This is a genomic window from Roseomonas sp. USHLN139, from assembly GCF_037145735.1.
In the GTDB taxonomy this organism is placed as follows: Bacteria; Pseudomonadota; Alphaproteobacteria; order Acetobacterales; family Acetobacteraceae; genus Pseudoroseomonas.
On sequence record NZ_JBBCWY010000001.1, the window covers coordinates 167,790 to 277,882 of the forward strand.

The window sequence follows — 110,093 nt, forward strand, 5'->3', positions numbered from 1 at the left end:
CGGGCGGTGACCAGGTTGCGCTCCTGGTCGTATTCCACCTCCTCGGCGGTGAAGGTCACCGGCGCGTTGTTGCCCGCGGCCGGGGCGGCGGCGGCCGGAGTCGCGGCGGGAGTCGCGGGGGCGGCCGGGGTGGCGGCGGGGGCGGGCGGGCTGCTCGCCGGCCCGCTGCCCTGGGCACGGCCGAGGCCGGCCGGCAGGCTGGCGGCCAGCAGGGCGGTGCCGCCCAGCAGGGTGGCGCGCCAGGAGGCAGGCCAAGCGGCAGGCCAGGCGGCAGGCCGGCGGCGGCGGGCGTCCGGCGGGGAAGCGGGCTCCATCCTGGCGGCAATCCCTCTCGCTGCGCGGCGGTTGCCGGCGTCACGCATGGCTCGGTCCATGCCGCTTCCATAGCCGCATTGGCGCGGCGCGGCGAGAGGCTTGAAAAGCCGACCCCCGCCAAGGGCTTCTCAGCCGTCCTCGAGATACAGCAGGAGGGTCAGCGCCAGCAGCAGGCCGGCGACCGAGGGCGCCCAGGCGGCCAGCGCCACCGGCAGGGTGCCGGCTTGGCCGAATTCCTCGGCCACCTTGTCGAGCAGGAAGAGGGCGAATCCGGCGGCGATGCCGGCGCCGATCATCTGCGCCACGCCGCCGCGGCGCGACTGCCGCATCGAGAATCCGGCCGCCAGCAGCGCCATGGCCGCGGTCAGCAGCGGCAGCGACAGCAGCGAGTGGTAGTGCAGCCGGTGCCGCATGGCCGAGAAGCCGCTGCTCTCCAGCACCGCGATGAAGGAGGGCAGCGCCCAGAAGGACAGGGTGTCCGGGCTGGCGAAGGTCTCCTCGATGCGGTCACGGGTGAGCGGGGTGGGCAGGCGCAGCGGGCCGGGGGCGGAGGGCTGGCGGTTGGTGCCGAAGGTCACCGCCTCCTCCAGGTTCCAGGCGCCATCGGCGAGCCGCGCGCGCGGTGCCTCGACGCGGGCCAGCGGCTTGTCCTGGGCCGAGAGCCGCCAGACCGAGACGCCACGCAGCAGGAAGCCGTCGCGGCCGACCTCGGGCACGCCGGCCAGGATGGCGATGCCATTGGGCTCCAGCCCGGGATCGGCCTGGCGCAGCCAGAGCCGGCCGCCGGCCAGCGAGGACAGGCCGGTGGCGTTGCGCAGATAGGTGGCGTCGAGCCGCTCGGCGCGCGCCAGCATGGCGGCCGAGAGCGGCGAGACCACGGTGATGGCCAGCGTGCCGAGGCAGAGCGCCACCGCCACCGGCCCCATCAGGAAGGACCAGACCGAGACGCCGGCGGCGCGCGCCACCACCAGCTCGGAGGCGCGGGCGAGGCGCCAGAAGGCGATGATGCCGCCCAGCAGCACGGCGAAGGGCAGGATCTGCAGCACCACGAAGGGCAGCCGCAGCCCGGCGATGGTGGCGACCAGGCCGAAGCCGGCATCCGCCCGGGTGGCGGCGCGGCGCAGCAGCTCGATGAAGTCGAACAGCGCCACCAGGCAGGCCAGCGCCAGGGTCATGGCCAGCGCCATGGCGGCGAAGCGGCGGGCGATATAGGCGGTCAGCGTCCAGGAGAAGGCCATGCGCTCAGCCCTCCGCCGGGCCGGGGCGGCGGCGCGGCAGGCCAAAGCGGCCCCCCAGCACCCAGGCGGCGATCAGGCAGGGTCCCAAGGCATGGATCCAGATCAGCGGGATGAAGGCATTGTCGCGGGCGGCCAGGTTGCCGATCGACAGGCCGATGGCCAGCAGGGTGACGACGAGGGCGACGCCGATGGCGCCCGGCCGCCAGTCGCCATGCCGGCGGAAGCCGCTGGCCAGGGCGGTGGCCAGCCCGACCATGGCGAAGGCCAGGGTGGTGAAGGGCGAGGCCAGGCGCTGGTGGCCCTCGGCGCGGAACTTGCGGATGTCGCGCTCCGGCAGGTTCTCGGCCGGGTCGGGGTTCAGCAGCTCGCCCACGAAGCGCTCGCGCGAATCGCGGTTGCGCGCGCCATCGACCTGGCTGCGGGACGAGCTGGCCAGGTCGACGCTGTTCTCGGCGAAGGTCAGCACCGAGAGGCGGGCGGGGCGGTTCTCATGCGCCGGGTCCATCTGCTGGCGGACGCCGTTCAGCAGGATGACGCGCGGCCCGTTCGGCGTCGCCACCAGCCTTCCCTCCTCGGCCATGATGGTGACCGGCGCGCCGGCCTCGCGGGTGTCGTGCACCAGGATGCCGCGCAGCGTGCCATCGGCCTCGCGCCGGCGGGCATAGACCGTCAGCTCGTCGCCCAGGCTGGAGAAGACGCCCTCCTGCACCAGGATGGCGGCCATCTCGTTGCGGATCTCGAACTGCCAGGCGCGGAAGGCGGCATGGCTGACCGGCACCAGCCAGAGCTGCAGGAACAGGCAGAAGCCGGTGGCCAGCGTCGCCAGCAGCAGCGCCGGGCGCGACAGCTGCCAGTCGGACAGGCCGGCGGCGCGCATCACCACCAGCTCGCGGTCGCCATTCAGCCGGACATAGCTGAACAGCACCACGACGAAGGTGGTGATCGGCAGGATGACGGCGAAGAAGCTCGGCAGCAGCAGCCCGGTCAGCTCGACGAAGACCGCCAGCGACAGGCCGCGGTCCAGCACCAGCTCGATGAAGCGCAGGCTCTGCGTCAGCCAGACCAGGGCGGCCAGGCCCACGGTCACCGCCAGCAGGCCGATGCCCAGCTGGCGGAACAGGTAGCGGTCGAGACGGGTCATCGGGATGCGAAACACCTCTGGGTCGGCAGGCCGCAGGCGGGGTTGGTCGGGCGCATGATCGGGGTCATGTAGGCCGGGCAGGCGGGGCCGCCAAGCACGGGCCGGGTTTCACCCGGCAACCGGCCGCCATGCTCCCCCGGATCACTGCCCCAGCAGGAAGGCTTCGAGCACGGGGGCGGGGACGATGCGGGTGCGCTCGCCGGGCGGGCCCTCCTGGCGGTGGCTGACCAGGCCGAGCAGGCAGCCGGCGGCGGCATCCAGCACCGCGCCGCCGGATTCGCCCGCCTCCAGCCGCAGCGTCATCTCGGCATAGCCGCCGTGCAGCGGATTGGCCTCGCGCATCAGCCCGCTGATCTCGGCCAGCTGCTCGCGATAGGGGGTGAGCACCAGCACGCGCTCGCCGGGGCGCGGCCCCTGGGCGCAGAGCGACAGGCCGGCCGCGCCCGGTGGCGGGGTGTCGAGCTGCAGCAGCGCCAGGTCGCGCCCGCCGACATAATAGGTGCCGAGGCCGAAGCGCAGGTCGGCGCGGCCCAGCCGGATCAGCCGGGCGCGCTGCTCGCGGCCCTGGAAGCTGAGCTGGGCCGGCTTGCCCAGGCTGGAATCGAGGCCGGGGCAGCGGCGCAGCATGCCCTGGCTGCCATCCAGCAGATGCGCCGCCGTCACGAAGCGGCCATGGCCGAGATGGATGGCGGCGCCGGTGGCGAAGCAGGCGGGGCCGAGCTCGCTGCGCAGCCCGGCCAGGACGCTGGCCGCCGGCGGCAGCACGGGGCGGGCGGCGACCGGCTCGGCGGCGGGGCGTTCGGCCGGCGGGGCCGAGCCGGCGCAGCCGGCGAGCAGCGGCAGCAGGAGCAGGGCGGCCGGCCGCAGGAGGGAGAGCGCGGCCATGCCGGCAGGATAGCCCCGGCCGTCCCCGCCTGACAGGGGGGGGCTAACCGCGTGGCGCGGCGGCGCGGGACAGGCGGTCGTTGATGGCGGCGCCCAGCCCCTCCATCGGCACCGGCTGCACGGCGATGGCCGTCAGGCCGAGCCGCTGGCCCAGCGCGTCCAGGGCGCGCAGCCCGGCGAAGAGGCGGGCGGCCGCCTGCACCAGGTCGCCCGATTCGCTAAGCTGCCAAATGGCGCCGGCGCCGGGCAGCGGCCGGCCAAAGGCGAGCAGCGCCTCGGAGGACGCGACCGAGGCCGCCTCCAGCCGGACCGGCAGGCCCGGGGCGTAGTGCGAGGTCAGCATCCCCGGCGCCGGCCGCGCCTCGTCCTCGGCCGCCGCCGGCGCGGCGCGGCCGATCGGGCCCAGGATTTTTTCCAGCTCCGCCTCGGCGATGCCGCCGGGGCGCAGCAGCCGCGGCTCGGGCCCGGTCAGGTCGAGCACGGTGCTCTCCAGCCCGACCGCGCAGGGGCCGCCATCCAGCACGGCGTCGATGCGGCCGGACAGCCCGTCCAGCACATGCTCGGCGGTGGTCGGCGACACCCCGCCCGAGCGGTTGGCCGAGGGGGCGGCGACCGGCTGGCCGACGGCGCGCAGCAGCGCCCGGGCCAGCGGATGGGCAGGCACCCGCAGCGCCAGGCTGGGCAGCCCGGCCGAGGCGAGCAGCGCGATGCGGCTGTCCGGCGCGCGCGGCAGGACCAGGGTCAGCGGCCCGGGCCAGAAGGCGCGGGCCAGGGCGTGGGCGCGCTCATCGGCGACCGCCTCGGCGAAGGCCGATTCGGCGTCGGGGAAATGGCTGATCAGCGGGTTGAAGCGGGGGCGGCCCTTGGCGGCGAAGATGCCGGCCACCGCCGCCGCGTCGCGCGAGGCGCCGCCCAGCCCATAGACCGTCTCGGTCGGGAAGGCGACTAGCCGGCCGGCGCGCAGCAGCTCGGCGGCGCGCTCGACCTGGTCGGCGGCAAGGCGCTCGGTCACCGCCTGATCACTCCGCCCCGTGGCAGACGAAGGGCAGGTTTTCCCAGCCCGGCTTGCCGTAGCCGAGCGGAGCACCGTCGAAGCCGGTGACCCTGCCGCCGGCGGCGACCAGCACCGCCTCGGGGGCGGCGGTGTCCCACTCCATGGTGCGGCCGAAGCGCGGATAGAGGTCGGCGACGCCCTCGGCCAGGCGGCAGAACTTGGTGGCGGAGCCGATCTGCACGATGCGATGCACCTTCCGCCCGGCCAGGAACTCCGGCAGGCGCGGGTCGTCGGCGTAATGCCGGCTGGCCATGACGGTCAGGCCCTCCTCGGGCACCCGCCGCGCCTGGATGCGGCGATGGCCGGCGGCATCCTGCTTCCAGGCGCCCTGGCCGACGATGCCGGTGAAGAGCTCGCCATAGGCCGGCAGGGCAACGGCGCCGAGACGCGGGCGCCCGTCGACGATCAGGCCGATATTGACGGTGAATTCTGGCCGGCCGGCGGCGAATTCGCGGGTGCCGTCCAGCGGGTCGACCAGCCAGTAGCGCGGGGCTGCGGCCAGCTCGGCGCCGTCGGAGACCGCCTCCTCGCCGACCACCGGGATCTCCGGGGCGGCCTGGCGCAGCCCCTCGGTGATGATCGCCTCGGCCAGCCGGTCGGCGGCGGTGACCGGGCTCAGATCCTCCTTGCGCTCCACGGCGAAGCCGGCATCGCGGATGGTGAGGATGGCAGCGGCGGCGCTCTGGGCCAGCCGCGCGGCAAGGGCAAGGAGTTCGGCGTCGTTCATCCTTCTGTCCATAGCACGAAGCGGCGCGCCTGGCGGGAGGGGCTTCCCGCGCCCCTGGCGTGACCGGCGCGCGGTGCTATCGTCCTCGGCCCAGCCGCCGACGGAGCCCGCCGCATGACCGATTTCCTCTTCGTCTCCCCCTCGCTGCCGCGGGCCGGCGCGCTGGTGCTGCCGCTGGCCGAGGGTTTTTCCCTGGCCGGCATCGCCGGGGAGGCCGATGCGGCCTGTGGCGGCGCCATCGCCCGCGGCCTGGCGGCGGCCAGTTTCAAGGGCAAGAAGGGGCAGAGCTGCACCCTGTGGTCGCCGGGCGCGCATCTGTCGAAGGTGGTCGCCGTGGGCCTCGGCGGCACGGCCGATGCGCGCAGCCTGGAGGCGGCCGGCGGCAGCGCCCTGCCGCTGATCGCCGGCGAGACGGAGGCCTTCGTCGCGACCGACGGGCTGGCGCCGGCGCTGGTGGCGGCCTTCGCCTCCGGCGCCCGGCTGCGCGGCTACCGCTTCGACCGCTACCGCACCAGGGAGGCGGCCGAGGACAAGCCGAAGCTGGTGCGGCTGTCGCTGGCGGCTGCCGAGGCCGAGGCCGCCCGCGCCGCCTGGCAGCCGCTCTCGGCGGTGGCCGACGGCGTCTTCCTGGCCCGCGACCTGGTCAGCGAGCCGCCCAATGTCCTGTTCCCCGAGGAGATGGCCGAGCGCTGCAAGGGGCTGGAGAAGCTCGGCGTCTCGGTGGAAATCCTCGGCCAGCCCGAGCTGGAGAAGCTTGGCTTCGGCGCGCTGCTTGGCGTGTCGCAGGGCAGCGCCCGCGCGCCGCGCGTCGTGGTGATGCAGTGGAAGGGCGCCCCGGCCGGCTCGGCCGAGGCCCCGGTCGCCTTCATCGGCAAGGGCGTGACCTTCGACACCGGCGGCATCTCGATCAAGCCGGCCGGCGGCATGGAGGACATGAAGTTCGACATGGCCGGCGCCGGCGCGGTGATCGGGCTGATGGCGGCGCTGGCCGGGCGCAAGGCGAAGGTCGACGCGGTCGGCCTGGTCGGGCTGGTCGAGAACATGCCCTCGGGCACCGCGCAGCGCCCCGGCGACGTGGTGAAGTCCTATTCCGGCCAGACCATCGAGGTGATCAACACCGATGCCGAGGGACGGCTCGTGCTGGCCGATGTGCTCTGGTACGCCCGCGAGCGCTTCAAGCCGCGCTTCATGATCGACCTGGCGACGCTGACCGGCGCCATCATCGTGGCGCTCGGCCACGAGCATGCCGGGATGTTCGCCAATGACGACACCCTGGCGCAGCAGCTCGCCGCCGCCGGCGCCGCGACCGGCGAGGCTGTCTGGCGGATGCCGCTGGGCGAGGCCTATGACAAGCAGATCAAGTCCGACATCGCCGACATGAAGAATGTCGGCGGCGGCCGGCAGGGCGGCTCGATCACCGCGGCGCAGTTCATCCAGCGCTTCATCGACACCCGCGACGGGCCGCTGCCCTGGGCGCATCTCGACATCGCCGGCACTGCCTGGGCCACCAAGGACAGTGCCATCACCCCCAAGGGCGCCACCGCCTATGGCGTCCGCCTGCTCGACCGGCTGGTGGCTGAGCATTACGAGGGCTGAGCCGCCGCCGGGCGGTGACGTCGCCATGGGGCTGATCCGGCTGCGCCCCGCGCCCGGCGCGCGGGCGCTGGCGCGGCCGCGGCTGCGCGCCTTCCCCGAGGCGCCGGCCGATGCCCGGGTCATGCCGGTGGACGGCGTGATCGAGCTGCCCGGCCGCGACTGGCCGGCGCTCGGCCGCGCCGCCTGGGCGCTGCTGCCCGCCGATGGCGGCCGCGTGCTGCTCGACGCCCGGCTGCTGCGCGCCGGGGAGGCCGCCGAGCTTTCTCTCTGTCTGGCCCTGGCGGCGCCGCCCGGCGCGATGGTCGAGCTGTGGCATCCGGCCGCCGCCGCGCTGCGCCCGCTGCTGGCGGAGGCCCTGGCGGTGCGCCGCGGCGTCGCCCTGGCGCGCAGCCTGGAGGCGATGGCGGCCGCGACCCCGCGCGACATCGCCCGCCGGCTGCGCGGGCTGGAGCAACAGGGGATCGCGGTGCAGCGGCTGAAGCGGCGGCGGCTGGCGGCGGCCGGCTTCGGCGGGCTGCTGGCGGCCTCCGGCGCCACCGCGCCGCGGCTGGTGGTGATGCGCTGGGCCGGGCGGATCGCCGCCCCGCCGCTGGTCTTTGCCGGGCTCGGCCTGGCCGGCGCCGGGCCGGGCGGGCTGGCCGGGGCCGCCGCCTGCGCCGGGGCGCTGCTGGCGCTGGCGCTGCGCGACAGCCCGGCCCCGGCGGCCGCGGTGCTCGCCCTCTGCGCGCCGGGGGAGGGGGCCCCGGCGGCGGCGTCCGGCCGGCCGGTGACCCTGCTGGGCGGCCAGGCCCTGCCGGCCGCGGCGGCCTTCTGTCCCGGCCAGCTCGCTTTGGCCGAGGCGATGACCTATGCCGCGCTGGCCTTCCGCCCCGGCGGGCTGGTCGGGCTGGGCCGGCTGACCGCGGGGGCGGGGGCGGCGCTGGGCAGCGCGCGGCCCGAGGGGGCGGCCGGCCCCGGCGCCGCGCTGTTCGGCGCCGACCCGCCGCTGGAAGCCGCCCTGGCCGCCGCCGGCGCCGCCACCGGCGAGCCGGTCTGGCCGCTGCCGCCGCTGGCCGGCGAGACGCCCGCCGCCGCCGGCCCGGGCGAGGCCGGCCGCGCCGCCGGTTTCCTCGGGCGCGTGATGGGCGGGCAGCCCTGGACGCTGCTGGACCTGACGGCGGAAGACGCCGCTCCCGAAGGCAGCGAGCCCGAAGGCGGCACCCTGGACAGCGGCGCGCCGGACGGTCACACCACCGGCGGCTTCGGCGTCCGGCTGCTGGACCGCCTGGCGCGGCAGCGCTTCGAGGACCCGCACCGGCTTTGAGGGGGCATGGCGGATGAGCGAGATCGGCTTCTACCACCTGACCCGCACCCCGATGGACGCCGCCCTGCCGAAGCTGCTGGGCCGGGTGCTGGCGGCCGGCGGCCGCGCCGTGGTGCGGCTCAGCGATCCTGCCCGGCTGGCCAGCCTGGATGCCTCGCTCTGGCTCTGCCCGGACCCCGACTGGCTGCCGCATGGCACCACCGAGCCGGCGCTGCAGCCGATCTTCCTGACGCTGGAGGACGCGGCGCCGAACGGCGCGCGGTTCCTGTTCCTGGTCGACGGGGCGGAGAGCGGGAAGCTGGGCGAGTACGACCGGGTCTTCGACCTGTTCGACGGCCAGGACGAGACGGCGGTGCAGGCCGCCCGTGCCCGCTGGACCGCCGCCAAGGCGGCCGGGCACAGCCTGACCTATTGGCAGCAGGGGGCGCGCGGCTGGGAGAAGAAGGCCTGACGCCACGCGGCACCGGGCTATCGCCGCCATAGGAACGGCCGATGGGCAGCGCCGCCGGCCTTGCGCTACACCGGGTCGGGCGGCCGCCTTGCCGGCGCGCCGCCCACCGCCGACAGGACCTGCCGCCATGGCCGATGCGCCGAAGCCCGAGCCCGCCCCCCCGTCCTCCTCTGCACCGTCCTCCTCTGCACCGTCGCCCGCGCCGGTCACCGGCCCGGCCGCCCCGCCGCCCGCGGAGGGCGAGCTGGACGATGCCCTGCTCGACCAGGTGGCCGGCGCCGGGCCACGGCAGGCGCATTTCAGCTAGCGCCAGGCCGGGTCAAGGGAATCGCCGGATCGGGTGACGAGGCTCGCGGAAACCCGAGCCTGGAATGGTTGACGGGAGCCGGGGCGAAGGCAGGCCGCTTGGGGCGTGACGGGCCGGCAGGGCATCCCCGGCAGGCCTGAAGCGCGCGGCCGCGGCCTCAGGCCTGCCGCGCCACCGGGGGCGCCGGGATGTCGAGCGGCGAGTCGGCGGCCGCCGGCACGGGCGGCGCCTCCACCGCCGCGACGCTCGCGGCGCCCAGCCGGATGCGGCATTGCAACCCTTCCTCCGACCACAGGAAGGTGGCGCCGCCGGACAGCTGGTGCCGCGCCAGGGTGTGGATCAGGCGGAAGCCGAAGCCGTGCCGGCCGGGTTCGCCGCGCACCGGCGGGCCGCCGCTCTCGCGCCAGTCGATCAGCAGCCCGCCCTGCGGGGCGGCCGTCCAGCGCAGCTCGACCAGCCCGCCGGGCCGCGACAGCGCGCCATGCTTGGCGGCATTGGTCGAGAGCTCGTGCAGGATCATCTCCACCGGCTGCACGCTGCCGGAGGCGAGGCGCGCGGCCGGCCCGCTCCAGGCGATCTGCGCATGGCCGGCGATCTGGTCGTAGGTGGCGAGCTCGCGCTGCACCACCTGGGCCAGATCGGCGCCCGCCCAGCCCTGGCCGGCCAGCAGGTCGTGCGCGCGGGCCAGGGCGCAGAGCCGGCCGTCCAGATTGGCCACGAACTGCGCCGGCGGCACGTCGCGCGGCGTCAGCAGCAGCAGCGAGCGCACCACCGCCATGATGTTCTTGGCGCGGTGGTCGACCTCGCGCGCCAGCAGCGTCGCCCGTTCCTCGGCCTGGCGCTGCTCGGTGCTGTCCAGCAGCACCCCGTCCCACAGCATGCCGCCATCCGGCAGCGGATGCACGCTGGCCTGGCTGCGCAGCCAGAGGCGGCGGCCGTCGGCGGCCAGCACATTGCCTTCCACCTGCATCGGCTGCAGCGTCTCGGCCGAGTGCCGCAGCGCCGCCTCCAGCTTCTGCCGCGTCTCCGGCGTCAGCCCGCGCATCAGCGAATGCCGCGGCGAGCTGCCGGCGGGCTCGGCGAGCAGCAGGTTGACGCCCTCGCTCATGTAGGTGCAGGCGACCACGCCGTCCGGGCTTCGCACCAGGCGGTAGATGGCGCCGGGCAGGTTGGCGGCGATGTCGGAGAGGCGCCGCTCGGCCTCCGCCTCGGCCAGGGCGGCGTCCAGCGCCCGCTGCGCCGCCTGGCCGCGCCGGGTCTTGTAGCCGAGGATGCAGACCAGGATCAGCGCCAGGCCCAGCGCCAGCCCCATGGCCAGCGTCAGCCGCGAGGGCTGCGGCAGCCAGTCCGGCACCGGCCCGGCCAGGTCGGCGGCGAGCTGCAGCCCCTGGATGTCGCTCGACAGCCATTCGGCCGGGGCGCCCGCCGCGGCGGGCGCCGCCGTGGCGGCGACATCGGCGACGGCGTCGCCGGGGACCGTGCGGCGGCCGATCTCGGCGCCGGCGCGGTCGATCAGCCGCAGCCGCAGCCCGGCCGGATGCGCCTGCTCGCGCAGCCGCTGCGCCAGGAAATCGGCCGGCAGCACCAGGGTCAGCACATCGCCGCCCTGCTGCACCGGCAGCGGCGCCTGCAGCAGCAGATGCGCCGGCAGCCCCGGCGCTGCCGGGCGCAGCGGGCTGAGCACCATCTGCTGGAAGCCCCGGGCGCGGGCCAGCCCCTCAGCATCGGCCGGCCAGGCGGGGCCGTCGGCGGCCAGCGGCCCGGCCAGGGCGGCATCGCCCCGCTGCAGCCCGAGCCAGCCGCGCTGCCGCAGCAGCCCGGCGGCGAGCGGGGTAAGGGCGGCGGGCCCCTCCTCCTGCTCCTCCTCGGCGCCGGCGGCCGGGAGGAGGAGGGCAGCGATCTCCACCTCCTGGCGCAGCCGCTGCTCGAGCTGCTGCAGGGCGCTGCCGGCGGCATGGCGCAGCATGGCGGCGGTCAGTTCCTGCACGTGATCGCCCGAGGCCGCGCGCAGCAGCACCAGCGCCATCCCGCCCAGCAGCGCGGCGATACCGAAGGTCAACAGCGGCGGGCTGCGGAGGCGCATGGGAGGCTTCCTGCGTTGAATCACGAAAAGGTGAGCCGGCAGCCCGCATCCCGCCACAGGCAAATTGGTTCCGGCAAGTTCTATTTTTCAGGAAGTGCAATTTCCCGGAAATTCAGACGATCGTTACTGCGCCGTTGCGAAGGGGTGCGCCGCGCGCGATCCTGGGAAAGGCCGCGGGTTCAAGGCGATGGCGCCGGGCTGGGGGGTGGCAGGCGCGGCCGGGCCATGGCGACTGCCGCGCCGTCCCGGGGGAGGGCGCCGCCGCTCCAGGCGGAGTCCGGGCAGGCCTGCCGCACCGCTTCGCCGGGGGAACCCGGCAGCGGAGGGTCCCGGCCGCCGCCCACGATGCTAGAGCTGCGCCTCGATCGGCAGCCAGCGCACCAGCCGCGCCAGGATCCGGCGGCCGAGCGGCGCGATCGGCTCGTGGCGGATGGTGCCGGTCTCGTCGGTCCAGGCCAGGCGGCGCAGCGGCGCCAGGTAGCTGACCCTGAAGCTGCGGTGCGGATCGCTCAGGCGCTGGCGCTCATGCTCCAGCTGGCGCGCCAGGCCGGGATGGCGGGCGAAGGCGCCCATCTCGGTGTTCAGGTTGGCCGAGCGCGGGTCGAGGTTGAAGGAGCCGACGAAGACCTGCTCGCCATCCACCATCACCGCCTTGGTGTGCAGGCTGGCGCCGCGCGAGCCGAAGACGCCGCTTCCATGCGCGCCGCTGCGCTTCAGCTCGTAGAGCTCGACGCCGAGCCGCAGCAGCCGCGGGCGGTAGCGCGCATAGCCGGCATGGACGGCGACCACGTCGGTGGCGGCCAGCGAATTGGTGATGACGGTGACCTTCACGCCGCGGCGGCGCAGCTGGCCGATCAGCCGCAGCCCGGCGCGGCCGGGGACGAAATAGGGGCTGATCAGCACCGCCTCGCGCTGCGCCGTGCGCAGCATCGCCTCGATCGCCGGGTAGAGGCTGCCGGCGACGCCGCGGCCCTGCGCCTTGGCCGGCGGGTCGGCGAGGATGCGCACCGTCGCCTCGGCCGGCAGCAGGTGGTTGCCGGGGTCGAGCAGCACGCGGCGCTGGCGCGCCAGCGCCTCGATATAGGGCTTGGCCTTGCCCGAATCGGGGATGTCCTCCAGCTCCTGGCGGAAGCCCTGCAGCGCCTCGGTCGACAGCCCTCGCGTGCCGGCGAAGCTTTCCACCGGCTTGGCCAGGCTGCTGGCCCAGTAATTGTCGAAGATGTCCTGCGCCTGGCGGGCGGCCTGGCCGGCGATCAGCAGGTCCAGGTCGCGGAAATTGAACTCGCCGCCCGAGGCGTCGAAATAGGCATCGGCGATGTTGCGGCCGCCGACCAAAGCCAGCCGGCCATCCACCACCCAGGACTTGTTGTGCATCCGGTGGTTCAGGTGCCAGCCGCCGAGGGCGAATTCCAGCCCCAGCCCGAGCTGCCCCAGCCAGCGCAGGCGGGCGGTGTTGAACAGCCGCACCTCGATGCGCGGATGCGCCGAGAGCAGGGTGATGCGGCGCTCGACGCCGAGCGCGTAGCTGTCGTCCAGCAGCATCCGCACCCGCACGCCGCGGTCGGCGGCGCGCAGCACCTCGCGCGCCAGCAGCCCGCCGGTGACGTCGTCCGACCAGCGGTAGTATTGCAGGTCCAGCGTGCGGCCGGCGGCGCGGGCCGAGGCGGCGCGCACCATGAAGGCCTCCAGCCCGCCGGGCAGCAGGTTGACCCCGCTGGTGGCGCTCTCGGCGCCTTCGGCATCGTGCAGCAGCATCTCGACCACCTCGTCGGCCTTCGAGGGCGCCGGCCGGGCACCGGCGCGGATCGGCGCCATGGCCGGCAGCAGGACGGCAGGAGGCGGGATGGCGGGGGGCTCCGCCAGCAGGCGGTCCGTCATGCCGCGGCCTGGACGCCCGGAATCGCCGCGCCCTGGCCGGCGGCGCGGGCATGCAGCACCAGCTTGGCCTTCAGCGGCAGATGGTCGGAGGCGGTGCGGGCCAGCGGCGTGTCATGCACCCTGACCTCGCTGACCACGCCCTGCGGCCAGCCGAGGATGCGGTCCAGCGCGAAGACCGGCATGCGCGCCGGGAAGCTGGCGGGGCCGAAGCCGGCCGGGCCGAAGAAGCTTTCCAGCACCCGCAGCGAGGAGCGCCGCCCCGGCCGCCATTCGTTCAGGTCGCCCATCATCAGGGTCGGCATCGCCTCGCCCTGGGCGATCGCCTCCAGGATGGCGGCGCCCTGGCGGGTGCGGCAGCGGCGCAGCAGGCCGAAATGCGCGGCGATGACGCGCAGCTTTCCCGCCGGCAGCTCGAGCTCGGCGATCACCGCGCCGCGCGGCTCGGCGCCGGGCAGCGCGATGCGCTGCAGCGACAGCGGCGTGCCGGCGCGCACCGCCAGCGCATTGCCGTGCCAACCATGCCCGTCCGGCAGGCGGGAGATCGGCAGCAGCTTGAGCCCGGCCTCCTGCAGCGCGGCGGTGTCGAGCAGGCCGGTGCGGCGGCCGAAGCGGCGGTCGGCCTCCTGGATGGCGATGATGTCGGGGGCGATCTCGCCGATGACGCGGGCGATGCGCGCCGGGTCGAAGCGGCGGTCGGTGCCGACGCATTTGTGCACGTTGTAGGAGGCGACGGTGACCGGCGCCTGGCTGACGGGGTCCGGCGGGACGGCGGGCAGGGCGGGGATGCCATGCGCCTGCCGCAGCGCCGCCAGGCTGCCCTGGGGCGTCTCAGGCCCGGGCATGCCGGGATCCGGGGTTGAGGCCGGGACCATCCTTCGGGGGCATCACGCCGCAGCTCCGCCTTCCGTTCCGCGTGGCTCGACGCCACGGTTTGCACGCGTGGCATCGATGCCACGACAGCTGGAACCTAGGAGGCCGGGGCCGGGTTTCCAAGCAGGGCGGGCGCCTCGCGCCGCCTGCCTTGCGCCCGCGGCATGAAGCGGGGCGCCTGCCTCACTGCAGTCCGAGCAGCGAGCGGGCGAAGTCGCGGGCGGCGAAGGGGCGCAGGTCGGCGGCCTTCTCGCCGACGCCGACGGCATGGACGGGCAGGCCGAATTCCTGGGCCAGCGCCACGACGATGCCGCCCTTGGCCGAGCCGTCCAGCTTGGTGACCACCAGCCCGGTGACGTTGACCAGTTCAGAAAAGACCTTGCACTGCTGGGTGGCGTTCTGGCCGGTGGTGGCGTCCAGCACCAGCAGCACCGAATGCGGCGCGGTCGGGTCGACGCGCTGCATGACGCGGACCACCTTGCGCAGCTCCTCCATCAGCGCGGCCTTGTTGTGCAGGCGGCCGGCGGTGTCGACCAGCAGGATCTCGGTGCCGTCCGCCTGCGCCGCCTTCAGCGCGTCGAAGGCCAGGCCCGCGGCATCCGCCCCCTGCTTGGCCGGGGCGTGCACCAGCGCGCCTGTGCGGCCGCCCCAGATCTGCAGCTGCTCGACGGCGGCGGCGCGGAAGGTGTCGCCGGCGACGAAGGCCACCTTTTTTCCCTGTTCGCCATATTGCTGGCCCAGCTTGGCGATGGTGGTGGTCTTGCCGGTGCCGTTGACGCCGACCACCAGCACGACATGCGGCTTCCTGGCCGTGTCGATGGTCAGCGGCTGGGCGACCGGGGCCAGGATGGCGGCGATCTCTTCCGCCAGCGCCTCCTTCACCTCGACATCGGTCACTTCCTTGCCGAAGCGGGTCTTGCGGAAGGTCTGCACGATGCGCTGGGCGGCGGCGACGCCGAGATCGGCGGTGATCAGCGCCTCCTCCAGCTCCTCCAGCGCCGCCTCGTCCAGCTTGCGCTTGGTGAAGAGGCCGGTCAGCCCCTCGGTCAGCTTGGCGGTGGAGCGCTGCAGCCCGCTGCGCAGCCGGGAGAAGAAGCCGCCGCGGGCCGGCTCCTCCGCGCCCGCGACGGGCTGCTCCGCCGCCGCGTCGCGGAAGGGCGGCGGCACCTCGGGCGGCGGGGCGGGCGGCGCCGGCGGGGCCAGCGGCGGCAGCTCGACCGGGGCGGGCGCCGCGGGGACGGGGGCCGGCGGCGGGATCTCGGCCGGGGAGGGCTGCCAGCCCGGCAGGCCCGGCACCGGCGGCGGCGCCGGCTGCTCCGGCGGCAGGGCCGGGAGGGGGATTTCGACCGGGGGTGCCGGGGGAGGCAGCTCGGGCGTGGCCGGCGGCGGGTTCTCCGTCGGGCGGGCAGGGGTCTCCGGCGGGACCTGGGGCAGGTCGCCCGGACCGGGCGGGGTCTCGCGCCGCGGTTCGGCCGGGGGCTCGACCGGAGATTCGACGGGAGCTTCGACCGGGATTTCGGGCGCCGGCGCGTCCGAGCGGGTCTCCGGCGGCGCGACGCTCAGCAGCGGCGGGGCCGGCAGGCTGTCCGGCACGTCGGGGACGGGCTCGGGCGGCGGGCTGCGGGTGTCTTCCGGGGCCGGCGCCATGGCGGCGGGATTGGCCAAAGCGGGCGGCGGCGCCGGCTCCGACTCCGGCGCCGGGCGTTCCGGCTCGGGGTGCAGCGCGTGCTGCTCGGGGATGGCGGCGGCCGGATTCTCGTCCGGCGCCGGGGCTGCCGATTCGGCCGGCGGGATGCTGCCGATGGCCTGGTCCAGCTCGGCCTCGGCCGGCTTGTCCTTGTCGCGACCCGTCAGCCGGGCCCAGAGATTGCGCAGCGCCATTCAGGCGGCCTCCACCATCAGCCCCTCGGGGCCGGCCGCGGTGACCCGCAGCCGCGCCAGGGCGCCGACCTCATAGTCGAATGTTTCGGGCAGGCGGACCGGGCAGAAATGCTCGGTATGGCCGCGATGGCCGCGTTCCAGCAGCACGGTTTCCTCCTGGCCCAGCCGGGCGTCGTAGAAGCGTTGCGCGGCGGCCGCACCGGCGGCGCGCAGCCGGGCGGCGCGCTCCCGGCGCAGCGGCACCGGCACGGGCGGCATGCGCGCCGCCGGCGTGCCCGGGCGCTCGGAATAGGGGAAGACGTGCAGGAAGCTGAGCTCCGCCTCCTCCACCAGGGCGAGCATCTCGGCGAAATGCGCCTCGGTCTCGGTCGGGAAGCCGGCGATCAGGTCGGCGCCGAGCGCCAGGCCGGGGCGCAGCGCGCGGGCGCGGCGGGCGCAGGCCAGGGCCTCGGCGCGGCCGTGCCGGCGCTTCATCCGCTTCAGCATCAGGTCGGCGCCGTGCTGCAGCGACAGGTGCAGATGCGGCATCAGCCGCGGCTCGGTCTCCAGCAGGCGCCAGAGGTCGTCGTCGATGGCGGCCGGGTCGATCGAGGAGAGCCGCAGCCGCGGCAGCTCGGGCACCAGCGCCAGCAGCCGGCGCACCATCTGCCCGAGGCTGGGCCGGCCCGGCAGGTCGGGGCCGTAGCTGGTGATGTCGACCCCGGTCAGCACCACCTCGCGGTAGCCGGCCTCGACCAGGGCGCGCACCTGCTGCACCACGGCGCCGACCGGCACCGAGCGCGAGGGCCCGCGGCCATAGGGGATGACGCAGAAGGTGCAGCGGTGGTCGCAGCCCTGCTGCACCTGGACGAAGGCGCGCGCCCGGCCGGCGAAATCGGTGACCAGGTGGGCCGCCGTCTCGGTCGCCGCCATGATGTCGGTGACCGGGGCGAGGGGGGCATCCAGTGCCCAGGCCTCGGGCTTCAGCTTGTCGGCATTGCCGATGACCCGGGTGACGCCGGGCAGCGCCGCCCAGGACTCGGGCGCAATTTGCGCGGCGCAGCCGGTGACCAGGATCGGCCGGCCCGGATTCTCCCGCGCGGCGCGGCGGATCGCCTTGCGCGCCTGCTGCTCGGCCTCGGCGGTGACGGCGCAGGTATTGACCAGGATGGCCGCCCGCTGCCCGGCCTGCGCGGCCAGGTCGCGCATGGCGGCACTTTCATAGGCGTTCAGCCGGCAGCCGAAGGTCAGGACCTGGAGGCTTTCGCCGCCGGTCATCCCGCGGCGGCCGCCGCGTCGGCCAGCGGATCGAGCTCGCCGGTGAAGGCGGTGGCGACCGGCCCCGCCATCAGCACATGGCCGTCGAGGCGCCATTCCAGCTGCAGCGTGCCGCCGGGCAGGTCGATGCGGGCGCGGCGGCCGGAGAAGCCCCGGCGATGCGCATTGACCAGCGTGGCGCAGGCGCCGGAGCCGCAGGCCAGCGTCGGCCCGGCGCCGCGCTCCCACACCGCCAGGCGGAGATGGTCGGGATCGATCACCTGGGCGAAGCCGATATTGGCGCGGTCGGGGAACAGTGGGTGGTGCTCCAGCTGCCGGCCGAATTCCTGCCAGGGCGCGGTGTCGAGGTCCTCGACGAAGAAGGTCGCGTGCGGATTGCCCATCGAGCAGGCGGCCGGCGTGGAGAAGGGCCCGACCGTCAGCGGCAGCTCGGTGGTGTCCAGGGCCTCCGCCAGCGGCACCTCCTGCCAGCCTAGGCGAGGCGCCCCCATGTCCACCCGCACGGTGCCGTCCGGCAGCAACTCGCTGGGCAGGTCGCCGCTGATGGTGCGGACCACGACGCGGTCGCGCCCGGTCTCGGCCATCACCAGGCTGGCGATGCAGCGGGTGGCATTGCCGCAGGCGCCGGCCTCCGACCCGTCCGGGTTGTGGATGCGCATGAAGACATCGGCCGCGCCCTCGCCGGGCTCCAGCGTGATGAACTGGTCGCAGCCGATGCCGCGATGGCGGTCCGCCAGCCGCGCGATGCGGGCGGGGGTCAGCGGCAGCGGGGCGGGGCGGGCATCGACCACGACGAAGTCGTTGCCCAGGCCGTGCATCTTCCGGAAGGGGACCATGCCTCGCCATATGCCCCGTTACGCCTGCTCTATAAAGGGGGGAGACCGCCCGGCCGCGCCCTCCGGCTTTGCGCCGGCGCCGCTTTCTCCGCAGACTGGCCGCCCCAGCCGGCGGAGAGGCGGATGACCCTGTATGTCGTGGTCGATATCGAGACCGACGGACCCAACCCGGGCAGCCATTCGCTGCTGAGCTTCGGCGCCGTGGCCTGCCGGGCGGCAGGCGCGCCGCTGGCCCGCTTCGCCGTCAACCTGATGCCGCTGCCCGGGGCGGCGGCCGAGCCGCGCACCATGGCCTGGTGGGCGACCGAGCCCGAGGCCTGGGCCGCCGCCACCCGCGACCCGCTGCCGGCGGCCGAGGCCATGGCGCGCTTCGTCGACTGGCTGCGCGCCCTGCCGGCGATGCCGGTCTTCGCCGGGCATCCGGTGGCCTTCGACGGCTACTGGATCGACTGGTATCTGCGCCGCTTCACCGGCCACCGGCTGATGAAGGGGCCCTATGACGGCGAGCGCATTTTTCTGGATGCTGCCCTCGACATCCCGACCCTGGCGGCGGGCGTCCTCGGCCTGGAGATCGACCAGGCGATGAAGAAGCCCTACCCCGAGGACTGGTTCGGCGGGCATGCCCATAACCACTGCGCGCTGGACGATGCGCTGGGCTATGCCGCCCTGCTGCAGCGGCTGCTGGCGCGGCGGCCGGCGCTGGCCGGCGCCGGCCGCTAGGCCTTCTCGATCGCCTGCGCCGCGGCGTCCAGCGCCGCGGCGATGCTCTCCGCCACCGCCGGCTCGACCGGGCCGGCGCGCAGCTTCAGCCGCAGGGCGAGCTTCAGGTTCTCCATGGCGCGGATCACCGGGTCGGGCACGCCCTCGCGCCCCCGCGGGGTGGCGCCGCCGATGCGGGCGAACAGCGCCTCGGCCGCCGCCCGGTTGCCGGCCAGGAATTCCTGCCCCTCGGGCGTCAGGGCATAGCGTTTGCGCGGGCCGGCCTCGGCCTCGACATTGGCGAAGCCCATATCCTCCAGCCAGGCGAGCAGCGGGTAGATGACGCCGGGACTCGGGCTGTAGCTGCCGCCCATCCGCTCCTCGATCGCCTTGATCAGCTCGTAGCCATGGCGCGGCGCCTCGGCCAGCATGGCGAGCGCCAGCAGCCGCAGCTCGCCATGGTCGAACATCCGGCCGCCCCGCCGGCCTTCGCCTCGGCCTTCGCGGCCATGGCCTTCGCCGCGCCCGTGGCCGCCGCCATGGCGATGGCCTTCCAGCGACCAGAAGCGCTCGCCGTCATGGCGGTGGCGGCAGTGGTGGTGGTGATGGGGGTGGTGGCCGTGGCGGCGCCCGCGATGCGGGCCCTCCCGGCCATGGGCGCCGGACGCGCCCTCGATGCCGTTGTGCATGGATGCCGATATAGATCGCGATATATCTCGATTCAAGATATATCTCGTTGGCCGGCGCAGGGCTGCCGCGCGGCCGCATTCCCCTTGTTCCCCCGGGCGAGTCTGGCTATACCCCCGCCTCTTCCCGCGCGTCCGGGCCTGTAGGGCATGCCCGGCCGTGGTTTCGACCCTTCCGCAAGGCAGGGGACCCGATGATCAGGAGATCGAAATGCCCAAGATGAAGACGAAGTCGAGCGCCAAGAAGCGCTTCAAGATCACGGCGACGGGCAAGGTGCTCGCCGGTCCGGGCAAGAAGCGCCACTGCCTCTCCGCCCGCAGCCAGAAGGCCAAGCGCCAGAACCGCGGTTCGCAGGTGCTGCGCCACCAGGACGGCCTGACCGTCATGCAGTGGCTGCCCTATGGGCTGGATCGGTAAGGAGTAGCGCAGTATGGCTCGTGTTAAGCGCGGCGTTACCGCCCACGCCCGTCACAAGAAGGTCCTCAAGCTCGCCAAGGGCTATGTCGGCCGTTCCTCCAAGGCCTATCGTCCCGCGCTCGAGCGCGTCGAGAAGGCCCTCCAGTATGCCTATCGCGACCGTCGCGTTAAGAAGCGCGAGTTCCGCGGCCTGTGGATCCAGCGCATCAACGCGGCCGTCCGCGAGCATGGCCTGACCTATTCGAAGTTCATCGCCGGCCTGAAGGCCGCGCAGATCGACCTCGACCGCAAGGTCCTGGCCGCCATCGCCTTCGATGACGCCGCTGCCTTTGGCGCCCTGGTCGAGAAGGCCAAGGCGGCGCTGCCGGCTTCGGCCGAGGCGTAATCTCCCGCGTCCCGCATTCTCGCGGGGCTGCTGAGAACGGAGCCGCCGCCGCCAGGGGTCACCCTGGCGTCCGGCGGCTTTTTTCGTAAGGCCCGCCCGCTGGGGCGGCGACATCGCACGGGACCGAACCGATGACCGATGACCTTGCCACCCTGCAGGCCGAGACCGAGGCCGCGCTGGCGGCCTGCGCCGATCTGCGCGCGCTGGATGCCGTCCGGGTGGGCATGCTGGGCAAGAGCGGCCAGCTGACCGCGCTGCTGAAGGGGCTGGGCGCCGTGCCCGCCGAGCAGCGCAAGGAGCGGGGCGCCGCCGTCAACCGGCTGAAGGGCGCCATCGAGGCCGCCATCGAGACCCGCCGCGCCGCACTCGACGCCGCCGCCCTCGATGCCCGCCTGGCCGCCGAGCGGCTCGATGTCAGCCTGCCGCCGCGCCCCTTCCCGCCGGCCGGCGCCGAATCCGGCGCCATCCACCCGATCGCCCGCACCATGGAGGAGCTGACCGCCCTCTTCGGCGCCATGGGCTTCGGCGTCGCCGAAGGGCCGGATATCGAGGGCGACTGGTTCAATTTCGGCGCGCTGAACATTCCCGACCACCACCCGGCGCGGCAGGACCACGATACCTTCTATGTTCCCGCCGGCGCCGATGGCCGCCGTCCGGTGCTGCGCACCCACACCTCGCCGGTGCAGATCCGCACCATGCTGAACCAGGAGCCGCCGATCCGCGTCATCGTGCCCGGCCGCACCTACCGCGCCGATCATGACGCGACGCACAGCCCGATGTTTCACCAGGTCGAGGGGCTGGTCATCGACCGCGGCATCCATCTCGGCCATCTCAAGGGCTGCCTGATCGACTTCCTGCGCGCCTTCTTCGGCATCAGCGACCTCCCCGTGCGCTTCCGCGCCAGCTACTTCCCCTTCACCGAGCCCTCGATGGAGGTCGATATCGGCTGGAACCGCAGGACCGGCGAGCTGGGCCGCGGCGGCGACTGGCTGGAGATCCTGGGCAGCGGCATGGTGCATCCGAAGGTGCTGGCCAATTGCGGCATCGACCCGCGCGAGTGGCAGGGCTTCGCCTTCGGCATGGGGATCGAGCGCATCACCATGCTGAAGCACGGCATCCCCGATCTCCGCCCCTTCTATGACAGCGATGTCCGCTGGCTGCGCCATTACGGCGCGCCGGTGCTCTCCCCCGCCACCCTGGCCGAAGGGGTCTGAGGCGATGAAGTTTTCTGTCAGCTGGCTGAAGCAGCATCTGGATACCGAGGCGAGCCTCGACCAGATCACCGCGGCGCTGAACACCATCGGCCTCGAGGTCGAGGGCGTCGAGGATCGCGGCGCGGCGCTGGCCCCCTTCCGCATCGCCCATGTCATCGAGGCGGTGCAGCACCCGAATGCCGACCGGCTGCGCGCCTGCAAGGTGGATGTGGGCGACGGCGTGATCCGCTCCGTCGTCTGCGGTGCGCCGAATGCGCGGACCGGCATGAAGGCCGTGCTCGGCCTGCCCGGCGCGGTCGTCCCCGCCAACGGCATGGTGCTGAAAGTGGGAGAAATCCGCGGCGTGAAGAGCGAGGGCATGATGTGCTCCGCCCGCGAGCTCGGCCTCGGCGAGGATCATGACGGCATCATCGACCTGCCGGCCGATGCCCCGGTGGGCGAGGTCTATGCCCGCTGGGCCGGGCTGGACGAGGCGGTGGTCGAGATCTCGGTGACGCCGAACCGCGGCGACGCCCTGTCGATCCGCGGCATCGCCCGCGACCTGGCCGCCGCCGGCCTGGGCACGCTGAAGCCCTTCGCCCCGGCGAAGATCGCGGGCGTCTACCCGTCGCCGCTGCGCTGGGTGCTGGAGGATGCGGAGTCCTGCCCCTGGGTGGTCGGCCGCGCCGTGCGGGGCGTCACCAACGGGCCCTCGCCGAAATGGCTGCAGGACCGGCTGGTCTCGATCGGCCTGCGCCCGATCAACGCCCTGGTCGATGTCACCAATTTCTTCACCTATGACCTCGGGCGCCCGCTGCACGTCTTCGACGTCGCCAAGGTGAAGGGGGCCGATCTGTTCCTGCGCCGTGGGCGGGAGGGCGAAAGCTTCCTGGCGCTGAACGGCAAGGAAGTGACCGTCACGACCGAGGATTTGGTCATCGCCGATGCCGAGGCGGTGGAAAGCCTCGCCGGCATCATGGGCGGCGAGCATTCCGGCTCCGATGAGACGACCAAGGAAGTCTTCATCGAATGCGCCCTCTTCGACCCGGTGCGCATCGCGCTGTCCGGCCGGCGGCATGAGCTGCGCTCCGATGCCCGCGCCCGCTTCGAGCGCGGCATCGACCCGGCGCTGCTGCCCGCCGCCCTCGACGCGGCCACCGCGATGATCATCGAGCTCTGCGGCGGCGAGGCTTCCGAGGTCAGCGCCGCTGGCGCCGAGCCGGCCTGGCAGCGCCAGGCCAGCCTGCGCTTCGCGCGCATCGCCGGCCTCGGCGGCAGCGACATGGACGCGGCCACCGCCACCGGCATCCTCGAGCGGCTGGGCTTCGCCCCCGTCGCGCAGGATGCGGAGAAGGTCACCGTCGCCGTGCCGAGCTGGCGCAACGACATCGCCGGCGCCGGCCGCCTCGCCCAGGCACCGACCCTGGAAGCCGGCCGCGCGGCGCGCGCCGCCGAGGGCTGCGCCCTGGTCGAGCCGGAATGCGACCTGCTGGAAGAGGTGCTGCGCATCCAGGGGCTGGACCGCATTCCGCCGGTCTCGCTGCCGGTGGCCTCGCCGGTGCCGCCCGCCTCGCTGACGCCGAAGCAGGCGCGCGCCACGCTGGCCCGCCGGGTGCTGGCGGCGCGGGGGATGCTGGACTGCGTCTCCTTCGGCTTCCTCGACGGCAAGGTGGCGGCCAGCTTCCCGCCGCTGGGCGCGCCTGCTGGCTGGACGCCGCCGGCTGCGCTGCGGCTGGAGAACCCGATCGCCGCCGATCTGGACCAGATGCGCCCGACCCCGCTGGCCAGCCTGCTGCAGGCGGCGTCGCGCAACGCGGCGCGCGGCTATCCCGACCTGGCCCTGGCCGAGCTGGGCGCCGCCTATCGCGACATCACCCCCGAGGGGCAGCTGAGCGTCGTCGTCGGGCTCCGCACCGGCGAGACCCCGCGCCACTGGGCCGAGGCGGCGCGCGGCGTCGATGCGATGGACGCCAAGGGCGATGCGCTGGCGGTGCTGGCGGCGCTCGGCGTGCCGCAGGCGGCGCTCAGCGTCACCACCGATGCGCCGGGCTACTACCATCCCGGCCGCTCCGGCGTGCTGCGCCAGGGGCCGAAGACGGTGCTGGCCATCTTCGGCGAGATCCATCCGAAGCTGCGCGAGGCGATGGGCCTCGCTGTCCCCGCCGTCGCCTGCGAGATCTTCCTCGACGCGGTGGCCGAGCCGAAGAAGCGCAAGAAGGCGGTGCCCGACCTGCCGGCCTTCCAGCCGCTGCAGCGCGACTTCGCCTTCCTGGTGGATGCCTCGGTGCCGGCCGAGGCCCTGCTGCGGGCTGCCCGCGGCGCGGAGCGGGCGCTGATCACCGAGGTGGCGCTGTTCGACCGCTATGCCGGCGACAAGCTGCCCGAGGGCAAGGTGTCGCTGGCCCTGCAGGTCACCCTGCAGCCGCGCGAGAAGAGCCTGACGGACGCCGAGATCGAGGCGGTCGGCGGCAAGATCGTCGCCGCCGTCACCAAGGCGACGGGCGCCACGCTGCGCGGGTGATCCCGGCGCGGGCGTGATGAATGAAGGGCCGGGGGGCTGACGCCTCCCGGCCCTTTTTCGTGCTGGATCGCGCGATTGACGCCTTTCGGCGCTTCCGCCTCAGGCGATCGCGCTCATTTCCGCCCGAACAGCTTCTCGAATTCGTTCTTGCCGAAGCGCAGCCAGGTCGGGCGGCCATGGCTGCAGGTATGGGCGCGCGGCGTCGCCTCCATCTGGCGCAGCAGGGCGGCCATCTCGGCAGGCGCCAGCCGGCGGCCGGCGCGGATCGAGCCATGGCAGGCCAGCCGCGCCACGGCGGCGTCCAGCCGCCGCTCCAGCGCCGTGGTCTCCTCCCATTCGGCGAGCTCGGCGGCGAGATCCCGCAGCAGCGGCGCCGGGTCGGGATTGCCGAGCAAAGCGGGCAGCGCGCGCACCAGCAGGGCGCCGCCGAAATCCTCGATCTCCAGGCCGAGGCGCGCCAGTGTCTCAGCCTGTTCCAGCAGGCGGGCGGCCTGCAAAGCCGGCAGCTCGACCACGGCGGGCAGCAGCAGCGGCTGGCTGCGCACCCCGCCATCGACCAGCTGCGCCTTGAAAGCCTCATGGGTCAGGCGCTCGTGGGCGGCGTGCTGGTCGACCAGGATCAGCCCGCCATCCGGCGCCTCGGCCAGGATATAGGTCTCCATCAGCTGGGCCAGTGGCCGGCCGAGCGGGCCTTCGGCGATCTCGTCCAGCGGCGCGGCGGCCAGCAGCGGATGCTCAGGGCCGGCGGCCGGGCCGGGGAGGCGCGGCAGGTGCAGGCTGGGCTGGTGCGGCGCCGGGCCGGGCGGCGGGGTCAGCGGCGCCAGGGTCTCGGCGAAACCGCCGGCGCGGTCGTCATAGAAGCCCGGATTGGCGAAGCGCTGGCCGGGCGCGAAGCCGCTGGTCGGCGGCCGCCAGCCGGGCACCGACCAGTCGCGCAGGCCCGGCGCCGGGGCGGCGAGGGCAGGGGCCTCGTCCTCCACGGCCGCGCCCTCGCCGGCGCCGACCGCCAGCCCGCGGCGCAGCGCCGAAATCAGCGCGCCGCGCACCTGGGCGGCGTCGCGGAAGCGCAGCTCGGTCTTCATCGGGTGGACATTGACGTCGACCAGCTCGGGCGGCAGTTCGAGGAACAGGGCGGCCACCGGGTGCCGCATCGGCGCGATCAGGTCGCGATAGGCGACCCGCAGGGCGGCGCGCAGCAGCGGGTCGCGCACGGGGCGGCGGTTGACCACCAGATGCTGCTCGGCCGCCGTCGCGCGGGTCAGGGTCGGCAGCGCGGCGAAGCCGTCGAGCCGCAGGTCAGGCCATTCGCCGCTGACCGGCACATGCGCGGCGGCGAAATCCGGCCCCAGCAGGGCGGCCAGCCGCCCGGCGCGGTCGGCGGGCGCCAGGTTGAGGGCGATGCGCCCCTCCACCTCCATCTGGAAGCCGACCTGCGGCCAGGCCAGCGCCAGGCGCTTCACCGCCTCCACCGCATGGCCGGCCTCGGTGGCGGGCGATTTCAGGAATTTGCGGCGGGCGGGGGTGGCGAAGAACAGGTCGCGTACCTCGATCCGCGTGCCGGGCGCGCCGGAGGCCGGGCGCGGCGGGGCCTTGGCGCCGCCCTCGATCTCGATCCGCCAGGCCTCGCCCTCGGGCGGCCGGCTGGTGATGGAGAGCCGCGCCACCGCGCCGATCGAGGGCAGCGCCTCGCCGCGGAAGCCCAGCGTCGCGATGCGGAACAGCGCCGCCTCTTCCGGCAGCTTGGAGGTGGCGTGGCGCTCGACACAGAGCGCCAGGTCGGCCGGGCCCATGCCATGCCCGTCATCGATCACCAGGATGCGGGTGACGCCGCCGCCTTCGAGGCTGACCGCGATGCGCGTGGCGCCGGCATCCAGCGCGTTCTCCACCAGCTCCTTCACGGCGGCGGCGGGGCGTTCCACCACCTCGCCGGCCGCGATGCGGTCGGCGGTGGTGGCGGAGAGCAGGCGGATGCGGTCCATGCCGCCAATCTAGCGCCGGCGCCGCCCTGGAAACAGGGCGGCGGGGGCGGCGGGCGCATGATCGCCGCCGGCCGTCAGGCCGCCGGCGTCGATCATCCGCCCAGCCACCCGGCTATTCCTCGGCGGCGGCCTGCAGCTCGCGGATGCGGGCGATCAGCCCGCCGGTGGAGGGATCGTGGCGGCCGGGCCTGCCCTCGGGCGCCAGCTCCGGCAGGATCGAGGTCGCCAGCTTCTTGCCGAGCTCGACGCCCCATTGGTCGAAGGCGTCGATGTCCCAGAGCGCGCCCAGGCAGAACACCTTGTGCTCGTAGAGCGCGACCAGCGCGCCCAGCGAATAGGGGTCGAGCTTGTCGAGCAGCAGCGTCGTGCTCGGCCGGTCGCCGGGGAAGAGGCGGTGCGGCAGCAGGCGCGCGATCTCCTCGGGCGCGGTGCCGGCCTGGGCCATCTCGGCCTCGACCTCGGCCGGGGTGCGGCCGCGCAGCAGCGCCTCCGCCTGCGCCAACCCGTTGGACAGCAGCAGCCGGTGGTTCTCGGCGAAGGGGTGGTCGGGATTGGCGACGAGGACGAAATCCGCCGGCACCGGGGTGGTACCCTGGTGCAGCAGCTGCATGAAGGAATGCTGCGCATTGGTGCCGGGCTCGCCGAAGATCACCGGCCCGGTCTCGCGCCCGACCGGATGGCCCTCCAGGGTCACGCTCTTGCCCAGGCTTTCCATCTCCAGCTGCTGCAGATGCGCCGGGAAGCGGGAGAGGCGATGGTCATAGGGCAGGATCGCCTGGCTGCGTAGGCCGAGGCCGTTGACGTGCCAGATGGTCAGCAGCGCCAGCAGCAGCGGCAGGTTCTGCTCCGGCGCGGCGGTCAGGAAATGCTCGTCCATCGCCCGCGCCCCGGCCAGCAGCTGGGAGAAGGCGGTCCAGCCGCAGGACAGCGCGATGGAGAGGCCGATCGCCGACCACAGCGAGAAGCGGCCGCCGACCCAGTCGTGGAAACCGAAGACCCGCTCCGGCGCCACGCCGAAGGCCGCCGTCGCCTCCTGGTTGGTGGACAGCGCCACCAGGTGGCGGCGGGCGCCGACCTCGCCGAGATTCTGCTCCAGCCAGCCGCGCACGATGCGGGCATTGGCCATGGTCTCGGCGGTGGTGAAGGTCTTGGACGCGATCAGCACCAGGGTGCGGTGCGGGTTCAGCCGCGGCCGGATCGCCTCCCAGTTGTGGGCGTCGGCATTGGCCAGGTAGAGCGGCCGCATCGGCGAGCGGGCGTTCCACAGCGCCCGGCCGATCATGTAGGGGCCGAGGTCGGAGCCGCCGATGCCGATATTGATGACGTCGGTGAAGGTCTCGCCGGTGGCGCCGCGGATCTCGCCGCGATGGATGGCGCGGGTGAAGCGCTTCATCGCCGCCAGCGTCTCGTCGACCGAGGCCGAGGCGTCCTCGGTCTCGCCGCTCGGCAGGCGCGCGCGATAGCCGGCGCCGCGCGGCGCGCGCAGCGCCATGTGCAGCACGGCGCGCTTCTCGGTGGTGTTGATCTCCTCGCCGGCGGCCATGGCGTCGCGCCGCGGCAGCACGTCGCAGGCCTGGGCCAGCGCCAGCAGCCCATCGAGCGCCGCCGCATCCACCGAGGTCTTGGAGAAGTCGAGCAGGATGCCCACCGCCTGGCGGTGGAACGTCTCAAACCGCTGCGGATCGGCCTCGAACAGGGCGCGGATCGCGCCGGCACCCGGGCGGCCCGCCAGTTCTGCGATCCGGGTCCAGGCAGCCTCGCGCACGGTCAGCGTCATAACTGGTCACATCCCCCGGTCGATCCGGCAGGCAGGCTAGAGCCTTGCCGAAGCCTGTCAAATCCCGTCCGGCCGGGGCGGGCGCCGGGGGCTAGATCCCCTCGGGCTGCCCGGCGACCGTCACGGAAAGCTGATCGGGAACGAGCAACCGGCCCGCGAGTTTCGCCGCCGCGTCGCGGTCGATGGCGGCCAGCCGGGCGGGGCGCTTCTCCAGCCAGTCCAGCGGCCGGTCGTTGCGCCGCATCGCCAGCAGGGTCGCCGCGATCCGCCGGCTGTCGGTGAACTGCAGCGGCTGGCTGCCGGTCAGATAGGCGACCGCCTCCTCCATCTCCTCGGGCGTCGGGCCGCCCTCGGCCATGCGGCGCCATTCGCTGCGCAGCAGGGTCAGCGCCTCGCCGACCCGGGCATTGGCGGTGGCGAAATGGCCGATCAGCACGCTCTCGCCGAAGATGCTGTCGAGCCCGGCGCCGATGCCATAGGTCAGGCCGCGCGCCTCGCGCAGGCTCTTGGTCAGCCGCGCGGTGAAGCCGCCGCCGGAGAGGATACGCAGCACCACCTGCGCCGTCTCCCAGTCCGGGTCGCGCACCGGCAGGCCGGGCTGGCCGAAGATGATGGTCGATTGGGGTGCTGCCACCGGCACCACGGCGGTGCCGAAGCCGGTCATCGCCGGCAGCGGCGGCGCGGCCGGGGCGGCGCCCTCGGCCAGCCCGTCGAACAGCTGCGGCAGCAGCGCCGCCAGCTCAGCGGCCGAGATGGCGCCTGAGGCGGCGATCAGCAGGCCGGGACCGCGATGCAGCTGGCGGGCCAGCGCCGCGCGCATCTGCTCCACGGTGATGCGGGCCAGGCTCTCCTCGGTCCCCGAGGAGGGCCGGCCGGCCGGATGCGTCGGGAAGGCGGCGGCCCAGAAGGCGCGGCTGGCGCGGCCCGGCGGGCCCTCCAGCGACTGCCGGGCGCGGGCGATGGCCCGCGCCCGCAGCCGCGCCACATCGGCCTCGGCGAAGCGCGGCGCGGTCATGGCGAGGCGGGCCAGGCGCACCGCCTGCGGCAGCGCCGGGCTCAGCGCGCGCAGGCTGCCGGCGAAGCCGTCGCGGTCGACGCCGAAATCGAGGCCGATGCCCTCGTCGCGGGCGGCATCGGCGAAGGCCAGGGCGTCGAACTCGCCGGCGCCCTCGGTCAGCAGCGCGGCGGCCAGGGCGGCGGTGCCTTCCTGCCCCTCGGGGTCGAGCGCGGCGCCGCCCGGCCAGGACCAGGCCAGGCTGACCACCGGGACCGAATGATCCTCGGCCAGCCAGGCGGTGAAGCCACCGCCTTCGACGACCTGGATCGGCAGGGAGAAGCCGGTGGGGGCAGGCATCGGCACCGTGGCGGACCCGCTCATGCCGCACCCTCCGGCAGCAGCCAGCCCGACATGGCGGGCTTGCCGAAGACCAGCCGCGCGGCGGCCTCGAGCTGCGGCCGGGTGACGGCGCGGATGCGGGCCGGCCAGTGCTCCACCGCATCGAGCGGCAGGCCGACGGCCAGCGCGCCGCCCAGCAGCCGCGGCGCCGAGCCCAGGCTGTCCAGCGCCAGCAGCGTGCCCGCGGTCAGCTGGCGGATGGCGCGGGCGGCCTCGGCCTCGGTCACGCCATCGGCCAGCAGCTTCTCCACCTCGGCGGTGACGGCGGCCTCGATGGCGGCGGTCGGCGTCTCGCGGCGCGGGGTGACGAAGATCTCGAAACTGCCGCAGCCGACCGAATCGCCGTCATAGGAACAGCCGGCCGAGACGGCGAGGCCGCTCACCACCAGCGCCCGGTGCAGCCGCGAGCCCTGGCCGCCGCCCAGCAGATGCGCCAGCACCTCCAGCGGATAGGCATGCTGCGCCTGCTCGCCGCCGCCGGGCAGGAAGGGGGCGACCCAGCCGCGCAGGAACACCGCCTCGCGCACCGTGGGGTCGCGCACCACCAGCCGCTCGTCCTGCGGCTGGGATGGCGCCGGCGCGCGGGCGCGGATGGCCTTGTCATAGGGGGCAGGGCGGCCCTGGATGCCGCCGTAATCCTGCTCGGCCAGCTTCGCCAGCGCGTCGCGGTCGATCGCGCCGGTCACCACCAGCGTCGCATTGGCGGGGGTGTAGTAGGCGCGAAAGAATTCCAGCATGTCGTCGCGGGTGAGGGCGGCGATATCCTCCGGCCAGCCGATCAGCGGCCGGCCGCGCCAGTGCTGGCGGCCCCAGAAGGCGGCGTCCCACTGCTCGCGGAAGCGGCCGCGCGGGGTGCTCTCGGTGCGCTGGCGGCGCTCCTCCTGCACCACCTGGCGCTCGGCCTCGATCTCGTCGGCCGGGAATAGCGCGGCGCCCATGCGGTCGGCCTCCATCCCGGCGACGAGGGCCAGGCGGCTGGCCTCGACATGCTGGTGGTAGGCGGTGACATCGCGCGAGGTGAAGGCATTGTCCTGCCCGCCCTCGCGCGCCACCAGCCGCGAGAAGGCGCCGGAGGGCACCTTCGGGCTGCCCTTGAACATCATGTGCTCGAGGAAATGCGCCAGCCCCGACTTGCCCGCCGGGTCCTCGCCGGCGCCGGTCGAGTAGAAGACGTAATGCGCGACAACCGGCGCCCGCCGGTTCTCGGCATGCACCACGGTCAGCCCGTTCGGCAGGGTCCAGAGGCTGGCGCCGAACAGCGGCCGGTCGGCCGGCAGCGGCGGCGCGCCGGCCGGCGGCGGCGCGGGCGCGGCCACGGGCTCGGCCGCCGGGGCGGTCGGCAGCAGGGCGAGGGCGGGAAGGGCGGCGGCGGCGCCGAGCGCGGCGCGGCGGGACAAGGGCGACATGTCCGCCTCACATGGGGCGGCGGCCGCGTCCGCGCCAGCCCCCCCGTCATCGTCGGGAAGGGCCGGGAAAGGCGGGCGGGCGGCCTCGGGACAGGCCGCCGCGCCGGGTTCCGGGCAGGTCAGAAAATGCTCTGGAACAGGCCCTGGCGGCGGCGCTGGACGACCGGCGTCTCGCCGTCCTCCACGCTGCGGCCGAGGGCGGCGTTCTCGCGCAGCCGCTGCGCCTCGCGCTGCGGGTCGAGCGCGGTGCCGGGCGGCGGCGTGTCGCGCCAGAACATCAGCCGGTCGACCACGCTGCGGTCGGGCTGCTCCAGCCTTGTGGCCTCGGCATCGACGCGCTGGCGGATGTCGCCGCCCGGGGCGGCACCGACGCCCGAGGCCTGGCCGGCCTGGGCGAGCAGGGCCGATTCGCCCTGCGAGGCGCTGCGGGCGGCACCCACGCCGAAGGCGGCGCCGGGGGCCAGCACCGCCTCGCCGGCGGCGCGGCCGCGCAGCTCCTGCGGGCGCTGCATGCCCGGCCGCGGCGCGGGCAGGTTGCCCAGCGTCGGCGGCAGCGAGAGCGGCGCCCGGGTGACCACCGAGAACTCGTCCGGCGCGTCACGGGTGAAGCCGAGGGTGCGCGCCGTGTCCGAGCCGCAGCCGGCGAGCATCAGCCCGCAGGCGATCGGCAGGAGGATGCGCGCCGGAATCCGGATGGGAAGCTGCCTCATGGCGTTTCCTTAGCGGCCTGGCGTGGCCGGAACAAGGCATCGGCAAACAGCACGACGACGCCGATGACGATGGCGGCATCGGCCAGGTTGAAGACGTACCAGTGGAAATCGCCCACCCAGGCATCGGCGAAATCGACCACCGCGCCGAAGCGCAGCCGGTCGATCACGTTGCCGATGGCGCCGCCGACGATGCCGCCCAGCGCCAGCGTGGTCAGCCGGTTCTCGGCGCGGGCGATCCAGCGGACCAGGAAGGCGACGACGGCGAGCGCGATGCCGGCCAGGATCAGCCGGTGCCACAGCGTGTCGCCGGCCAGCAGGCCGAAGGTGACGCCGCGGTTCCAGACCATGGTGAGGTCGAAGCCGGCGCCGCCCAGGTCGAGCAGCTTCACCTGGCCCACCTCGGGCAGGCGCAGCACGTTCAGGATCCACCACTTGCTGGCCTGGTCGGCGACCAGCAGCCCGGCAGCGACGGGCAGGCCGAGCTTCAGGCTCATGCCGCGTCCCGCTGCCCGACCACCGCCTCGCAGCGGCGGCACAGCGTCGGATGCGCCGCCGATTTCCCGACCTCTTCCAGCACCCGCCAGCAGCGGTCGCATTTATGGCCGGGCGCCGTGGCAAAGACCGTCGCGATGCCGTCCAGCCCCTCGACGGTAAAGGCCTCAGCCGGGGGCGGGGCCTCCGACAGCGTCAGGCCGGAGGTGATGCAGAGCTCCGCCCAGGTCTCGGCCGGCAGCAGCGACAGGGCCTCGGCCGGCAGGTGCAGGCTGGGCGCGGCCTGCAGCGAGGCGCCGATGGTGCCGGCGGCGCGCGCCTTTTCCAGCGCGCCGGTGACCACGCGGCGGATGTTCCGGACATTCTCCCACTTCGCCGCCAGCGCGTCGTTCTTCCATTCCGCCGGCAGCACGGGGAAGTCGTGCAGGTGGATGGAATCCGTCTCCGACGGGAAGCGGGCCAGCCAGGCCTCCTCCGCGGTGAAGGGCAGGGCCGGGGCCAGCCAGGCGGTCAGGCAGCGGTGCAGCGCGTCGAGCACGGTGCGCGAGGCGCGGCGGCGCAGGCTGTCGCGCGCGTCGCAATAGAGGCTGTCCTTGCGGATGTCGAAATAGAAGGCGGAAAGATCCGTCGCGCAGAAGGCGTGGATCTCCGGATAGACGCCGTTCCAGTCGTAATCGGCCGCCGCCTTGCGGATGCGGGCATCGAGCTCGGTCAGCCGGTGCAGCACCCAGCGCTCCAGCTCCGGCATTTCGGCCAGGGGCAGCGTCTCGGCCGCGTCGAACTCGGCCAGGTTGCCGAGCAGCCAGCGCAGCGTGTTGCGGATGCGGCGGTAGAGCTCGGCCTGCTGCGCCAGGATGCCCTTGCCGATGCGCAGATCGTCGGCGGTGTCGGAATTCATCACCCAGAGGCGCAGGATATCGGCGCCATATTGCTGGGTGACCTCCTGCGGGGCCGTCACATTGCCCAGCGACTTCGACATCTTCCGACCCGTTTCGTCGAGGACGAAGCCGTGGGTCAGAATGGCCTTGAACGGAGCAAAACCGTTGGAGCCGACGCTCTCGAGCAGCGAAGAGTGGAACCAGCCGCGATGCTGGTCGGAGCCTTCCAGATAGAGGTCGGCCGGCACCGGCAGGCCGCGGTCGCGCAGCACGAAGGCATGGGTAGAGCCGGATTCGAACCAGACATCGACGATGTCCATCACCTGCTCGTAATCGTCCGGGTTCCGCTCGTTGCCGAGGAAGCGGGCGGCCGCCCCCGGCTGGTACCAGGCATCCGCCCCCTCGGCGCGGAAGGCGGCGTCGATCCGGTCGAGCACCGCCTGGTCGCGCAGCGGCTCGCCATTGCGCTTGTCGACGAAGATGGCGATCGGCACGCCCCAGGCGCGCTGCCGGCTGATGCACCAGTCCGGCCGCGCCGCCACCATCGAGCCGATGCGGTTGCGGCCCTGGTCGGGGACGAAATGCGTCTCGGCGATGGCCTGCAGCGACTTGGCGCGGATCTGGTTGGCATCGTCCATGGCGATGAACCATTGGGGCGTCGCGCGGTAGATGATCGGCTTCTTCGAGCGCCAGCTATGCGGATAGCTGTGGGTGATGAAGCCCTTGCCCGCCAGATGCCCCATCTCGGTCAGCGCGGCCCAGACCGGCTCATGCGCCTTGAAGACATGGATGCCGGTGAAGCCCGGCGCCTGCACGGTGTAGGTGCCGTCATCGGCCACGCATTCCGGCACGGCGATGCCATGCGCGCGGGCGAGGTGGAAATCCTCCTCGCCATGCGAGGGGGCGATATGCACCAGGCCGGTGCCGGCCTCGGTGGTGACATAGTCGCCGGCCAGCAGCGGCACGTCGAAACCGTATCCGCCTTCTCCCTTCGCCCAGCCGCGCAGCGGGTGGGCGGCCAGCGCGCCTTCCAGCTCGGCGCCCTTGAAGATGCGGGAGACGCTGAAGGCGGCGAGGCCGACCTCCTTGGCGAAGGCGCCGATCAGCGCCTCGGCCAGGATGAAGCGCTGGCCGGGGCGGATCAGCGCGTTGCCCTCGGCGACCCCATCGACGGTCAGCAGCGCGTAGTCGATCTCGGCGCCATAGGCCATCGCCCGGTTGGCCGGGATGGTCCAGGGGGTGGTGGTCCAGATCACCGCCTCGGCGCCGATCAGGTCCTCGGACGCCGCCTTCACGATCGGGAAGCCGGTGTAGAGGATGGCCGACTTGTGGTCGTGATACTCGACCTCCGCCTCGGCCAGCGCGGTCTTCTCGACCGGGCTCCACATCACCGGCCGCAGGCCGCGGTAGAGCGAGCCGTTCATCAGGAACTTGCCGATCTCGGCGGCGATCGAGGCCTCGGAGGCGAAGTCCATGGTGGCGTAGCGGCCGGCCCAGTCGCCGGCGACGCCGAGGCGCTTGAACTCCTCACGCTGCACGTCCAGCCAGTGGGCGGCATAGGCGCGGCACTCGGCACGGAAATCGAGGACCGGGACCGAATCCTTGTCGATGCCGCCCTGATGCTTGCCCTTCGGGTTGCGGTACTCCTCCTCGACCTTCCACTCGATCGGCAGGCCGTGGCAGTCCCAGCCGGGGATGTAGTCGGCATCCCGCCCGGCCATCTGCGCCGCGCGGTTGATCACGTCCTTCAGGATCTTGTTGAGGGCGTGGCCGATATGCAGCCCGCCATTGGCATAGGGCGGGCCGTCATGCAGCACGAATTTCGGCCGGTCCGCGGACTGCGCGCGGATGCGGTCCCACAGCCCGATCTTCTCCCAGCGGGCCAGCCAGCCCGGCTCGCGCTTCGGCAGGTCGCCCTTCATCGGGAAGGGGGTCTGCGGCAGGAAGACGGTGCCGCGGTAATCGCGGGCGGCCGGCGTGTCGGAGGCCGCAGCGTTCGGGGCCGGGGTATCGGTCATTCGGGCGTCCATGCCGCCGGGGGCGGGCTTCATCAGGCAGGGAAGGGGTGCGCAAGCCAGGGATCCCGGCCCTCGTCAGAGGACCGGGCGGGTAATTCGCGCCGCTGGCCTGCGCAGCAGAGACCGCGACCCTGCGCGGCGGAGCATCCGGAACATGGCGGGTTTTTGCGACCCGCCGCGTCCAGGGTCAAGCGCCCAGGCGAAAGCCCGGCGGGGACCGGGCGCCGTCAGATTTCCGAGCCGCCCTTCTCCACGCCCGGGCGCGGCGCGCGCGGCACCATCGGCATGCCCGGGCCGGCGCCGCCGCCGATGCTGCCCGAGGGCGGCGTGCCCGGCGAGGGCAGTGGCCGCGGGCCGGGTGTGGGCCCCGGGCTGGGCGCCCCCTCCGGCGCCGGCCGGATCGGCGAGACCGGCGCCGGGCGCTGCGGCGTCGGCGGCTCGCGGCCGGCGCCGGAATCCGGCGTGGCCGGCGCCGGCGGCAGGCCCGGCGCCGGCTGGATCGGCGAGACCGGGGCCGGCCGCTGCGGGGTCGGCGGCTCGCGCCCCGGGGCTGGCGGCGCGGCGGGCGGCGGGGCGGCCTGGCCGCCGGGGCCCGGCTCGCGCGCGGCGGGGCCGAAGGGCTGGGTGGTGCCGCCGCCCGCAGGCGGCGCGGCCGGGCCGCCGGCGCCCGGCGCCGCGCCGCGCACCAGCCGGTCGGCCATGCCGGCGATGAAGGCGATCTGCGCGCGGTTCGCCAGCGCCTCGGTCTCGGTCTTGAAGGGCGTGCTGACATAGACCGAGACCAGGAAGCCATTGGCCACGGTGACGCAGCGCCGGTTCATCAGCCGCGGCTGCTCCGGCGTCACCCGCTCCTCATTGGCGCGGCGCTCGAGCTGGCCGCAGGTCAGCACCGGGCCGTTGCGCACGCTGAGCGAATGCGTGGTCAGCGGCGCGGTGTAGTAGCGGCTGCCCAGCGCCCGGGTGCCCTCGCGCAGGTCCTCGGCCATGGCGACCAGCGCCTCGGCGCGCGACCGCTCGGTGACGCCATCGGCAGCCGGCGGGCCGGGCAGCCGGCCGACCCGCACCAGGGCACGGCCGGTCGGCCCGCTGTAGATGGCGCTGAGCGCCTCGCCGCCCTCGGGCGCCTGGCGGTGCAGCCGCTCCATCCGCAGCAGGCTGTCCGGCAGGCGGCGGGCATATTCCTCCAGATCCTGCGGCATGACGCTGCGCGGCACCGGGGCGGAGGGTGGGGGCGGCGCGGCGGGCGGGGCGGGCGCCGGGCGCGGCGCCGGGGCCTGCAGCGGGACCGGCGGGCTGATCTGCGCCCCGGCCTGGGCGGCGGCCTCGCCGGACGCCAGCGCCAGCAGGGCGGCGAGGGCCAAGCGGGCCGGCGGCAGGGCGGCGGGCGTCAGGCGCGATCGGGCGGGGCGGGGCATCGGGACTCCTTCTCCGGCGGGCCAGGCAAGCGGGCGGCGGGGCCCATGCTGCAGGGGAGACGCGCCGCGATGATGGCAGGCCGGTTCAAAACCGCGCGTGCAACATTCCGCCGGCATCCCGTTGGCGTGGTGCTCAGCCGGTGAGCAGCCACAGGCCGAAGCCGCCGGCCACCAGCGCCAGCGCCAGCAGCCCGGCCAGCAGGCTGTCGCGCCCGCGATGCGGCACCGGCGGCAGCCGGCTGGCGAGGAACAGCCCGGCCAGCCAGCAGGACGACACCACGGCCACCAGCACGATCAGCGCCCGCTCCACCGCCCGCTGGAACCCGCCGGCGCGGTCGACCCATTCCAGATTGCTGGCCAGCAGATGGCTCAGCACCAGCCCGAGCACGGTGGCGCCGAGCATCACCAGCAGCCGCCCTGCGAAGCCGGCCATGCCGCTCAGCCCGCCGGCGCCAGGCCGAGCAGGCGGCGCGCGGCGGCGGCATCGGCGCCGATCTGCGCGACCAGCGCCGGCAATCCGGCGAATTTCTGCTCCGGCCGCAGGAAATGGCGCAGCCCGACCGCGACCTCCTGGCCATAGAGGTCGCCCGAAAAGTCGAAGAGATGCGCCTCGACCCGGCTCTCGCTGCCGCCGACGGTCGGGCGCAGGCCGATATTGGCGACGCCGGGCACCACCCGGCCATCGGCCAGCGTCACCTCGACGGCATAGACGCCGCGCGCCGGCTCCAGGTGGCGGCCGAGCGGGACGTTGGCGGTGGGGAAGCCGATGGTGCGGCCGCGCTTGTCGCCATGGCTGACCGGGCCCTGGATGGTCCAGGGCCGGCCAAGCGCCGCTGCGGCGCGCTCCGGATAGCCGTCCTGCAGCGCCCGGCGGATGCGCGAGGAGGAGATCGGCCCGGTCTCGTCGGTGACCGGCGGGACGATGGTCAGGCCCATGCCGAGCTTCTCGGCCTGCGCGGCCAGGAAGCCGACATCGCCGCCGCGGCGGTGGCCGAAGGCGAAGTCGGCGCCGCAGGCCAGGTGCTTGGCGCCCAGCCCGCGATGCAGCACCTCGGTGACGAAATCCTCCGCCGACATGGCGGCGAAGCCAGCGTCGAAGGGCAGCGCGATGACCAGCCCGGCGCCCGCGGCGCGCAGGGCGGCGGCCTTGCCGGCCGCCAGCGTCAGCCGGAAGGGCGGATCGTCGGGGCGGAAATGCTCGCGGGGATGCGGCTCGAAGGTCAGGGCGGCGAGCGGCAGCTCCGGCCGCGCGGCATGGGCGGCGCGCAGCACGGCGCGGTGGCCGCGATGCACCCCGTCGAAATTGCCCAGCGCCAGGGTGGCGCCGCGCGCCGCCTCGGGCACGCCGCGCCAATCCTGGATCACCTGGGCGGCCGGCCGCGTCGCATCGCCGGTCATCGCGCGGAGGGGACCGCCCATTTGTCGACGGCGACCGGCCGGAAGCCGGCCAGGGCGTCGAGCGCGGCCTCCGGCGTCCGCTCGAAGCGGACCAGGGCGCGGTGCGCGGCGCTGAGGAAGCCCTCGCCCACCATGTGGTCGAAGACCGCGCCCATGCGCTGCCAGTAGCCCTCGGTGTCGAGGAAGGCGAGGCCCTTGTCGTGGATGCCGAGCTGGGTCCAGGTGAGCGCCTCGACCGCCTCCTCCAGCGTGCCGATGCCGCCGGGCAGCACGACGAAGCCGTCCGACAGGTCGGCCATCATCGCCTTGCGCTCATGCATGGTGCCGACGACGCGCAGATCGGTGATGGCGCCATGGCCGACCTCGCGCCGCATCAGCGTCTCGGGGATGATGCCGATCACCTCGGCGCCCTGGCGCATGGCGGCATCCGCCACGATGCCCATCAGCCCGACATGGCCGCCGCCATAGACCAGGCCGAGGCCGCGATCGGCGATGGCGCGGCCGAGCGCGCGGGCGGCCTCGGCATAGGCCGGGTTGCCGCCGGGGTTGGAGCCGCAGAACACACAGATACGTTTCATGTCGGCACGCTTCATCGTGGCGATATCCCGTCAGGCCGGGACGGCGGCCGCTGCTGCCGGCCCGCCCCCGCCCTCCGGCTTAGCCGGGCGGGCAGGGAGGGACAAGCAGGGGCGGGGCGGCGCCATGGACAAGCCGCGCCGGCAGGGTGACAACCGCGCCCCCCTGTTGTCCAAGACCAGTCCAAGGAGTCTCCCACCATGCCTGAAACCAGGATCGGCAGCAGCGAGGCGCTGCTGGAAGAACTGCGCGGCTGGGTGGAGCTGGAGACGCCGACCACCGATCCCGCCGCCATCAACCGCCTGCTGGACAAGGCCGAGGCCGAGCTGCGCGCCGTCGGCGCCGTGGTCGAGCGCATCCCCGGCCGCGACGGTTTCGGTGATCAGCTGATGGCGAAGACGCCCGAGGGTTTTGCCAAGGGCAACGGCAAGCCGGTGCTGGTCTCCGGCCACCTGGACACCGTCTGGGACCACGGCACGCTGGAGAAGACCATCCCCTTCCGCGTCGAGGGCGAGAAGGCTTTCGGCCCCGGCATCTATGACATGAAGGCCGGCAGCTTCTTCGCCTTCCATGCGCTGCGCGAGATGCTGCGGCAGAAGGTGCGGCCGATGAGCCCGATCACCCTGCTGCTGACCTCGGACGAGGAGGTGGGCAGCCCGACCAGCCGCGCGCTGATCGAGCGCGAGGCGCTGGCCTCCTGCGCCGTGCTGATCCCCGAGCCGGCCGGCGGCCCGGACAAATGCGCCGTCACCGCGCGCAAGGGCGTCGGGCGCTTCGTCGTCACGGTGCGCGGCACCAGCGCCCATGCCGGCGGCAACTGGCCGGATGGCGCCAGCGCGGTGGTGACGCTGGCCCGGCTGATCACCCAGATCCACGCCCTGGTCGACCTGCCCGGCGGCACCACCACCAACTGCGCCCCGATCTGGGGCGGCACGCGGCCCAACGTCATCGCCGCCGAGGCCGGCTGCGAGGTCGATTTCCGCGTCGCCACCGCCGCCGACGGCGCCCGCATCGAGGCGGCGGTGAAGGCCATGGCCGGGCCGCAGCCCGAGGGCACCACGGTCGAGATCACCGGCGGCATGAACCGCCCGCCGCTGGAGGAAGGCCCGGGCAACCTGGCGCTCTATGCCAAGGCCCGCGCCATCGCCGCCGAGGTCGGCTACGACCTGCCGAAGCAGCATCGCGGTGGCGGTTCGGACGGCAATTTTACCGCGGCGCTCGGCATCCCGACGCTGGACGGTCTGGGCTGCTCCGGCGCCGGCGCGCATGCGATCTTCGAGCATGTGCTGTGGCGCGAGCTGGCGCCGCGCTGCGCGACGCTCTGCGGGCTGATGGAAACCCTGTCCGAAGTTTAATGCCCTGACCCCGGCGGCCAGCCGCCGCCGGGGTCTCTTTCGCCGGCCCGGTTGCCTATCCTGTCGATCCCTTTTTGATGGACAGAAAAATGGCCGAGGCGAGCCACCTGGCGCCGATCCTGACGCCCATGGTCTTCCTGGCGGCCGCCGTCGTCGCCGTGCCGCTGGCCAAGCGCATCGGCCTTGGCTCGGTGCTGGGCTATATCGCCGCCGGCATCGTCATCGGCCCCTTCGGCCTCAGGCTGATCGACACGCCCGAGCGCATCGCCGGCATCGCCGAGCTCGGCATCGTGCTGCTGCTGTTCATCATCGGGCTGGAGCTGAATCTCGGCCGGCTCTGGGCGCTGCGGAAGGATATTCTGGGACTTGGCACCGCGCAGGTCCTGGTCTGCGGCGCTTTGCTCGCACCCTGCGTCTGGCTGGCCGGCGCCGGCTGGGGGGCGGCCAGCGTCGCCGGCCTCGGCCTGGCGCTGTCCTCCACCGCGCTGGTGATGCAGCTGCTGGCCGAGCGCGGCGAGCTGGAGGCGCCCTATGGCCGCACCGCCTTCGCCGTGCTGCTGCTGCAGGATCTGGCGATCGTGCCGCTGCTGGCGCTGGTCGCCTTCCTGTCGCCGCGGATGATGGTGGCCGAGCATCCGATGTGGATGTCGGTGGCGATCGGCGTCGGCGCCGTCGCCGCCGTGGTGCTGGCCGGCCGCTTCCTGCTCAATCCCTTCTTCGGCCTGCTGGCCCGCTCCGGCGCGCGCGAGATCATGACGGCGGCCGCCCTGCTGGTGGTCCTGGGTGCGGCCGGGCTGATGGCGGTGGCGGGCCTGTCGATGGCGATGGGCGCCTTCCTGGCCGGGGTGCTGCTGGCCGAATCGAACTACCGGCACGAGCTGGAAGCCGATATCGAGCCCTTCCGCGGGTTGCTGCTCGGGCTGTTCTTCCTGTCCGTCGGCATGAGCGTCGATTTGGAGGTGGTCTGGGCCCGGGCGCCGCTGCTGCTGGCCGGCGTGTTTCTGCTGGTTGCGCTGAAGTCGGCGGCCACCTACGGCCTGGCCAGGATCTTCGGCCATCCGCCGGCGACCGCGCTGCGCAGCGCGCTGATCCTGGCGCAGGGCGGCGAGTTCGGCTTCGTGCTCTACTCCGCCGCGGCCGCCGCCGGCGTGATGGGCGGTGACCTCGCCAGCCTTCTCGTCGCGCTGGTGACGCTGTCCATGGCGGTGACGCCGCCGCTGCTGCGTCTCGCGCCGAAGATCCTCAGCCGCTGCGGCCGGCCGATGCCGGAGGAGGATTTCTCCGACGCCCGCGGCAGCGTCATGGTGGTGGGCTTCGGCCGCATGGGCCAGCTGGTCACCCAGGTGCTGCAGCGCCACGGCGTGCAGCCGGTGCTGATCGACACCGATGTGCAGCGCATCCAGGACGCCGCGCGCTTCGGCGCCCGCGTGCATTACGGCGACGGCACGCGGCTCGACGTGCTGCGCGCCGCCGGCGGTGGAAGGGTGCGGCTGATCGTGGTCTGCACCGACCGCCCCGAGGTCACCAACCGCGTCGTCACCCTGGTGCAGGAGGCCTTCCCCGACACCGCCCTGGTGGTGCGCGCCTTCGACCGCCGCCACGCCCTGTCGCTGCTGGAGCGCGGCATCGGCAACCCGGTGCGCGAGACGGTGGAATCGGCGCTGGCCCTGGGCCGCGAGGCGCTGCTGGCGCTGGGCGTGCCGCGCGAGGAGGCGGAAGCCGTCGAGCAGGAGGTCCGCCTGCGCGACCGCGAGCGCCTGGCCGCGCAGCAGATCGGCGGCCTCTTCGTGGGGCCGGAGCCGCTGACGCCGCCGCGGATGGCGAAGGCGGCGGAGTAGCCGGCGACCCGGGCGGCGCGGTCTGGCAGGCGGCGCGCCGGACCGGCGGTTTCGCCGGCTGTCGCCCCCGGGACACGGCAGTCTGGCAGAAGATGCCGCTGGCCTGCTGCCGGCCTGGCCTCAGGTCCTGTGCCGGAAAGGAACCTTCCGCAGCACCGGCTCCGGCTCGGCGTGCCAGCGGCAGAGTTCCGCGGCGCGGTTCCATTCGGTCAGGGTCAGGCGGGTCGCGGCATAGCCCGGATTGGGCTGGCGCTGCCCCGGCGCCTGGCCGAGCGCGAAGCTGCGCGCCGGGTCCAGGCCATCGGCGGGCAGGGTGAAAGCGCAGGCCTGCTGCCGCGGATAGGCGTCGTCGACGGCGGCGAAGAGCCAGGTGGTGACCACCTCGCCGGCCAGGTAGGGGCTGCGGTGGATGGTCGAGTAGAGGGTGGCGGGTGCCGTGGCGGCGGGCTGCGGGGCGCGGCTCTCGGACCACGGGGCGGGCTCCGGCGCCTCGGCCGGCCCGACGGCGCCGGCGGGGCGCAGCAGCAGCGTGGCCCAGACGCCGGCCAGGGTCAGCAGGCAGGCCAGCAGCAGCAGCCGGGTGCCGCGCGGCGGCAGCACGAGCGGCGGCGGCGCCTGGCCGGGCAGCGGCGGCGTGCCAGCGCGCTTGTCGGTGGGCGAGACCAGGCTGTGCCGCGCCATCTCGCCGGCCATGGCAGCGCGCATCAGGGCATCGGCGGTGGCGCCCTGCTGCCCGGCGGTGCGGGCCATGGCGCGCAGCAGCATCGCCAGGTTGAAGAAGTCCCAGTTCTCCTCGGGCTGCCGTTTCATTGGTGCTCTCCGCGCACGCGGATCAGCTCGGTCTCCGGGTATTCGGCGGGCAGGAAGACCAGCTTCACCCGGTCGACGGGAACCTCCTTCGGCACTTCGACCACCACCGGCGGCGGCGGCACGGCGGCCCGCGCCCGGCGCAGGTAGTAGCGGCGGCGGGCGCGCAGCAGCCGCAGCCAGGCCTGGCGCAGCGCGCTGCCCTGCGGGATGCCGCGCTCGGCCAGCGGCGGCGGGGCGGCGTAGTGCAGGCTGGCCAGCAGCGGCCCGGTCAGGGCGACGGCACCGGCCAGGGCGGCGACGAGGGCGATGCGCACGCCCTCCAGCCGCGCCGGCGTCACCGCGTCGAACAGCGTCCCGGCGATGTGGTGCGGCTGGGAGCGGTCGCGCGCGGCGTCGAGGGCGGCGCGGGCGGCGCCGGCCTCCTCGGCGGCCTGCAGCAGCGCCAGCCGGGTGTCGCGGATCTGCCCCGACAGCGCCAGCAGGGCCGCGCGCGCGGCGGCGGTGGCGGGCTCGGCCGCGGCCAGGGCCGTGTCGCGTTCCTGGCGCAGCGCGGCCAGGCCCTGCTGCAGGCGGCCGGCCTCGGCCTCGATCCGCCGCTCGACCGCGGCCTGCTCGGCGGCCAGGGTCTCGGCCTGGCGGGCCTGGGTCTTCATCATCTCGGCGGCGTGGCAGGCGGTGGGCTCCTGCTTGACGCAGCGGCGGCGCTCGGCGGCGAGCTCGGCCTCCTGGCGGCGGGCGAGGGCCGCGGCGGCCTCGGCCAGGCGCTGGCGCTCGTCCAGCAGCATCGGCCGCAGCTCGGTCAGCCGCAGCTGCGCCATGGCCTGGTCGGCGGCGGCGCGGATCGCCTCGGCCTGCCGGTCCTGGGCGGCGAGCAGGCCAGCCTGGTGCAGCTGGGCGAATTCCAGCGGCGGCAGCCGCGCCTCGAGCAGCGGCAGGGCGGCCTCGCGGCGGGCCAGCTGCTCCTCCGCCGCCAGCACGGCGCGGGTGCGGGCGGCGAAGCCGGCATTCATGCCGAAGGCGTAGTTCTCGAAGGTGACGGCGGCGACGGCCAGCACGGCGAGGCCGGCCAGCAGTGTGGCGAAGGGCGAGGCCTGGCGGAAGGCCAGCGCCACCAGCGGGATTTTTGCCAGCTCCGCCGCGGCCAGCGCGGCGAAAGGCAGCAGCAGCAGAATCGGCGCGTCCTGCAGCCCGGCGCCCTCCTGCCAGGCCTGCATCGCCATCAGGCCGCCGGCGGCGACGGCCAGCAGCTCGACGATCCAGGCCAGCAGCAGGAAGGCGCCGGGGGGCGGCGCCAGCGACGGGGCGGGACGCCGGTGCAGGGGCAGGGGACCGATGGTCAGGACGCGCATGCCGGGGAGCCTCTTGCTCGACAGCAGAATGCAATCACAGATCCGCGATCATTTCGCCTATAAATTGAATATCCGGCGCGGCTTTTTGCTCAGACCCCCATGATCCGCTGGAACACCGGCACGGCGGCGCCGAGCAGCGCCAGGCGGGCGCGCTCGACCGGGCTGTGGGCGGTGTCCATCACCTCGGGGCCAAGGATGGCGCAGGGGGCGACTTCCTGCAGCTCGGAGGCGTCGGTGCCGAAGGGGCGGGTTTCCGCCGGGTGGCCGGTCGCCGCCTCGATGGCGCGGATGAAGGGGTGGTCGGCCGGCGTCTCCGGCGGCAGGCCCTGGCGCAGGATGCGCAGGCCGAGGCCGGCGCGCGCCGCGGCCGCCTCGACGGCGGCGACCACGGGGGCCGGGTCGATGCGGCGGCTGTAGCGGAACTTGATGCGGATGGTCGCCCGGGGGACGGTGACGTTGACCGCCGCGCCATGGTTGTCGATCACCGGGTTGAAGTCGCTGAAGGGCGGGTCGTAGGCGGTGTCGTGCAGGGTGACATCGGTCCTGAGGCGCTCGGCCAGGGCCTGCATCTCGGCCAGGAAGGGGACCAGCGCCCAGTTGGCATTGCGGCCGATGCCGAGCGAGGAATGCGCCTGCACGCCCTCGGCCTCGGCGATGAAGTCGATGTTGCTGCGGTGGCCGCGGACGGGGAGCATCCCCGTCGGCTCGGCCACGAGGATGCCGCGCGGCGCGGCGCGGCGGGCGAGGGCGGACTTGTCGGCGATCAGCCGGGCGCCCTGCTTGGTGGTCTCCTCGTCGGTGGTGATCAGCAGGGTGGCGGGCAGATGCGCCGGCAGGGTTCTTGCCGCGATGATGCAGGCGGCCAGCGGGCCCTTCATGTCTGCGGCGCCGAGGCCATGCAGCACGCCCTTGCCGTCGATGGCGCCGGAGAAGGGGTCGGTGGTCCAGCCGGTGTCGGGCACGGTGTCCATGTGGCCGGACAGCGCCACGCCGCCGGAAGGCCCGCGATGCGCGACGATCACCTGCTTCGGCACGCCGGCGGCGTCGGCATAATCCAGCCGCTCCAGCTCGAAGCCCGCGAGCTCGGCCGCAATGCGGTCGGCGACGGCCAGGTTGGAGACGAAGCTGCGGCTGTCCAGGCGGACCAGGTCGGCGGCGAGGCGGGCGACGGCGTCGGTGTGCGGCATGGCCCAAGGGGGTATCTTGCCGGGGCGCCCCCGGCAAGCCAGGGTGGCGGGCCATGCAAGACATCGCCTATCTCGACCCCCGCTCCGGCCAGACCTGGTCGCTTTCCGAACCCCGCTGGTGCGGCCCCGAGGGCCAGCCGCTGCTGCTGACCGACCTGCCCGGCATCGAGCGCGGCCAGATCGTCGCGGCCGAGCGCAGCCTGTGGCGCTATGCCGCCGCGCTGCCCTTCCAGCCGGTGGAACGGATCAGCCTGGGCGAGGGCTGCACGCCGCTCGTCAAGGGCGAGTGGTCCGGCACCCCGGTCCGCTTCAAATGCGAATGGTTCATGCCGAGCGGCAGCTTCAAGGACCGCGGCGCCTCGGTGATGCTGTCGCTGCTGCGCGACCAGGGGATCAAGGCGGTGCTGGAGGATTCCTCCGGCAATGGCGGCGCGGCGATCGCCACCTATGCGGCGGCCGGGGGCATGCGGGCCAAGATCATGGTGCCGGCCTCGACCAGCCCGGCCAAGACGGTGCAGTCGCGCAGCCTCGGCGCCGAGATCGAGCTGGTGCCCGGCAGCCGGCAGGATTGCGCCGATGCGGCGCTGGCCCAGTCCGACCGCATCTTCTATGCCAGCCACAACTGGCACCCCTTCTTCCTGCAGGGCACCAAGACGCTCGCCTACGAGCTGTGGGAAGACCTGGGCTTCCGGGCGCCGGACAATGTCATCGTGCCCTGCGGCGCCGGCTCCAACGTGCTGGGCTGCGGCATCGGCTTCGCCGAGCTGCTGCGCGCCGGGCAGATCCGCCGCATGCCGCGGATCTTCGCCGCGCAGCCGGAGAATTGCGGCCCGATCGCCCGCGACTGGCTGGGCGAGGATGCCGCCGACCCGATGCCCACCATCGCCGAGGGCACCGCCATCGCCCAGCCGCTGCGCATGGCCGAGGTGCTGGAGGTGCTGCGCGCCTCGGCCGGCGGCGCCGTGCTGCTGAGCGAGAGCGAGATCGTCCGCGCCACCCGCGGCCTGGCGCAGCGCGGCTTGTATGTCGAGCCGACCTGCGCCCAGGCGGCGGCCGCCTTCGGCCGGCTGCTGGAGGACGGGCAGATCCGCCGCGACGAGACCACGGTGGTGGTGCTGACCGGCAGCGGGCTGAAGGCGACGCAGCGGCATGCGGAGCTCGCCGGAGTGGCGCTGTGAGCGGCCCGCGGGTCGCGCTGCTGGGCTTTTCCATCGAATGCAACCGCTTCGCCCCGGTGGCGAAGCGGGAGGATTTCCGGGTGTGGCTGCAGGGCGACGCCCTGTTGGCGGATGCCCGCAGCGAGGCGCCGAGGCAGCTGGCGGAAATGCCGGGCTTCGTCGCCGCCATGGACGCCGCCGGCGACTGGCAGCCGCGGCCGATCCTGCTGACCTCGGCCGAGCCGAACGGGCCGGTCGACCAGCCGGTCTTCGATTCCATGCTGGCGGTGTGGCGCGACGGCCTCGAGGCGCTGCGCGGCCAGGTGGACGGTGTCTATTGCGTGCTGCACGGCGCCGGGCTGACCACCGGGCTCGACGATCCCGAGGGCGCGGTGCAGGGGCTTGTGCGCGCGGTGCTGGGCGAGGCGGTGCCGCTGGTCTGCAGCTACGACCTGCATGGCAATGTCTCGGACGCCATGGTGCGGGAGTGCGACGCCTTCGTCGGCTATCGCACCAACCCGCATCTGGACATGCGCGAGCGCGGCGCGGAATCGGCCGGTCTGCTGCGCCGGCTGATGGCGGGCGAGCGGTTCCACCGCGCCTGCCGCCGGCTGCCGATCGTGGCGCCGACGGTCAGCCTGCTGACCGCCAAGGGGCCCTATGCCGAGGTGATCGAGCTGGGCCAGGCGCGGGCGCGCTATCTGGGACCGGCGAAGGTCGCCAATGTCTCGGTGATGGGCGGCTTTCCCTATAGCGACACGCCGTATAACGGGCTGGCCATCGTCGTCACCGGCCCGGATCGCGCCGCCTGCGAGGCGCTGGCCGGGGAACTGGCCGAGGCCGCCTGGGAGCGGCGCGACCGCTTCGTGGCGCAACTGACGCCGCTGGCCGAGGCGACCGAGCGGGCGCTGACCAGCGAGGTGCCGCTGATCTTCGCCGATGTCGCCGACAATCCGGGCGGCGGCGGTGGCGGCAACACCATGTTCATCCTGCAGGCCTTCCTGAAGGCGGGCGTGCAGGGGGCGCTGCTGGGCGTCATCCACGACCCGTCGCTGGTCGCGGAGGCGCAGGCGCTGGGCGTCGGCGCGCGGTTCACCGCCCGCTTCAACCGGGTGCCGCGCGACGCCTTCGCGCATCCCTTCGCCGCCGAGGCCGAGGTGGTCGCGGTGTCGGATGGCCGGGTGACGGGGCGGCGTGGCATTTTCGCCGGCATGGCGATGGCGCTCGGCCCGACGGTGGCGCTGCGGATGGGCGGCATCGTGGCGGTGGTGATCAGCGAGCGGACGCAATGCGCCGATCCGGTCTTCCTGGAGCATCTGGGGTTGGACATCGGCGCCGCGCGGGTGGTGGTGGTGAAGTCGCGCGGCCATTTCCGGGGCGGGTTCGACGAGTTCTTCTCGCCTGGCCGCGTCGTCGAGGTGGATGCGCCGGGCCTGACCTCGCCGGTCCTGGATCGGTTCGCGTGGACCAAGCTGCCGCGCCCTGTCCTGCCGTTGGATGCCGGCGTCGTCTGGCCGCTTAACTGACAGAAGAAAGATGGGGGTCCGGGGGAATTCCTTCCCCCGGCCTTACTTTTTGGGGGGTGCCATGCGGATCCCTGACCTGGATCTCGACCTGCTGCGCTGCTTCGTGCAGGTGGCCGAGCGTGGCGGCTTCACCGCCGGCGCCGCCGCCTTGGGCCTGACGCAATCCGCGGTCAGCCTGAAGGTGAAGCGGCTGGAGGAGCTGCTGCAGAAGCGCGTCCTCGAGCGCAGCAGCCGCAGCGTGGCCCTGACCCGCGAAGGCGAGACGCTGCTGGCCTATGCCCGGCGGATGCTGGCGCTGAACGACGAGGCGGTGCGGCGGATGGTGGCGCCGCCGGTGACGGGGCGGCTGCGGCTTGGCGTCGCCGATCATTTCGTGCCGCGCAACCTGGCGCCGATCCTGGCCCGCTTCGCCGCGCATTTCCCGGAGTTGCGGCTGGAGGTCGAGGTCGGCCGCAGCCACGAGCTGCGCGCGGCGCAGGAGCGCGGGCTGCTCGACCTGGTGCTGGGCAAGCGGCGGGATGGCGAGACCGAGGGCCGGCCGATCTGGACCGAGCCGATCGTCTGGGTGGCGCCGCCGGGCTGGGCGCCGCCCACGGGCCGCGCGCTGCCGGTGGCGATGCTGCCGCAGGGCTGCATGTTCCGCGACCGGGCGCTGGCGGCCCTCGCCCGGGCGGGGCTGGCCTTCGAGGTGGTCTATACCTCGGCCAGCCTGCTGGGTGTCGCGGCGGCGGCGCAGGCCGGGCTGGCGGCCACCGTGCTGGGGCGGTCGGGGCTGCCGGCCGGGCTGGTCGAGCATGCCAGCCTGCCCGGGCTCGGCACCGCCGAGATGGCGGTGTTCGGCGACGCCACCAACCAGACCTCGATCGTCGAGCCGCTGATCGAGATGATCCGCGAAAGCCTGCAGTGACACCGGTTTGACAGGGTGGCGGGGCCGGGCGCAGCCTTTCGCCCACAGAATGGACGCAGCGACATGAGCAGCATCGGCACCGAGGCCGCGCCCCCGCCCTCCAAAGACTGGCGCATCATCGGCCTGATCGGCACCGGGCATTTCCTGTCGCATTTCTACATGCTGTGCCTGGCGCCGCTGTTCCCGCTGTGGCGGGAGGAGTTCGGCGTCTCCTACACCGCGCTCGGCTTGTCGATCGCGGCGATGGGGGTGGTGACCGCGGTGCTGCAGACGCCGGTGGGCTTCCTGGTCGACCGGCATGGGGCGCGGCGCTTCCTGGTGGGCGGCACGCTGCTGATGGCGCTGTCGATCTCGGCCATGGCGTTCGCGCCGAACTACCCGACCATCCTGCTGCTGGCGGTGCTCTCGGGCATCGGCAACAGCGTGATCCACCCGGCCGACTACGCCATCCTGGCCGGCAGCATCAACAAGTCGCGGATGGGCCGGGCGTTTGCCATGCACACGCTGACCGGCAATCTGGGCTTCGCCGCGGCGCCGCCGGCGATCGCAGCACTCGCCCTGCTGCTCGGCTGGCGCGAGGCGCTGCTGCTGGTGGGACTCCTGGGCGTGCCGGTGGTGGGCGCCATCCTGTGGCAGAGCCGCATCCTGGCCGACCAGCCGAAGGCGCGCGAGGCCAAGCCGGGCGAGGGCGGCGTCGCCATGCTGATGACCCGGCCGATGCTGCTTTTTTTCACCTTCTTCCTGCTGTCGGCGATGGCGGGGTCGGCGATCCAGGCCTTCGCCATCCCGGTGATGAACAAGCTCTGGGGCCTGCCGCTGGCCATGGGGTCGGTGCTGCTGACCGGCTATTTCTCCGGCAATATCCTGGGCGTGCTGGTCGGCGGCTGGTTCGCCGACCGGTGGAAGCAGCATGGCGTCTTCGTCGTGGTGCTGACGCTGGTGGCGATGGCGCTGATCCTGGTCCTCGGCATGGTGCCGCTGCCGGGCCTCGGCGCCATCGGCGTCGCGGCGCTGGCGGGCCTGGCGCTCGGCGCCAGCCGCACGCCGCGCGACGTCATGGTCAAGGATGCCGCGCCGCCGGGGCAGATCGGCAAGGTCTTCGGCTTCATCTCCGCCGGCCTGCCGCTGGGCGGCGCGCTGACGCCGGCGGTCGGCATGCTGCTGGATGCCGGCCGGCCCGAGCTGGTGCTGCCGCTGGTGGCCTGCCTGCTCGGCCTGTCGCTGCTCTGCATGGGCACGGCGGCGGGGGCCAGCCGGGCGGCGCGGGCCGCGGTCGCCCGGACCCAGCCGGCGGAATAATGCTCTCCCTCGGCTGGTTCCTGGAGGCGCTGAACTGGATCGGTTCGGCGACCTTCGCCGCGTCCGGCGCGCTGGTGGCGTCCCGCAAGCAGCTGGACCCGGTGGGCTTCGTGCTGATCGCCGCGACCACGGCCTTCGGCGGCGGCACGCTGCGCGACCTGCTGCTGGGGCGCCCGGTCGCCTGGCTGGGCACGCCGGGGCTGGTGCTGCTGGCCGCCCTGGTCGCGCTGCTGGTGTTCTTCGCCGCGCACCGGCTGGAGAAGCGCTTCGCCGTGCTGCTCTGGGCGGATGCCGTCGGCATGGCGCTGTTCGCCGTGCTGGGGGCGGAGGCCGCGCTGGCCGAGGGCGCCAGCCCCTGGGCCGCCATCCTGATGGGCATGATCACCGCGACCTTCGGCGGCGCGCTGCGCGACGTGATCTGCGGCGAGATGCCGCTGATCCTGCGCAAGGAGATCTATGCCACCGCCGCCGCGCTGGGGGCGGCGCTGTTCGTCGCCCTCACCGGCCTGGCGCTCGACCGCGGCACCGCGGTCTGTGCCGGGATGGCGGCGGCCTTCGCGGTGCGCGCGGCGGCGCTGCTGCGCGGCTGGTCGCTGCCGGCCTACAGGCCGCGACCGGGCCGCGACTATCCGGACGAGCGGTAGCCGCCGTCACGACGGCTCCCGCAGCGGCGGGTCGGTGACGCGCACGCTGGCCAGGCCGAGCTTCAGCCCGCCGCGGCGCTGGCGCAGCCGCCGCTGCAGCGGCCGGTCGTAGTGGCGGGCCAGCCAGAGGCTGCCCAGCATCATCGCCGGGACGACGACGAAGCCGGCCCAGGGGGCGAGGTCGCCCGGATCGACGCCGAGGAAGCGGACCGAGCGGCGCAGCAGCTCCTGCGCCGGGAAGTGCAGCGCGTAGATCGGGAAGGAGATGGCGCCGAGATTGACGAAGAGCGGCGCCAGCCAGCGCCCCGGCTCGACCATCGAGGCGGCCAGCAGCAGCGCCGGGAAGGCCAGCAGCACGCAGCCCAGGTCGAAGACGGCGCGGTATTCCGGCGGCGCGTCCACCATCAGCAGCGCGACCAGCAGCAGCGGGAACATCCAGGCGAGGCGCGAGGTCAGGAAACCCTGGCGGTGCAGCCGGTAGAGCAGCACGCCGGCGAAGAACGAGAAGCCGACGCGGGCGAAGCCGCCCCAGACGCTGAACCAGGCCGAGCCGGTGTCGAGGTTGCCGTATTCCAGCACCGACCAGACCAGCGCCACGGCGGCGAGCAGGGTGATGGCGACCAGCCGGCGCAGGCTGAGGAAGGGCAGCAGGCAGGCGAAGACGATGTTGATCAGCAGCTCGAAGAACAGCGACCAGGCCGGGCCGTTCAGCGGGAAGGTGCCCGGCGTCTCATGCGCGGTGGGCGAGGGGAGGAAGGCAAGGCCGGTGCCGAAGGCGATCAGCAGCCCCTCCCATGTGTCCATCGAGCCGCCGCCGAGCGCCAGCGCCACCACGCCGCTGAGCGCGCCGACCAGCAGGCCGAGGAAGTAGAGCGGGTAGAAGCGGATCAGCCGGTCGCGCAGGAAGCGGCCGATCGACAGCCCGCCGGCCAGCCGCGAGCCATAGGCATGCGCCACGACGAAGCCGCTCAGCAGGAAGAAGAAATCCACCGCCAGATAGGCGCTGGGCATCAGCAGCGGCAGCACGAAGCCGGGATCGTGCAGGATGACGACCGCCAGCGCCGCGGCGCCGCGCAGCCCGTCGAGGGTGACGAAGAAGCGGCGGCCATCGGGGCTGAGCACGCCGGGGTTCTGGATCTGCGGGGTCTGCATGGCGCTCACCCCCGGGCCGCGTGCAGGTGGGACTGGTCGATCCAGCGCAGCGCGAAGCCGGCGTCGCGCAGCAGCGCCTCGATCTGGCGCGGGACGTCGCCGCGGCCCTCGGCGTGCAGCAGGGCGAAATGCACCTCGATGAAGACATGCTGCAGCGCCGGGTCGGCCAGCTGCTGGCGCATGCCCTGCAGCACGGCCAGCTCATGCCCCTCGACGTCGATCTTGACCACATTGGGCGGTCGGGCCTCGCCGGTTTCGACCAGGGTATCGCCGGGGCGCAGCGGCACGGCGATGCCGCCGGTGCCGGCCATTGCGGCCGCGTCGTCGACCAGCCGGGCGGTCGCCGCCTCGGCATCGTCGCCGCGCTCGAGGACGGCCAGGCCGCTGCTGTCGGACAGCGCGAAGGGCATCACCCGGATGCCGGGCGCGCCGCCGAGGTTGCGGCGCAGCCGCGCCACCGTCTCCGGCAGCGGCTCGAAGGCATAGACCATGCCCTGCGGCCCGGCCAGCCGGCCGAACATCGCCGAATAGACGCCGAGATTGGCGCCCACATCCCAGACGCAGTGGCCCGGCCGGATGACGCGGGCGAGGGCGCGGGTGAACAGCTGCTCATAGCCCAGCCGCCGCAGCAGGAGCATGGCGAGACGGATCAGGCCGGTGCGGCGCAGGCCGCTGCGGAGCTGGCGCGCGGCGGCGCTTGTCATCCAGGACATGGGGAAACCTTGACGATCGGGGCAGGCGGCCGGCCACGCGGCGCGCGGCACGGCCCCAGCCTTGCAGAGCGGGCGCCTCCGTCGCGGCAGGCGGCCGGGCCGGCATGCGCCGACGGCCGCCCCCGGAAGGGGGCGCTGGGATCAGGCGCGTGGCCGCTGCCACCCGTCCCCCGGAGGGGAACAGGCCAGCGCCGGCCACGGGGGCCTGATCTCTATGGCGGGCTCAGCCGCACGCTCTGGGACAAGGTGTTCATGCCCCAAGCCTGAGCGATTAATGAAAGGACAGCAAGAATTTTTTGAAGAAGAGCGGCGATTTCTCTGAATTATCGCGGGGATTTCAAGAATTACTTCAGAGAAAACTTTTTTCATCATGCGGTATATTGATGCGCATCGCGCTGGTTTTCCCGGCGCGGGCGGGAGGCGGCGGCGGCTGCCGGCCAGGCAGGGCGGCGCCGGATCGCAGTGGGCTGCGGCGACAAAACCAGGCCGTCCCGGCGAGAAACGCCGGGGTGCCGCATGAAAAAAGGGCCAGGGCGGATCGCACCGCCCTGGCCCCCGCTCAGATCGGCGACAGCTCAGATCTCGTCGTCGAAGCCGCCATCATCGGCGAAGCCGTCGTCATTGCCGAAGCTGTCATTGCCGAAGCTGTTGTCGACCGGCATGGCATCCTGCTGGCCGGCGCCCGGATCGGTCCAGGGGCTGCTGGTCGGCACTGCCTCCTGGCCGAAGCCGCCCGCCGCATCCGCCATGCCGGTGGCCTGGGCCGCCTCGGCCGCGCCGCCGCCGGAGAAGGCGTTCATCAGCATGTTGCCCAGCACCATGCCGCCGGCGACGCCGGCCGCCGTGGTCAGCGCCGAGCCCAGGAAGCCCGAGCCGCGGCCCTGCTGCATCATCGCCTGCTGCGGATAGCCACCGGGCGGCTGGATCGGCTGCGGCGGCGGCGCCACCGGCACCGGGCGCTGCTGCTGCTGGCCGCCGCCGAACATGCCGCCGAACAGCCCGCCGCTGCGCGGGGCGCTCGCCTGGGCCTGCGCCTGGCGCTGCGCGTTCTCCAGCTGCCACTCCAGCTCCTGGATGCGGTTCTGCGCCTGGACCAGCGCGTGCTCCTGCACGAAGGCGGTCTGCGTCAGGCGGTAGCGCGCCTCCGGATAGCGGGCGAAGAGGTCGCCGATCAGCCGGTCGGCCTCGGGATCGACGGGAGGCAGAGGCGGGCGCGACTGGGTGGCCGGCACGCTGCTGCCGCCCCAGGGAGAGGCCGCCGGCTGCGGGGCCTGGACCCCGGCCATGCGCTCCACGAAGGCGGAAATGATGCGGCGTTCTTCTTCGGTCATCTCGTTCCCCCCAGGGGGGTCCTTCCCAGACTGGTTGTCACCGCCGCCGGCCGCCGGGCAGGGGCCAGGCGCAGGCGACGCGATGGGCATCTGGCTCAGCCGTGACCGGCTTTCAAGCGTTAGATTACAAAACGGACATGAAATTCACGAGGAACGCCGCCACCCCACCTCACGCCCCTCGGGCCAGCCCCAGCCGGGACCATTCGATCACCGGGCAGCGGTCCATCACGGCGGTGACGCCGGCGGCGCGCGCCCGCTCCGCCGCTGCCTGGTCAATGACGCCAAGCTGCATCCAGACCACTTTCGCGCCCAGCCGGATGGCCTCGTCGACCACCGCGCCGGCCTCTTCGCTGCGGCGGAAGATGTCCACCATCTCCAGCCTGCCGGCCTCGGCCAGCGAGGCGGCCACCGTCGCGCCATGGATCTGCTGGCCGGCCAGGCCCGGATTGACCGGGGTGACCGCGAAGCCGCGGCCGACCAGGAAGCCGGTCACCTCATGCGAGGGACGCGCCGGATTGGCCGAGGCGCCGACCACGGCGATGCGCCCGGTGTTCAGCAGGATGGCGCGGATCTCGTCGTCGCTTAAGCCGTCGATGCTCATGCCGGTCAGCCTTCCCGCTCACGATAGAGGACGCGCAGCGTCTCACGCTCCAGCGTCAGCGCATAGCGCTGGCCATCGGCCGCCACCGCCCCGTCGACGTTCCACAACCCGTCATCCAGCTTGATGCGGCCGAAGGCCTGGTAGCCGAGCCGGCGCAGCGTGGCCTCGATGCGCGCCGTCTCCTCGGTGCTGGCCAGGCGGTCGTCGACATCGGTGGCGACGATGCGCAGCTCGCCCTGGGTCAGCCGCAGATCGTGCCGGCCGCCCTGGCCGTCCATGGCGTCGTCGACCTCCCAGATGCCGCGCTCCAGCTCGATCCGGCCCCAGTCGCGATAGCCCTGGGCGCGCAGCGCCTGCTCGATCCGGTCCCGCTCGGCCCCGGTCGGTGGCCGGTCGGCGGCAGGCTGGGCCAGGGCCAGGCCCGGCGCCAGGAGCGCCGCGGCGAGCAGATGGCGGAAGACGGACATCGGGCTGCTCCTTCGCTGCATCCCTGGCCAACGCATGGCCGGGGAAGGTGGTTCCGTCGCCGCCGGGGCGGCGGGCGCCGCCCCGGCCTGGCCTGTCCGGACCCGGATCAGTAGACGACGACGCCGCGGATGCTCTCGCCGCGGGTCATCAGGTCGAAGCCCTCGTTGATCTGCTCGAGCGGCATGGTGTGGGTGATCAGCTCGTCGATGTTGATCTTCTTGTCCATGTACCAGTCGACGATCTTCGGCACGTCGCTGCGGCCGCGCGCGCCGCCGAAGGCCGAGCCGATCCAGCGCCGGCCGGTGACCAGCTGGAACGGACGGGTGGAGATCTCCTGCCCCGCCGCGGCGACGCCGATGATGGTCGAGACGCCCCAGCCCTTGTGGCAGCATTCCAGCGCCTGGCGCATCAGCGTGGTGTTGCCGACGCATTCGAAGGAATAGTCGGCGCCGCCCCGGGTCAGCTCGACCAGATGGCCGACCAGGTCGCCCTGCACCTCCTTCGGGTTGACGAAGTGCGTCATGCCGAAGCGGCGGGCCATCGCCTCGCGCTCGGGGTTGATGTCGACGCCGACGATCATGTCGGCGCCCACCATCCGGGCGCCCTGGATGACGTTCAGCCCGATGCCGCCCAGGCCGAAGACCACGACCGTGGCGCCGGCCTCGACCTTGGCGGTGAACAGCACGGCGCCGAGCCCCGTGGTCACGCCGCAGCCGATGTAGCAGACCTTCTCGAACGGCGCGTCGGAGCGGATTTTTGCCAATGCGATCTCGGGAACCACGGTGTGGTTCGCGAAGGTGCTCGTGCCCATGTAGTGGTGGATCGGCTTGCCGCGGCAGGAGAAGCGGCTGGTGCCGTCGGGCATCTGGCCGCGGCCTTGCGTCACGCGGATCTTCTGGCACAGGTTGGTCTTGCGGCTGAGGCAGTAGTCGCATTCGCGGCATTCCGGCGTGTAGAGCGGAATGACATGGTCGCCGGGCTTCAGCGAGGTCACGCCGCGGCCGACCTCCAGCACCACGCCGGCGCCCTCATGCCCCAGGATGGCGGGGAAGATGCCCTCGGGATCGGCCCCCGACAGGGTGTACTTGTCGGTGTGGCACAGGCCGGTGGCCTTGATCTCGACCAGGACCTCGCCGTCGCGCGGACCCTCGAGATCCACCTCCTCGATCGACAGCGGCTTGCCGGCTTCCCAGGCGACGGCGGCGCGGGTCTTCATCGGGCTCTCTCCTCGGGCCATGGTCAGGTCGCGGCTTCGTCGCACTTCTTGTCCCGAGGGGGAAGGGTGGTCATCTGTGCCGCATGCGAATCCCCTTCCTGACGCGCCGGCCCCGGGTCGCGCTGCTCCGCCTCTCCGGTGTCATCGCCGCCAGCGGTGGCCTCGGCCCCGGCGGCAGCCTCAGCCTGCAGAGCGTCGGGCCCCTGCTGGAGCGCGCCTTCGCCCTGAAGCGGCTGCAGGCGGTGGTGCTGGTGCTGAACTCGCCGGGCGGCTCGCCGGTGCAGTCCAGCCTGATCGCCGCCCGCATCCGCCAGCTGGCCGAGGCGAAGCAGGTGCCGGTGATCGCCTGCTGCGAGGATGCGGCGGCCTCCGGCGGCTACTGGCTGGCCTGCGCGGCGGATGAGATCATCGCCGATCCTTCCAGCATCGTCGGCTCGATCGGCGTGATTTCCGCGAGCTTCGGCCTGGAGGAGCTGGCCGCGAAGCTGGGCGTGGAACGCCGCCTGGCCACTGCCGGCGACCAGAAATCCTTCCTCGACCCGTTCCGGCCGGTGGAGCCCTGGCAGCAGGCGCGATTGGAAGAACTGCTGGGCGCGCTGCATGGCGAGTTCAAGGCCTGGGTGCGCAGCCGCCGCGGCACCCGCTTCAAGGTGAGTGAAGAAGAAATCTTCAACGGCCGTTTCTGGACCGGGCGGGAGGCGCTGCCGCTCGGCCTGGTCGACGGGCTGGGCCATGCGGAGGAAGAGATCCGCCGCCGCTTCGGCGAGAAGGTGCAGGTGGTGCGACTCGGCGCCAAGCGCCCGCCGCTGCCGATCCGCCTGCTGCGCGGCGCCCTGGCGGTGGTCGAGGAACGGCTGGCCTGGGGGCGGATCGGGCTGTGAGGCCAGCGGCGGCGATCCGGAAAAAATGTTAACCATTCAGAAGTGATTCACGGATGGCGGCGATAAGGCGGTGACCAAGCCGCCCCTCGCGAGGCGGCACCCGACGGGAACGGAACCGATGCGCCGCCAATTCTCCATCGCCACCCAGGTCACCGCCCTGGTCGGCCTGCTCTGCGCCCCGCTGGCCGGCGGCGCCGGCTATTTCATCTATGGCGCCTGGGGCGGGCTGCAGCGGGCGGAGCAGGCCATCGAGCTGGCCGACACCACCCGTGCCGCCTTCATCGCCCTGCAGAACACCCGGGTCGAGCGCGGCCCGCTGCGCCTGGCGCTGCGCGGCGCCGGGCCCGCCGATGCCGGGCTGCGCGGCACGGTCGAGCCGGCCCGCGCGCTCGCCGGCCCGGCCCTGGACAGCCTGGCCGAGGCCTGCGCCCGGCTGCGCTGCGCTGCCGAGGATGGCGCCGGCCGGCTGCGCCAGGCGCGCCGCGCGCTCGACGCGCTGCGCCCCGAGGCCGATCGCGCCGCCCTGCTGCCGCTGGCGCAGCGCCCGGCCGGCATGGCCGACCGCTACAACGCCACCATCACCGCCCTGGTCGACCTGCTGGAGGAATTCAGCGCCACCCTGACCGCCCAGGTCCGCGCCCGCGACGGCCAGAGCGCTACGCTCGCCCAGATCAAGGACGCCGCCTACGCCACCCGCGACGCCGCCGGTCTGGAGCGCGACTTCCTGATCAATGCGCTGCGCGACGGCGGCTTCGGGGCCGAGGAACGCCTGGCGGTGGCGGCGCTGCGGGCGCGGGCCGGCGCCACCTGGGCGCTGGTCACGAGTGTCGCGCGCGAGGCGCCGCCCGCCACCCAGGCCGCCATCGCCGCCGCCCAGGCCAGCTATTTCGGCCGCTTCGTCGCCCTGCGCACCGGGCTGGAGCAGGCCCTGGCCGCCAAGCGCCCCGCCGCCGTCGACGCCGCCGGCATCAACCGCGGCATCGACGAGGCGACCGGCGCGCTGGTCGCCGTCGCCGACACCGCGCTGGCCGATATCGGCGCCGGCGCCCGCGCCGAGGCCGCTGCCGCCGGACGCAGCCTGTGGATGCTGGTCGCCGGCGCGCTGGCCATCGCCGCGCTGGGCCTCGGCGCCGTGCTGCTGGTCCGCTGGCGTGTGCTGCTGCCGCTGGGGCGGCTGAGCGAGGCGCTGCGCCGGCTGGCGCGGCTCGACTACGGCTTCGCGCTGCCCGACGCGGCGCGGGCCGACGAGATCGGCGACATGTCGCGCGCCGTCGACGAATGCCGCCTGGGCCTGCGCCGCGCCGACGACCTGGCCGAGCAGCAGCGCGCTGGGCAGGCCGCCAAGGATGCCGAGACCGCCCGCGTCGCCGCGCTGATCCGCGGTTTCGAGGCGGAATCGACCGAGCTGCTGCAGGCCGTCTCCGGCGCCGCCGCCGAGCTGAACGCCACCGCCGGCGAGCTGAGCGACACCGCCCGCCAGGGCAGCGAGCGCGCGGCTTCCGTCGCCGCCGCCGCGCAGCAGGCCAGCGGCAATGTGCAGACCGTGGCGGCCTCCGCCGATGAACTCGCCGCCAGCATCGCCGAGGTGGCCCGCCAGGTCACCGGCGGCGCCGAGGTCGCCCGCCGCGCCGCCGAGGAGGCGCGCGGGACGGATGCCACCGTCCAGGGCCTGGCCGCCGCCGCCAACCGCATCGGCGATGTGGTGAAGCTGATCAGCGACATCGCCGGCCAGACCAATCTCCTGGCGCTGAACGCGACCATCGAGGCCGCCCGCGCGGGCGAAGCGGGCAAGGGCTTTGCCGTCGTCGCTTCCGAGGTGAAGAACCTGGCCAGCCAGACCGCCCGCGCCACGGAAGAAATCAGCGCGCAGATCGCCGCCATGCAGGGCGAGACGCAGCGCACGGTCGACGCCATCGCCGGCATCGCGCGCACCATCGAGACCATCGATGCCAGCACCGCCGCCGTCGCCGCCGCCACCGAGGAACAGGCCAGCGCCACCCGCGAGATCGGCCGCGCGGTCGCCGAGGCGGCGCTCGGCACCGACGAGGCCTCGCGCCATGCCGGTGGCGTGCGCGAGGGCTCGGCCCGCACCGGCGAGGCCGCCGGCCGCGTCCATGCCGCCTCGGAGGCGCTGAACCAGCGCGCCGCGGCGCTGCGCAGCCAGGTCGGCAGCTTCCTGCAGGGGATCCGGGCGGCCTGAAGCGCGATGGCTTGAGGGGGAGTCACCGAAAAGCCTGGATCGCGCGATCCAACGAAGGGCTGGAGCGGATGGCCGGCGTCCTTCCGCAGGCCATCCGCTCTAGGCTGCCAGCCGGCCCAGCTCCAGGAAGCCGAGGGCGGCGCGGATGGCGCCGTCGCTGGCGGCCAGCGGTGTGTGCCGGGCGCGCACCAGCGCGAACCCCTCTTCGCGTTCGGGGAGCCGCGTCTCGGCCACCGTGACGATCCCGTCATTGTCGCCGGGCAGCAGCGGGTTGTAGCCGCGCCCGCCGGTGCCGCCCGCCACCACGCCGATGCCGCGGCATTCGGGCACCGGCACCCGCGCGGCGCCGGCCGGCGTCACCGCCTGGCCGCACTCCCCGGTCAGCGCGCGATAGGGCGGCAGGGCGGCGACCGCCCGCGCGATCCCCGCCCCCCGCGCCGGTGAGCCCAGCAGCAGCAGCCGCCCGGCGCGCCAGCCATCCTCCGCGGCGCGCGCCATGGCGGCGCGCGCCACCAGCCCGCCCAGGCTGTGGCCGACGAAGGCGACCTCGGCCGCGCCATCCTCGGACAGCGCGCGGGCGGCGCTGCTGGCGGCGCGGGCATGCGCCGCCAGCGGCTGGCGCAGGCTGGCATAGCCGAGATTGGCCACCGCGAAGCCGTGATCGGCCAGCGCCGCGGCGACGCGCGCCAGCCCGCCGGTATGGTGGCCGAGCCCGTGCAGCAGCACCACGGCGCGGCGGCAGCCGGCCGGTCGCGCGACCCGGGCGGCCAGCGCGATGCAGTCCGCGGCCGTGCCGCTGGCCAGCACCGCGCCGAAGGGATCGAGCAGCCGCGCCTGGCCGGTCGCGCAATGCGACTGCACCAGCCAGCCGGAGCGCGACCACAGGTCGGTCCAGGGCGTGAAGGCGCGCAGCGACCGCCGCACCCGCCGCAGGCTGCCCGCCTGCCAGATCGTGGCCATCGCCGCGTCTCGCGCCACATTGTCCAGGGCCGCCCCGTCCATCGCTTCCTTCCGTCATCGCGCAGCCCGGGAAGAGGGGCGGCGCCGGCCGCGGAATTTAGGTCGTCCCCGTTCCGAGAAGCGTGAAATCTGCCGGGGCGCGGGGCTGATGCCGAAAAAATGCGGCCCCGGCGGCGCCAGCCCCTTGGGCCGCCCGCCGCCGCGGGGCCAAATGACCCCCGGAAAGAAGAAGGAGTGCCCCATGCCGATCGACCCCCGCCTCGACCGCCTGGCCGAGATCGCCGTCCATGTCGGTCTCGGCGGGATGAAGCCGGGCCAGGAGCTGGTGCTGACCGCCTCGATCGAGGCCCTGCCGCTGGTCCGCCGCATCGTCGAGCACGCCTACAAGGCCGGCGCCTCGCTGGTCACGCCGATCTTCTCCGACGACGAGACCGCGCTGGCCCGCTACCGCTTCGCCGCCGAGGGCAGCTTCGACACCGCCGCCGGCTGGCTCTATGACGGCATGGCCCGCGCCTTCGCCAATGGCGCCGCGCGGCTGGCCGTGGTCGGCGAGGACCCCAACCTGCTGGCCGGCCAGGATGTCGAGAAGGTCTCGCGCGCCAACCGCGCCCGCTCCCAGGCCTATCGCCCGGCGCTGGAGCTGATCACGGCATCCGCCATCAACTGGACCCTGGTGCCCTTCGCTTCCGCCGCCTGGGCCCGCACCGTCTTCCCGGACGTCGCCGAGGAGCAGGCGGTGGCGAAGCTCTGGGACGCCCTCTACGCCTCCACCCGCGTCGACCAGGCCGATCCGAAGGCGGCCTGGGCCGCGCACAACGCCGCCCTGATGCAGCGCCGCCGCCAGCTCGACGAGCGCCGCTTCCGCGCGCTGCACTTCAAGGGGCCCGGCACCGACCTGACCGTGGGCCTCGCCGACCAGCACAGCTGGATGGGCGGGTCGTCGAAGGCGCGCAACGGCATCACCGGCAATCCCAACATCCCGACCGAGGAGGTCTTCACCACCCCGCATGCCGGCATGACCTCGGGCACGGTCTCGGCCACCAAGCCGCTGGCGCACCAGGGCACGCTGATCCGCGACATCCGCGTCCGCTTCGAGGGCGGCCGCATCGTCGAGGCCCATGCCGCCACCGGCGAGACCCTGCTGCAGAAGATGATCGCCACCGACGAAGGCGCCCGCCAGCTCGGCGAGGTCGCCCTCGTGCCGCACTCCTCGCCGATCGCGCAGAGCGGGCTGCTCTTCTTCAACACCCTGTTCGACGAGAACGCCGCCAGCCACATCGCCCTCGGCCAGGCCTACAAGAAGTGCTTCACCGATTCGGAGACGATGTCGGACGAGGACTTCAAGGCGCGCGGCGGCAATTCCAGCCTGATCCATGTCGACTGGATGATCGGCTCGGCGGAGGTGGACGTCGATGGGATCGGGTTCGACGGCGCCAGGACCCCGGTGATGCGCAAGGGGGAGTGGGCGTAAAGAAAGCAAGAATCCGGGGGCATTGAATGCCCCCGGACCCCCACATCAGTCAGGCCAGGCGCTGCACGAAACGCGGAACGTCCCCGTAGCAGTCGCTGTGCGGCACGGGGCGGAGGCCGGCTTCGCTCTCCAGCAGGAAAGTGGGAAAGCCACCTGCCCCGATCCGCTGCATCAGCCGCCGCGTCGCCGCAATATGCCCGTCGACATCGACGGCCGAAAGCCGTGCGGCAAAGCCGTCGACCCCCAGGCGAGCCGCCAGCCCGGCCAGCACCTCGGGCTCGACCACGCGCAGACCCTCGACATAATGCGCCGTCTGGATCAGCCGCAGCATCGGCAGCGCCTGCTCGCCCGCCGCCAGCAGCGCCGCGGTCACGGGGCGCGAATCGAAGACCGTCGCCGGATCCTGCAGCAGCCCCTCCAGATAGGCCGCCCCGAAAACCTGCCCCGACAGCTGCGCGATCCGCGCATCGGCCGCGGCGATCATCGACCGCTTCGCCGGCGGCAGCCCGGTTGGCGGGTCCCACAAGCCGCCGCCATGCAGCGCGACAATCATCCCCGGTAGCGCCGCCGCCGCCGCCACCAGAGGGGAGGCCGCGTAGCACCAGCCGCAGAGCGGATCGTGGATGTAGTGAAGCGTCGGCATCAATACCCGACCGTGAAGCGGCGGCGGCTGTGCCGCGGCGTCTCGATCTCGTCGGCCAGCGCCACGGCATAATCCTCGTAGGAGATATGGCTGCGGCCGGCGTCGGAGACCAGCAGCTGCTCGGTGCCCAGGCGGAACTGTCCCGTCCGCTCGCCGGGATGGAACTCGGCCGAGGGGGAGAGGAAGGTCCAGTCCAGCGCCGTCTCCTGCTTCAGCCGCTCCAGGAAGGCGCCGCCGGCTTTGGCCTCGGCCAGGTAGATCGCCGGGAAGCCCGGGCTGTCGAAGATCTTCTGGCCCGGCGCGCCCTCCAGGCTGCCGGCGCCGCCGACCACCAGGTAGCGCGCGACGCCCGCCTGCTTCACCGCCGCCAGCAGCTTCTCCACGTCGCTGGCCAGGAAGTGGATGCTGCTGATCACCACGTCATGCCCGGCCAGCAGCAGGGCCAGCGCCTCCGGCTTGTCGGCATCGCCGACCGCCTTGGTGACCAGCGGCAGCGTGGCGATCTTCGAGGTGTCGCGCGCGATGGCGGTGACCGGATGGCCGCGGCGGGTCAGCTCGGCGAGGATCCGGCTGCCGACCTGGCCGGAGGCGCCAATCAGGGCGATCTTCATGGGCTGTATTCCCTTGGAATGTAGGTTACCTTGGGAAACCATCTAGTCCGGCTTGGCCGGGCTGCGAAGAAGGCACTTTTTCCCTATCAGGTATGCTCGAGGAAACCAGGCGATGGAATGCGGCGACCTGTTCAACCCTGATTGCCCGACCCGGCTGGTGCTGGACCGGATTGCCGACAAATGGACGGTGATGCTGCTGGTGCTGCTGTCGCAGGGGCCGATGCGCTTCAGCGCGCTGCGGCGGGCCACCGGCATCTCGCAGAAGGTGCTGGCCCAGACTCTGAAGCGGCTGGAGCGCGACGGCTTCGCGAGTCGCGCGGTCTTCCCGACCGTGCCGGTGACGGTCGAATACGCGATCACCCCGCTCGGGGCCGACCTGGCGCAGACCCTGGAAGGGCTGCGCCTGTGGTCGGAGCGCCATATCGGCGCCGTGCTAGCCGCCCAGCGGCACTATGACGCCCGCGACGACCAAGCCGCCTGAAGGGGGGGTGGCTAGCTGACCTGGGCCACCCAGTCCTCGAGGTTGTAGTAGTTGGTCACCCGGGCGATCAGCCCGTCGCGGATCTCGAAGAAGGCGCCGACCGGCAGGACATAGCGCTGGCCCACGGCTTCCGGCAGGCCGGCATCGGTCGCCAGATAGGTGCCGTGCACGGTGAACTCGGCCGCCGCGCGCTGGCCGCTGCCATCGGTCAGCACCACGATGTCGCGCAGCTCTTCCCGGTAATGGGTGTTCATCCGCGCCAGGAAGCTGCGGAAGGCGGCCTTGCCGGTCTCGCGCGCGCCCTGGTTGATGTCATGCGCCACATCCTCGGTCAGCAGGGCCAGCATGGCCTCGGCATCCCCGGCATTGAAGGCGGCGTAGTAGGAGCGGATCAGGGTTTCGGTGGCGGCCATGTGCAGTGTGCCCTTCCTTGCCGGGGGGTGGGGCGGGTCTTATGGTGCGCCGCGCAACACGGCTGCAAGCCCAAGACATCATGACCGAGACGCTGACCCAGACCAAACCCCTCAGCTTCCAGGACATCATCCTGACGCTGCACCGTTTCTGGAGCGCGCAGGGCTGCGTGATCCTGCAGCCTTACGACATGGAGATGGGCGCCGGCACCTTCCACCCGGCCACCACGCTGCGCGCGCTGGGGCCGAAGGACTGGAAGGCGGCCTATGTGCAGCCCTCGCGCCGCCCCTCGGACGGCCGCTACGGCGAGAATCCGAACCGCCTGCAGCACTACTACCAGTACCAAGTGATCCTGAAGCCGAGCCCGGCCGATCCGCAGGCGCTGCTGATCGAGAGCTACAAGGCGCTCGGCATCGACCCGACCCTGCACGACATCCGCTTCGTCGAGGATGACTGGGAAAGCCCGACGCTGGGCGCCTGGGGCCTCGGCTGGGAGGTCTGGTGCGACGGCATGGAGGTGACCCAGTTCACCTATTTCCAGCAGGTCGGCGGCATCCCGGTGGAGAAGCCCTGCGCCGAGCTGACCTACGGCCTGGAGCGGCTGGCCATGTACATCCAGGGCGTCGAGAACGTCTACGACCTGGATTTCAACGGCCAGGGCGTCACCTATGGCGACGTCTTCCTGCGCGCCGAGAAGGAATTCTCGGCCTTCAACTTCGAGCATGCCGACACGGCGCTGCTGTTCCAGCACTTCAAGGACGCCGAGGGCGAATGCGCTGCCCTGGTCGAGAAGAACCTGGCCCTGCCGGCCTATGACCAGTGCATCAAGGCCAGCCACGCCTTCAACCTGCTCGACGCCCGCGGCGCCATCAGCGTGACCGAGCGCGCCGCCTATATCGGCCGCGTCCGGGCGCTCGCCAAGCGCTGCTGCGAGACCTGGCTGGCGGGCGTCTGACGCCCCGCCGGCCGGCCTGGCCCACCGCCACGCTGCCGCCTTGATCCACGCCCAAGCTTCCGTCCGGCCCTTCTTCCCGCAAGGCCCCCGCTGATGCCCGAACTTCTGCTTGAACTCTTCTCCGAGGAAATCCCCGCCCGCATGCAGGCGCGCGCGGCGGAGGACCTGGCGCGGCTGGTGGGCGAGGCGCTGAAGGCGGCCGGTCTGCAGGCCGAGGGGCTGAAGACCCTCTACGGCCCGCGGCGCCTGACCCTGGTGGCCGGGCTGCCGGCGGCCACCGCTCCGGTCGAGGAGGAGCTGGCCGGCCCCGCCCCCGAGGCGCCCGAGCGCGCGCTCACCGGCTTCCTGGGCAAGGTCGGGCTGGACGAGGCGGTGCTGCCGGCGATCCGGGCGGCGGCGGGCAAGGCCGAGGCGGGCGCCGACCTCGCGGTGCATGCGGCGGACAGCGTCACCCTGGTGCTGAAGCGCGAGAAGAAGGGCGAGAAGCTTTTCGCCCGCGTCGTGAAGCCCTCGGTGCCGACCGGCGAACTGCTGGCCAGGCACCTGCCCGACATTCTCAGGAAGATGCCCTGGCCGAAGTCGATGCGCTGGGGCGGCACCAGCAACTTCGTCTGGGTGCGGCCGCTGAAGCGGATTCTCTGCCTGTTCGACGGCGCGGTCGTGCCCTTCTCGCTCGCGCTGGGCGACGACAATGGCCATGGGCTGGCCTCCTCCGACCGCACCGAGGGCCACCGGATTCTCTCTCCGGGTGATTTTGCAGTGCACAATTTTAGCGATTACGCGACGCAACTCGCGGCCAAGCACGTGGTTATCGATCCGGTCGAGCGCGCCCGCCGGGTGCGCGAGGGCGTGGCCGCGCTGGCCGCGGCGGAGGGGGTCGAGGTGGTGCCGGATGAAGGGCTCGTGGCCGAGGTTGCCGGGCTGGTCGAATGGCCGGTGCCGCTGCTCGGCCGCATCGACGATGCCTTCATGGACCTGCCGCCCGAGCTGATGCGCACCACCATGCGCGTCAACCAGCGCTATTTCGCCCTGCGCCGCCCCGATGGCAGCGCCGCCCCCTATTTCGCGCTGGCTTCCAACATCGCCGCCATCGATGGCGGCAAGGCCGTCGCCGCCGGCAATGAGCGGGTGCTGCGCGCCCGCCTGTCGGATGCCCGCTTCTTCTGGGACCTCGACCGCAAGCAGCCGCTCGAAGCCTTCCTGCCGAAGCTGGAGAGCGTGGTCTTCCACGCCAAGCTGGGCACCCAGGGCCAGCGCGTCGCCCGGCTGGAGCGGCTGGCGCGCTTCCTGGCGCAGAAGCTCGGCGCCGATGCCGGGCTGGCGGCGCGCGCGGCGAAGCTGGCCAAGGCCGACCTCGCCACCGGCCTGGTCGGCGAGTTCCCCGAGCTGCAGGGCATCATCGGCCGCTACTACGCGGTGAAGGACGGCGAGGACCCGCGCGTCGCCGAGGCGATCGCCGCGCATTACCGCCCGGCCGGCCCGGGCGACGCGGTGCCGTCGGAGCCGGTGGCGATCGCCGTGGCGCTGGCCGACAAGCTGGACCAGCTGGCCGGCTTCTTCGCCGCCGACGAGCGGCCGACCGGCTCGGGCGATCCCTTCGCGCTGCGCCGCGCGGCGCTGGGCGTCATCCGCATCCTGCGCGAGAACGGGCTGCGCCTCGACCTGTCCGACGCCCTGGCCGAGGCCTTCTTCGGCTATCCGCAGGCGGTGGGCAGCACCGCCAATCCGGAATTCGGCTTGGCCGTGGCGCAGGAGGCGATGAAGGCCGGCTTCCAGCCCGACCCGAAATCCGACCACCCGCCGATGGTCGCCGCCTTCGCCGCCGGGCTGCTCGACTTCCTGGCCGACCGCCTGCGCGTGCAGCTGCGCGCCGAGGGCGAGCGGCATGATGTTCTGGCTGCTGTCCTGCCGGGCGGCGGCGCCGACCTGGTCCGCCTGCTGGCCCGCGCCTCGGCGCTGCGCGCCTTCCTGGAAGGCGAGGACGGCGCCAACCTGCTGGCCGCCTCCCGCCGCGCCGCCAATATCCTGCGCATCGAGGACAAGAAGGACGGGCCGCACGCGGCCGCGACCGACGCGGCCCTGCTGAAGACGGCGCCGGAGCAGGCTCTGTCGGCGGCGCTCGACATCGCCCTGCCGGAGGCCCGCGCGGCCCTGGCGGCGGAAGACGACACTACGGCCATGGCGGCGCTGGCCCGGCTGCGCGCGCCGGTCGACGCCTTCTTCGTCGACACCGTGGTCAATGACGCGGATCCGGCCCTGCGCCGCAACCGGCTGGGCCTGCTCGCCCGGCTGCGCGCGGCGATCGACCAGGTGGCGGATTTCTCCAAGATCGAAGGCTGAGGGGACGCAACATGCAGAAGTGGGTGTATGGCTTCGGGGCCGGCCGCAACGACGGCAAGGCGGAGATGCGCAACCTCCTGGGGGGCAAGGGCGCCAACCTGGCGGAGATGGCCTCCATCGGCCTGCCGGTGCCGCCGGGCTTCACCATCACCACCGAGGTCTGCACCTACTACTACGACAACGGCAAGCAGTACCCGGCCGAGCTGCAGGCGCAGGTCGCCGAGGGCCTGGCCCGCATCGAGCAGGCGGTCGGCCTGAAATTCGGTGACGAGGCCAAGCCGCTGCTGGTCTCGGTCCGCTCCGGCGCCCGCGTCTCGATGCCGGGCATGATGGACACCGTCCTTAACCTCGGCCTGAACGACCGCACGGTGGAGGGGCTGTCCGCCGCCTCCGGCGATCCGCGCTTCGCCTGGGACAGCTACCGCCGCTTCATCCAGATGTACGGCTCGGTGGTGCTCGGCGTCGACCATCACCGCTTCGAGGAGATCATCGAGGACGCCAAGCTGGACCGTGGCGTCTCCGAGGACACGGCGCTGACCGCCGATGACTGGAAGCAGGTGGTCACCCAGTACAAGGCGATGGTGCAGGAGGTGCTGGGCAGCCCCTTCCCGCAGGAGCCCGAGGGCCAGCTCTGGGGCGCCATCGGCGCGGTCTTCGGCAGCTGGATGAACCAGCGCGCCAATACCTATCGCCGGCTGCACGACATCCCGGCCAGCTGGGGCACCGCGGTCAATGTCCAGGCCATGGTCTTCGGCAATATGGGCGATGACTGCGCCACCGGCGTCTGCTTCACCCGCGACCCCTCGACCGGCGAGAACATCTTCTACGGCGAGTACCTGATCAACGCGCAGGGCGAGGACGTGGTGGCGGGCATCCGCACGCCGCAGCCGATGTCCGAGGGCCGCGCCAAGCCGGGCGAGCGCAGCATGGAGGCGGCCATGCCCGCCGCCTATGCCGAGCTGGTCAAGGTCCGTGAGACGCTCGAGAAGCACTACACGGACATGCAGGACATCGAGTTCACCGTGCAGCAGAACAAGCTGTACATGCTGCAGACCCGCAACGGGAAGCGCACCGCCGCCGCCAGCCTGAAGATCGCCGTCGACATGGCGCGCGAGGGCCTGATCGACGAGCGCGAGGCGGTCAAGCGCGTCGCCCCCGGCTCGCTCGACCAGCTGCTGCATCCGACGCTGGACCCCAAGGCGCCGCGCACCGCGCTCTCCAAGGGCCTGCCGGCCTCGCCGGGCGCCGCCTGCGGCACCGTGGTCTTCTCCGCCGACGAGGCCGAGACCCGCGCCGCCAAGGGCGAGAGCGTCATCCTGGTCCGCATCGAGACCAGCCCCGAGGACATCCACGGCATGCATGCCGCCAAGGGCATCCTGACCACCCGCGGCGGCATGACCAGCCACGCGGCGGTGGTCGCCCGCGGCATGGGCCGGCCCTGCGTCGCCGGCGCCGGCGGCGTCGTCGTCGACTACAACAGCCAGCAGCTGCGCGCCGGCGGCAAGACCGTGCAGGCCGGCGAGACCATCACCCTCGACGGCGCGACCGGCGAGATCTTCCTCGGCGCCGTTGCCATGGTGGAGCCGAAGCTGTCCGGCGACTTCGCCACCCTGATGGGCTGGGCCGACAAGGTCCGCCGCCTGAAGGTGCGGGCGAACGCGGAAACCCCCCTCGATGCCGACACCGCAAAAAAATTCGGCGCCGAGGGCATCGGCCTCTGCCGCACCGAGCACATGTTCTTCGACCCAGCGCGCATCGGCGCCGTGCGCCAGATGATCATGTCCGAGTCGGAAGGCGGCCGCCGCGACGCCCTGGCCAAGCTGCTGCCCTTCCAGCGCGAGGATTTTTCGGAGTTGTTCCGGATCATGGCCGGCCTGCCGGTGACGATCCGCCTGCTCGATCCGCCGCTGCATGAATTCCTCCCGCACAAGGAGGAGGAGCTGGCCGAGGTGGCGCAGAGCCTGGGGGCGGATCTCGCCACCATGCAGCGCCGCGCCGCCGACCTGTCGGAAGCCAACCCGATGCTTGGCCATCGCGGCTGCCGCCTGGGCGTGACCTATCCCGAGATCTACGAGATGCAGGCGCGCGCCATCTTCGAGGCCGCCGTCGCCATCGCCCAGGAGACCGGCAAGGCCCCGGTGCCGGAGATCATGATCCCGCTGGTCGCCGCCAAGCGCGAGCTGGAGATCACCCGGGCGCAGATCGACAAGGTCGCCAAGGAGGTTTTCGCCGAGGCGGGCCAGGAGATCGAATACCTGGTCGGCACCATGATCGAGCTGCCGCGCGCCTGCCTGACCGCGGATTCGATCGCCGGGGTCGCCGACTTCTTCTCCTTCGGCACCAACGACCTGACGCAGACCACCTTCGGCCTGTCGCGCGACGATGCCGGCAAGTTCCTGCCCTATTACGTGGAGAAGGGCATCCTGCCGAAGGACCCCTTCGTCTCGATCGACCCGGAGGGCGTCGGCGCCCTGGTGCAGATCGCCAAGGAGAAGGGCCGCGGCGTCAAGCCCGAGCTGAAGCTGGGCATCTGCGGCGAGCATGGCGGCGACCCGTCCTCGATCCAGTTCTGCGAGCAGACCGGCCTCGACTACGTCTCCTGCTCGCCCTACCGCGTCCCCGTCGCCCGGCTGGCGGCAGCCCAGGCGGCCCTCGCCGGTGGAACGGATCGGACGGCCTGAAGAGCAGGCTTTGAAGGCTGGGGGGAAGAATGAATTCTTCCCCCCAGGCCCCTCATCAGGGCAGCGTCCCGCCTGGACACCCGCGCGCGGCAGCACTGACAGAAAAAAGAAGGGGTTCCAGGGGAATTCATTCCCCTGGCCTGTCCCTGCCTTCTCCTAGGCCACCCGATTCCCACTGACCGGCACGGCGGCGAAGTTCCGCAGCCGGGCTTCGATCGTCTGGAACAGGCTGCGCTGGGCGGGCGTCAGCGGCGCGTCCGGCCGTTCGGTGCGGTGTTCCAGCCAGCGGGCCACCGCGCCGGCGCCCTGGCGGTGGGCGGCGGCGACCAGGCCGCTTTCGGTCAGGGTGACCGGCCGTCCGTCGATGCCGGTCAGGCTGCGGCCGGCCTGGGACAGGGCGCCATTCGCTTTCAGCTGCTGGTTGGTGCGCTGCAGATAGGCGGCCATGGCGGCCTCCTGGGCGGCGGGGCGGGCCAGGAAATCGGCCTCGCTCTGCACGCCCGCGGCGGCGGCGCGCTCGGTCCAGCGGCCGGCGCCATCCTTCCAGCCGATATCGGTCAGCGCCACCGGCAGCAGCTGGTAGCGGCCGAGCGCGCCGGAGCGGTGGTTGCGCACGGTATAGCCGCGGCAGGGCTCGCCGGCGGTGCCTTCGGCGGCGGCCAGCCCGTCGCGCAGCGCGCCGGCGGCCGGCGCCTGGGGCTGGGCGGCACGGGCATAGGCGTTGCGGCCGGCCTGGGTGGCGACGGTGGTGGCCGCGGGCGGCGCGGCGGGCGCGGCATTGGCGGCGGGGGTGGTGCCGGGACGCCCAGCGATGAACAGCTGGGGCAGGGCGGCCTTGTCGCCGCCATCCAGCGCGGTGCTGGCCAGCAGGGCGGCGCGCGGGTCGGCGACAGGCTCGTTGACGCCCGGCTGCAGCGGCAGGCGGGGAGCGCCGGCCTGCAGCTCGCCGGATTCGACGGCGGCATCGGCGGCGAAGGCGGCGGGCGGGGTGGGAGGCGTGGTGCCGTATTGCGCGGCGCGGGCGGCGGCCTTGCGGGCGGCCATGCCGGTCTTGTCCAGCGGCTCGGCCAGCAGGGCATTGGCCTGGGCGGCGCTGGCCGGGGCCTGCGGCAGCCGGGCCAGGGCGCGCTTCGAATCGGCGAGCTTGGAATCCTCGCCCTTGCCGTCCATCGCCTGGTCGAGCAGCGACTTGAAGGCCCCGCCGGGTGTCAGCCGGCCGCCGGTCAATCGGGCGCCCGCTCCCTGGCTGGCGGGATCCGGGCTGCCCGCTGCGGGCGCCTGATCCGGCTTGGGGGAGGGGGTCCTGGCGATCGATGGAATATCCATAGCGCGCGGCAGACTGCTCTGCCCTCCCTAAGGAAGGATTTCCGACCCTGGCTTTAGCGCGGATCGGGGGTGCCGCGACAAGCTCTTTTCAGCATGGCTTTTCTGCGGCGGTCAGCCCGGTGGGGCGGCCGGCCGCGGCTCGGGCAGGCGCATCCAGGCCGGAATCCGCGGCCGCAGCAGCGCCTCGCCACAGGCCAGCGCCTCGCCCGGGGTCAGCGGCAGGCGCAGCAAGGCGAGGCCGAGACCCCCGGCATGGCCGGAGCGCATCTCGCCGATCTCGGCGCCATCGCGCAGCACCGGGGTGCCGGGCTCGGGCAGCGGGCCTTCGACGGCGACCGGGACCAGGCGCTTCTTCAGCAGGCCGCGATACTTGGTCCGCGCCGTCAGCTCCTGCCCCATGTAGCAGCCCTTGCTCCAGGAGACGCCGGCGAGCTCGTCGAAGCCGGCCTCCAGCAGCACGGTCTTCTCTGCCTCCATGTCCGGGGCGCCGTCCGGCAGGCCGAGCGACAGGCGGTGGCGGGCATAGTCGCCGCTGGCGTCCGGCATCGAGTCGTGCGGCAGGATGGCGCGCCAGCCGGCCTCGGCCAAGCGCGGGTCGGGGGCGGCGACGGCGCCCTCCGGCGGGGTGGCGCCATCCCAGCCGGCCAGCACGCCGAGCTCCGGCCGCGGCGTCAGCGTGACGCGGGAGCGCAGCCGGAAGCGCGACAGCCGCAGCACCAGCGACGGCGCCTGGTCGGCCACGCAATCCATCAGCAGCGCGTCATCGCTGTCCATGAAGAAGAAGTCGGCCAGCCATTTGCCCTGCGGCGTCAGCAGCGCGGCCCAGACGGCGCGGCCCGGCGCGACGGCGGCCACGTCGTTGGAGACCAGCCCCTGCAGGAAGGCGATGCGGTCCTCGCCGGCGATCTCGATCACGGCGCGGTCGGGAAGGGGGGCGATCGGCATGGGCGAAGAAGTGGCGCGGCCGTGCCAGAAGGGCAAGGGTCAGGGCAAGGGCCAGGGCAAGGGTGGAAGCCGGGCGACCAGAGCGCGGCTGCGCTTCCGGCGCGATCCGTGCTAAGCGCGCGGCCAGCATGCGCATCCTGTTCGTGACCGCCACCCGCATCGGGGATGCGGTGCTCTCCACCGGCCTGATCGACCATCTGCTGCGGACCTATCCCCAGGCGCGGTTCACCATCGCCTGTGGCCCGGTGGCGGAGGGCATCTTCGCGCGCATGCCGCGGCGCGACGCCACCATCGTGCTGAGCAAGCGGCGCTTCGCCGGCCACTGGCTGTCGCTCTGGGCCGAGGTGGCGCGGCGCCGCTGGGACCTGGTGGTCGACCTGCGCGGCTCGGCGCTGTCCTGGCTGGTGCTGACCAAGCGCCGCGCGGTGATGCATGGCGGCCGGCGCACCGGCCACAAGCTGCAGCAGCTGGCCGCCGTGCTGGGCCTCGACCCGGCGCCGCGCCCGGCCGCCTGGTGGGGCCCGCAGGACGCCGCGCGCGCCGCCGCGCTGCTGCCGGGCGAGGGGCCCTTCATCGCCCTCGGCCCCAGCGCCAACTGGGCCGGCAAGGTCTGGCCCCCCGAGCGTTTTTCGGCGTTGTTCCAGCAGCTGACCGCGCCCGGCGGGCGGCTGGCGGGCGCGCGCGCCGTGGTGCTGGCCGGGCCCGGTGCGGTCGAGGCCGCCATGGCCGCCCCCGTGCTGGCGGCGCTGCCCGATGCCATCGACCTGGTCGGCCGGCTGGAACTGCCGGAGGCCGCCGCCGTCATGGCGCGCTGCGCCCTGTTCCTCGGCAATGATTCCGGGCTGATGCATCTCTCGGCCGCGGCGGGGACGCCGACGCTCGGACTGTTCGGCCCGACGCCGGCCACCGAGTACGCGCCGATGGGCCCGCGCGCCCGGGCGGTGCTGGCGCGCGGCGCCCCGGGCCAGGCGCCGATGCAGGCCCTGCCGGTCGAGGACGCGCTGGCCGCCGCCATCGCCCTGCTGGACCAGCCGGCGCCATGACCGGCGCAACCGGCGCGACAGGCGGGCATTCTCCGGACAGGTGCGCGAAGGGGCAGGGCTGATGCGGGTGGCGCAGGTCATGGCGGGCGCCCGGATGGGCGGTGCCGAGGGGTTCTACGAGCGGCTGACCTGCGCGCTGCACGGCGCGGGCGAGGCGGTGCTGCCGGTGATCCGCCAGGATCCCGGCCGCGCCGCGCGGCTCTCGGTGCGCGGGCTGACGCCGTTGCAGCTCTCCTTCGGCAGCTGGTGGCTCGACTGGATGACCCGGCCGCGGCTGAACGCGGCGCTGAAGCGCTTCGGGCCGCAGGTCGTGGTCTCCTGGATGAACCGCGGCACCCGCTTCACCCCGCGCGGTCCCTGGACGCTGGTCGGGCGGCTGGGCGGCTATTACGACCTCAAATACTACCGCCATTGCGACCACCTGGTCGGCAATACCCGCGACCTGGCGCGCTGGATCGCGGCGCAGGGCTTCCCGGCCGAGCGGGTCCACTACCTGCCGAACTTCGTCGACGAGATGGGCGGCGTGCTGCCGGCCGAGCTGGAGATCTTCCAGGGCGGCGGCACCCGGCTGCTGGCGCTGGGGCGGCTGCACCGCAACAAGGGTTTCGATACCCTGCTGCGCGCCCTGCCGGGCCTGCCGGGCGCGGTGCTGGCCATCGCCGGCGAGGGGCCGGAGCGCGCCGCGCTGGAGGCGCTGGCGGCCGAGCTGGGCGTCGCCGGGCGCGTCCGCTTCCTCGGCTGGCGCCAGGATGCCGGGGCGCTGCTGGCTGCCTGCGACATCTTCGTCTGCTCGTCGCGGCATGAGCCGCTGGGCAACATGGTCCTGGAAGCCTGGAGCGCCGGCAAGCCGGTGGTCGCCGTCGCCGCCCAGGGCCCGACCGAGCTGATCCGCGACGGCGAGAACGGGCTCTTGGTGCCGCAGGAGGCGCCCGAGGCGCTGGCCGCCGCCATCGCGCAGCTGATCGATGCGCCGGCGCGCGCCGCCTCCCTGGCCGCCGCCGGCCGCGCCGGCTACCTTGCCGATTATGCCGAGGCGCCGGTGCTGGCCCGCTGGCAGGCCTTTCTCCACCAGGTCGCGCCGCAGCCGGCGATCGTGCCGGCGCCCGCCACCCCTGCCCCTCTCAACGCGCCCCTTCCGGGCGGACAGGTCTGAACCCCGCATGTGCGGCATCGCCGGACTGATCCTGAAGCAGGGCGCCAGCCCGGATGCCTCCCCGGATCCGCTGACCCTGCAGCGGCTGACCGCGGCGCTCGCCCATCGCGGGCCGGACGGCGCCGGGCATCACGTGGCGGGCTCGGTGGCGCTGGCGCATACGCGGCTGGCGATCATCGACCTGGCCACCGGCGACCAGCCGCTGTTCGCCGGCCCGGCCGCCCTGGTCGGCAATGGCGAGGTCTACAACTACCGCGAGCTGCGCCAGGACAACCAGCTGGCCTGCGCCACCGGCAGCGACTGCGAGCCGCCGCTGCACCTGTTCCGCCGCGACGGGCTGGGCTTCGCCGACCGGCTGCGCGGCATGTATGCGCTGGCCATCCATGACCGCTCGGCGCGGCAGATCGTGCTGGCGCGCGACCCCTTCGGCATCAAGCCGCTCTACATCGCCGAGCTGCGCCAGGGCATCGCCTTCGCCTCCGAGCCGCAGGCGCTGATCGCCGCCGGGCTGGTGGCGCCGCGGGTGCGCGCCGAGAGCCGCAGCGAATTGCTGCAGATGCAGTTCACCACCGGCGCCGAGACCATCTTCGAGGGCATCAGCCGCGTCCTGCCCGGCGAGACCATCGCCATCGCCGATGGCCGCGTGCTGGAGCGCCGCCGCCGCCACGCGCTGCCCGAGGGCGGCCCGCGCCCGACCACCGAGGCCGAGGCGCTTTCTGCCTTTGACGCCGCGCTGCAGGACAGCGTCGACCTGCACCAGCGCAGCGACGTGCCCTATGGCATGTTCCTGTCGGGGGGCACCGACAGCGCGGCCGTCCTGGCGATGATGCGGCGGCTGAACGACGCGCCGGTGCGCGCCTATACCGCCGGCTTCGACGTGCCCGGCGCCGCCGACGAGCGCGAGCGCGCGGCCGCCCTCGCCAGGGCCGCCGGCGCCCGGCACGAGACCATCACCGTCACCGAGGCCGAGGTCTGGCGGAACCTGCCCGAGATCGTCGCCGGTATGGACGACCCGGCCGCCGACTATGCCATCATCCCCACCTGGTTCCTGGCCCGCCGCGCCCGCCAGGAGGTCAAGGTGGTGCTGTCCGGCGAGGGCGGCGACGAGATCCTGGGCGGCTATGGCCGCTACCGCGCCGCCATGCGGCCCTGGTGGCTGGGCGGCAAGGCGCCGCGCACCCGCGGCGCCTTCGACCGGCTGGAAGACGTGCTGCGCCAGCCACCGACCGGCTGGCGCGACGGCATCGCCGCCGCCGAGGCCGCCGTCGCCCTGCCGGGCCGCACCCGGCTGATGGCGGCGCAGGCGCTGGATGTCGCCGACTGGCTGCCCAACGACCTGCTGCTGAAGCTCGACCGCTGCCTGATGGCGCATGGCGTCGAGGGCCGCACGCCCTTCCTCGACAGCGCCGTGGCCGAGGCCGGCTTCCGCCTGCCGGACGCGCTGAAGGTGCGCAAGGGCGCCGGCAAGTGGCTGCTGCGCGAATGGCTGGCGCGGCACTTCCCCGCCGCCGAGCCGCACCGCCCGAAGCAGGGCTTCACCGTGCCGGTCGGCGCCTGGATCGGCGCGCAGGGCGAGCGGCTGGGCGCGCTGGTGGCGGCGCAGCCCGGGGTGATGGAGGTGGCGCGGCCGGAGAAGGTGGTGGCGCTGTTCAAGGCGGCGAGCGGCAAGCGCGAGGGCTTCGCCGCCTGGCACCTGCTGTTCTACGCGCTCTGGCACCGCCGCCATGTCGAGGGCGTGCTGCCGGACGGCGCCGACACCTTCTCCTACCTGGCGGCGCGCTGAGCGGGCCTCAGGCGGCGACGTAGATCCAGGCGGGGAGGGGGCCCCCGGCGGTCTCCACCGGGATCTCGATCCGGCGGTAGCCCTCGCCCTCGAAGGCGTCGAGCCGCGCCCACTGCGCCGGCAGCCCGGCCGATTCGAACAGCTGCACGGCGACCGTGCCGCCGGCCGGGTCGGGCAGCAGCACCGGATAGCCGAGCGCCGCGCCCTGGCCCTCGGCCAGCCGCCAGCCGCGCACGATGCCCGCGCGCCAATGCCCGGCCAGCCCGTCCAGCTCGTGGTGGTTCGCCTGGCCAGGGGCCAGGGTGCCGTAGCAGGCGAGGCGGTGGTCGGCGCTCACGCCCAGCCGACCCGGCCGCGCAGCGCCAGCCGCAGCCCGCGCAGCGCCGCCCAGCCGTTGAAGCCGAAGAAGCCCAGGCCGAAGCCGCTGACGCCCAGATAGAGCACCAGGCTGAGCAGGTCGCCCGGCAGCCCGCCCAGCGAGCCGGCCAGCAGCGCGGCGGCCGGCGCCGTCAGCGGGTCCTCCTGCAGCATCGCCCAGCTGTCGCGCGCCTCGTCCCAGGCCAGCAGCGCGCCGATCGAGGTGATGAACAGCATCATCGGCCCGCAGGCCAGCACCGCCAGCAGGCTGGCCGCCAGCAGCAGGGCGCCGTGCCGGCGCGGCGAGCGCCCCGGGCCCAGCCCGATCAGCGCCAGCACCGCCACCGCCGCCGGCATACCGATCAGCAGGCTGGTGCCGATGTCATGCCCGCTGCCCGCCAGCAGCAGGCGCTGCGCCTTGGCCGAGCCCAGCGCCAGCCCGGCCATGGCCAGCGCCGCCAGGGCGGTGGCCAGGCCGCGCGCCATCCGGCGCCGGCATCCCGGCGTCCGGCATCCTGGTGCCCGGCATCCTGGTGCCTGGCGGCCGGAAGGCGAGGGGGCTTCGGACGCGATGGGCAGGATCACTCCTCGGCGAAGGGATTCTTGCCGCCGCGGCCATGCAGGCGGATCGGCACGCCGGGCATGTCGAAGGCCTCGCGGAAGCTGTTCACTAGGTAGCGGCGATAATCCTCCGGCAGGTCCTCGGCGCGCGGGCCGAAGATGGCGATCGTCGGCGGCCGCGCCTTCGGCATGGTGGCGTAGCGCAGCTTGATGCGGCGGCCATCGGCCAGCGGCGGGGTGTGCTTGGCCACCGCCGCCTCGAACCAGCGGTTCAGCTCGCCGGTGGGCACGCGCTTGTTCCAGCGCTCCATGGTCTGGCGCACCACCGGCATCAGCCGGTCGACGCCCTTGCCGGTCAGCGCCGAGAGGGGGACGACGCTGACCCCCTTGAGCTGCGCCAGCGAGGCGGTCAGCACGTCGTCCAGCGCGCGGCGGGTGGCCGGCCGGTCCTCGACCGCATCCCACTTGTTCAGCGCGATCACCACGGCGCGGCCCTCGCGCTCGGCCAGGCGGGCGATGCGCAGGTCCTGCTCCTCGAGGCCGAGCAGGGCGTCGAGCACCAGGATGGCGACCTCCGCCTCCTTCAGCGCGGCGATGGTCGAGCCCACCGACATCTGCTCGAGATTCTCGATGATGCGGGCCTTCTTGCGCAGCCCGGCGGTGTCGACCAGGCGGATGCGGCCATGCTCGTCGGTCCATTCGACCGCCACCGCGTCGCGGGTCAGGCCGGGCTCGGGGCCGGTGATCATCCGCTCCTCGCCGAGCAGCGCGTTCAGCAGGGTCGACTTGCCGGCATTCGGCCGGCCGACGATGGCCATGCGCAGCGGCCGGTTGTCGCGGCCGCGGGCATCCTCGTCCTCCTCCTCCGGCAGCAGCTCGGCCGCGGTGGTGTGCAGGTCGGCGATGCCCTCGCCATGCTCGGCCGAGATGGCGACCGGGTCGCCGAGGCCGAGCTCATAGGCCTCGTAGGCGGCCATGCCGCCGCCGCGGCCCTCGGTCTTGTTGGCGACCAGCAGGACGGGGGCGGGCTGGCGGCGCAGCCAGGCGGCGAAGGCGCGGTCGGAGGGGGTGATGCCGCTGCGCGCGTCGATGACGAAGAGCACCAGGTCGGCCTGGCGCGCCGCGATCTCCGAGCTGGCGCGCATGCGGCCGGCGATGGTGTCGGGCGGCGCTTCCTCGAGCCCCGCCGTGTCCAGCAGCAGCACGTTGCGGCCGCCGAGCCGGGCCTCGGTCTCCTTGCGGTCGCGGGTGACGCCGGGCGTGTCGTCCACGATGGCGAGCTTGCGGCCGGCCAGGCGGTTGAACAGCGTGGACTTGCCCACATTGGGGCGGCCGATGATGGCGATACGGGGGAGCATGATGCGCGGGCTTTAAAGCAGAACGCGCTGGCGCGAAACAGAATGTCGCGCATGGAAGACCAGCTTGCGCCGCCCCGGCCGCTGGCCGGGGCGGAACGGGTCGGAATCAGGCGCCGCGGAAGGCGACCAGGTCGCCGTCATCGGTCAGGAAGACCAGGACGCCCTCGGCCACCGCCGCCGGCAGCGTGGTGCTGCCGGGCAGCCGCAGCCGGCCGGCGGGCCTGCCGGTCTGCAGGTCGATCAGCAGCGCCTCGCCCTTGCTGGAGGGCAGGATGATCTGGCCGCCGGCGAGCACGGGGGTGCCGAAGGTCGCCGGATTCTCGTTCTTCTCCTTGCCCTCGGGCGGCGCGTTGAGCTCGGAGATCCAGCGGATCCGCCCGGTCTCGCGCGCCAGGGCGATCAGGTCGCCATTGGCGCCGATCAGGAACAGCCAGTCGCCGGCGGCCACCGGCGTCTCGGTGCCGCCGACCTCGCGCTCCCACAGCCGCCGGCCGGAGCGCAGGTCGACCGCCATCGAGGTGCCGCCCATGCCCATGGCATAGACCCGCCCGTCATGGATCACCGGCAGGCCGCGGATGCCGGCGATGTCGCCGAGCCCGCCGCGGCCCTGGCCGGCCAGGCTCTCGCTCCACAGCACGCGGCCATCCTCGGGGCGCATCGCCAGCAGCTCGCCCGAGGGGAAGCCGGCGACCAGGAAGTCCTCCGACACCGCCGGGCCCGGCAGGCCGAGCGGCACGGCCGAGGCGGTCTGCGCGCGGTGGTTCCACAGCCGCTTGCCGTCCGCCGCCGAGACCGCGAAGAGCTGGTTCTCGATGCCGGGGACGAAGACGCGGCCATTGGCGACGGTCGGCGCGCCGCGGGTGGGGCCGGGCAGCTTGACGCGCCAGCGCGGCTTGCCGGTGGCCGGGTCGAGCGCCAGCATCTCGGCCATGCCGGTGGCGACATACAGCGTGCCGTCGGCGAAGGCGCAGCCGGCGCCGACCGCGCCGGTGCTGTCATCCTCGGGGCGGGTGTCGAAGCGCCAGCGGCGGCCGCCGCTCGCCAGGTCATAGGCCGAGACCACGCCATAGGCATCGGCGGCGAAGACCGTGCCCTGGGCGATGACGGGACCGGCGGTGATGCGGCGGCGATAGGAGCTGCCGGTGCCGACCGACGAGCGCCAGGCCTCGCGCAGCGAAGTGCCCAGGGCGTTGTGGCCGGCGTCATGCGCGGCGCCGCCGCCGGGCTGCGGCCATTCCGTGCGCGCGCTCGGCGCCGGCAGGGTCAGCGGCTGGCTGGCCAGCGAATCATCGGCCACCAGCGTGCGCTGCGCCGCCAGGATCGAGTGGCGGACGCCCGGCAGGCGGTCCTTGCTCTCGCCGAAGATGTCGAGCAGGCCGCAGCCGCTCAGCAGACCCGACGCGCCCAGCAATGTGGCGCGGCGTGTCCAGACTTTCCTGCCCTGCATCAGACCCCCAATCCTGCGGCCAGACGGCCGGCGCGGTCGCGCAGGCCGCGCGGCGCGGTGACATCGGCGGCGAGCGCCTCGAGGTCGCGCTTCGCCTCCGCCTTGTTGCCCTGGCGCAGCGCCAGCAGCGCCTGCAGCTCGCGCGCCGAGGCGCGCCAGGCATTGCCCGGCTGCGCCAGCGGGCCCAGCCGCGCGGCGAGCACCGCCGGATCCTGCGTGTCGATGCCGTGCAGCGCCCACATCAGGCTGGCCAGATCGCGATAGAGCTGCGGCACGGCCGTGTCGGCCGAGACCCGGTTCCACAGCGCCAGGGCGCCGTCGCGGTCGCCGGTCTCGGCGCGCAGCGCGGCGGCGCGCAGGTCGCCCAGCAGCTTGTAACCGGCCGGACCCTGCTCGCCGAGCGTGGCGAAGGCGACGCCGGCGGCCTTCAGGTCGGCGCCCGGGGCCTCGGTGGTGCGGTTGAGCTCGAGATAGGTGCCGGCCGCGGCCAGCGCCTGGCGCTCCTGGTGCCAGCGCCAGCCCTGCCAGCCGCCGATGCCGATCAGCGCGACCAGGGCGATGCCGGCCAGCAGGCCGCCGTAGCGGACGCCCAAGCGCCGCGCGCGCTCGGCCCGCAGCTCTTCCTGCACTTCGTCAAAGATATCCGGCAAGGTCCGGTTCCAGCTCCAAGGCGGCGTGAAAAGCGGCGCGGACCATAGCGGGCGGGAAGCGCCACGTTAAGGGCTGGGAATTTCTTCCCGCACAACAGGCGGCGAGCCGTGCCGGCGCCGCTCAGGCCAGGGGCGGCAGCCTGCGGGCGAGCCGCCGCGCCATCCAGTAGCCCAGCAGCCCGCTGACGGGGGCCGCCGGCAGGACCAGGACCCAGCCGGCATGCACCGAGTTCACCACCAGGCCGAGGCCGATGCCGAGCATGAGGCCGCCGACCAGGCTGCCGGTCACCCCGGCGGTCAGCCCCAGGATCAGGATGTCCGAGCGTGTCACCATGGGATTCGCAGTAGGGCCTGGGCCGAGCCTTTGACAAGCGCCGGGCTTCGACAAAACGCCAGCGCCCGGCAGGTGTGACGGTCTGACAGGCGCGAAAGTTTGACAAGCGTCGGCCGCTGCCGCTAAAGGCGCGCTCCCTTCCGGGAAAGCGGATGCAGGCCCGTCCTGCGTCCCGCCCTTGGCTGCCCGCCTCGGGACTACCGGGACATCAGCGACACCGTTCAAAGAGCGGGTCATAACAAGAAGGAGCCCGCCGCATGACGAAGCGCGCGGAAAGCAAGTACAAGATCAATCGCCGCCTCGGCGTGAACCTGTGGGGCCGCGCCAAGTCCCCGGTCGCCAAGCGCGAGTACGGCCCCGGCCAGCACGGCCAGCGCCGCAAGCAGAAGCCGACCGACTTCGGCGTGCAGCTGATGGCCAAGCAGAAGCTCAAGGGCTACTACGGCAACATCGGCGAGAAGCAGTTCCGCAAGTATTACGAGGAGGCCGTGCGCCGCAAGGGCGACACCTCCGAGAACCTGATCGAGATCCTGGAGCGCCGCCTGGACGCCGTGGTCTATCGCCTGAAGCTGGCGATCACCCCGTTCGCCGCGCGCCAGTTCGTCAACCATGGCCACATCACGGTCAATGGTAAGAAGGTGAACATCCCCTCCTACCTGGTGCGTGACAACGACGTCATCGAGGTCAAGGAGAAGTCGAAGCAGCTGGTCGCGGTGCTCGACGCCGCCCAGTCCGGCGAGCGCGAGGTCCCCGAGTATCTCGAGGTCGACCACCGCCAGATGAAGGGCCGCTTCCTGCGCGCCCCGAAGCTGTCGGACGTGCCCTACCCGGTGCAGATGGAACCGAACCTGGTCGTCGAGTTCTACTCGCGGTAATTCCCGAGTTCTACTCGCGCTGACCGACGCCGGCGGGGTCACCCGCCGCGCTCGATATCTGGGGGGGAGGGCCATCGGCTCTCCCCCTTTTTTTGCCTGTGCCTCAAAGGCCACGCTTCGGCTTGATTTGGGATTTCAGTGGCCTGGCCGCCTGGGCAAGGTTGCGCGGCCGTTATAGCCTGTGCGTCACCCCGACCGCCCGCCCGGACATGATGGCCGAGACCCGACTGCTCGACGCAACGCCCAAGCCGAGGCTGCTCGGCGATACCGGGCGCATCGCCGCCTTCCACCGCCCGGCCGCCCAGCCTGAGGGCGAGGGCGTGCTGCTGATCGCCTTCGCCCCGCTCGGCGCCCGCCGCGGCCCCTGGGACGAGGCCTTCCTGGCCGGCTTCGGCGCCAGCCTGGTGACGCTGGTCGATTATCGCGGCTGCTGGTACCGCGCCGAGGAGATGGCGCAGCTGCTGCCGGCGCTGCGCGCGCTGGCGGCGCAGCACCGCCGCGTCGTGCTGCTCGGCGCCGGCATGGGCGGCCATGCGGCGCTGCGCCATGCCGCCGCGCTGCGCGCCGACCTGACGCTGGCCTTCTCCGCCCCCTATTCGATGGATCCCGAGATGCTGGGCGGGCTGCAGGGCCACCAGCTGCGCCGCCACTACCAGGCCTGGCTGCATCGCGGCGTCCGCGTCCGGCCGGAGGAGCTGCAGGGCCGCGTCCTGCTGTTCTTCGACCCGCTGCTGGCCGAGGACCGCCGCCAGGCCGCGCTGATCGAGGCCAGCGGCGATTGCCGCGCCGTGCCCTGTCCGGCCGCCGGCGCCGACACGCTGCGCTTCGCCCGGCAGTCCGGCCTGCTGGAGGGGCTGCTGGCCCGGGCGCTCCGCAGCGCCACGGCGGACGCCGCCTCCGCCCGCCGGCTGCGCCGCCAGGGCCGCCGCCGCAGCGCCGACTACCTGGCCGGCATGGCGGCGCGGCTGCGCGGCCGCGGCCGGCCCGAGGCGGCGCTGCGCCTGCTCGGCCAGGCGCTGGCCGAGGGGCAGCGCTCCGGCCTGCTGCGGCTGGAGCTGGCCCATGCCCTGCTGGAGCGGGGCCAGCGCGGCCCCGCCGCCGATCTGCTGCGCGATCCGAAAGGCGCCGCCATGTCCTCGAGCACCGCCACCGCCGACCTCGCCGAAGCCGAGCTCGATTCGCTCTGGGAGGCCTCGGCCCGGCTCGGCCTGCGGCCCGCCTTCCCGGCCGGCGCCCGCTTCCGCCCGCCCGCCGACGACCCGGCCTGGACCGAGGTGGCCGCCTTCCTGGCCGGCCGCATCCGCCCCGGCGACCGCGTCCTGGCGCCGCGCGCGCTGTGGAGCGGCCTGCTGGGCGGTGCCGGCCTGGCCGACCTGCCGGAGGCCGCCGCCCGCTACGACTGGGTGGTGGCGCACAAGGGCCGGCTGCGCGTCGAGCATCTGGACTTCTGGCAGCGGCTGCCGGCCGCGGCGGTCGCGGTCTTCGCCAATGCCGTCTTCGTCGTCTGGCAGGCGAAGCCGGCGACGGGCAGGGCGGATCTCGCCGGCACGCCGCATGGCCGCGCCTATGCCGCGCGGCTGCGCGCTTTGGCCGCCGAGGCCGGCCGGCCCGAGCCCGGCTGGGCGAAGCTCTGGCGCCGGCTGAGCGGCCGCGCCGGCGGGCTGCTGCCGCGCGCCGCCGCGGCGCCGTCCGCCCCGGCCGCCGCGGCCGCCGAGCCGGTCGCGCTCCCCGACCTGCCGGTGGCCCGTTTCGCCGAGCCGGCGCCGCCGCCCGACACCGAGCGCAGCCATTTCCGCATGCCGCTCTTCCTGCTGCGGCCGCCGGCCGACCCGGCGCTGCCGCACCGTTTCGCGCCGCCCTCCATCGCGCGGCCGGTGTCGCAGCTCTGCACCGCGGCGCAGTTCGAGGAGCCGGCCTATGCCCGGCTGGCGACCCGCCTCGGCATGCAGCAGGTCGGCCGGCGGCACCGCAAGAACTGGGAGTTCTGCTACATCCTGGCCGCCATCGAGGAGGCCGGACTGCTGCAGCCGGGGCTGCGCGCCATCGGCTTCGGCACCGGTCGGGAGCCGCTGCCCGCGGCGCTGGCCGCCGCCGGGCTGCAGGTGCTGGCCACCGACGCGCCGCTGGAGCTGCAGGTGGCGCAGGGCTGGGCGCAGGGCGGCCAGCACAGCGCCGACGTCATGACGCTGCACCGGCCGAAGCTGCTGCCGAAGGCGCAGTTCATCCAGCGGGTGTCGCATCGCGGCGTCGACATGAACGCCATCCCCGGGGACCTCGCCGGCTTCGACATCGCCTGGTCGGCCTGCGCGCTGGAGCATCTGGGCTCGCTCCGGCACGGGCTGGACTTCATCGAGGCCAGCCTCGGCTGCCTGCGTCCCGGCGGCCTGGCCGTGCACACCACCGAGTTCAACCTGAGCTCGGAGACGGCGACCTTCGAGCATCCCGGCTGCTCGATCTACCGCAAGCCGGATATCGAGGGCTTCCTGGCGCGGATGCATGCCGCCGGGCACGAGGTCTTCCCGCTGAACCTGCACCCGGGCGAGAGCGAGCTGGACGCGGTGATCGACCTGCCGCCCTTCCTGGCGGCCGAGGGCAAGCCGCATCTGAAGCTGGAGCTGCGGCGCTTCGTCTCCACCTCGATCGGGCTGATGATCCGCAAGGGCCGCTGAACGGCGGGCCTGCTCCGCGCAACGTGCCGCAACTGTCGGTGGGGCAGCCAGCTTATGCCGGCGCCGCATCCGCCGGGGAAAGCCTGCCTTGACCACCGACCAGCTGATCGTCTCGGGCCTCACCCTGCTGGCCCTGGCCGGCTTCATGACGCCCTGGCTACGCTACGACCTCGTCGCGCTGCTGCTGCTGCTGGCCCTGGTCCTGACCGGCCAGGCCGATGCCGAGCAGGCCTTCCTGGGCTTCGCCGAGCCGGCGGTGATCACCGTGGCCGCCGTGCTGGCGATCAGCAAGGCGCTGCAATCGGCCGGCACCGTTGACCTGCTGCTGCGCCACCTGGGCGGCATGCGCGGCCGGCCCCGGCTGCAGGTGGCGGTGCAGACCGGGCTCTGCGCCGGCTTCTCCTCCTTCATGAACAATGTCGGCGCGCTGGCGCTGTTCATGCCGGTCGCCCTGCGCAATGCCTGGCGCGAGGGCTATGGCGCCTCGCGGGCGCTGATGCCGCTGGCCTTCGGCTCGGTGCTGGGCGGGCTGGTGACGCTGATCGGCACGCCGCCCAACCTGATCATCTCGGCGATCCGCCGCGAGCGCACCGAGCTCGGCCCCTATGCCCTGTTCGACTTCGCCTGGGTCGGGCTGCCGGTGGCGCTGGTCGGCCTGGCCTATCTTGTCTTCGCCTCCCGCCTGCTGCGCCGCCGCGACGGCGGCCAGCCCGAGGTGGCCGCCGGCGACTACGTGGCCGAGGCGCGGCTCGGCCCGAAGAGCCGCGCCGTCGGCCTGCCGCTGCGGCTGCTGGAGGAGATGGGGGAGGGCGACGTCACCGTGGTCGGCCTGTTCCGCGGCGAGGCCCGCAGCCTGGCGCCGTCCGGCGATATCCGGCTGCAGGAAGGCGACGTGCTGCTGCTGCAGGGCGCGCCCGAGGCGCTGAAGAGCCTGGTCGAGGCCGCCGCGCTGTCGCTGGCCGAGGGGGCGAAGCCGGAGGAGGACACGGCGCTGGCCGGCCTGCGCGCCCTGGTCGCCGAGGATCTGGAGGCGGTCGAGGCGGTGCTGCGCCCCGGCTCGGCGCTGATCGGCCAGTCGCCGGCGGCGCTGCGGCTGCGCAGCCAGCACGGGGTGAACCTGCTGGCGGTCTCGCGCCAGGGCCGCCGCGTCGCCGAGCGCATGGCCGAGATCCGGCTGCGCAGCGGCGACGTGCTGCTGCTGCAGGTGGCGCGCGACCGCCGCGCCGCCGCCTTCCAGGCGCTGTCGCTGCTGCCGCTGGCCGAGCGCGGCCTGACCCTGGGCCGCCCCTCCCAGGCGCTGCTGGCCGGGTTCCTCTTCCTCGCCGGCATCGGCCTGGTGCTGTTCGACCTGGTGCCGGCGCATATCGCCTTTCCGATGGTGCTGGCCGCCATGCTGGTCTGCCGCGTGGTGACGCCGGAGGCCGCCTATGGCGCGATCGACTGGCCGGTGATCGTGCTGCTGGGCGCGCTGTTCCCGCTGGCCCAGGCGATGGAGGGCAGCGGCACGCTGAAGCTGCTGGTCGACAGCCTGGCCGGCCCGGCGGCGGCGCTGCCGGGCTGGGCGCTGGTCGGCGCCACCATGCTGGCCTGCATGCTGCTCTCCGAGATCATGGCCAACAACGCGACCGTGCTGCTGATGGCGCCGCTGGCGCTCGGCCTCGGCGAGGCGGCGGGCGTCGCGCCGGATGCCATGCTGATGGCGGTCTGCCTCGGCACCTCCTGCACCTTCCTCAGCCCGATCGGCCACCAGTCGAATACCCTGGTGATGGAGCCCGGCGGCTACCGCTTCGCCGACTATCCCCGCTTCGGCGCGCCGCTGGCGCTGCTCTGCCTCGGCATTGCCACGCCGCTGATCATGCTGGTCTGGGGCTGACCGGAAGGCCCCTGGTCACGCCGGGAAACCGGTCCGTCATGGGTCGCTCGGCCAACCATCATCCAGGCTGATACCGACTATCGGCCAAACCGGGCTGTCTCGTCGCGCTGCTTTCGGCCAAGCAGGCGATCGCAAGAAAATCAGCGCCGTTCGAAGAATCCGATTCTTAAACCTATGTAAATCCGTGGCGGTGCCACGGAGCCCTGCCGCATGCCTGGCGGCGGGTGGAAGTGAATGAAATTCCTTTTAGAACAGTAATTTGATTCGAGGTTTTCGCGGCGGAGCGCTTGGCTCGCGAAAATCCGCCATGGCCGAATACTCGGATTCTCCTGGGCGGTGACTGGTCTGAATTCTTGAAGATCTTGTGACAGCAACGGTTCCGCCGGTGCCGCGACAACGCCGGCCGGGACCGCCACGGGGGTGGGGAAAGAACGTCATGGATATCGGTGTGCCCTTGCGCGACCTCGGCACCGTCGAGGTGGCCGGGCTGCTCGACCGCATCGCGACCCTGACCGAGCAGGACTGGACAGGGAACAATTTCCGCCGCGACGTGCTCGCCTCGGGCGTGCATTCGGCGACGGACAACATCCTGATGAAGACCGAGTGGCACCCTTCCGCCAGCGCCACCGGCCTCGGCCATTTCGAGGACCTGGTCTGGGTCTGGGCCCGGCAGCGCGGCGTCGACCACGCCCCCTTCATGCCGATCGGCCGCGAGGACACCGACCTCTGGCCGGTCTACACCATGCCGGACTGGCTGGAATTCCGCGACGTGCTGCAGCCGGTGATCGACCAGGCGATCGCCCCGCTCTACCGGCCGGGCGGCGTGGTGACGCGTCTGGCCCTGGTCCGGCTGAAGGGCGGCGGCAGCATCGCGCCGCATGTCGACGGCCAGCCAATGGCGGCGCGCGCGCACCGCATCCACATCTCGCTGAGCAGCACGCCCTCGGTCGAGTACAAGATCGACGGCCGCAAGTTCACCATGCTGAAGGGCCACGCCTATGACTTCAACAACCGGGTGCGGCACTCGGTGAAGAACAAGGGCCGCGCCAACCGGATCAACCTTTTCGTCGACTACTACCCGGATCCGGGGCTGGTGCTGCGCAACCCGCTGAACGTCTCGCATCCGGTGCATGTGCCGCCGGCGCCGCTGCTGAACTGACCCTCTGGCCCGTCTCCCCTTCTGGCCCGATAGTCGCGGCCGGGGATGGGAGACGGATGCATGGGTGAACAGCCTGGCCGCGGCGAGCTGCTGCGGCGGATCGGCGCGCTGGCCGCGCCGACGACGCTGATCGCGGTGCTGCAGGCCGGGGCGCAGCTGGTCGAGACGGTGCTGGCCGCCCGCCAGGGCACCGCCGCCCTGGCCGGCTGGGCTGTCGTCCTGCCCTTCTCCCTGCTGCTGCAGCAGATGTCGGCCGGCGCCATGGGCGGCGGCGTCGCATCGGCCATCGCGCGCGCCCTCGGTGCCGGCCGGCACGAGGAGGCTTCTTCCCTGGTGCTGCATGCGCTGCTGATCGCCATCGCCGCCGGGCTGCTCTTCGCCCTCCTGCTGGCCGGCTTCCCGCGGGCGCTGCTCGGCCTGGTCGGCGGCGCCGCGGTGGCCGAGGCCGCCGCGCCCTATGCCATGTGGCTGTTCGGCGCCGGGGCGCTGCCGGCCTGGCTGGCCAATACCCTGGCCTCGGTGCTGCGCGGCGGCGGCCGCCATGCCCTGGCCGCCCGTGTGCTGACCGTCGCCTGGCTGGGCTTCCCGCTGCTCGGCTGGGCCCTGGCCGAGCCGCTGGGGCTGGGCCTGGCCGGGCTCGGCATCGGCTTCGCCCTGGTCTTCTGGGGCGCGGCCCTGGCCATGGCGGTGGTGGTGCTGCGCGGCGGCGCCGGCTTCATGCCGAGCCTGCGGATGCGGCCGCAGCGGGCGCTGTTCTCCCGCATCCTCTCGGTCGGCCTGGTCGCCTGCGGCCTGGCGGCGATCGCCAACCTGACCACCGTCCTGGTGACCCTGCAGCTCTCGGCCTATGGCCCGGTGGCGGTCGCCGCCTATGGCATCTCGGCCCGGCTGGAATTCCTGACCGTGCCGCTGGTCTTCGGCGTCGGCTCGGCGCTGACGGCGCTGGTCGGGCGGGCGGCCGGGGCAGGGGACTGGCCCCTCGCGCGGCGCATCGCCTGGACCGGCGGCGGCATGGCGCTGCTGGTGGCCAGCGCGCTCGGCCTGTCGGTCGGGCTGATGCCGGCGCTCTTCGCCGGGCTGTTCACGCCGGATCCGGCGGTGCAGGCGCTGGCGGCCCGCGCCCTGTCCTTCACTGGCCCGGCCTTCGGCGGCTTCGGCCTGGGCATGGCGCTCTACTTCGCCTCGATGGGGGCGGGGAAGATGCGCTGGCCGCTGGTCGCCGCCCTGTCGCGCTTCGGCATCGCGGTCGGCGGCGGCTGGCTGCTGGCCGGCGCCGGCATGGGGATGGAGGGGTATTTCCTCGCCGTGGCGCTGGGGATCACCGCCTATGGGCTGGTGACGGCGGCCTCGGTGCGGGCCGGGGTGTGGCAGGAGCGAGCGGCCGCTACCTCCTGAGCCCGGCGTCGCCGAGCCGCCTTATCGGGCCTGCGCCGGCAGCGGCATCCGCGCCCGCTGCCAGGCCATCGCCAGCACCACCGCGAGCAGCGCCACGGCGGTGATCGCCACGCCGATGTTCAGGTCGCGCCCGGCCGTGTTGGCATAGAGGATGGCGACCAGCGCCCAGGCCACGGCGGCGGCATACCAGGGCGAGCCGCGGGCGATCCACAGCACCGTCAGCACCAGCCCGCCGCAGGCCAGCAGGATCAGCACGGCGGCGACGGTCAGCCCGGCGCCCTGGCCGGGGAAGAAGCCGCTGACCAGGGCAGCGCCGGCGATATTGGCGAAGGTCGCGACCGAGACCCAGCCGGCCAGCAGCCCGACCAGCGGCCGGATCAGCCAGCGCTGCACCCCGGGCGAGGCGCCGGTGCGGTGGTCGAGGCGGCGGTTGGCCAGGAAGGCGGTCAGGCTGCCGGCGAGCACCAGCAGCATCACCGCGACCAGGTGCCAGCCATTCTCGGTCAGCTGGCTGAGCACCATCCACAGGATCGAGCCGGCGAAGGTCGCGGCCAGCGGCCAGCCGAGGCGGCGGGCGGGCTCGGAATCGCGGCCCATGGAGGGGAGGAGCTGCCAGATGCCCCAGGCGATGCTGAGCGCGAAGAGCAGGCCCCAGATCGAGAAGGCATAGCCCGCCGGGACCACCGGGGTCTGGCTGCGGGCGGACATCTCGGCCTGGGTGTGGCCGATGCCGAAGACCGAGGCCATGGCGCCGACCAGGGGCTGGGCCAGGGGGAGGGCGATATTCAGCAGGGTACGCAGGTCGTTGCGGGTCATCGGCGCCTTTCCGGAACTGGTGACGTAACCCGTGACGGCGGGCAGGGTTGGCGTGGCGCCACCCCTGCCCGGGTCAGCATCAGGCGGCGGCCTGGTGCGGCACGCCCTTCTCGTCGAGCAGGGCGGTCAGCTCGCCGTTCTGGAACATCTCCATCAGGATGTCGCAGCCGCCGACGAACTCGCCCTTGACGTAGAGCTGCGGGATGGTCGGCCAGTTGGTGAAGGACTTGATGCCCTCGCGCAGCTCGCCATCCTCGAGCACGTTGACGCCCTTGAAGGGCACGCCGACGTGACTGAGGATCTGCACGGCGCGGGCCGAGAAGCCGCACTGCGGAAAGACCGGGGTGCCCTTCATGTAGAGGACCACGGCGTTCTCGGTGATCTCGGCCTGGATGCGGTCGAAGGTGGGGTTGCTCATCGCGGCTGTTCCTAAACGGTACCGGCAGGGGGGGCGGAGGTCTGCAGGGCGAGGGCGTGCAGCGCGCCGCCCATGCGACCCTGCAGGGCGGCATAGACCAGCTGGTGCTGCTGCACCCGCGAGCGCCCGCGGAAGGCCTCGGAGACGACGGTGGCGGCGTAGTGGTCGCCATCCCCGGCCAGGTCCTCGATGGTGACCTGGGCGTCGGGCAGGGCCGCCTTGATCAGGGCCTCGATCTCGCCAGCGGGCATTGCCATGCGGGGCTCTCCTGTCCGTCTCGTCTCTACTGGGCCATCAGCGCCGGCAGGAAGCGCTCATGCGCCGCCCGCAGATCGCCCACCGATATGGCAAGGCCACCCTCGACAACCAAGTCCCCCCCGCCCGAGCGGCCGATCCGCTGGGCGGGCACGCCGGCGGCGCGCGCCGCCTCGAGCAGGGACAGGGCATCGGCGGTGGCGACCAGGTAGCGGCCCTGGTCCTCGCCGAAGAACCAGGCATGGGCGGGGATGCCGGCGGGGGCGGCGGCCAGCGTCGCGCCGGCCGTGCCTTCCATCGCCATCTCGGCGGCGGCGACTAGGAGGCCGCCATCGGCCAGGTCATGGCAGGCCGCCAGCTTGCCGGCCTGGATCTGGGCGCGGACGAAATCGCCGTTGCGGCGCTCGGCGACGAGGTCGACCGGCGGGGGGGCGCCGGCTTCCTGGCCGGCGATCTCGCGCAGCCAGAGCGACTGGCCGAGCCAGCCCCGGGTCTCGCCGAGCAGGACCAGCTCCAGGCCGGGGGCCAGGCCATAGCCGATGGCCTTCGCCGCATCCTCGATCACGCCGACGGCGCCGATCGCCGGGGTGGGCAGGATGCCCTTGCCCTCGGTCTCGTTGTAGAGAGAGACATTCCCCGAGACGACCGGGAAGTCGAGCGCGGTGCAGGCGGCGGCCATGCCGCGGACGGCGGCGGCGAACTGGCCCATGATCTCCGGCTTCTCGGGATTGCCGAAATTCATGTTGTCGGTCACCGCCAGCGGCAGGGCGCCGGTCGCGGTGATGTTGCGCCAGGCCTCGGCGACCGCCTGCTTGCCGCCCTCTTCCGGGTCGGCGGCGCAGTAGCGGGGCGTGCAGTCGGTGGTCATGGCCAGCGCGCGCTGGCTGTCCTCGAGGCGGACGATGGCGGCATCGGCCGCGCCCGGGCGCTTGACCGTCTGGCCGCCGACGGTGCTGTCATACTGGTCCCAGATCCAGCGGCGCGAGCAGAGGTCGGGCGAGCCGATCAGCTTCTCCAGCGCCGCCTGCAGGCCGACCGGGTCGGCGATGGTCGCGGCGTCGAGCACCGGCTGCTTCGGGGTCTCGGCGGTGGGGCGGTGGTAGAGCGGGGCCTCGCTCTCCAGGGGCGCGAGCGGGATATCGGCCTCGATCTCGCCGTGGTGGCGGATGACGATATGGCCGGTGTCGGTCAGGTGGCCGATGACGGCGAAGTCCAGCTCCCACTTGGTGAAGATGGCCTCGGCCACATGCTCCTGGCCGGGCTTGAGCACCATCAGCATGCGCTCCTGGGACTCGGAGAGCATCATCTCATAGGCGGTCATGCCGGTCTCGCGCTGCGGGACCTTCTCCATGTTCAGCTCGATGCCGACGCCGCCCTTGCCGGCCATCTCGACGCTGGAGGAGGTGAGGCCGGCCGCGCCCATGTCCTGGATGGCGACGATGACGTCGGTCGCCATCAGCTCCATGCAGGCCTCGATCAGCAGCTTTTCGGCGTAGGGGTCGCCGACCTGGACGGTCGGGCGCTTCTCTTCCGAATCCGCGCTGAACTCGGCCGAGGACATGGTGGCGCCATGGATGCCGTCACGGCCGGTCTTGGAGCCGACATAGACAACGGGGTTGCCCACGCCCGCCGCCGCCGACAGAAAGATCTTGTCGGTGCGGGCGATGCCGACGGTCATGGCATTGACCAGCGGGTTGCCGTTGTAGGCGGGGTGGAAATTGACCTCGCCGCCCACGGTGGGGACGCCCACGCAATTGCCGTAGCCGCCGATGCCGCGCACCACGCCGTCCAGCACCTGGCGGGTCTTGGGCAGCGCCGGATTGCCGAAGCGCAGCGCGTTCAGGTTGGCGATGGGCCGCGCGCCCATGGTGAAGACGTCGCGCAGAATGCCGCCCACCCCGGTCGCCGCGCCCTGGTAGGGCTCGATGAAGCTCGGGTGGTTGTGGCTTTCCATCTTGAAGATGGCGGCCAGGCCCTCGCCGATGTCGATGACGCCGGCATTCTCGCCCGGGCCGTGGATGACCCAGGGCGCCTTGGTCGGCAGCTGGCGCAGCCAGACCTTGGACGACTTGTAGGAGCAATGCTCCGACCACATCACCGAGAAGATGCCGAGCTCGGTGAGGGAGGGCGCCCGGCCGAGGATGGCCAGCACGCGGTCATACTCGTCCGGCTTCAGGCCGAATTCGGCGGCGAGCTGCTGGGCGCGTTCGGGGGCGAGGAGGGCGGGGGTCGTGCTGGACATGGACGGCTTTTCGGCAGCGGCGCGCCTCTTGTCCAGTGGAACCGTCGTCATGGCCAACCCATCCGGGTTGCACGGCTGATCGAGGCGCGGCCGGCGGCGTCGCGCCAGAGGCGGCGGAGGCTGCGCAGCCGCTCGGCCAGCGCCCCACGCTGGCCCCAGGGGGCGGCGCGCGGGTCGGGAATTTCGATGCCGGCCAGGGTTTCGGACAAAAGCGGGTCGGGCAGCAGCCAGGGCGGGCCGGGCAGGGCGCCGCGCAGGTTCAGCACCCGCGCCAGCCGGTTGAAGGCCGGGCCGAGCAGGCGATGGGCGCGGCGGCAGGCATGGAGGATGAGGGGGGCGACCTGGCGCAGCGGATGCGCCGGCGCGGTGTCGGCGATGGCCTGCAGCAGGCGCTGCCACAGGCCCGCATGGGTCAGGCGGCGGAAGTAGCGGGCGACGGTGTCCGCCTTGCCATACTCGGCCGGCAGGTCGCGCCAGGGGCGGTGGGTGGTGGCAATGAAAAAGATGCCCTCCATCCGGGTGCGCAGCTCCCGCAGGGGGCGGCCCTGGGGGGAGCGGTGCAGCAGATAGGGCAGGAGGGCGTGCCAGGCCTGGTCAGAGATCCGCGGGCGGCTGGGGGAGGCAGAGGGGAGGGGCAGCCGGGCGGGGTGGGTCATTTTGGGAGCGTAGCATGGAAAAAACGGATTAGGCAAGTTTTCCTATTTTCCTAAAGTAAATTGGCTTCGCAGGGTTCCTTATGAAAAAGATTCTTGTGGGCGATCGTGAATGATTAGTCGCAGCCACGTGATCTCGCAGAGCGCGAGCAAGAGGTGCGGAGAAAACCTTCTCTTCGAGGGGGCTTGAAAATAACAGGAAATCAGATAATTTTTCGCGAAACGCAATTATTTTGATAGAGGTTTTTATGGCTGCGCCCGTCGTCGCTGTGCTGAATATGAAGGGAGGAGTGGGAAAAACCACTCTCGCCTCCAATTTGTTTCGTGAAGTATTTGCAAGTAAAAAAATAAGAGTTTTGCTAATAGATTTAGATCCACAATTTAACCTTAGCCAACAATTATTGCAGAAAAGCCAATACGATGAAATAGCTTCTGCGGGGAAAACTGTTCTTAGATTGTTTGAGCCGGCGCCGTCCGCCAATTTTTTTGATATTAATGTTTCCAGCCAAGTGACTTCAAATATAGATGACATTGCTCGTGGACTTAGGTATCTTTTAATCGACAATAAGATAAGAATTTCAATTATTGCAGGTACGTTTGAGTTAACAAAATACAGCTTCATTTCTGACGGAGCAAAATTATCTCATGCGAGGGATTTTTTTAAGAGAACAATTAGTCAAGCTAGGAATGAATACGATTTGATTGTTTTGGATATGAATCCAAGTTCGTCTTTTTTGACATTCTGTGGTTTATCGGTAGCCACAGACATCCTATCGCCAGTTCGACCCGATAAATTTTCGATGCTTGGGCTTGAGCTCGTTCGCCAGCTTATCGACCATCCACAAATACTTCCGAAGCCGAAAATCCATGTTGTTATGAATGGTGTCAGGCGTTCTGTTATAACAGATACTGAGAAAGAAATTCGCCTCTCACCCTACTTTGGATCAAGGATTCTTGTGTCTCGGGTCTATAACTCAGGCGTATTAACAGCTCGATCCGATTACACTGGATTTGCCTCAGACCGTAAGGTTTCTAATAAGAAGCAGGTTGCTGGTGACCTGCGCCAAGTTGGGTTAGAGTTGTGCAGACGTATCGGAATCTGACAATGGACCGTCTAACCCGCCTACTTTTGCTCGCAGCGGTTGCTGATTTCTCACCGGCAGAAATGCGGGAAATATTTGAAAGGATTAACGGAACAAACCCTGAAGATTTGGAAGCTAAATTTCGCGAAATTCGGAAAAATATTAGAGGTTTTGATGCGCCGAGAGAGGCCGACGAGGTGGATCTCGAAGCGGTAAGATTGAGGTCAGTCCGTCAAGATATTGTGAATTTATTTCAGCCGACGGGAATGCTTTCGGCAGAAGCCGCCGTTTTGCTTAGCGGCGAAATCCATTCAATGTATGGAGCAAATTATAAAGACATCCCTCCTTTCAACAAAAAGGAAGGGTTTCTTCGCTGGGTTGAACGGCTCATTCGGCATCTAGGTCCATCCGCAGTGCTAAATGCGTCCATCCAGGCTGTTAGTAAAAAAGATAAAAAGAGCGAAGAAGATTGGAGACTTTCTTGATGAATCAAACATCAAATCTCCATTCTCGAATAAGTGGGAATATGGCCGATTTCTCGGAAGGTTTCCCAATATTCTTACAGTCGATGCCTTTGTCCACAAGCTGGATTCAGAGAGAGTGGCAGGTTTCAGAAAATGTGCCGGCTCGGGCTCTAATACTAGGAGCAAAAGTATCTCTTCTTGAGGCTGGAACCGCGTGGTTGATAGGCTCCAACAGGGGCGCCGCTTCCGCTCTGCGGGTCTTTATGGAGAATGCAGTAGCTTGGCTATATTATAAAGATCATCCTCTTGAGTATAGAAATGTTGAAAGAAGGGAAGATGATCTTTGCCTCCCGAAAGATACTCAAAAATATATGAAAGAAATAGACAAAAAATTTGACATTGCGTACAAAATTTTGTCGACTTCTAAATCTAGAGATTATGATTATTACTATTCAATAATTTCAAATTTTGTCCATGCACACCCTGGATTTGTTCATTTCTCCATTCCAATCGAGAATTTAGCAATATCTAGTCCGAGAGATTTGGGTTTCATAAGTATTTGTAAATTTTCTGATGAATTTATCTCAGACAATTACTCTTGTTATTTCAGGGGATCTTGGAGTGATTTTCCTGCCCCAGTCCAAGAGAATCTCAGATCTCGATTATCTGACGAAAATCTCAGAAAATTCCTAGATCTTACTTACTGAAATATCGTCTTGATTGCATTAAGGCGCGAAGCTTTCTGACCTCGCGCCTCATCAGCTGACTGGCTGGCTAACCAGCCCTACTTCAAGCCGTCGCAAAAACCCCAGCGATGCTTTCAAAGAGAGGAAGCCCGTCCGTCCCGCCCATCAGCGGGTCCACCAGGTCTTCCGGGTGTGGCATCATGCCCAGGATGCGGCGGTTCTCGCTCAGGATGCCGGCGATGTTGTCGATGGCGCCGTTGCGGTTGGCTTCCGGGGTCGCCTCGCCGGCGGGTGTGACATAGCGGAAGGCGACGCAGTCCTCGCCCTTGAGGCGGGCCAGGGTCTCGGCATCGCAGAAGAAATTGCCGTCGCCATGCGCCATCGGCGCCCGGTACGTCTCGGCCTTTTGCCAGCGGCTGGTGAAGGGGCTGTCCGCCGTCTCGACGCGCAGGTGGCAGTCCATCGACAGGAAGCGCAGCCCGGCGTTGCGCAGCAGGGCGCCCGGCAGCAGCCCGGCCTCGGTCAGGATCTGAAAGCCGTTGCAGACGCCCAGGATATGGCCGCCCTTGGCCGCGAAATCGGCGATGGCGGGCATGATCGGCGAGCGCGCCGCCATGGCGCCGCAGCGCAGGTAGTCGCCATGCGAGAAGCCGCCGGGCAGCACGACCAGGTCGGTGCCGGCGGGAAGCTGGGTCTCGCGGTGGAACAGGATGGTCGGCTTCCGCCCCGTCGCCTTCTCGAGCGCGATGGCCATGTCGCGCTCGCGGTTGGTGCCGGGGAAGAGGATGATGACGGCGTTCATGCGGCGGCCTCGGCGGCAGGGAAGGGAGAGGGGAGGGGGCGGCGGGTCACTGCAGCCAGACCTTGATCCAGTGCAGCCCGCCCATCAGCAGGATGGTGGCGACGGAGGCGATGGCAGCGGCGGTGATCCAGAGGTCGATGCCCGCCTTGCCGCGGGCCAGGAAGCCCGGGCGGGGGGCAGCGCGGCGGCCGCGCGGGGCAGGGGGCGCGGCGGCCTGGCGGGATGCCTCCATCCGCGCCTGGCGCCAGCGCAGCCCCATGCCGACCATGACGGTCAGCAGCAGCATGATCAGCAGCGAGGCCTTGATCATGCGGGGCGGTTCCCGGCCGCTCTCCGGGCCTCAGGCCAGCTCGATGCGGAAGCTCTCGATGACCGTGTTGGCCAGGAGCTTCTTCGCCATGGCCTCGGCGGCCGCGCGGGCGGCGGCGGGGTCGGTCTCGGCCAGCTCCAGCTCGATGATCTTGCCGGTGCGGACCTCGCCCACGCCGCCGAAGCCGAGCGTGCCGAGCGCGTGCTCGATCGCCTTGCCCTGGGGGTCGAGCACGCCGGCCTTGGGCATGACGGTGACGATGGCCTTCATTTTCTGCTCCGGGCTCGGGCTGGGGCGGGTATCGGTGGGGCGGGCGGCGGTCACTGCATCATCTCCGGCCCCTTCATGTCGCGCACCCCGGCCTCGGGCAGGATGCCGAGGCGGCGGGCGACTTCCTGGTAGCCTTCCTCGACCTTGCCGAGGTCGCGGCGGAAGCGGTCCTTGTCCATCTTCTCGCCGGTCTTGACGTCCCAGAGGCGGCAATTGTCCGGGCTGATCTCGTCGGCCAGGACGATGCGCATCTCGTCATTCTCATACAGCCGGCCGAACTCGATCTTGAAGTCGACCAGGACGATGCCGACGCCGAGGAACAACCCGCAGAGGAAGTCGTTGATGCGGAGCGTCAGGGCGACCATGTCGTCCAGGTCCTGGGTCGAGGCCCAGCCGAAGCAGGTGATGTGCTCCTCGGAGACCATCGGGTCCTGCAGCGCGTCGTTCTTGTAGTAGTATTCGACGATCGAGCGCGGCAGGCGGGTGCCTTCCTGCAGCCCGAGGCGGGTGGCCAGCGAACCAGCGGCGACGTTGCGCACCACGACCTCGAGCGGGATGATCTCGACCTCGCGGATCAGCTGCTCGCGCATGTTCAGGCGGCGGATGAAATGGGTCGGCACGCCGATCTCGGACAGCCGCGTCATCAGGTATTCGCTGATGCGGTTGTTCAGCACGCCCTTGCCGGTGATGATGCCCTTCTTGGCGCCGTTGCGGGCGGTGGCGTCATCCTTGAAGTACTGGACCAGGGTGCCGGGCTCGGGGCCTTCGAACAGGACCTTGGCCTTACCTTCATAGAGTTGCCGGCGACGCGCCATGATCCAGGAATCCCTCTGGCCGCCGGGACGAGGGCCGGCGGCGTTCGCGGGGCCGTATAGCAGGAGGGGGGGCGGCTCGCCACCGCCGATGGCTGCAGGCCGCCCATGCCAGGGGCTCAGCCGTCGAGGGTGACGCCGGTCAGCGCGACCAGTTCGGCCCAGCGGGCGACCTCCTGGCGCTGGAAGCCGGCGAAGGGGGCAGGGCCAAGCGGCGCCGGGGTGAAGCCGGCGGCGGTCAGGCGGGCCTGCATCGGCGGCTCGGCCAGGGCGGCGAGCACGGCCTGGGCGATGCGCTCGACCCGGCCGGGGGCGGTGCCGGCGGGGGCGAAGAGGCCGAACCAGGCGTCGACCGCCAGATAGGGGGCGCCGGCCTCGGCGGCGGTGGGCACCTCGGGGATCTCGGCCAGGCGCTCGGGCGTGCCGATGGCGAGGATGCGCAGCTTGCCCTCGCGCACCAGCGGCGCCACGGAAGGGTAGGTCGCGACATAGAAGTCGACATAGCCGGCGGCGGTGTCGTCGGCCGCCGCGCCGGCGCCGCGATAGGGGGCGTGCTGCGCCTTGAGATGCGCGCGCCGCACCAGCGTCTCGCCCAGGATATGGCTGGCCGAGCCGGCCTGGGAGGAGGCGTAGGTCAGCGTCGCGCCGCCGCGGCCGCGGGCGATGAGGGCGGCCAGCGTCGCGTCCGGCGAGTCCGGGGCCACCACCAGGGCGTGCGGCACGGTGGCCAGGCGGGCGACGGGGGTGAAGCTGTCGATCACCTGGTAGGGCAGGCGGGGCATCATCGCCTGGTTGCTGGCATGCGTCTGGTTGTGGCCGAGCACCAGGGTGTTGCCGTCCGGCGCCGCCTTGGCCGCGGCCTCGGCGCCGACCACGCCGCCGCCGCCGGCGCGGTTGTCGATGGCGACCGGCTGGCCGAGGGCGGCGGCCGCCCGCTCGCCCAGTGCGCGCGCCAGGATGTCGGTGGAGCCGCCGGGGGGCGCGGGGACGATGATGCGCAGCGGGGAGGCCTGGGCGCGCGCTGCTGCCGGCATGGCGAGGCCTGCGGCCATGGCAAGGCGGCGCGTGAGCATGGGGCACCCTCGGGATCGTGAGGCGTCTAGGTCGCCCGATGTGGCGGGGAGGTCAAGCAGAGTCCCGCCTCTGCGTTGTGGCGCCAACAGAAGGCGGGGTCCGGGGGGATACTATCCCCCCGGAGTCTTCGCTTGCTTCAGGCCGCCTCCAGCTTCTCCTGCAATTCCAGCCACTCTTCCTCCAGCGTCGCGATCTGCTTGGTGAGGAAGCCGTGCTTCTGGGTGACCTTGGCGATCTCGGAGGGCTTGAAGCGCTCATGCGTCGCCGGATCGGCCAGCTTGCTGGCGATCAGCTCGGCCTCGCGCTGCATGCGGGCCATGTCGGCCTCGATCTGGGTGACGCGCTCGCGGAGGGGGGCGAGGGCCGCGCGGGCCTCGGCGCGCTCGCGGCGGTCGTCGCGCGGCTTTTCCTTCTGCGGCGAGCCGGCCTGGCGGGCGGCACGGGCGCGCTCGGTCAGGTACTGGCGGTAGTCGTCGAGGTCGCCGTCGAAGGGGGTGACCTTGCCCTCGCCGACCAGCCAGAGCTTGTCGGCGGCGAGCTCCACCAGATGCGGGTCGTGGGTGATCAGCACCACGGCACCGCGGTAGTCGGCCAGCGCCCGCACCAGCGCCTCGCGCGCGTCGATGTCGAGATGGTTGGTCGGCTCGTCGAGGATCAGCAGCTGCGGCGCCTCGCGGGTGCAGAGCGCCAGCAGCAGCCGCCCCTTCTCGCCGCCGGAGAGCGAGGAGATGATGGTGGTCGCGCGCTCCTCATCCAGGCCGAAGCGGGCGAGCTGGGCGCGGCACTGGGTCTCGGTCGCCTTGGGGCCGAGCGCGTCCTGCATGTGGCTGAGCGGGGTGCCGGCGAGGTTCAGCTCCTCCGCCTGGTGCTGGGCGAAATAGCCGACCTTCAGCCGCGGGGCGCGCTTGACCTCGCCGCGGAAGGGCTCGAGCCGGCCGGCGATCAGCTTGGCCAGGGTCGACTTGCCGTTGCCATTGGCGCCGAGCAGCGCGATGCGGTCCTCCTGGTCGAGGCGCAGGTCGAGATTGCCCAGGATGGTGCGGTTGTCATAGCCGACATCGGCGCGGGCGAGGGCCAGGATCGGCGGCGGCAGCTCGGCCGGCTCGGGGAAGGCGAAGCGGGTGACGTGGTCCTCGACCACCGCCTCGATGGCGGGCAGCTTCTCCAGCGCCTTCAGGCGGGACTGCGCCTGGCGGGCCTTGGTCGCCTTGGCGCGGAAGCGGTCGACGAAGGACTGCATATGCGCCCGCTGCGCCGCGATTTTTTCGTTCTGCGCGACCTGCTGGGCGGCGCGCTCCGTCCGGATGCGGACGAAGTTGTTGTAGTTGCCCGGATAGAGCGTGATCTTGCGCTGGTCGAGATGGGCGATGGCGTCCACCCCGCGCTCCAGCAGGCCGCGATCATGGCTGACCACCAGGGCGGCGCCGGGGAAGCGGGCCAGCCACCCCTCCAGCCAGATGGTGGCTTCCAGGTCGAGGTGGTTGGTCGGCTCGTCCAGCAGCAGCAGGTCGGGCTCGAGGAACAGCGCGCTGGCCAGCGCCACGCGCATCCGCCAGCCACCGGAGAATTCGCTCACCGGGCGCAGCTGCGCCGCCGCGTCGAAGCCCAGGCCCGAGAGCACGGTGGCGGCGCGGGCCGGCGCGCTGTCGGCGCGGATGGCGATCAGCCGGTCATGGATCTCGCCGATGCGGGTGGCGTCCTGCTGGCTCTCTACCTCCTGCAGCAGGGCGTGGCGCTCGGTGTCGGCGGCCAGCACGGTGTCGATCAGGCTGGTCGGGCCGCCCGGCGCCTCCTGCGCCACATGGGTCATGCGGGCGCGGGCGGCGAGCCGGATCTCGCCGCCATCGGGCGCCAGCTGGCCGGTGATGGCGCGCAGCATGGTCGACTTGCCGGCGCCGTTGCGGCCGACCAGGCCGATCTTGCGGCCGGGATCGACCATCAGGTCGGCACCCTCCAGCAGGGGGCGGCCGGCGATGCGGATGGTCAGGTCACGGATGGCGAGAACGGTCATGCGCGGTCGTTTAGAGCAGATGCCGCCCGGTCGGAAAGCGTGTCGTCACGCTTCGTCATGCGCGCCCTGCGGGGGTGGCCCTGGTGGCGGGCGGGGTGGCGCCCTAGAGTCAGGCGAGTTTCCCTTCCAGGTGTCGCCTTGCCCGAGAGCCCCCGCGCCGCATGAGCCTGACCGCCGCCCTGCCGCTGCTGGGACCGCGCGGCGCCAAGGCGCGCCGGCGGCTGGGCTGGGCGGCCGCCATCTCGCTGGCGCTGCATTTGGCGATCGGCCTGGCGCTGCTGCTCTGGCCGCAGCCGAAGCAGCTCCCGGAACCCTTCGGCGGCGAGGGGGTCGAGGTGGTGTTCCAGCCGCAGGAAGACGGCCCGCCGCTGCCGCAGACGCAGCAGCCTGTGGGGGCGCCGCCCGCCGCCGGCGCGCCCGCGCCGCTGGAGGCGCCGGAGCCCGACGCGCCGCCGCTGCCCTCGGTCCCGCCGCCGCCGCCCCCGCCGCCGATGGCCGCCGCCCCGCCGCCGCCCGCGCCCCCCGCGCCGCCGGTCGAGCAGGCGGCGCCGCCACCCCCCCCCGCGCCGCCCTCGGAGGCGACGGCGCCGCCGCGACCGCAGCCGCTGGCCCTGCCGCCGCCACCGCCGCAGGCGCCGCCCGACACGGTGCTGCTGCCGCCGCCGACCCCGCAGACCCAGGCCGAGGCGCTGCCGACGCCGCCGCCGCCCGCGCCGCCGCTGCCGGATTTCTCGGCCGAGCTGTCGCCGCCGACGCCCTTCCGGCTGCAGCCGCAGCGCCAGGAGGCGCCGCCGCGCCCGGCGCCGCGGCCGCAGGCGCCGGAGCGCAACCCCTTTGCCGGGACGACGCAGCTGGGCCGCGAGGCGACGCGGCCGCTGGCCAGCGCGCCGCCACGCCCGCGCCCGGCGCCGGGCCGGCCGGGGACGCTGGACCTGGCGCTGGGCTCGGTGCCGGCGCCGGCCATGCCGCGCGGGGCGCCGGCGCCGGGCTCCTCGGGCTCGTTCAGCCATCTGGGCGGGGCGACGCCGGGGCAGGGCTGGGTCCGCGCCTTCCAGTCCTGGGTGCAGCGCCGCGGCTTCTACCCGCCGCAGGCCGCCCAGGCGGGGGAGGACGGGACGACGGTGGTGGACATGGAAGTGGCGCGCGACGGCCGCATCCTCTGGGCCCGGATTTCCGACCGGTCAGGGTCGCGCTGGCTGGATGCGGCGTCGATCTCCTTGTTCCGGGACCAGGTGGGGCCGGCCTTCACCTGGGAGATGCAGGGAGAGACGACCCAGGTGCGGTTTACTCTCCACTACCATCTGATTATGCGTTAGGCGTGGTTTTATCCTCAGTAAGAAAACTATATTTTGTCGAAGGCGGATCCGACTTTCGGCAGAAATAACTGCTGATAGCGTTTTGCTGCGTATTCATCAGTCATTCCGGCAATGTAGTCGCATATAACTCTCGCTCTATCGCCCTCACTTCCTGCTTTTTCCAAGCGCTGCCTGTCACTGTTCGGTAGAAGGCGCTCCGGATCTGTCATGAATGCGTTAAAAAGATCAGTGATTATTTTTTGCCCCTTGAATTCTAGATTCTGAACAGCTGTTGACTTGATGACAAACTTTTCCACAAGCTTATGGAGGTTCTCTCGCATCTTGGCTGCAGAAGGACCCATTTTTGCATTTAGGCCAAGATTTCTCTCTGAGAATAAAGAGCTGTTTGTTTTATCCAAATCAACGCTGATGATGCAAAAATTGACTAGAGCGCCGATAGCTTTTTTTCGGAGATGCGTCGATTGCGAAAACAGGGAGTTAATTAATTCATCAAAATTCATACCCTTTGGCGATTTCTTAAAACATTCAAAGTCAGACTCGCAAATGTTTTTAACAAAATTGTCCCTAGAGAGGAAATTTAGCGCTATAGCATCCTCGAGATCATGAATTCCGTAAGCTATATCATCCGCTATCTCCATAATAGAGGTGTCTAAAGATTTGTATTTTGTCTTTCTATGCTTCTCAACAACATTTCCATTTTTATCTTGCTCGTTTTCTGAGAATGTTTCAGTAAATTTACTCCAGTCTTCTGAAGAGAATTCCGCCGCGAGCCATTCATTCACGAACTTTTCTTCGTTATCCAAATAGCACTTTGGCGGTTTTTGTGATTTGGAATTGAATAAAGGATTCAAAGCCTCTGAGTCGTCATTTGGGTAAAAATTCACGTTGACTGATTTGCTATAGGGCGATGGGTACTTTAAAATCCCAAGTATAGTTCGTCGGGTTAAGTTCATTCCAAAATCAGGATGATAAGATTCTAATTGAGTCAGTATCCGCAACGTTTGGCCGTTGCCTTCGAAGCCACCATGATTCCTCATGCATCGATTGAGTGCGACTTCGCCCCCGTGACCGAATGGCGGATGGCCAAGATCATGAGCCAAGCAAACTGATCTAATTAAAGATGATCCTGGGAATAGGTCTTCACCTAATTCTTTTCCATATTTATTTTGTAAATCTCGAGCGATACCCTCTCCAATTTGGCTGACTTCAAGGGAGTGGGTAAGCCGGGTTCGATAGAAGTCACTATCGCCAAGTCCAAGGACCTGCGTTTTTGACTGGAGTCTCCTAAACGAAGCGGAGTGGATTATGCGAGCATAGTCGCGATCGAAGTCGTCTCTGCCATCATCCAAGGCAATTGGGTCTCGGCGAGCTTTCCAATCGACCAAAATCTTTCTCCCTAGTTGGATTGATCGCATTAACGAACATTCCGCGCAGGGAAATCAAGATCGGGTAGAGTGATTGAGGGTTAAATTAACCACCGTATCGATATCGTTTTTGAGCTCGCCGAGTTGAACGGTCACCCCCTCAAAATCATCCCCTTCTCCCCCTCCGGCTCTGCCTCCAGATAGCCTTCCACATAGATCCGCCGTACCAGCATCAGCAGCACCGCGGCCAGCGGCGTCGCCAGCAGCATGCCCAAAAAGCCGTAGACCAGGCCGAAGCCCAGCAGGGCGACGATGGTCACCGCTTCCGGCAGGTCGACATTGCGGCGCTGGACATAGGGGGTGACCAGGTAGCTCTCGACCGACTGCACGGCCAGGTAGACGCCGACCACGGCCAGCGCCTCCTGCGGCCCCTGGGCCAGGCCCAGCAGCACGCCGGGCACCGCCGAGAGCACCGGCCCCACCGTCGGGATGAAGGCCAGCAGCGCGGCGATCAGCCCGAGGACGGGGGCCAGCGGCACGCCGACCAGCCAGAGGCCGAGGCCGGTCAGGCTGCCCACCACCGCCATGCAGATCAGCTGGGCGCCCAGCCAGCCGCGCAGCGTCGCCGCCGCCTCCTCGGCCAGCGCCCGGGCGCGCGGGCGCAGCGAGGGCGCCAGCAGCGCCTCGATGCCGCGGCGGTAGAGGGCAGGGTCGAGCGCGAAATACAGCCCCAGGAAGACCACCAGCACCAGGTTGGCCAGGGCGCCGAGGGTGCTGTTCAGCGCGCTGAAGGCGGTGGTCCCGCCGCCGGCGGGCAGCGAAATATTGCCGGATTGCAGGCGGGACAGCAGCTCCTGGCCCCAGCGGTAATGCGACAGCCGCTCGGACAGGCTGGCGGCGGCGGCGGGCACCTGCTGCCACAGCTCGTTCAGCTGGTCGGCGATCGGGCGGGCGGCCAGCAGGCCGGTGGCGGCGCTCAGCAGCAGCAGCAGCAGGATGAACAGCCCGACGCCCACGCCGTTGGAGACCGGCAGCACCCGGCGCAGCAGCATGCTGCCCGAGAACAGGAAGACGCCGAGCAGCGTGGCGGCGAAGACCAGCAGCGGCACTTCCGGCAAGAGCCAGAGCAGCAGCCCCAGCACCACGGACAGCACGATCAGCGAAACACCCCGGCGCGACATGCGCGACCTCCCCCGACAGCCCAGCGCGCACGGAAGGCAAAGGCCGGGGGAGCTGCTCCCCCGGACCCCCAATCCGTTCCGTGCTGCAACCGCCTGGTGGGGGTTCGGCGCCCTTCTGGCGCCGACCTTGCCGCGCCGCTTGCGCGGGCACGGTTGCCGGGACAACGCCCCCGCACGGCGAAGGTTGCGCTCGAAAATACGCGGGAGGATGCCGGCCGTGGTCGCGCGGCCGCCACGACAGGCGCATGACAAAGCGCGGGAATCCGCCGGCGCGCGGCCGGATTCGGGGCAGGGCGGGGGCAAAGCCGGGGCAAGCCCCTTGCGCCAGCGGGCAACCCCGCCTATCCGGCGGCGGCAAGACCCTTGTCCCCCCCTGCGAAGGAACACGCCCATGGCCGTCGAGCGCACCCTGTCGATCATCAAGCCCGATGCGACCCGCCGCAACCTGACCGGCAAGATCAACGCCAAGTTCGAGGATGCCGGCCTGCGCATCGTCGCGCAGAAGCGCGTCCAGCTCTCCGACGCCCAGGCCGGCGCCTTCTATGCCGAGCACAAGGCGCGCCCCTTCTATGGCGACCTGGTCTCCTTCATGACCAGCGGCCCGGTGGTGGTGCAGGTCCTCGAGGGTGAGGGCGCGATCGCCAAGAACCGCGAGATCATGGGCGCCACCAACCCGGCGAACGCCGCCGAGGGCACCATCCGCAAGGAATTCGCCGAGAGCATCGAGGCGAACTCCGTGCACGGCTCGGACGGCCCCGAGGCCGCCGCCCGCGAGGTCTCCTTCTTCTTCGCCGGCACCGAGATCGTCGGCTGATTTTCGACGTGGGGGCCGGCCGATGGCCGGCCCCGGCGGCGCGCGACAAAAAAGGCGGCGCCCGGGTTCACCCCGGACGCCGCCTTTTGCCGTTCCGGCGGGAACGAAGGCTCAGCCGGCGAAGAGGTAGAGCAGCGCCAGGATGAGAATGGTGGCGCCGATGCCCCAGGTGGTGGCCTTGGTGAAGGCCTCCCAGCCATGGGTGCGCTCGGCGATGATGTCGTCCGCCTTCACTTCCACGTAGTCGATCTGATGCGTCGCCTCGGCCATGGGGTTCCCTCTCTCCGCGGAGCCTTTCCGCCCCAGCAATAGGCAGCGGGGCGGCGGGGGGCAATAGGTTTGGCGGCGCAACCGCCGGCCGGCCGCCGGGTTGCGCCGGCGTGTCATCCGGAGGACCGCCCATGCCGATCGCGCTCGAAGGCTCCTGCCGCTGCGGCGCCGTGCGCTTCACGCTCGACAGCCACACGCCGCATCCCTACCAGCGCTGCTACTGCAGCATCTGCCGCAAGACGGCGGGGGGCGGCGGCTATGCCATCAACATCATGGGCACCGCCGCCAGCCTGGCGGTGACCAGGCGCCCTGCCATCTACCGCGCGACGCTGCGCGCCGATGACGGCTCCTGCCGGACCAGCAGCGGACAGCGGCATTTCTGCCCGGCCTGCGCCAGCGCGCTCTGGCTGGCCGATCCGGAGTGGCCGGCGCTGGTGCATCCCTTCGCCTCGGCGATCGACACGCCGCTGCCGGTGCCGCCGAGCACGACCCACCTGATGCTGCTCTACAAGCCCGCCTGGGTGGTGCCGCAGATCGCCGAGGGCGATGCCGTCTTCGACGAATACCCCGGCGAATCGATCGAGGCCTGGCACCGGTCGCGCGGGCTCTGGGTGGATTAGCGCCCCAGGATCCCGGCCGAGAACAGCACCCAGGGCCCGCCCAGCAGCAGCGCCAGCACCACGGCCAGGCCGAAGAGCTGCGCCAGCAGCCCCAGGGCCAGGCCGCGCAGCACGCCGCGGCGGGCGCGGGCGGCGGCCTCGGCGGGCGGTTCCTGGCCGAGCAGCAGCCCGCCGGGCCCGGGCAGCAGCCGGCCGTCGAGGCCGGGGGGATCGCCCGGCGCGGCCGGCGCCGGCAGGCCGAGCGCGAAGAGCGGCTGCGAGGGCAGCACCAGCTGCTCGGCATAGCGGTAGCGGCGGCCGAGCAGCCCGCCGGTCCATTCGGCCAGCAGGCCGGGCTCGCCATCCGGGCGAGGGGCGCCGCCGGTCCAGGCCCTGGCGCGCAGCAGGCGGGTGTCGACCGGATCGGGGCAGAGCAGGATGCGATGGCCCTGCGGCGTCACCAGCAGGAAGGGATCGCGGCTGGCGCCGGATTCCGCGATCTCCCAGCGGCCGCGGCGGCCGTTCGGCAGGCTGCTGCCGGCCTGCCAGGCCTCGACCGTCCAGGCTTCCCAGAGACAGGAATTGCCGGAGAGCGTCGCCGGCCGCAGCGCGCCCAGCGGCGCCGTGGTGCCCTCGACCAGCACCGTGCCCGGCGGCGGCTGGCGCAGCCGGCCCGCCGCCTGCCAGGTGGTCCAGGCGCGCCAGAGCGTGGTGCCGATGCTGATCGCGAGGATGCCGAAGAAGAGCAGGTGGAAATCGAGGCCGGCCATGCGGGCCAAGGTGACGCTGCGCCGCGGGGGCGGCAAGGGGGGGCTAGCGCGGGCGCAGCCAGCCGAACAGGGTGAAGAGCAGCATGGCCCCGGCCATGCCCAGCAGGAGCAGGCCGATGCTGCGCCAGGTGGCGAGGGATCGTCCGGCCAGGTCGGGATGGTCCGGGGTGACCGAGACCGGGGGCAGGGCGCGGTAGAGGACGGGCATGCGCTGGCCCAGGGTCAGGCGGCTGGCGAAGTCCCGGTCGGCGGGCCAGTCGGCCAGCACGCTGGTGCCGTCCGGCCGGTCGATGCGGAAGCGCAGCACCAGCATGGTGCCGTTCTTGACCGGCCGCTCGAAGGCGGTGGTGAGCTGGGCTTCGGTCCGTTCGATGTAGCGGTCGGCGCGCGACACGGCGATCGGCCCGACGAACCAGACGACCAGTCCGATGGTGCCGAGCATGACGGACCAGGTGATCCGCACGATGAGGGTGGAGAGCTGGCAGGAGCGGCCGGAGAGCATGCGCCAGCTTAAGCGCTGCCGTTCCCACGGCCAAAGAACAGAAAGAAAAGAAGGGGGGTCCGGGGGAATTCCTTCCCCCGGCTTATTCTACGGCCGGATCAAAACCCGACCTTGTCCGCCCCCTTGAGTTCGAGGATCTCGCGCGCCTCGTCCGGCGTGGCCACTTCCAGCCCGAGCCCCTCGATGATCTGCCGCGCCAGCCGCACCTGCTGGGCGTTGGATTCGGCGAACTTGCCCGGCCCGGCCCAGAGGCTGTCCTCCAGGCCGACGCGGATATTGCCGCCCATGGCCGCCGCCATGGCGGCGATCGGCAGCTGGTTGCGCCCGGCGCCCAGCACCGACCAGCGGTAATTGTCGCCGAACAGCCGGTCGGCGGTGCGCTTCATGTGCAGCACGTCTTCCGGATGGGCGCCGATGCCGCCCTGCAGCCCGAACACCGTCTGGACGAAGAGCGGCCCCTTCACGATGCCCTGGTCGAGGAAATACTTCAGGTTGTACAGGTGCGAGGTGTCGTAACACTCGAACTCGAAGCGGGTGCCGTTCTCCGCGCAGGTGGTGAGAATGTATTCGATGTCCGCAAAGCTGTTGCGGAAGATGATGCCCTTGTCGGAGAGGTAGTCCTTCTCCCACTGGTGCTTGAAGTCCTTGAAGCGGTTCAGCATGCCGAACAGGCCGAAATTCATGCTGCCCATGTTCAGGCTGGCGACTTCGGGCTTGTGGGTGGCGGCGGGGCGGACGCGTTCCTCGATGGTCATGGTCGGCGCGCCGCCGGTGGTGATGTTCACCACGCAGTCGCTGCGCTGCTTGATCACCTGCAGGAACGGCGAGAAGCCCTCCGGCGTCTGGTCGGGGCGGCCGTCGACCGGGTTGCGGGCATGCAGGTGGACGATGGCGGCCCCGGCCTCGGCGGCGCCGATGGCGGCATCGGCGATCTGCTCGGCGGTCACCGGCAGGGCGGCCGACATGCTCGGCGTGTGGATGGCGCCCGTCACGGCGCAGGTGATGATGACCTTGCGGCTGGCCATGTCGTGTTCCTCAGCTTTCCTGTGACTGCTTGTGGGCGCGCAGCGCCGCCAGGCGGCGGTCGCGGGCCCGCATCTTTTCCGGAAGGCCCTCGGTTGGGCCCCATTGCGACAGAATCGTCGCGGTGGCGGCCTCGCCATAGACCTCGGGCTTCGCCGGATCGGCGGCGAGCCGCTTGTAGAAGCCGGTGTAGCGCGCGCAGTAATCGGCGATGCCGCCGGGCGCATTCAGCTCGATGGTCTCGAAGGGCCCCATGAAGGACCAGCGCAGGCCGAGCCCGTCCTTCACCGTGTGGTCCAGGTCCTGCGGCGTGACATAGCCTTCCGACACCAGGCGGAAGGCTTCGGCCAGCAGCGCGCCCTGCAGGCGGTTCAGGACGAAGCCCTCGACCTCCTTCAGCACCGCGATCGGTACCTGGCCGATGCTGGCATAGATCTCGCGGGCGCGGGCGATGGTCTCCGGCGCAGTCCAGTCGGCGCCGGAGAGCTCCACCAGCGGGATCAGGTGCGGCGGGTTGACCGGATGCGCCACCAGGCAGCGATGGCGGCCGGGCAGCGCCTCGGTGAAGAGCGAGGTGCGGATCGCCGAGGACGACGACGCCAGGATGCAGCCCGGCGGCGCCAGGCGGTCGAGCTCGGCGAAGAGGGCCTGCTTGATTTCCAGCGTCTCCGGGCCGTTTTCCTGGACGAGGTCGGCGTTGCTCACCGCATCGGCCAGGCTCGACGCCGCGCGGATGCGCGACGCCGCGGCGACCGGGTCGTCGCAGAGGCCTTGGGCCGCCAGGTCCTTCAGCCCCTCGGCGCAGAGGGAAATCGCGCCCTCCGCGACGCCGGGGGCCGTGTCGTGCAAGGCCACTTCCCAGCCGGCTCTGGAAAAGATCATCGCCCAGGCGCGGCCGATCAGGCCGCTGCCGACGATCGCGACGGTGTGGGTCACAGCCAGAGAACCTTCCTGCGCAGCTCGGGATCGTCGCGCAGCAGGGCGGAGGCGCCGCGCCAGGTCACGGCGCCGCGCTCCAGCGCCACGGTGCTGTCCGACAGCGCCAGCGCGAGATCCAGATTGTGGTCGACGATGATGATGGACAGTTCCTGCCGCAGCTTGTCGAAGGCCTCGAACAGCTCTTCCGTCACGGCGGGGGAGAGACCCTCGAAAGGCTCGTCCAGCAGCAGCAGGCGGGTGTCGCCGGACAGGGCGCGGGCGACGGCGACCATCTGCTGCTCGCCGCCGGAGAGGGCGTCGGCCGGCGTCCGCCAGCGCTGCTTCAGGCGCGGGAAGACCTCCAGCACCTTCTCCTCCGGCCAGTGGTCGCCCTCGCCGGTCAGGCGCTTGAGGCGGCCCAGCGTCAGGTTCTCCGCCACCGACATGCCGGCGAAGAGGCCGCGGCCCTGGGGCACGAAGCTGACGCCGAGGCGGGCGATGCGGTCCGCCCCCAGCCCGGCGATCTCGCGCCCGGCCAGCTTCATGCTGCCGCTGGCGGGGCGGGTGATGCCGATGATCGACTTCAGCAGCGTCGACTTGCCGGCGCCGTTGCGCCCCAGCAGCGCCAGGATCTCGTTGCGGTGCAGGCCGAAGGAGACGCCCTGCAGGATGTGGCTCTTGCCGTAGAAGGTGTTGATGCCTTCCACCTCCAGCAGCGGCTCGGCGATGGCGGCCGAGGGGCGCGGCCGGGCGGCGATGGCCGCGGTGCCGGAACCGAGATAGACCGCCTGCACCCGCGGATCGGTGCGGGCGTCCTCGACGCTGCCATCGACCAGCACCTCGCCGTCATTCATCACGGTGACGCGGTCGGCCAGGGCGAAGACGCGGTCGATGTCGTGCTCCACCAGCAGCACGGGGATGTCGGTGGAGACGCGCTTGATCAGCTCTCCGACGCGCGCACGTTCCGCCGTGGCGAGACCCGCGAGAGGCTCGTCCAGAAGAAGAATCCGCGGGCGGGTGGCGACGGCGACCGCCATGTCGACCAGGCGCTGGCCGCCATAGGAGAGCGCGCCGGCCTCGGCACGCTCGATGCCGGCCAGGCCCATCCAGCCCAGCAGCACGCGCGTATCCTCCGCCATGTCGTCATAATCGGCGGCGTTGCGCCACAGGCCGAAGCGCTTCGGGTGCCGCGCCTGGATGGCGAGGCGCAGGTTCTCGGCGATCGACAGGCCAGGGAAGAGGTTGGTGATCTGGAAGGAACGGCCGATGCCCGCCCGGGTGATCGCCTGCGGGCTGAGGCCGGTGGCGTCGCGCCCGTCCAGCATGACCTTGCCTGAATCCGGCGGGAACATGCCGGAGAGCAGGTTGAAGGCGCTGGTCTTGCCGGCGCCGTTCGGGCCGATCAGCGCATGCAGCTGGCGGTCGCCGACCGCGAAGCTGACCCCCTTCACCGCCTGGATCCTGCCGAAGGCCTTCTTGAGATCCTGCGCCGCCAGCACCGGGCCGTTCGCCGTGCCCGGCCGGATGAAGCGCGGCGGCACGGGTTCGGGGGTTGCC

Annotated in this window: 101 protein-coding genes (2 of these 101 cut by a window edge); 37 read left to right on the forward strand and 64 right to left on the reverse strand. The window is 72.1% G+C overall.

Going from position 1 to position 110,093, the window contains the following annotated elements:
* From WFI16_RS00780 to cysQ, 6 genes are all read right to left on the reverse strand, one after another.
* Positions 1-314 carry the 5' portion of an LPS-assembly protein LptD gene (locus tag WFI16_RS00780; RefSeq protein WP_419895880.1) on the reverse strand. The gene continues 2,011 nt to the left of window position 1, outside the view, so the window shows 314 of its 2,325 coding nt (coding positions 1-314); its start codon is at positions 312-314; its stop codon lies off the left edge, out of view.
* A 129-nt stretch (positions 315-443) separates the two neighbouring features.
* Positions 444-1,553, reverse strand: coding sequence for an LPS export ABC transporter permease LptG (gene lptG / locus WFI16_RS00785; RefSeq protein ID WP_419895881.1), 1,110 nt, complete (start codon positions 1,551-1,553; stop codon positions 444-446).
* A 4-nt stretch (positions 1,554-1,557) separates the two neighbouring features.
* Complete coding sequence (gene lptF, locus WFI16_RS00790) at positions 1,558-2,694, reverse strand: LPS export ABC transporter permease LptF (protein WP_419895882.1); 1,137 nt, start codon at positions 2,692-2,694, stop codon at positions 1,558-1,560.
* A 141-nt stretch (positions 2,695-2,835) separates the two neighbouring features.
* Positions 2,836-3,579, reverse strand: coding sequence for a trypsin-like peptidase domain-containing protein (locus tag WFI16_RS00795; protein ID WP_419895883.1), 744 nt, complete (start codon positions 3,577-3,579; stop codon positions 2,836-2,838).
* 43 nt (positions 3,580-3,622) lie between these two features.
* Complete coding sequence (locus WFI16_RS00800; protein ID WP_419895884.1) at positions 3,623-4,591, reverse strand: L-threonylcarbamoyladenylate synthase; 969 nt, start codon at positions 4,589-4,591, stop codon at positions 3,623-3,625.
* 7 nt (positions 4,592-4,598) lie between these two features.
* Positions 4,599-5,360, reverse strand: a complete 762-nt coding sequence (cysQ, locus tag WFI16_RS00805; protein WP_419895885.1) for a 3'(2'),5'-bisphosphate nucleotidase CysQ — start codon at positions 5,358-5,360, stop codon at positions 4,599-4,601.
* Between the two features lie 114 nt (positions 5,361-5,474).
* Between cysQ and WFI16_RS00810 the strand changes: the two genes are divergently transcribed.
* The 4 genes from WFI16_RS00810 (at position 5,475) to WFI16_RS00825 (ending at position 9,017) form a co-directional block, all read left to right on the forward strand.
* Entirely contained in the window at positions 5,475-6,956 is a 1,482-nt protein-coding gene (locus tag WFI16_RS00810; protein WP_419895886.1) for a leucyl aminopeptidase, read from the forward strand.
* A complete protein-coding gene (locus tag WFI16_RS00815; protein WP_419895887.1) occupies positions 6,907-8,259 on the forward strand; it encodes a hypothetical protein in 1,353 nt (450 codons plus the stop codon). Before WFI16_RS00810 ends, WFI16_RS00815 begins: the two co-directional genes overlap by 50 nt.
* Positions 8,260-8,272: 13 nt before the next feature.
* Positions 8,273-8,710: a DNA polymerase III subunit chi gene (locus WFI16_RS00820; protein ID WP_419895888.1), complete on the forward strand. Its 438-nt coding sequence runs from the start codon at positions 8,273-8,275 to the stop codon at positions 8,708-8,710.
* A 127-nt stretch (positions 8,711-8,837) separates the two neighbouring features.
* Positions 8,838-9,017, forward strand: a complete 180-nt coding sequence (locus tag WFI16_RS00825; protein WP_419895889.1) for a hypothetical protein — start codon at positions 8,838-8,840, stop codon at positions 9,015-9,017.
* 157 nt (positions 9,018-9,174) lie between these two features.
* Here WFI16_RS00825 and WFI16_RS00830 read toward each other — a convergent pair whose 3' ends face one another.
* The 6 genes from WFI16_RS00830 to dapF all read right to left on the reverse strand — a co-directional run bounded on the left by WFI16_RS00830 (position 9,175) and on the right by dapF (position 17,822).
* A complete protein-coding gene (locus WFI16_RS00830; RefSeq protein ID WP_419895890.1) occupies positions 9,175-11,100 on the reverse strand; it encodes an HWE histidine kinase domain-containing protein in 1,926 nt (641 codons plus the stop codon).
* Positions 11,101-11,448: 348 nt separating this feature from the next.
* Positions 11,449-12,978 (reverse strand): phospholipase D family protein, encoded by a 1,530-nt coding sequence (locus WFI16_RS00835; RefSeq protein ID WP_419895891.1) that lies wholly within the window; start codon positions 12,976-12,978, stop codon positions 11,449-11,451.
* A complete protein-coding gene (locus WFI16_RS00840) occupies positions 12,975-13,820 on the reverse strand; it encodes an endonuclease/exonuclease/phosphatase family protein (protein WP_419895892.1) in 846 nt (281 codons plus the stop codon). Before WFI16_RS00840 ends, WFI16_RS00835 begins: the two co-directional genes overlap by 4 nt.
* Positions 13,821-14,031: 211 nt before the next feature.
* Positions 14,032-14,931, reverse strand: a complete 900-nt coding sequence (ftsY, locus tag WFI16_RS00845; protein ID WP_419897131.1) for a signal recognition particle-docking protein FtsY — start codon at positions 14,929-14,931, stop codon at positions 14,032-14,034.
* A 798-nt stretch (positions 14,932-15,729) separates the two neighbouring features.
* Complete coding sequence (gene mtaB / locus WFI16_RS00850; RefSeq protein WP_419895893.1) at positions 15,730-16,986, reverse strand: tRNA (N(6)-L-threonylcarbamoyladenosine(37)-C(2))-methylthiotransferase MtaB; 1,257 nt, start codon at positions 16,984-16,986, stop codon at positions 15,730-15,732.
* Positions 16,983-17,822, reverse strand: a complete 840-nt coding sequence (gene dapF / locus WFI16_RS00855; protein ID WP_419895894.1) for a diaminopimelate epimerase — start codon at positions 17,820-17,822, stop codon at positions 16,983-16,985. The genes mtaB and dapF overlap by 4 nt, the downstream gene beginning before the upstream one ends.
* 123 nt (positions 17,823-17,945) lie before the next feature.
* Between dapF and WFI16_RS00860 the strand changes: the two genes are divergently transcribed.
* On the forward strand, positions 17,946-18,542 hold the full coding sequence (locus tag WFI16_RS00860) for a DNA polymerase III subunit epsilon (protein WP_419895895.1): 597 nt from the start codon (positions 17,946-17,948) through the stop codon (positions 18,540-18,542).
* On the opposite strand, the gene WFI16_RS00865 is transcribed toward WFI16_RS00860, so the two are convergent.
* Positions 18,539-19,210: a PadR family transcriptional regulator gene (locus tag WFI16_RS00865; protein WP_419895896.1), complete on the reverse strand. Its 672-nt coding sequence runs from the start codon at positions 19,208-19,210 to the stop codon at positions 18,539-18,541. The two genes, WFI16_RS00860 and WFI16_RS00865, sit on opposite strands and share 4 nt — an antisense overlap.
* Before the next feature lie 208 nt (positions 19,211-19,418).
* Between WFI16_RS00865 and rpmI the strand changes: the two genes are divergently transcribed.
* The 4 genes from rpmI (at position 19,419) to pheT (ending at position 23,724) form a co-directional block, all read left to right on the forward strand.
* A complete protein-coding gene (gene rpmI, locus WFI16_RS00870) occupies positions 19,419-19,625 on the forward strand; it encodes a 50S ribosomal protein L35 (protein ID WP_076957850.1) in 207 nt (68 codons plus the stop codon).
* A 13-nt stretch (positions 19,626-19,638) separates the two neighbouring features.
* Positions 19,639-20,010, forward strand: a complete 372-nt coding sequence (rplT, locus tag WFI16_RS00875; protein ID WP_419895897.1) for a 50S ribosomal protein L20 — start codon at positions 19,639-19,641, stop codon at positions 20,008-20,010.
* 131 nt (positions 20,011-20,141) lie between these two features.
* Complete coding sequence (gene pheS, locus WFI16_RS00880; protein ID WP_419895898.1) at positions 20,142-21,224, forward strand: phenylalanine--tRNA ligase subunit alpha; 1,083 nt, start codon at positions 20,142-20,144, stop codon at positions 21,222-21,224.
* Positions 21,225-21,228: 4 nt separating this feature from the next.
* A complete protein-coding gene (pheT, locus tag WFI16_RS00885) occupies positions 21,229-23,724 on the forward strand; it encodes a phenylalanine--tRNA ligase subunit beta (protein WP_419895899.1) in 2,496 nt (831 codons plus the stop codon).
* Positions 23,725-23,837: 113 nt separating this feature from the next.
* On the opposite strand, the gene mutL is transcribed toward pheT, so the two are convergent.
* The 11 genes from mutL to WFI16_RS00940 all read right to left on the reverse strand — a co-directional run bounded on the left by mutL (position 23,838) and on the right by WFI16_RS00940 (position 37,771).
* Complete coding sequence (mutL, locus tag WFI16_RS00890) at positions 23,838-25,703, reverse strand: DNA mismatch repair endonuclease MutL (protein WP_419895900.1); 1,866 nt, start codon at positions 25,701-25,703, stop codon at positions 23,838-23,840.
* Positions 25,704-25,815: 112 nt separating this feature from the next.
* Positions 25,816-27,480 carry a glucose-6-phosphate isomerase gene (gene pgi / locus WFI16_RS00895; protein ID WP_419895901.1) on the reverse strand — a complete coding sequence of 555 codons (1,665 nt, stop codon included), beginning with the start codon at positions 27,478-27,480 and terminating at the stop codon, positions 25,816-25,818.
* A gap of 91 nt (positions 27,481-27,571) precedes the next feature.
* The gene (locus tag WFI16_RS00900) at positions 27,572-28,858 is read right to left on the reverse strand and encodes a M16 family metallopeptidase (RefSeq protein ID WP_419895902.1); all 1,287 of its coding nucleotides are present in this window, start codon (positions 28,856-28,858) and stop codon (positions 27,572-27,574) included.
* Entirely contained in the window at positions 28,855-30,282 is a 1,428-nt protein-coding gene (locus WFI16_RS00905; protein ID WP_419895903.1) for a M16 family metallopeptidase, read from the reverse strand. Before WFI16_RS00905 ends, WFI16_RS00900 begins: the two co-directional genes overlap by 4 nt.
* 119 nt (positions 30,283-30,401) lie before the next feature.
* Positions 30,402-30,992, reverse strand: a complete 591-nt coding sequence (locus WFI16_RS00910; protein WP_419895904.1) for a DUF3035 domain-containing protein — start codon at positions 30,990-30,992, stop codon at positions 30,402-30,404.
* Positions 30,989-31,486: a signal peptidase II gene (gene lspA / locus WFI16_RS00915; RefSeq protein WP_419895905.1), complete on the reverse strand. Its 498-nt coding sequence runs from the start codon at positions 31,484-31,486 to the stop codon at positions 30,989-30,991. The genes WFI16_RS00910 and lspA overlap by 4 nt, the downstream gene beginning before the upstream one ends.
* Positions 31,483-34,380 carry an isoleucine--tRNA ligase gene (ileS, locus tag WFI16_RS00920; protein WP_419895906.1) on the reverse strand — a complete coding sequence of 966 codons (2,898 nt, stop codon included), beginning with the start codon at positions 34,378-34,380 and terminating at the stop codon, positions 31,483-31,485. Before ileS ends, lspA begins: the two co-directional genes overlap by 4 nt.
* A gap of 227 nt (positions 34,381-34,607) precedes the next feature.
* Entirely contained in the window at positions 34,608-35,795 is a 1,188-nt protein-coding gene (locus WFI16_RS00925) for a hypothetical protein (RefSeq protein ID WP_419895907.1), read from the reverse strand.
* Positions 35,796-35,928: 133 nt separating this feature from the next.
* Complete coding sequence (locus WFI16_RS00930; protein ID WP_419895908.1) at positions 35,929-36,228, reverse strand: hypothetical protein; 300 nt, start codon at positions 36,226-36,228, stop codon at positions 35,929-35,931.
* A 5-nt stretch (positions 36,229-36,233) separates the two neighbouring features.
* Complete coding sequence (locus WFI16_RS00935; RefSeq protein WP_442970619.1) at positions 36,234-37,214, reverse strand: bifunctional riboflavin kinase/FAD synthetase; 981 nt, start codon at positions 37,212-37,214, stop codon at positions 36,234-36,236.
* Complete coding sequence (locus WFI16_RS00940) at positions 37,190-37,771, reverse strand: TIGR00730 family Rossman fold protein (RefSeq protein ID WP_419895909.1); 582 nt, start codon at positions 37,769-37,771, stop codon at positions 37,190-37,192. Before WFI16_RS00940 ends, WFI16_RS00935 begins: the two co-directional genes overlap by 25 nt.
* A 198-nt stretch (positions 37,772-37,969) precedes the next feature.
* Here WFI16_RS00940 and WFI16_RS00945 point away from each other — a divergent pair, with 198 nt between their 5' ends.
* Both WFI16_RS00945 and WFI16_RS00950 read left to right on the forward strand, forming a co-directional pair.
* Positions 37,970-39,124 carry a M20 family metallopeptidase gene (locus WFI16_RS00945; protein ID WP_419895910.1) on the forward strand — a complete coding sequence of 385 codons (1,155 nt, stop codon included), beginning with the start codon at positions 37,970-37,972 and terminating at the stop codon, positions 39,122-39,124.
* 89 nt (positions 39,125-39,213) lie between these two features.
* The gene (locus tag WFI16_RS00950) at positions 39,214-40,962 is read left to right on the forward strand and encodes a monovalent cation:proton antiporter-2 (CPA2) family protein (RefSeq protein ID WP_419895911.1); all 1,749 of its coding nucleotides are present in this window, start codon (positions 39,214-39,216) and stop codon (positions 40,960-40,962) included.
* Positions 40,963-41,082: 120 nt separating this feature from the next.
* Here the strand turns inward: WFI16_RS00950 and WFI16_RS00955 are convergent, their stop codons facing one another.
* The 3 genes from WFI16_RS00955 to WFI16_RS00965 form a co-directional block, all read right to left on the reverse strand.
* Positions 41,083-41,772 carry a hypothetical protein gene (locus WFI16_RS00955; protein WP_419895912.1) on the reverse strand — a complete coding sequence of 230 codons (690 nt, stop codon included), beginning with the start codon at positions 41,770-41,772 and terminating at the stop codon, positions 41,083-41,085.
* A complete protein-coding gene (locus WFI16_RS00960) occupies positions 41,769-43,121 on the reverse strand; it encodes a hypothetical protein (protein WP_419895913.1) in 1,353 nt (450 codons plus the stop codon). Before WFI16_RS00960 ends, WFI16_RS00955 begins: the two co-directional genes overlap by 4 nt.
* A gap of 89 nt (positions 43,122-43,210) precedes the next feature.
* Complete coding sequence (locus WFI16_RS00965) at positions 43,211-44,308, reverse strand: M20 family metallopeptidase (protein ID WP_419895914.1); 1,098 nt, start codon at positions 44,306-44,308, stop codon at positions 43,211-43,213.
* Between the two features lie 53 nt (positions 44,309-44,361).
* Here WFI16_RS00965 and WFI16_RS00970 point away from each other — a divergent pair, with 53 nt between their 5' ends.
* From WFI16_RS00970 to WFI16_RS00990, 5 genes are all read left to right on the forward strand, one after another.
* Positions 44,362-45,486, forward strand: coding sequence for a threonine synthase (locus WFI16_RS00970; protein WP_419895915.1), 1,125 nt, complete (start codon positions 44,362-44,364; stop codon positions 45,484-45,486).
* The gene (locus tag WFI16_RS00975; protein WP_419895916.1) at positions 45,483-46,991 is read left to right on the forward strand and encodes a M81 family metallopeptidase; all 1,509 of its coding nucleotides are present in this window, start codon (positions 45,483-45,485) and stop codon (positions 46,989-46,991) included. Before WFI16_RS00970 ends, WFI16_RS00975 begins: the two co-directional genes overlap by 4 nt.
* Before the next feature lie 61 nt (positions 46,992-47,052).
* Positions 47,053-47,898 (forward strand): LysR family transcriptional regulator, encoded by an 846-nt coding sequence (locus WFI16_RS00980; protein WP_419895917.1) that lies wholly within the window; start codon positions 47,053-47,055, stop codon positions 47,896-47,898.
* Positions 47,899-47,961: 63 nt separating this feature from the next.
* On the forward strand, positions 47,962-49,197 hold the full coding sequence (locus tag WFI16_RS00985; RefSeq protein ID WP_419895918.1) for an MFS transporter: 1,236 nt from the start codon (positions 47,962-47,964) through the stop codon (positions 49,195-49,197).
* Positions 49,197-49,841: a trimeric intracellular cation channel family protein gene (locus tag WFI16_RS00990; RefSeq protein WP_419895919.1), complete on the forward strand. Its 645-nt coding sequence runs from the start codon at positions 49,197-49,199 to the stop codon at positions 49,839-49,841. Before WFI16_RS00985 ends, WFI16_RS00990 begins: the two co-directional genes overlap by 1 nt.
* Positions 49,842-49,847: 6 nt before the next feature.
* Here the strand turns inward: WFI16_RS00990 and WFI16_RS00995 are convergent, their stop codons facing one another.
* The 6 genes from WFI16_RS00995 to WFI16_RS01020 all read right to left on the reverse strand — a co-directional run bounded on the left by WFI16_RS00995 (position 49,848) and on the right by WFI16_RS01020 (position 55,322).
* The gene (locus tag WFI16_RS00995; RefSeq protein ID WP_419895920.1) at positions 49,848-50,993 is read right to left on the reverse strand and encodes an acyltransferase family protein; all 1,146 of its coding nucleotides are present in this window, start codon (positions 50,991-50,993) and stop codon (positions 49,848-49,850) included.
* 5 nt (positions 50,994-50,998) lie between these two features.
* The gene (locus tag WFI16_RS01000; protein ID WP_419895921.1) at positions 50,999-51,706 is read right to left on the reverse strand and encodes an FkbM family methyltransferase; all 708 of its coding nucleotides are present in this window, start codon (positions 51,704-51,706) and stop codon (positions 50,999-51,001) included.
* 575 nt (positions 51,707-52,281) lie between these two features.
* The gene (locus WFI16_RS01005) at positions 52,282-53,037 is read right to left on the reverse strand and encodes a DUF2076 domain-containing protein (protein ID WP_419895922.1); all 756 of its coding nucleotides are present in this window, start codon (positions 53,035-53,037) and stop codon (positions 52,282-52,284) included.
* A 169-nt stretch (positions 53,038-53,206) separates the two neighbouring features.
* Positions 53,207-53,638, reverse strand: coding sequence for a CoA-binding protein (locus WFI16_RS01010; protein ID WP_419895923.1), 432 nt, complete (start codon positions 53,636-53,638; stop codon positions 53,207-53,209).
* A 5-nt stretch (positions 53,639-53,643) separates the two neighbouring features.
* Positions 53,644-54,105: a PepSY domain-containing protein gene (locus WFI16_RS01015; RefSeq protein ID WP_419895924.1), complete on the reverse strand. Its 462-nt coding sequence runs from the start codon at positions 54,103-54,105 to the stop codon at positions 53,644-53,646.
* Between the two features lie 107 nt (positions 54,106-54,212).
* Entirely contained in the window at positions 54,213-55,322 is a 1,110-nt protein-coding gene (locus WFI16_RS01020; protein ID WP_419895925.1) for an S-(hydroxymethyl)glutathione dehydrogenase/class III alcohol dehydrogenase, read from the reverse strand.
* Between the two features lie 83 nt (positions 55,323-55,405).
* Here WFI16_RS01020 and WFI16_RS01025 point away from each other — a divergent pair, with 83 nt between their 5' ends.
* Both WFI16_RS01025 and WFI16_RS01030 read left to right on the forward strand, forming a co-directional pair.
* On the forward strand, positions 55,406-56,203 hold the full coding sequence (locus WFI16_RS01025; protein WP_419895926.1) for a S49 family peptidase: 798 nt from the start codon (positions 55,406-55,408) through the stop codon (positions 56,201-56,203).
* Between the two features lie 118 nt (positions 56,204-56,321).
* Complete coding sequence (locus WFI16_RS01030; RefSeq protein ID WP_419895927.1) at positions 56,322-58,403, forward strand: methyl-accepting chemotaxis protein; 2,082 nt, start codon at positions 56,322-56,324, stop codon at positions 58,401-58,403.
* 99 nt (positions 58,404-58,502) lie between these two features.
* On the opposite strand, the gene WFI16_RS01035 is transcribed toward WFI16_RS01030, so the two are convergent.
* Positions 58,503-59,405, reverse strand: a complete 903-nt coding sequence (locus WFI16_RS01035) for an esterase/lipase family protein (protein ID WP_419895928.1) — start codon at positions 59,403-59,405, stop codon at positions 58,503-58,505.
* A gap of 199 nt (positions 59,406-59,604) precedes the next feature.
* Between WFI16_RS01035 and WFI16_RS01040 the strand changes: the two genes are divergently transcribed.
* Positions 59,605-60,834: an aminopeptidase gene (locus WFI16_RS01040; RefSeq protein WP_419895929.1), complete on the forward strand. Its 1,230-nt coding sequence runs from the start codon at positions 59,605-59,607 to the stop codon at positions 60,832-60,834.
* 49 nt (positions 60,835-60,883) lie between these two features.
* Here WFI16_RS01040 and WFI16_RS01045 read toward each other — a convergent pair whose 3' ends face one another.
* Positions 60,884-61,477, reverse strand: a complete 594-nt coding sequence (locus tag WFI16_RS01045; protein WP_419895930.1) for a DsbA family protein — start codon at positions 61,475-61,477, stop codon at positions 60,884-60,886.
* On the reverse strand, positions 61,477-62,088 hold the full coding sequence (locus WFI16_RS01050; RefSeq protein WP_419895931.1) for an NAD(P)-dependent oxidoreductase: 612 nt from the start codon (positions 62,086-62,088) through the stop codon (positions 61,477-61,479). Before WFI16_RS01050 ends, WFI16_RS01045 begins: the two co-directional genes overlap by 1 nt.
* Positions 62,089-62,200: 112 nt before the next feature.
* Between WFI16_RS01050 and WFI16_RS01055 the strand changes: the two genes are divergently transcribed.
* Positions 62,201-62,569, forward strand: coding sequence for a winged helix-turn-helix transcriptional regulator (locus tag WFI16_RS01055; RefSeq protein ID WP_419895932.1), 369 nt, complete (start codon positions 62,201-62,203; stop codon positions 62,567-62,569).
* 11 nt (positions 62,570-62,580) lie between these two features.
* On the opposite strand, the gene WFI16_RS01060 is transcribed toward WFI16_RS01055, so the two are convergent.
* A complete protein-coding gene (locus WFI16_RS01060) occupies positions 62,581-62,982 on the reverse strand; it encodes a ketosteroid isomerase-related protein (RefSeq protein WP_419895933.1) in 402 nt (133 codons plus the stop codon).
* Positions 62,983-63,062: 80 nt separating this feature from the next.
* Between WFI16_RS01060 and WFI16_RS01065 the strand changes: the two genes are divergently transcribed.
* The 3 genes from WFI16_RS01065 (at position 63,063) to ppdK (ending at position 68,956) form a co-directional block, all read left to right on the forward strand.
* Positions 63,063-63,935, forward strand: a complete 873-nt coding sequence (locus WFI16_RS01065) for a glycine--tRNA ligase subunit alpha (protein ID WP_419895934.1) — start codon at positions 63,063-63,065, stop codon at positions 63,933-63,935.
* A 93-nt stretch (positions 63,936-64,028) separates the two neighbouring features.
* On the forward strand, positions 64,029-66,275 hold the full coding sequence (glyS, locus tag WFI16_RS01070; RefSeq protein WP_419895935.1) for a glycine--tRNA ligase subunit beta: 2,247 nt from the start codon (positions 64,029-64,031) through the stop codon (positions 66,273-66,275).
* A gap of 11 nt (positions 66,276-66,286) precedes the next feature.
* Complete coding sequence (gene ppdK / locus WFI16_RS01075; protein ID WP_419895936.1) at positions 66,287-68,956, forward strand: pyruvate, phosphate dikinase; 2,670 nt, start codon at positions 66,287-66,289, stop codon at positions 68,954-68,956.
* A 156-nt stretch (positions 68,957-69,112) separates the two neighbouring features.
* On the opposite strand, the gene WFI16_RS01080 is transcribed toward ppdK, so the two are convergent.
* Positions 69,113-70,183, reverse strand: a complete 1,071-nt coding sequence (locus tag WFI16_RS01080) for a hypothetical protein (RefSeq protein WP_419895937.1) — start codon at positions 70,181-70,183, stop codon at positions 69,113-69,115.
* Between the two features lie 210 nt (positions 70,184-70,393).
* Entirely contained in the window at positions 70,394-71,227 is an 834-nt protein-coding gene (ygfZ, locus tag WFI16_RS01085) for a CAF17-like 4Fe-4S cluster assembly/insertion protein YgfZ (RefSeq protein ID WP_419895938.1), read from the reverse strand.
* A gap of 128 nt (positions 71,228-71,355) precedes the next feature.
* On the opposite strand from ygfZ, the gene WFI16_RS01090 reads away from it, so the two are divergent.
* The 3 genes from WFI16_RS01090 (at position 71,356) to asnB (ending at position 75,206) form a co-directional block, all read left to right on the forward strand.
* Entirely contained in the window at positions 71,356-72,270 is a 915-nt protein-coding gene (locus WFI16_RS01090) for a glycosyltransferase family 9 protein (protein WP_419895939.1), read from the forward strand.
* A 61-nt stretch (positions 72,271-72,331) separates the two neighbouring features.
* On the forward strand, positions 72,332-73,423 hold the full coding sequence (locus WFI16_RS01095) for a glycosyltransferase (protein WP_419895940.1): 1,092 nt from the start codon (positions 72,332-72,334) through the stop codon (positions 73,421-73,423).
* Between the two features lie 7 nt (positions 73,424-73,430).
* Positions 73,431-75,206 (forward strand): asparagine synthase (glutamine-hydrolyzing), encoded by a 1,776-nt coding sequence (gene asnB / locus WFI16_RS01100; RefSeq protein ID WP_419895941.1) that lies wholly within the window; start codon positions 73,431-73,433, stop codon positions 75,204-75,206.
* Between the two features lie 7 nt (positions 75,207-75,213).
* Here the strand turns inward: asnB and WFI16_RS01105 are convergent, their stop codons facing one another.
* The 6 genes from WFI16_RS01105 to WFI16_RS01130 form a co-directional block, all read right to left on the reverse strand.
* Positions 75,214-75,543 carry a gamma-glutamylcyclotransferase family protein gene (locus tag WFI16_RS01105; protein ID WP_419895942.1) on the reverse strand — a complete coding sequence of 110 codons (330 nt, stop codon included), beginning with the start codon at positions 75,541-75,543 and terminating at the stop codon, positions 75,214-75,216.
* Positions 75,540-76,049 (reverse strand): hypothetical protein, encoded by a 510-nt coding sequence (locus tag WFI16_RS01110; protein WP_419895943.1) that lies wholly within the window; start codon positions 76,047-76,049, stop codon positions 75,540-75,542. The genes WFI16_RS01105 and WFI16_RS01110 overlap by 4 nt, the downstream gene beginning before the upstream one ends.
* A gap of 95 nt (positions 76,050-76,144) precedes the next feature.
* A complete protein-coding gene (der, locus tag WFI16_RS01115) occupies positions 76,145-77,482 on the reverse strand; it encodes a ribosome biogenesis GTPase Der (protein ID WP_419895944.1) in 1,338 nt (445 codons plus the stop codon).
* Between the two features lie 106 nt (positions 77,483-77,588).
* Positions 77,589-78,929, reverse strand: a complete 1,341-nt coding sequence (locus WFI16_RS01120; protein ID WP_419895945.1) for an outer membrane protein assembly factor BamB family protein — start codon at positions 78,927-78,929, stop codon at positions 77,589-77,591.
* A complete protein-coding gene (locus WFI16_RS01125) occupies positions 78,929-79,579 on the reverse strand; it encodes a tetratricopeptide repeat protein (protein ID WP_419895946.1) in 651 nt (216 codons plus the stop codon). Before WFI16_RS01125 ends, WFI16_RS01120 begins: the two co-directional genes overlap by 1 nt.
* Before the next feature lie 121 nt (positions 79,580-79,700).
* Complete coding sequence (locus WFI16_RS01130; protein ID WP_419895947.1) at positions 79,701-79,913, reverse strand: hypothetical protein; 213 nt, start codon at positions 79,911-79,913, stop codon at positions 79,701-79,703.
* 257 nt (positions 79,914-80,170) lie between these two features.
* Here WFI16_RS01130 and rpsD point away from each other — a divergent pair, with 257 nt between their 5' ends.
* From rpsD to WFI16_RS01155, 5 genes are all read left to right on the forward strand, one after another.
* On the forward strand, positions 80,171-80,788 hold the full coding sequence (gene rpsD, locus WFI16_RS01135; protein WP_419895948.1) for a 30S ribosomal protein S4: 618 nt from the start codon (positions 80,171-80,173) through the stop codon (positions 80,786-80,788).
* A 212-nt stretch (positions 80,789-81,000) separates the two neighbouring features.
* Positions 81,001-83,457: a hypothetical protein gene (locus WFI16_RS01140; protein ID WP_419895949.1), complete on the forward strand. Its 2,457-nt coding sequence runs from the start codon at positions 81,001-81,003 to the stop codon at positions 83,455-83,457.
* Positions 83,458-83,545: 88 nt separating this feature from the next.
* Entirely contained in the window at positions 83,546-85,330 is a 1,785-nt protein-coding gene (locus tag WFI16_RS01145; protein WP_419895950.1) for an SLC13 family permease, read from the forward strand.
* Between the two features lie 436 nt (positions 85,331-85,766).
* Positions 85,767-86,489 carry an aspartyl/asparaginyl beta-hydroxylase domain-containing protein gene (locus WFI16_RS01150; protein WP_419895951.1) on the forward strand — a complete coding sequence of 241 codons (723 nt, stop codon included), beginning with the start codon at positions 85,767-85,769 and terminating at the stop codon, positions 86,487-86,489.
* A gap of 60 nt (positions 86,490-86,549) precedes the next feature.
* Complete coding sequence (locus WFI16_RS01155) at positions 86,550-87,884, forward strand: MATE family efflux transporter (protein ID WP_419895952.1); 1,335 nt, start codon at positions 86,550-86,552, stop codon at positions 87,882-87,884.
* A gap of 21 nt (positions 87,885-87,905) precedes the next feature.
* On the opposite strand, the gene WFI16_RS01160 is transcribed toward WFI16_RS01155, so the two are convergent.
* From WFI16_RS01160 to WFI16_RS01180, 5 genes are all read right to left on the reverse strand, one after another.
* Complete coding sequence (locus WFI16_RS01160) at positions 87,906-88,700, reverse strand: hypothetical protein (protein WP_419895953.1); 795 nt, start codon at positions 88,698-88,700, stop codon at positions 87,906-87,908.
* Positions 88,701-88,779: 79 nt separating this feature from the next.
* Positions 88,780-89,118 (reverse strand): Grx4 family monothiol glutaredoxin, encoded by a 339-nt coding sequence (grxD, locus tag WFI16_RS01165; RefSeq protein ID WP_419895954.1) that lies wholly within the window; start codon positions 89,116-89,118, stop codon positions 88,780-88,782.
* 11 nt (positions 89,119-89,129) lie between these two features.
* Positions 89,130-89,375, reverse strand: a complete 246-nt coding sequence (locus WFI16_RS01170) for a BolA family protein (protein ID WP_419895955.1) — start codon at positions 89,373-89,375, stop codon at positions 89,130-89,132.
* Between the two features lie 26 nt (positions 89,376-89,401).
* The gene (purL, locus tag WFI16_RS01175) at positions 89,402-91,615 is read right to left on the reverse strand and encodes a phosphoribosylformylglycinamidine synthase subunit PurL (protein WP_419895956.1); all 2,214 of its coding nucleotides are present in this window, start codon (positions 91,613-91,615) and stop codon (positions 89,402-89,404) included.
* Positions 91,616-91,662: 47 nt separating this feature from the next.
* On the reverse strand, positions 91,663-92,271 hold the full coding sequence (locus WFI16_RS01180) for a transposase (RefSeq protein WP_419895957.1): 609 nt from the start codon (positions 92,269-92,271) through the stop codon (positions 91,663-91,665).
* 245 nt (positions 92,272-92,516) lie between these two features.
* Between WFI16_RS01180 and WFI16_RS01185 the strand changes: the two genes are divergently transcribed.
* The 3 genes from WFI16_RS01185 to WFI16_RS01195 are packed head-to-tail and all read left to right on the forward strand — an operon-like array spanning position 92,517 to position 94,521.
* Entirely contained in the window at positions 92,517-93,371 is an 855-nt protein-coding gene (locus WFI16_RS01185) for a ParA family protein (protein ID WP_419895958.1), read from the forward strand.
* Positions 93,372-93,373: 2 nt separating this feature from the next.
* Positions 93,374-93,835 carry a hypothetical protein gene (locus WFI16_RS01190; RefSeq protein ID WP_419895959.1) on the forward strand — a complete coding sequence of 154 codons (462 nt, stop codon included), beginning with the start codon at positions 93,374-93,376 and terminating at the stop codon, positions 93,833-93,835.
* A 41-nt stretch (positions 93,836-93,876) separates the two neighbouring features.
* Positions 93,877-94,521: a hypothetical protein gene (locus tag WFI16_RS01195; protein WP_419895960.1), complete on the forward strand. Its 645-nt coding sequence runs from the start codon at positions 93,877-93,879 to the stop codon at positions 94,519-94,521.
* Positions 94,522-94,603: 82 nt separating this feature from the next.
* On the opposite strand, the gene purQ is transcribed toward WFI16_RS01195, so the two are convergent.
* From purQ to WFI16_RS01225, 6 genes are all read right to left on the reverse strand, one after another.
* Positions 94,604-95,302, reverse strand: a complete 699-nt coding sequence (purQ, locus tag WFI16_RS01200; RefSeq protein WP_419895961.1) for a phosphoribosylformylglycinamidine synthase subunit PurQ — start codon at positions 95,300-95,302, stop codon at positions 94,604-94,606.
* A 46-nt stretch (positions 95,303-95,348) separates the two neighbouring features.
* Positions 95,349-95,612, reverse strand: a complete 264-nt coding sequence (locus WFI16_RS01205; protein WP_419895962.1) for a hypothetical protein — start codon at positions 95,610-95,612, stop codon at positions 95,349-95,351.
* Positions 95,613-95,642: 30 nt separating this feature from the next.
* Positions 95,643-95,882, reverse strand: coding sequence for a phosphoribosylformylglycinamidine synthase subunit PurS (gene purS / locus WFI16_RS01210; RefSeq protein ID WP_076959815.1), 240 nt, complete (start codon positions 95,880-95,882; stop codon positions 95,643-95,645).
* Between the two features lie 50 nt (positions 95,883-95,932).
* The gene (purC, locus tag WFI16_RS01215) at positions 95,933-96,697 is read right to left on the reverse strand and encodes a phosphoribosylaminoimidazolesuccinocarboxamide synthase (RefSeq protein WP_419895963.1); all 765 of its coding nucleotides are present in this window, start codon (positions 96,695-96,697) and stop codon (positions 95,933-95,935) included.
* A 116-nt stretch (positions 96,698-96,813) separates the two neighbouring features.
* The gene (locus tag WFI16_RS01220) at positions 96,814-97,767 is read right to left on the reverse strand and encodes a Bug family tripartite tricarboxylate transporter substrate binding protein (protein ID WP_419895964.1); all 954 of its coding nucleotides are present in this window, start codon (positions 97,765-97,767) and stop codon (positions 96,814-96,816) included.
* A gap of 137 nt (positions 97,768-97,904) precedes the next feature.
* Entirely contained in the window at positions 97,905-99,779 is a 1,875-nt protein-coding gene (locus tag WFI16_RS01225; protein WP_419895965.1) for an ABC-F family ATP-binding cassette domain-containing protein, read from the reverse strand.
* A 161-nt stretch (positions 99,780-99,940) separates the two neighbouring features.
* Between WFI16_RS01225 and WFI16_RS01230 the strand changes: the two genes are divergently transcribed.
* Positions 99,941-101,095 (forward strand): TonB family protein, encoded by a 1,155-nt coding sequence (locus WFI16_RS01230; RefSeq protein WP_419895966.1) that lies wholly within the window; start codon positions 99,941-99,943, stop codon positions 101,093-101,095.
* Between the two features lie 26 nt (positions 101,096-101,121).
* Here WFI16_RS01230 and WFI16_RS01235 read toward each other — a convergent pair whose 3' ends face one another.
* On the reverse strand, positions 101,122-102,480 hold the full coding sequence (locus WFI16_RS01235) for an anti-phage deoxyguanosine triphosphatase (protein WP_419895967.1): 1,359 nt from the start codon (positions 102,478-102,480) through the stop codon (positions 101,122-101,124).
* Between the two features lie 131 nt (positions 102,481-102,611).
* The gene (locus WFI16_RS01240; protein ID WP_419895968.1) at positions 102,612-103,640 is read right to left on the reverse strand and encodes an AI-2E family transporter; all 1,029 of its coding nucleotides are present in this window, start codon (positions 103,638-103,640) and stop codon (positions 102,612-102,614) included.
* A gap of 391 nt (positions 103,641-104,031) precedes the next feature.
* Here WFI16_RS01240 and ndk point away from each other — a divergent pair, with 391 nt between their 5' ends.
* On the forward strand, positions 104,032-104,454 hold the full coding sequence (gene ndk / locus WFI16_RS01245) for a nucleoside-diphosphate kinase (protein WP_419895969.1): 423 nt from the start codon (positions 104,032-104,034) through the stop codon (positions 104,452-104,454).
* A 111-nt stretch (positions 104,455-104,565) separates the two neighbouring features.
* Here the strand turns inward: ndk and WFI16_RS01250 are convergent, their stop codons facing one another.
* The gene (locus tag WFI16_RS01250) at positions 104,566-104,724 is read right to left on the reverse strand and encodes a preprotein translocase subunit SecE (protein ID WP_419895970.1); all 159 of its coding nucleotides are present in this window, start codon (positions 104,722-104,724) and stop codon (positions 104,566-104,568) included.
* Positions 104,725-104,855: 131 nt separating this feature from the next.
* On the opposite strand from WFI16_RS01250, the gene WFI16_RS01255 reads away from it, so the two are divergent.
* Positions 104,856-105,344: a GFA family protein gene (locus WFI16_RS01255; protein WP_419895971.1), complete on the forward strand. Its 489-nt coding sequence runs from the start codon at positions 104,856-104,858 to the stop codon at positions 105,342-105,344.
* On the opposite strand, the gene WFI16_RS01260 is transcribed toward WFI16_RS01255, so the two are convergent.
* The 5 genes from WFI16_RS01260 to WFI16_RS01280 all read right to left on the reverse strand — a co-directional run.
* Complete coding sequence (locus WFI16_RS01260; RefSeq protein ID WP_419895972.1) at positions 105,341-106,102, reverse strand: hypothetical protein; 762 nt, start codon at positions 106,100-106,102, stop codon at positions 105,341-105,343. The two genes, WFI16_RS01255 and WFI16_RS01260, sit on opposite strands and share 4 nt — an antisense overlap.
* Before the next feature lie 34 nt (positions 106,103-106,136).
* Complete coding sequence (locus WFI16_RS01265; protein ID WP_419895973.1) at positions 106,137-106,595, reverse strand: hypothetical protein; 459 nt, start codon at positions 106,593-106,595, stop codon at positions 106,137-106,139.
* Between the two features lie 98 nt (positions 106,596-106,693).
* The gene (locus tag WFI16_RS01270) at positions 106,694-107,620 is read right to left on the reverse strand and encodes a 3-keto-5-aminohexanoate cleavage protein (RefSeq protein WP_419895974.1); all 927 of its coding nucleotides are present in this window, start codon (positions 107,618-107,620) and stop codon (positions 106,694-106,696) included.
* Between the two features lie 10 nt (positions 107,621-107,630).
* Entirely contained in the window at positions 107,631-108,554 is a 924-nt protein-coding gene (locus tag WFI16_RS01275; protein WP_419895975.1) for a 3-hydroxyacyl-CoA dehydrogenase, read from the reverse strand.
* Positions 108,551-110,093 carry the 3' portion of a branched-chain amino acid ABC transporter ATP-binding protein/permease gene (locus tag WFI16_RS01280; RefSeq protein ID WP_419895976.1) on the reverse strand. 965 nt of this gene lie beyond the right edge of the window, so the window shows 1,543 of its 2,508 coding nt (coding positions 966-2,508); its start codon lies beyond the right edge, outside the window — the gene reads right to left on this strand; its stop codon occupies positions 108,551-108,553. Before WFI16_RS01280 ends, WFI16_RS01275 begins: the two co-directional genes overlap by 4 nt.

Excerpts from the sequence above, each read along its gene's own strand:
- lptG (WP_419895881.1), bottom strand. The coding sequence starts at position 1,553 with ATGGCCTTCTCCTGGACGCTGACCGCCTATATCGCCCGCCGCTTCGCC.
- lptF (WP_419895882.1), bottom strand. The coding sequence starts at position 2,694 with ATGACCCGTCTCGACCGCTACCTGTTCCGCCAGCTGGGCATCGGCCTG.
- WFI16_RS00795 (WP_419895883.1), bottom strand. The coding sequence starts at position 3,579 with ATGGCCGCGCTCTCCCTCCTGCGGCCGGCCGCCCTGCTCCTGCTGCCG.
- cysQ (WP_419895885.1), bottom strand. The coding sequence starts at position 5,360 with ATGAACGACGCCGAACTCCTTGCCCTTGCCGCGCGGCTGGCCCAGAGC.
- WFI16_RS00810 (WP_419895886.1), top strand. The coding sequence starts at position 5,475 with ATGACCGATTTCCTCTTCGTCTCCCCCTCGCTGCCGCGGGCCGGCGCG.
- WFI16_RS00815 (WP_419895887.1), top strand. The coding sequence starts at position 6,907 with ATGGCGTCCGCCTGCTCGACCGGCTGGTGGCTGAGCATTACGAGGGCT.
- WFI16_RS00820 (WP_419895888.1), top strand. The coding sequence starts at position 8,273 with ATGAGCGAGATCGGCTTCTACCACCTGACCCGCACCCCGATGGACGCC.
- WFI16_RS00825 (WP_419895889.1), top strand. The coding sequence starts at position 8,838 with ATGGCCGATGCGCCGAAGCCCGAGCCCGCCCCCCCGTCCTCCTCTGCA.
- WFI16_RS00830 (WP_419895890.1), bottom strand. The coding sequence starts at position 11,100 with ATGCGCCTCCGCAGCCCGCCGCTGTTGACCTTCGGTATCGCCGCGCTG.
- WFI16_RS00835 (WP_419895891.1), bottom strand. The coding sequence starts at position 12,978 with ATGACGGACCGCCTGCTGGCGGAGCCCCCCGCCATCCCGCCTCCTGCC.
- WFI16_RS00840 (WP_419895892.1), bottom strand. The coding sequence starts at position 13,820 with ATGCCCGGGCCTGAGACGCCCCAGGGCAGCCTGGCGGCGCTGCGGCAG.
- mtaB (WP_419895893.1), bottom strand. The coding sequence starts at position 16,986 with ATGACCGGCGGCGAAAGCCTCCAGGTCCTGACCTTCGGCTGCCGGCTG.
- dapF (WP_419895894.1), bottom strand. The coding sequence starts at position 17,822 with ATGGTCCCCTTCCGGAAGATGCACGGCCTGGGCAACGACTTCGTCGTG.
- WFI16_RS00860 (WP_419895895.1), top strand. The coding sequence starts at position 17,946 with ATGACCCTGTATGTCGTGGTCGATATCGAGACCGACGGACCCAACCCG.
- WFI16_RS00865 (WP_419895896.1), bottom strand. The coding sequence starts at position 19,210 with ATGCACAACGGCATCGAGGGCGCGTCCGGCGCCCATGGCCGGGAGGGC.
- rpmI (WP_076957850.1), top strand. The coding sequence starts at position 19,419 with ATGCCCAAGATGAAGACGAAGTCGAGCGCCAAGAAGCGCTTCAAGATC.
- rplT (WP_419895897.1), top strand. The coding sequence starts at position 19,639 with ATGGCTCGTGTTAAGCGCGGCGTTACCGCCCACGCCCGTCACAAGAAG.
- pheS (WP_419895898.1), top strand. The coding sequence starts at position 20,142 with ATGACCGATGACCTTGCCACCCTGCAGGCCGAGACCGAGGCCGCGCTG.
- pheT (WP_419895899.1), top strand. The coding sequence starts at position 21,229 with ATGAAGTTTTCTGTCAGCTGGCTGAAGCAGCATCTGGATACCGAGGCG.
- mutL (WP_419895900.1), bottom strand. The coding sequence starts at position 25,703 with ATGGACCGCATCCGCCTGCTCTCCGCCACCACCGCCGACCGCATCGCG.
- pgi (WP_419895901.1), bottom strand. The coding sequence starts at position 27,480 with ATGACGCTGACCGTGCGCGAGGCTGCCTGGACCCGGATCGCAGAACTG.
- WFI16_RS00900 (WP_419895902.1), bottom strand. The coding sequence starts at position 28,858 with ATGAGCGGGTCCGCCACGGTGCCGATGCCTGCCCCCACCGGCTTCTCC.
- WFI16_RS00905 (WP_419895903.1), bottom strand. The coding sequence starts at position 30,282 with ATGTCGCCCTTGTCCCGCCGCGCCGCGCTCGGCGCCGCCGCCGCCCTT.
- WFI16_RS00910 (WP_419895904.1), bottom strand. The coding sequence starts at position 30,992 with ATGAGGCAGCTTCCCATCCGGATTCCGGCGCGCATCCTCCTGCCGATC.
- lspA (WP_419895905.1), bottom strand. The coding sequence starts at position 31,486 with ATGAGCCTGAAGCTCGGCCTGCCCGTCGCTGCCGGGCTGCTGGTCGCC.
- ileS (WP_419895906.1), bottom strand. The coding sequence starts at position 34,380 with ATGACCGATACCCCGGCCCCGAACGCTGCGGCCTCCGACACGCCGGCC.
- WFI16_RS00925 (WP_419895907.1), bottom strand. The coding sequence starts at position 35,795 with ATGCCCCGCCCCGCCCGATCGCGCCTGACGCCCGCCGCCCTGCCGCCG.
- WFI16_RS00930 (WP_419895908.1), bottom strand. The coding sequence starts at position 36,228 with ATGGCCGGCTTCGCAGGGCGGCTGCTGGTGATGCTCGGCGCCACCGTG.
- WFI16_RS00935 (WP_442970619.1), bottom strand. The coding sequence starts at position 37,214 with ATGGGCGGTCCCCTCCGCGCGATGACCGGCGATGCGACGCGGCCGGCC.
- WFI16_RS00940 (WP_419895909.1), bottom strand. The coding sequence starts at position 37,771 with ATGAAACGTATCTGTGTGTTCTGCGGCTCCAACCCCGGCGGCAACCCG.
- WFI16_RS00945 (WP_419895910.1), top strand. The coding sequence starts at position 37,970 with ATGCCTGAAACCAGGATCGGCAGCAGCGAGGCGCTGCTGGAAGAACTG.
- WFI16_RS00950 (WP_419895911.1), top strand. The coding sequence starts at position 39,214 with ATGGCCGAGGCGAGCCACCTGGCGCCGATCCTGACGCCCATGGTCTTC.
- WFI16_RS00955 (WP_419895912.1), bottom strand. The coding sequence starts at position 41,772 with ATGAAACGGCAGCCCGAGGAGAACTGGGACTTCTTCAACCTGGCGATG.
- WFI16_RS00960 (WP_419895913.1), bottom strand. The coding sequence starts at position 43,121 with ATGCGCGTCCTGACCATCGGTCCCCTGCCCCTGCACCGGCGTCCCGCC.
- WFI16_RS00965 (WP_419895914.1), bottom strand. The coding sequence starts at position 44,308 with ATGCCGCACACCGACGCCGTCGCCCGCCTCGCCGCCGACCTGGTCCGC.
- WFI16_RS00970 (WP_419895915.1), top strand. The coding sequence starts at position 44,362 with ATGCAAGACATCGCCTATCTCGACCCCCGCTCCGGCCAGACCTGGTCG.
- WFI16_RS00980 (WP_419895917.1), top strand. The coding sequence starts at position 47,053 with ATGCGGATCCCTGACCTGGATCTCGACCTGCTGCGCTGCTTCGTGCAG.
- WFI16_RS00985 (WP_419895918.1), top strand. The coding sequence starts at position 47,962 with ATGAGCAGCATCGGCACCGAGGCCGCGCCCCCGCCCTCCAAAGACTGG.
- WFI16_RS00990 (WP_419895919.1), top strand. The coding sequence starts at position 49,197 with ATGCTCTCCCTCGGCTGGTTCCTGGAGGCGCTGAACTGGATCGGTTCG.
- WFI16_RS00995 (WP_419895920.1), bottom strand. The coding sequence starts at position 50,993 with ATGCAGACCCCGCAGATCCAGAACCCCGGCGTGCTCAGCCCCGATGGC.
- WFI16_RS01000 (WP_419895921.1), bottom strand. The coding sequence starts at position 51,706 with ATGTCCTGGATGACAAGCGCCGCCGCGCGCCAGCTCCGCAGCGGCCTG.
- WFI16_RS01005 (WP_419895922.1), bottom strand. The coding sequence starts at position 53,037 with ATGACCGAAGAAGAACGCCGCATCATTTCCGCCTTCGTGGAGCGCATG.
- WFI16_RS01010 (WP_419895923.1), bottom strand. The coding sequence starts at position 53,638 with ATGAGCATCGACGGCTTAAGCGACGACGAGATCCGCGCCATCCTGCTG.
- WFI16_RS01015 (WP_419895924.1), bottom strand. The coding sequence starts at position 54,105 with ATGTCCGTCTTCCGCCATCTGCTCGCCGCGGCGCTCCTGGCGCCGGGC.
- WFI16_RS01020 (WP_419895925.1), bottom strand. The coding sequence starts at position 55,322 with ATGAAGACCCGCGCCGCCGTCGCCTGGGAAGCCGGCAAGCCGCTGTCG.
- WFI16_RS01025 (WP_419895926.1), top strand. The coding sequence starts at position 55,406 with ATGCGAATCCCCTTCCTGACGCGCCGGCCCCGGGTCGCGCTGCTCCGC.
- WFI16_RS01030 (WP_419895927.1), top strand. The coding sequence starts at position 56,322 with ATGCGCCGCCAATTCTCCATCGCCACCCAGGTCACCGCCCTGGTCGGC.
- WFI16_RS01035 (WP_419895928.1), bottom strand. The coding sequence starts at position 59,405 with ATGGACGGGGCGGCCCTGGACAATGTGGCGCGAGACGCGGCGATGGCC.
- WFI16_RS01040 (WP_419895929.1), top strand. The coding sequence starts at position 59,605 with ATGCCGATCGACCCCCGCCTCGACCGCCTGGCCGAGATCGCCGTCCAT.
- WFI16_RS01045 (WP_419895930.1), bottom strand. The coding sequence starts at position 61,477 with ATGCCGACGCTTCACTACATCCACGATCCGCTCTGCGGCTGGTGCTAC.
- WFI16_RS01050 (WP_419895931.1), bottom strand. The coding sequence starts at position 62,088 with ATGAAGATCGCCCTGATTGGCGCCTCCGGCCAGGTCGGCAGCCGGATC.
- WFI16_RS01055 (WP_419895932.1), top strand. The coding sequence starts at position 62,201 with ATGGAATGCGGCGACCTGTTCAACCCTGATTGCCCGACCCGGCTGGTG.
- WFI16_RS01060 (WP_419895933.1), bottom strand. The coding sequence starts at position 62,982 with ATGGCCGCCACCGAAACCCTGATCCGCTCCTACTACGCCGCCTTCAAT.
- WFI16_RS01065 (WP_419895934.1), top strand. The coding sequence starts at position 63,063 with ATGACCGAGACGCTGACCCAGACCAAACCCCTCAGCTTCCAGGACATC.
- glyS (WP_419895935.1), top strand. The coding sequence starts at position 64,029 with ATGCCCGAACTTCTGCTTGAACTCTTCTCCGAGGAAATCCCCGCCCGC.
- ppdK (WP_419895936.1), top strand. The coding sequence starts at position 66,287 with ATGCAGAAGTGGGTGTATGGCTTCGGGGCCGGCCGCAACGACGGCAAG.
- ygfZ (WP_419895938.1), bottom strand. The coding sequence starts at position 71,227 with ATGCCGATCGCCCCCCTTCCCGACCGCGCCGTGATCGAGATCGCCGGC.
- WFI16_RS01090 (WP_419895939.1), top strand. The coding sequence starts at position 71,356 with ATGCGCATCCTGTTCGTGACCGCCACCCGCATCGGGGATGCGGTGCTC.
- WFI16_RS01095 (WP_419895940.1), top strand. The coding sequence starts at position 72,332 with ATGCGGGTGGCGCAGGTCATGGCGGGCGCCCGGATGGGCGGTGCCGAG.
- asnB (WP_419895941.1), top strand. The coding sequence starts at position 73,431 with ATGTGCGGCATCGCCGGACTGATCCTGAAGCAGGGCGCCAGCCCGGAT.
- WFI16_RS01110 (WP_419895943.1), bottom strand. The coding sequence starts at position 76,049 with ATGGCGCGCGGCCTGGCCACCGCCCTGGCGGCGCTGGCCATGGCCGGG.
- der (WP_419895944.1), bottom strand. The coding sequence starts at position 77,482 with ATGCTCCCCCGTATCGCCATCATCGGCCGCCCCAATGTGGGCAAGTCC.
- WFI16_RS01120 (WP_419895945.1), bottom strand. The coding sequence starts at position 78,929 with ATGCAGGGCAGGAAAGTCTGGACACGCCGCGCCACATTGCTGGGCGCG.
- WFI16_RS01130 (WP_419895947.1), bottom strand. The coding sequence starts at position 79,913 with ATGGTGACACGCTCGGACATCCTGATCCTGGGGCTGACCGCCGGGGTG.
- rpsD (WP_419895948.1), top strand. The coding sequence starts at position 80,171 with ATGACGAAGCGCGCGGAAAGCAAGTACAAGATCAATCGCCGCCTCGGC.
- WFI16_RS01140 (WP_419895949.1), top strand. The coding sequence starts at position 81,001 with ATGGCCGAGACCCGACTGCTCGACGCAACGCCCAAGCCGAGGCTGCTC.
- WFI16_RS01150 (WP_419895951.1), top strand. The coding sequence starts at position 85,767 with ATGGATATCGGTGTGCCCTTGCGCGACCTCGGCACCGTCGAGGTGGCC.
- WFI16_RS01155 (WP_419895952.1), top strand. The coding sequence starts at position 86,550 with ATGGGTGAACAGCCTGGCCGCGGCGAGCTGCTGCGGCGGATCGGCGCG.
- WFI16_RS01160 (WP_419895953.1), bottom strand. The coding sequence starts at position 88,700 with ATGACCCGCAACGACCTGCGTACCCTGCTGAATATCGCCCTCCCCCTG.
- grxD (WP_419895954.1), bottom strand. The coding sequence starts at position 89,118 with ATGAGCAACCCCACCTTCGACCGCATCCAGGCCGAGATCACCGAGAAC.
- WFI16_RS01170 (WP_419895955.1), bottom strand. The coding sequence starts at position 89,375 with ATGGCAATGCCCGCTGGCGAGATCGAGGCCCTGATCAAGGCGGCCCTG.
- purL (WP_419895956.1), bottom strand. The coding sequence starts at position 91,615 with ATGTCCAGCACGACCCCCGCCCTCCTCGCCCCCGAACGCGCCCAGCAG.
- WFI16_RS01180 (WP_419895957.1), bottom strand. The coding sequence starts at position 92,271 with ATGACCCACCCCGCCCGGCTGCCCCTCCCCTCTGCCTCCCCCAGCCGC.
- WFI16_RS01185 (WP_419895958.1), top strand. The coding sequence starts at position 92,517 with ATGGCTGCGCCCGTCGTCGCTGTGCTGAATATGAAGGGAGGAGTGGGA.
- WFI16_RS01190 (WP_419895959.1), top strand. The coding sequence starts at position 93,374 with ATGGACCGTCTAACCCGCCTACTTTTGCTCGCAGCGGTTGCTGATTTC.
- WFI16_RS01195 (WP_419895960.1), top strand. The coding sequence starts at position 93,877 with ATGGCCGATTTCTCGGAAGGTTTCCCAATATTCTTACAGTCGATGCCT.
- purQ (WP_419895961.1), bottom strand. The coding sequence starts at position 95,302 with ATGAACGCCGTCATCATCCTCTTCCCCGGCACCAACCGCGAGCGCGAC.
- WFI16_RS01205 (WP_419895962.1), bottom strand. The coding sequence starts at position 95,612 with ATGATCAAGGCCTCGCTGCTGATCATGCTGCTGCTGACCGTCATGGTC.
- purS (WP_076959815.1), bottom strand. The coding sequence starts at position 95,882 with ATGAAGGCCATCGTCACCGTCATGCCCAAGGCCGGCGTGCTCGACCCC.
- purC (WP_419895963.1), bottom strand. The coding sequence starts at position 96,697 with ATGGCGCGTCGCCGGCAACTCTATGAAGGTAAGGCCAAGGTCCTGTTC.
- WFI16_RS01220 (WP_419895964.1), bottom strand. The coding sequence starts at position 97,767 with ATGCTCACGCGCCGCCTTGCCATGGCCGCAGGCCTCGCCATGCCGGCA.
- WFI16_RS01225 (WP_419895965.1), bottom strand. The coding sequence starts at position 99,779 with ATGACCGTTCTCGCCATCCGTGACCTGACCATCCGCATCGCCGGCCGC.
- WFI16_RS01230 (WP_419895966.1), top strand. The coding sequence starts at position 99,941 with ATGAGCCTGACCGCCGCCCTGCCGCTGCTGGGACCGCGCGGCGCCAAG.
- WFI16_RS01240 (WP_419895968.1), bottom strand. The coding sequence starts at position 103,640 with ATGTCGCGCCGGGGTGTTTCGCTGATCGTGCTGTCCGTGGTGCTGGGG.
- ndk (WP_419895969.1), top strand. The coding sequence starts at position 104,032 with ATGGCCGTCGAGCGCACCCTGTCGATCATCAAGCCCGATGCGACCCGC.
- WFI16_RS01250 (WP_419895970.1), bottom strand. The coding sequence starts at position 104,724 with ATGGCCGAGGCGACGCATCAGATCGACTACGTGGAAGTGAAGGCGGAC.
- WFI16_RS01255 (WP_419895971.1), top strand. The coding sequence starts at position 104,856 with ATGCCGATCGCGCTCGAAGGCTCCTGCCGCTGCGGCGCCGTGCGCTTC.
- WFI16_RS01265 (WP_419895973.1), bottom strand. The coding sequence starts at position 106,595 with ATGCTCTCCGGCCGCTCCTGCCAGCTCTCCACCCTCATCGTGCGGATC.
- WFI16_RS01270 (WP_419895974.1), bottom strand. The coding sequence starts at position 107,620 with ATGGCCAGCCGCAAGGTCATCATCACCTGCGCCGTGACGGGCGCCATC.